Annotated in this window: 103 protein-coding genes, 2 tRNA genes, 1 other RNA gene and 4 pseudogenes (1 of these 110 running past the window's edge); 53 read left to right on the forward strand and 57 right to left on the reverse strand. The window is 69.9% G+C overall.

Features of this window, described 5'->3' with window-relative positions:
- The 3 genes in view from folK to folP are tightly spaced (at most 13 nt apart) and all read right to left on the reverse strand, a layout consistent with a single transcriptional unit that may run on beyond the window.
- Window positions 1–61, reverse strand: the 5' end (the start) of a protein-coding gene (gene folK / locus EDC02_RS23580) for a 2-amino-4-hydroxy-6-hydroxymethyldihydropteridine diphosphokinase (protein WP_123603831.1). It extends 467 nt beyond the left edge of the window; the window shows 61 of its 528 coding nt (coding positions 1–61); it begins with the start codon at window positions 59–61; the stop codon falls past the left edge of the window.
- A 13-nt stretch (window positions 62–74) separates the two neighbouring features.
- Entirely contained in the window at window positions 75–497 is a 423-nt protein-coding gene (gene folB, locus EDC02_RS23585; RefSeq protein WP_123603832.1) for a dihydroneopterin aldolase, read from the reverse strand.
- Window positions 494–1366, reverse strand: a complete 873-nt coding sequence (gene folP / locus EDC02_RS23590; protein WP_199757745.1) for a dihydropteroate synthase — start codon at window positions 1364–1366, stop codon at window positions 494–496. Before folP ends, folB begins: the two co-directional genes overlap by 4 nt.
- 370 nt (window positions 1367–1736) lie before the next feature.
- Between folP and EDC02_RS23595 the strand changes: the two genes are divergently transcribed.
- From EDC02_RS23595 to EDC02_RS23625, 7 genes are all read left to right on the forward strand, one after another.
- Window positions 1737–2024, forward strand: a complete 288-nt coding sequence (locus EDC02_RS23595) for a hypothetical protein (RefSeq protein ID WP_233606437.1) — start codon at window positions 1737–1739, stop codon at window positions 2022–2024.
- Window positions 2025–2039: 15 nt separating this feature from the next.
- Complete coding sequence (locus EDC02_RS23600; RefSeq protein WP_123603834.1) at window positions 2040–2402, forward strand: hypothetical protein; 363 nt, start codon at window positions 2040–2042, stop codon at window positions 2400–2402.
- Between the two features lie 64 nt (window positions 2403–2466).
- Window positions 2467–6057, forward strand: a complete 3591-nt coding sequence (locus tag EDC02_RS23605; RefSeq protein ID WP_123603835.1) for an ATP-binding protein — start codon at window positions 2467–2469, stop codon at window positions 6055–6057.
- 1 nt (window position 6058) lies between these two features.
- Window positions 6059–7975: an MFS transporter gene (locus EDC02_RS23610; protein WP_123603836.1), complete on the forward strand. Its 1917-nt coding sequence runs from the start codon at window positions 6059–6061 to the stop codon at window positions 7973–7975.
- 6 nt (window positions 7976–7981) lie between these two features.
- Entirely contained in the window at window positions 7982–8530 is a 549-nt protein-coding gene (locus EDC02_RS23615; RefSeq protein ID WP_123603837.1) for a hypothetical protein, read from the forward strand.
- A complete protein-coding gene (locus tag EDC02_RS23620) occupies window positions 8527–9654 on the forward strand; it encodes a M23 family metallopeptidase (RefSeq protein ID WP_233606252.1) in 1128 nt (375 codons plus the stop codon). Before EDC02_RS23615 ends, EDC02_RS23620 begins: the two co-directional genes overlap by 4 nt.
- 34 nt (window positions 9655–9688) lie before the next feature.
- Window positions 9689–10276, forward strand: coding sequence for a hypothetical protein (locus EDC02_RS23625; RefSeq protein ID WP_123605090.1), 588 nt, complete (start codon window positions 9689–9691; stop codon window positions 10274–10276).
- 40 nt (window positions 10277–10316) lie between these two features.
- Here EDC02_RS23625 and EDC02_RS23630 read toward each other — a convergent pair whose 3' ends face one another.
- A complete protein-coding gene (locus EDC02_RS23630) occupies window positions 10317–10865 on the reverse strand; it encodes a hypothetical protein (RefSeq protein ID WP_123603838.1) in 549 nt (182 codons plus the stop codon).
- A 214-nt stretch (window positions 10866–11079) separates the two neighbouring features.
- Here EDC02_RS23630 and EDC02_RS23635 point away from each other — a divergent pair, with 214 nt between their 5' ends.
- A complete protein-coding gene (locus tag EDC02_RS23635) occupies window positions 11080–13812 on the forward strand; it encodes an FtsK/SpoIIIE domain-containing protein (protein ID WP_148083577.1) in 2733 nt (910 codons plus the stop codon).
- Window positions 13809–14501: a hypothetical protein gene (locus EDC02_RS23640; protein WP_123603840.1), complete on the forward strand. Its 693-nt coding sequence runs from the start codon at window positions 13809–13811 to the stop codon at window positions 14499–14501. The genes EDC02_RS23635 and EDC02_RS23640 overlap by 4 nt, the downstream gene beginning before the upstream one ends.
- A 45-nt stretch (window positions 14502–14546) precedes the next feature.
- On the opposite strand, the gene folE is transcribed toward EDC02_RS23640, so the two are convergent.
- The 4 genes from folE to EDC02_RS42425 all read right to left on the reverse strand — a co-directional run bounded on the left by folE (window position 14547) and on the right by EDC02_RS42425 (window position 18314).
- Window positions 14547–15173, reverse strand: a complete 627-nt coding sequence (folE, locus tag EDC02_RS23645; protein ID WP_370461557.1) for a GTP cyclohydrolase I FolE — start codon at window positions 15171–15173, stop codon at window positions 14547–14549.
- Window positions 15174–15226: 53 nt separating this feature from the next.
- The gene (gene ftsH / locus EDC02_RS23650; protein WP_123603842.1) at window positions 15227–17242 is read right to left on the reverse strand and encodes an ATP-dependent zinc metalloprotease FtsH; all 2016 of its coding nucleotides are present in this window, start codon (window positions 17240–17242) and stop codon (window positions 15227–15229) included.
- Window positions 17243–17516: 274 nt separating this feature from the next.
- Window positions 17517–18092, reverse strand: coding sequence for a hypoxanthine phosphoribosyltransferase (gene hpt, locus EDC02_RS23655; RefSeq protein ID WP_123603843.1), 576 nt, complete (start codon window positions 18090–18092; stop codon window positions 17517–17519).
- A 93-nt stretch (window positions 18093–18185) separates the two neighbouring features.
- Window positions 18186–18314, reverse strand: coding sequence for a hypothetical protein (locus EDC02_RS42425; RefSeq protein ID WP_255500530.1), 129 nt, complete (start codon window positions 18312–18314; stop codon window positions 18186–18188).
- A 198-nt stretch (window positions 18315–18512) separates the two neighbouring features.
- Here EDC02_RS42425 and EDC02_RS23660 point away from each other — a divergent pair, with 198 nt between their 5' ends.
- Entirely contained in the window at window positions 18513–19475 is a 963-nt protein-coding gene (locus EDC02_RS23660) for a GlxA family transcriptional regulator (RefSeq protein ID WP_123603844.1), read from the forward strand.
- Between the two features lie 78 nt (window positions 19476–19553).
- On the opposite strand, the pseudogene tilS reads toward EDC02_RS23660, so the two are convergent.
- The 4 genes and pseudogenes from tilS to EDC02_RS39670 form a co-directional block, all read right to left on the reverse strand.
- Window positions 19554–20546: pseudogene (gene tilS, locus EDC02_RS23665) on the reverse strand (tRNA lysidine(34) synthetase TilS); the annotation flags it as partial.
- A 7-nt stretch (window positions 20547–20553) separates the two neighbouring features.
- Window positions 20554–21627, reverse strand: a complete 1074-nt coding sequence (locus EDC02_RS23670) for a zinc-dependent metalloprotease (protein WP_123603845.1) — start codon at window positions 21625–21627, stop codon at window positions 20554–20556.
- A 51-nt stretch (window positions 21628–21678) separates the two neighbouring features.
- Window positions 21679–23247, reverse strand: a complete 1569-nt coding sequence (dacB, locus tag EDC02_RS23675) for a D-alanyl-D-alanine carboxypeptidase/D-alanyl-D-alanine-endopeptidase (protein ID WP_370461483.1) — start codon at window positions 23245–23247, stop codon at window positions 21679–21681.
- Window positions 23193–23402, reverse strand: coding sequence for a hypothetical protein (locus tag EDC02_RS39670; protein ID WP_148083578.1), 210 nt, complete (start codon window positions 23400–23402; stop codon window positions 23193–23195). The genes dacB and EDC02_RS39670 overlap by 55 nt, the downstream gene beginning before the upstream one ends.
- 518 nt (window positions 23403–23920) lie before the next feature.
- Here EDC02_RS39670 and EDC02_RS23680 point away from each other — a divergent pair.
- Window positions 23921–24427 (forward strand): inorganic diphosphatase, encoded by a 507-nt coding sequence (locus tag EDC02_RS23680; protein WP_123603846.1) that lies wholly within the window; start codon window positions 23921–23923, stop codon window positions 24425–24427.
- A 21-nt stretch (window positions 24428–24448) separates the two neighbouring features.
- Here the strand turns inward: EDC02_RS23680 and eccD are convergent, their stop codons facing one another.
- Entirely contained in the window at window positions 24449–25798 is a 1350-nt protein-coding gene (gene eccD / locus EDC02_RS23685; protein WP_123603847.1) for a type VII secretion integral membrane protein EccD, read from the reverse strand.
- A gap of 104 nt (window positions 25799–25902) precedes the next feature.
- On the opposite strand from eccD, the gene eccCb reads away from it, so the two are divergent.
- Window positions 25903–29943: a type VII secretion protein EccCb gene (gene eccCb / locus EDC02_RS23690; RefSeq protein WP_123603848.1), complete on the forward strand. Its 4041-nt coding sequence runs from the start codon at window positions 25903–25905 to the stop codon at window positions 29941–29943.
- Between the two features lie 42 nt (window positions 29944–29985).
- The gene (gene mycP / locus EDC02_RS23695) at window positions 29986–31386 is read left to right on the forward strand and encodes a type VII secretion-associated serine protease mycosin (RefSeq protein WP_123603849.1); all 1401 of its coding nucleotides are present in this window, start codon (window positions 29986–29988) and stop codon (window positions 31384–31386) included.
- On the opposite strand, the gene EDC02_RS23700 is transcribed toward mycP, so the two are convergent.
- From EDC02_RS23700 to EDC02_RS23725, 6 genes are all read right to left on the reverse strand, one after another.
- Complete coding sequence (locus EDC02_RS23700; protein ID WP_123603850.1) at window positions 31307–32485, reverse strand: MarP family serine protease; 1179 nt, start codon at window positions 32483–32485, stop codon at window positions 31307–31309. The two genes, mycP and EDC02_RS23700, sit on opposite strands and share 80 nt — an antisense overlap.
- A 62-nt stretch (window positions 32486–32547) precedes the next feature.
- On the reverse strand, window positions 32548–33303 hold the full coding sequence (locus EDC02_RS23705) for a CoA pyrophosphatase (RefSeq protein ID WP_233606254.1): 756 nt from the start codon (window positions 33301–33303) through the stop codon (window positions 32548–32550).
- Window positions 33300–33995, reverse strand: coding sequence for a TlpA disulfide reductase family protein (locus EDC02_RS23710; RefSeq protein WP_123603851.1), 696 nt, complete (start codon window positions 33993–33995; stop codon window positions 33300–33302). The genes EDC02_RS23705 and EDC02_RS23710 overlap by 4 nt, the downstream gene beginning before the upstream one ends.
- Window positions 33992–34717, reverse strand: a complete 726-nt coding sequence (gene nth, locus EDC02_RS23715) for an endonuclease III (RefSeq protein ID WP_123605093.1) — start codon at window positions 34715–34717, stop codon at window positions 33992–33994. The genes EDC02_RS23710 and nth overlap by 4 nt, the downstream gene beginning before the upstream one ends.
- A 152-nt stretch (window positions 34718–34869) precedes the next feature.
- Window positions 34870–35994 (reverse strand): CapA family protein, encoded by a 1125-nt coding sequence (locus EDC02_RS23720; protein ID WP_370461558.1) that lies wholly within the window; start codon window positions 35992–35994, stop codon window positions 34870–34872.
- Window positions 35995–36070: 76 nt separating this feature from the next.
- Entirely contained in the window at window positions 36071–36802 is a 732-nt protein-coding gene (locus EDC02_RS23725; RefSeq protein WP_123603853.1) for an adenosylcobinamide amidohydrolase, read from the reverse strand.
- Window positions 36803–37020: 218 nt separating this feature from the next.
- Between EDC02_RS23725 and EDC02_RS23730 the strand changes: the two genes are divergently transcribed.
- On the forward strand, window positions 37021–37698 hold the full coding sequence (locus EDC02_RS23730) for a Crp/Fnr family transcriptional regulator (protein ID WP_123603854.1): 678 nt from the start codon (window positions 37021–37023) through the stop codon (window positions 37696–37698).
- 51 nt (window positions 37699–37749) lie between these two features.
- Here the strand turns inward: EDC02_RS23730 and EDC02_RS23735 are convergent, their stop codons facing one another.
- The 9 genes and pseudogenes from EDC02_RS23735 to EDC02_RS23775 all read right to left on the reverse strand — a co-directional run bounded on the left by EDC02_RS23735 (window position 37750) and on the right by EDC02_RS23775 (window position 48490).
- The gene (locus EDC02_RS23735; RefSeq protein WP_123603855.1) at window positions 37750–38796 is read right to left on the reverse strand and encodes a hypothetical protein; all 1047 of its coding nucleotides are present in this window, start codon (window positions 38794–38796) and stop codon (window positions 37750–37752) included.
- On the reverse strand, window positions 38793–39743 hold the full coding sequence (locus tag EDC02_RS23740; RefSeq protein ID WP_233606255.1) for a transporter substrate-binding domain-containing protein: 951 nt from the start codon (window positions 39741–39743) through the stop codon (window positions 38793–38795). The genes EDC02_RS23735 and EDC02_RS23740 overlap by 4 nt, the downstream gene beginning before the upstream one ends.
- A gap of 147 nt (window positions 39744–39890) precedes the next feature.
- On the reverse strand, window positions 39891–40901 hold the full coding sequence (locus EDC02_RS23745; RefSeq protein ID WP_123603856.1) for an ABC transporter permease: 1011 nt from the start codon (window positions 40899–40901) through the stop codon (window positions 39891–39893).
- Window positions 40902–40992: 91 nt separating this feature from the next.
- Window positions 40993–42702, reverse strand: coding sequence for a serine/threonine-protein kinase (locus EDC02_RS23750; RefSeq protein ID WP_123603857.1), 1710 nt, complete (start codon window positions 42700–42702; stop codon window positions 40993–40995).
- Window positions 42703–42755: 53 nt separating this feature from the next.
- Window positions 42756–43208, reverse strand: coding sequence for a hypothetical protein (locus tag EDC02_RS23755; RefSeq protein ID WP_123603858.1), 453 nt, complete (start codon window positions 43206–43208; stop codon window positions 42756–42758).
- Between the two features lie 143 nt (window positions 43209–43351).
- Window positions 43352–46936, reverse strand: a pseudogene (locus EDC02_RS23760) (adenylate/guanylate cyclase domain-containing protein); the annotation flags it as partial.
- Entirely contained in the window at window positions 46933–47787 is an 855-nt protein-coding gene (locus EDC02_RS23765; protein ID WP_123603860.1) for an MBL fold metallo-hydrolase, read from the reverse strand. The gene EDC02_RS23765 and the pseudogene EDC02_RS23760, both read right to left, overlap by 4 nt.
- Before the next feature lie 89 nt (window positions 47788–47876).
- The gene (locus EDC02_RS23770) at window positions 47877–48338 is read right to left on the reverse strand and encodes a RidA family protein (protein ID WP_123603861.1); all 462 of its coding nucleotides are present in this window, start codon (window positions 48336–48338) and stop codon (window positions 47877–47879) included.
- Entirely contained in the window at window positions 48335–48490 is a 156-nt protein-coding gene (locus tag EDC02_RS23775) for a DUF4177 domain-containing protein (RefSeq protein WP_123603862.1), read from the reverse strand. The genes EDC02_RS23770 and EDC02_RS23775 overlap by 4 nt, the downstream gene beginning before the upstream one ends.
- A gap of 149 nt (window positions 48491–48639) precedes the next feature.
- On the opposite strand from EDC02_RS23775, the gene EDC02_RS23780 reads away from it, so the two are divergent.
- The 3 genes from EDC02_RS23780 to EDC02_RS23790 are packed head-to-tail and all read left to right on the forward strand — an operon-like array spanning window position 48640 to window position 51620.
- Window positions 48640–49398 (forward strand): hypothetical protein, encoded by a 759-nt coding sequence (locus EDC02_RS23780; protein ID WP_199757746.1) that lies wholly within the window; start codon window positions 48640–48642, stop codon window positions 49396–49398.
- A gap of 28 nt (window positions 49399–49426) precedes the next feature.
- On the forward strand, window positions 49427–50437 hold the full coding sequence (locus EDC02_RS23785) for an ArsA-related P-loop ATPase (protein WP_123603863.1): 1011 nt from the start codon (window positions 49427–49429) through the stop codon (window positions 50435–50437).
- 37 nt (window positions 50438–50474) lie between these two features.
- Window positions 50475–51620: an ArsA-related P-loop ATPase gene (locus EDC02_RS23790; protein ID WP_123603864.1), complete on the forward strand. Its 1146-nt coding sequence runs from the start codon at window positions 50475–50477 to the stop codon at window positions 51618–51620.
- A gap of 33 nt (window positions 51621–51653) precedes the next feature.
- Here EDC02_RS23790 and EDC02_RS23795 read toward each other — a convergent pair whose 3' ends face one another.
- Complete coding sequence (locus EDC02_RS23795) at window positions 51654–51950, reverse strand: WhiB family transcriptional regulator (protein WP_123603865.1); 297 nt, start codon at window positions 51948–51950, stop codon at window positions 51654–51656.
- Window positions 51951–52344: 394 nt separating this feature from the next.
- On the opposite strand from EDC02_RS23795, the gene EDC02_RS23800 reads away from it, so the two are divergent.
- Entirely contained in the window at window positions 52345–54798 is a 2454-nt protein-coding gene (locus EDC02_RS23800) for a transglycosylase domain-containing protein (RefSeq protein ID WP_123605095.1), read from the forward strand.
- A 153-nt stretch (window positions 54799–54951) separates the two neighbouring features.
- Here EDC02_RS23800 and EDC02_RS23805 read toward each other — a convergent pair whose 3' ends face one another.
- Window positions 54952–55407, reverse strand: coding sequence for a GatB/YqeY domain-containing protein (locus EDC02_RS23805; protein WP_123603866.1), 456 nt, complete (start codon window positions 55405–55407; stop codon window positions 54952–54954).
- 25 nt (window positions 55408–55432) lie between these two features.
- On the opposite strand from EDC02_RS23805, the gene EDC02_RS23810 reads away from it, so the two are divergent.
- From EDC02_RS23810 to EDC02_RS23820, 3 genes are all read left to right on the forward strand, one after another.
- Window positions 55433–56326 carry a metallophosphoesterase gene (locus EDC02_RS23810; protein WP_123603867.1) on the forward strand — a complete coding sequence of 298 codons (894 nt, stop codon included), beginning with the start codon at window positions 55433–55435 and terminating at the stop codon, window positions 56324–56326.
- Between the two features lie 109 nt (window positions 56327–56435).
- Window positions 56436–56512 (forward strand) — tRNA-Pro (locus EDC02_RS23815).
- 323 nt (window positions 56513–56835) lie between these two features.
- On the forward strand, window positions 56836–57459 hold the full coding sequence (locus tag EDC02_RS23820; RefSeq protein ID WP_123603868.1) for a hypothetical protein: 624 nt from the start codon (window positions 56836–56838) through the stop codon (window positions 57457–57459).
- 39 nt (window positions 57460–57498) lie between these two features.
- Here EDC02_RS23820 and EDC02_RS23825 read toward each other — a convergent pair whose 3' ends face one another.
- Window positions 57499–58572 (reverse strand): aspartate-semialdehyde dehydrogenase, encoded by a 1074-nt coding sequence (locus EDC02_RS23825; protein ID WP_255500533.1) that lies wholly within the window; start codon window positions 58570–58572, stop codon window positions 57499–57501.
- A gap of 6 nt (window positions 58573–58578) precedes the next feature.
- Window positions 58579–59844: an aspartate kinase gene (locus EDC02_RS23830; protein ID WP_123603869.1), complete on the reverse strand. Its 1266-nt coding sequence runs from the start codon at window positions 59842–59844 to the stop codon at window positions 58579–58581.
- Between the two features lie 275 nt (window positions 59845–60119).
- Here EDC02_RS23830 and EDC02_RS23835 point away from each other — a divergent pair, with 275 nt between their 5' ends.
- The 4 genes and pseudogenes from EDC02_RS23835 to EDC02_RS23850 form a co-directional block, all read left to right on the forward strand.
- The gene (locus tag EDC02_RS23835; RefSeq protein WP_148083579.1) at window positions 60120–60941 is read left to right on the forward strand and encodes a hypothetical protein; all 822 of its coding nucleotides are present in this window, start codon (window positions 60120–60122) and stop codon (window positions 60939–60941) included.
- Window positions 60942–61430: 489 nt separating this feature from the next.
- Window positions 61431–63128, forward strand: a complete 1698-nt coding sequence (leuA, locus tag EDC02_RS23840; RefSeq protein ID WP_233606440.1) for a 2-isopropylmalate synthase — start codon at window positions 61431–61433, stop codon at window positions 63126–63128.
- Window positions 63129–63224: 96 nt separating this feature from the next.
- The gene (locus EDC02_RS23845; RefSeq protein ID WP_370461484.1) at window positions 63225–63935 is read left to right on the forward strand and encodes an HNH endonuclease family protein; all 711 of its coding nucleotides are present in this window, start codon (window positions 63225–63227) and stop codon (window positions 63933–63935) included.
- A gap of 80 nt (window positions 63936–64015) precedes the next feature.
- Window positions 64016–64255, forward strand: a pseudogene (locus EDC02_RS23850) (hypothetical protein); the annotation flags it as partial.
- Between the two features lie 48 nt (window positions 64256–64303).
- Here EDC02_RS23850 and EDC02_RS23855 read toward each other — a convergent pair.
- The 9 genes from EDC02_RS23855 to ffs form a co-directional block, all read right to left on the reverse strand.
- Window positions 64304–65395: an ABC transporter ATP-binding protein gene (locus tag EDC02_RS23855; RefSeq protein ID WP_123603873.1), complete on the reverse strand. Its 1092-nt coding sequence runs from the start codon at window positions 65393–65395 to the stop codon at window positions 64304–64306.
- Window positions 65388–66389: an ABC transporter ATP-binding protein gene (locus EDC02_RS23860; protein WP_123603874.1), complete on the reverse strand. Its 1002-nt coding sequence runs from the start codon at window positions 66387–66389 to the stop codon at window positions 65388–65390. Before EDC02_RS23860 ends, EDC02_RS23855 begins: the two co-directional genes overlap by 8 nt.
- 3 nt (window positions 66390–66392) lie before the next feature.
- Window positions 66393–67364 (reverse strand): ABC transporter permease, encoded by a 972-nt coding sequence (locus tag EDC02_RS23865; protein ID WP_370461486.1) that lies wholly within the window; start codon window positions 67362–67364, stop codon window positions 66393–66395.
- A gap of 73 nt (window positions 67365–67437) precedes the next feature.
- Window positions 67438–68442, reverse strand: a complete 1005-nt coding sequence (locus tag EDC02_RS23870) for an ABC transporter permease (RefSeq protein ID WP_123605098.1) — start codon at window positions 68440–68442, stop codon at window positions 67438–67440.
- Between the two features lie 117 nt (window positions 68443–68559).
- Window positions 68560–70221, reverse strand: a complete 1662-nt coding sequence (locus tag EDC02_RS23875) for an ABC transporter substrate-binding protein (RefSeq protein WP_123603875.1) — start codon at window positions 70219–70221, stop codon at window positions 68560–68562.
- A 238-nt stretch (window positions 70222–70459) separates the two neighbouring features.
- A complete protein-coding gene (gene recR, locus EDC02_RS23880) occupies window positions 70460–71053 on the reverse strand; it encodes a recombination mediator RecR (RefSeq protein WP_123603876.1) in 594 nt (197 codons plus the stop codon).
- 10 nt (window positions 71054–71063) lie between these two features.
- Entirely contained in the window at window positions 71064–71372 is a 309-nt protein-coding gene (locus EDC02_RS23885; protein WP_233606442.1) for a YbaB/EbfC family nucleoid-associated protein, read from the reverse strand.
- A gap of 137 nt (window positions 71373–71509) precedes the next feature.
- Entirely contained in the window at window positions 71510–73876 is a 2367-nt protein-coding gene (locus EDC02_RS23890) for a DNA polymerase III subunit gamma and tau (protein WP_123603878.1), read from the reverse strand.
- A 110-nt stretch (window positions 73877–73986) separates the two neighbouring features.
- Window positions 73987–74077, reverse strand: an RNA gene (ffs, locus tag EDC02_RS23895) — signal recognition particle sRNA small type.
- Between the two features lie 87 nt (window positions 74078–74164).
- Between ffs and EDC02_RS23900 the strand changes: the two genes are divergently transcribed.
- From EDC02_RS23900 to EDC02_RS23910, 3 genes are all read left to right on the forward strand, one after another.
- Window positions 74165–74249 (forward strand) — tRNA-Ser (locus EDC02_RS23900).
- A gap of 218 nt (window positions 74250–74467) precedes the next feature.
- Window positions 74468–74665 (forward strand): hypothetical protein, encoded by a 198-nt coding sequence (locus EDC02_RS23905; protein WP_123603879.1) that lies wholly within the window; start codon window positions 74468–74470, stop codon window positions 74663–74665.
- Window positions 74666–74714: 49 nt separating this feature from the next.
- Window positions 74715–75065, forward strand: a complete 351-nt coding sequence (locus tag EDC02_RS23910; RefSeq protein WP_233606256.1) for a type II toxin-antitoxin system VapC family toxin — start codon at window positions 74715–74717, stop codon at window positions 75063–75065.
- Window positions 75066–75149: 84 nt separating this feature from the next.
- Here EDC02_RS23910 and EDC02_RS23915 read toward each other — a convergent pair whose 3' ends face one another.
- Both EDC02_RS23915 and EDC02_RS23920 read right to left on the reverse strand, forming a co-directional pair.
- Complete coding sequence (locus tag EDC02_RS23915) at window positions 75150–75389, reverse strand: hypothetical protein (protein ID WP_148083580.1); 240 nt, start codon at window positions 75387–75389, stop codon at window positions 75150–75152.
- A 13-nt stretch (window positions 75390–75402) separates the two neighbouring features.
- Window positions 75403–75699 (reverse strand): hypothetical protein, encoded by a 297-nt coding sequence (locus EDC02_RS23920; protein ID WP_370461487.1) that lies wholly within the window; start codon window positions 75697–75699, stop codon window positions 75403–75405.
- Between the two features lie 96 nt (window positions 75700–75795).
- Here EDC02_RS23920 and EDC02_RS23925 point away from each other — a divergent pair, with 96 nt between their 5' ends.
- The 3 genes from EDC02_RS23925 to EDC02_RS23935 all read left to right on the forward strand — a co-directional run bounded on the left by EDC02_RS23925 (window position 75796) and on the right by EDC02_RS23935 (window position 77960).
- Window positions 75796–76074: a hypothetical protein gene (locus EDC02_RS23925; RefSeq protein WP_148083581.1), complete on the forward strand. Its 279-nt coding sequence runs from the start codon at window positions 75796–75798 to the stop codon at window positions 76072–76074.
- Window positions 76075–76231: 157 nt separating this feature from the next.
- On the forward strand, window positions 76232–77398 hold the full coding sequence (locus EDC02_RS23930; RefSeq protein WP_123603882.1) for a hypothetical protein: 1167 nt from the start codon (window positions 76232–76234) through the stop codon (window positions 77396–77398).
- Window positions 77399–77402: 4 nt separating this feature from the next.
- On the forward strand, window positions 77403–77960 hold the full coding sequence (locus EDC02_RS23935) for a cysteine hydrolase (RefSeq protein WP_123603883.1): 558 nt from the start codon (window positions 77403–77405) through the stop codon (window positions 77958–77960).
- Between the two features lie 525 nt (window positions 77961–78485).
- Here the strand turns inward: EDC02_RS23935 and EDC02_RS23945 are convergent.
- Together EDC02_RS23945 and EDC02_RS40960 are read right to left on the reverse strand one after the other, a co-directional pair.
- Window positions 78486–78977, reverse strand: coding sequence for a hypothetical protein (locus EDC02_RS23945; protein WP_123603884.1), 492 nt, complete (start codon window positions 78975–78977; stop codon window positions 78486–78488).
- A gap of 339 nt (window positions 78978–79316) precedes the next feature.
- Window positions 79317–79562 carry a hypothetical protein gene (locus EDC02_RS40960; protein WP_199757923.1) on the reverse strand — a complete coding sequence of 82 codons (246 nt, stop codon included), beginning with the start codon at window positions 79560–79562 and terminating at the stop codon, window positions 79317–79319.
- An 18-nt stretch (window positions 79563–79580) separates the two neighbouring features.
- Here EDC02_RS40960 and EDC02_RS23955 point away from each other — a divergent pair.
- The 4 genes and pseudogenes from EDC02_RS23955 to EDC02_RS39680 form a co-directional block, all read left to right on the forward strand.
- Window positions 79581–80225 (forward strand): annotated as a pseudogene (locus EDC02_RS23955) (hypothetical protein); the annotation flags it as partial.
- 200 nt (window positions 80226–80425) lie between these two features.
- Entirely contained in the window at window positions 80426–80761 is a 336-nt protein-coding gene (locus EDC02_RS39675) for a hypothetical protein (RefSeq protein WP_148083582.1), read from the forward strand.
- Between the two features lie 167 nt (window positions 80762–80928).
- Entirely contained in the window at window positions 80929–82416 is a 1488-nt protein-coding gene (locus tag EDC02_RS23960) for an ISKra4 family transposase (protein ID WP_370461507.1), read from the forward strand.
- A 129-nt stretch (window positions 82417–82545) separates the two neighbouring features.
- Window positions 82546–83409 carry a hypothetical protein gene (locus tag EDC02_RS39680; protein WP_148083583.1) on the forward strand — a complete coding sequence of 288 codons (864 nt, stop codon included), beginning with the start codon at window positions 82546–82548 and terminating at the stop codon, window positions 83407–83409.
- A gap of 61 nt (window positions 83410–83470) precedes the next feature.
- Here the strand turns inward: EDC02_RS39680 and EDC02_RS23965 are convergent, their stop codons facing one another.
- Both EDC02_RS23965 and EDC02_RS23970 read right to left on the reverse strand, forming a co-directional pair.
- Complete coding sequence (locus tag EDC02_RS23965; RefSeq protein WP_123603886.1) at window positions 83471–84388, reverse strand: phosphotransferase enzyme family protein; 918 nt, start codon at window positions 84386–84388, stop codon at window positions 83471–83473.
- A complete protein-coding gene (locus tag EDC02_RS23970) occupies window positions 84385–85755 on the reverse strand; it encodes a helix-turn-helix transcriptional regulator (RefSeq protein ID WP_123603887.1) in 1371 nt (456 codons plus the stop codon). The genes EDC02_RS23965 and EDC02_RS23970 overlap by 4 nt, the downstream gene beginning before the upstream one ends.
- A 519-nt stretch (window positions 85756–86274) precedes the next feature.
- Here EDC02_RS23970 and EDC02_RS23975 point away from each other — a divergent pair.
- From EDC02_RS23975 to EDC02_RS24025, 11 genes are all read left to right on the forward strand, one after another.
- Window positions 86275–86505, forward strand: a complete 231-nt coding sequence (locus EDC02_RS23975) for a hypothetical protein (RefSeq protein WP_123603888.1) — start codon at window positions 86275–86277, stop codon at window positions 86503–86505.
- Between the two features lie 87 nt (window positions 86506–86592).
- Entirely contained in the window at window positions 86593–87027 is a 435-nt protein-coding gene (locus EDC02_RS23980; protein WP_123603889.1) for a GPP34 family phosphoprotein, read from the forward strand.
- A 444-nt stretch (window positions 87028–87471) separates the two neighbouring features.
- Window positions 87472–87885 carry a hypothetical protein gene (locus EDC02_RS23985; protein WP_123603890.1) on the forward strand — a complete coding sequence of 138 codons (414 nt, stop codon included), beginning with the start codon at window positions 87472–87474 and terminating at the stop codon, window positions 87883–87885.
- Window positions 87882–88793 (forward strand): glycosyltransferase family 8 protein, encoded by a 912-nt coding sequence (locus EDC02_RS23990; RefSeq protein ID WP_123603891.1) that lies wholly within the window; start codon window positions 87882–87884, stop codon window positions 88791–88793. Before EDC02_RS23985 ends, EDC02_RS23990 begins: the two co-directional genes overlap by 4 nt.
- Entirely contained in the window at window positions 88790–90340 is a 1551-nt protein-coding gene (locus EDC02_RS23995; RefSeq protein WP_123603892.1) for a glycosyltransferase, read from the forward strand. The genes EDC02_RS23990 and EDC02_RS23995 overlap by 4 nt, the downstream gene beginning before the upstream one ends.
- Window positions 90324–90956 (forward strand): AAA family ATPase, encoded by a 633-nt coding sequence (locus EDC02_RS24000; RefSeq protein ID WP_158632278.1) that lies wholly within the window; start codon window positions 90324–90326, stop codon window positions 90954–90956. Before EDC02_RS23995 ends, EDC02_RS24000 begins: the two co-directional genes overlap by 17 nt.
- Window positions 90953–91936 (forward strand): Gfo/Idh/MocA family protein, encoded by a 984-nt coding sequence (locus EDC02_RS24005; RefSeq protein WP_123603894.1) that lies wholly within the window; start codon window positions 90953–90955, stop codon window positions 91934–91936. The genes EDC02_RS24000 and EDC02_RS24005 overlap by 4 nt, the downstream gene beginning before the upstream one ends.
- Window positions 91933–92865: a phosphotransferase family protein gene (locus EDC02_RS24010; protein ID WP_123603895.1), complete on the forward strand. Its 933-nt coding sequence runs from the start codon at window positions 91933–91935 to the stop codon at window positions 92863–92865. The genes EDC02_RS24005 and EDC02_RS24010 overlap by 4 nt, the downstream gene beginning before the upstream one ends.
- Before the next feature lie 29 nt (window positions 92866–92894).
- Window positions 92895–93287: an AraC family ligand binding domain-containing protein gene (locus EDC02_RS24015; protein WP_123603896.1), complete on the forward strand. Its 393-nt coding sequence runs from the start codon at window positions 92895–92897 to the stop codon at window positions 93285–93287.
- Window positions 93284–94486: a DegT/DnrJ/EryC1/StrS aminotransferase family protein gene (locus tag EDC02_RS24020; protein ID WP_123603897.1), complete on the forward strand. Its 1203-nt coding sequence runs from the start codon at window positions 93284–93286 to the stop codon at window positions 94484–94486. The genes EDC02_RS24015 and EDC02_RS24020 overlap by 4 nt, the downstream gene beginning before the upstream one ends.
- A 24-nt stretch (window positions 94487–94510) precedes the next feature.
- On the forward strand, window positions 94511–95596 hold the full coding sequence (locus tag EDC02_RS24025) for a zinc-binding dehydrogenase (protein ID WP_123603898.1): 1086 nt from the start codon (window positions 94511–94513) through the stop codon (window positions 95594–95596).
- A gap of 79 nt (window positions 95597–95675) precedes the next feature.
- On the opposite strand, the gene EDC02_RS24030 is transcribed toward EDC02_RS24025, so the two are convergent.
- Window positions 95676–96716, reverse strand: coding sequence for a phosphotransferase (locus EDC02_RS24030; RefSeq protein WP_123603899.1), 1041 nt, complete (start codon window positions 96714–96716; stop codon window positions 95676–95678).
- Window positions 96717–96971: 255 nt separating this feature from the next.
- Window positions 96972–98234, reverse strand: a complete 1263-nt coding sequence (gene ltrA / locus EDC02_RS24035; RefSeq protein ID WP_199757747.1) for a group II intron reverse transcriptase/maturase — start codon at window positions 98232–98234, stop codon at window positions 96972–96974.
- Between the two features lie 671 nt (window positions 98235–98905).
- Between ltrA and EDC02_RS24040 the strand changes: the two genes are divergently transcribed.
- The gene (locus EDC02_RS24040) at window positions 98906–100156 is read left to right on the forward strand and encodes an IS4 family transposase (RefSeq protein ID WP_233606257.1); all 1251 of its coding nucleotides are present in this window, start codon (window positions 98906–98908) and stop codon (window positions 100154–100156) included.
- Between the two features lie 277 nt (window positions 100157–100433).
- On the opposite strand, the gene EDC02_RS40375 is transcribed toward EDC02_RS24040, so the two are convergent.
- The gene (locus tag EDC02_RS40375; RefSeq protein ID WP_158632279.1) at window positions 100434–100607 is read right to left on the reverse strand and encodes a hypothetical protein; all 174 of its coding nucleotides are present in this window, start codon (window positions 100605–100607) and stop codon (window positions 100434–100436) included.
- Window positions 100608–101245: 638 nt separating this feature from the next.
- Here EDC02_RS40375 and EDC02_RS39685 point away from each other — a divergent pair.
- Entirely contained in the window at window positions 101246–101593 is a 348-nt protein-coding gene (locus EDC02_RS39685; RefSeq protein WP_148083584.1) for a hypothetical protein, read from the forward strand.
- Between the two features lie 83 nt (window positions 101594–101676).
- Here EDC02_RS39685 and EDC02_RS24050 read toward each other — a convergent pair whose 3' ends face one another.
- On the reverse strand, window positions 101677–102498 hold the full coding sequence (locus tag EDC02_RS24050) for a transposase family protein (RefSeq protein WP_123603901.1): 822 nt from the start codon (window positions 102496–102498) through the stop codon (window positions 101677–101679).
- A 164-nt stretch (window positions 102499–102662) separates the two neighbouring features.
- Window positions 102663–103496, reverse strand: a complete 834-nt coding sequence (locus tag EDC02_RS24055) for a transposase family protein (RefSeq protein WP_123601953.1) — start codon at window positions 103494–103496, stop codon at window positions 102663–102665.
- A 456-nt stretch (window positions 103497–103952) separates the two neighbouring features.
- Here EDC02_RS24055 and EDC02_RS39690 point away from each other — a divergent pair, with 456 nt between their 5' ends.
- A complete protein-coding gene (locus EDC02_RS39690; RefSeq protein WP_148083585.1) occupies window positions 103953–104375 on the forward strand; it encodes a hypothetical protein in 423 nt (140 codons plus the stop codon).
- Window positions 104376–104395: 20 nt separating this feature from the next.
- Here the strand turns inward: EDC02_RS39690 and EDC02_RS40380 are convergent, their stop codons facing one another.
- Window positions 104396–105256 (reverse strand): sigma-70 family RNA polymerase sigma factor, encoded by an 861-nt coding sequence (locus EDC02_RS40380; RefSeq protein WP_158632280.1) that lies wholly within the window; start codon window positions 105254–105256, stop codon window positions 104396–104398.
- 301 nt (window positions 105257–105557) lie between these two features.
- On the reverse strand, window positions 105558–106034 hold the full coding sequence (locus EDC02_RS24070; RefSeq protein WP_148083586.1) for a hypothetical protein: 477 nt from the start codon (window positions 106032–106034) through the stop codon (window positions 105558–105560).
- Window positions 106035–106995: 961 nt separating this feature from the next.
- Here EDC02_RS24070 and EDC02_RS24075 point away from each other — a divergent pair.
- From EDC02_RS24075 to EDC02_RS39695, 4 genes are all read left to right on the forward strand, one after another.
- Entirely contained in the window at window positions 106996–108729 is a 1734-nt protein-coding gene (locus EDC02_RS24075; RefSeq protein WP_123603904.1) for a replication-relaxation family protein, read from the forward strand.
- 259 nt (window positions 108730–108988) lie between these two features.
- Window positions 108989–110125, forward strand: coding sequence for a site-specific integrase (locus tag EDC02_RS24080; RefSeq protein ID WP_123603905.1), 1137 nt, complete (start codon window positions 108989–108991; stop codon window positions 110123–110125).
- Window positions 110122–110460 carry a helix-turn-helix transcriptional regulator gene (locus tag EDC02_RS24085; RefSeq protein WP_123603906.1) on the forward strand — a complete coding sequence of 113 codons (339 nt, stop codon included), beginning with the start codon at window positions 110122–110124 and terminating at the stop codon, window positions 110458–110460. The genes EDC02_RS24080 and EDC02_RS24085 overlap by 4 nt, the downstream gene beginning before the upstream one ends.
- Window positions 110457–111836 (forward strand): hypothetical protein, encoded by a 1380-nt coding sequence (locus tag EDC02_RS39695; RefSeq protein WP_148083587.1) that lies wholly within the window; start codon window positions 110457–110459, stop codon window positions 111834–111836. Before EDC02_RS24085 ends, EDC02_RS39695 begins: the two co-directional genes overlap by 4 nt.
- Here the strand turns inward: EDC02_RS39695 and EDC02_RS24100 are convergent.
- From EDC02_RS24100 to EDC02_RS24110, 3 genes are all read right to left on the reverse strand, one after another.
- A complete protein-coding gene (locus EDC02_RS24100; RefSeq protein WP_148083366.1) occupies window positions 111821–112852 on the reverse strand; it encodes an IS630 family transposase in 1032 nt (343 codons plus the stop codon). The genes EDC02_RS39695 and EDC02_RS24100 overlap by 16 nt on opposite strands.
- A 401-nt stretch (window positions 112853–113253) precedes the next feature.
- The gene (locus tag EDC02_RS41835; protein WP_123603909.1) at window positions 113254–113964 is read right to left on the reverse strand and encodes a hypothetical protein; all 711 of its coding nucleotides are present in this window, start codon (window positions 113962–113964) and stop codon (window positions 113254–113256) included.
- A gap of 118 nt (window positions 113965–114082) precedes the next feature.
- Window positions 114083–114631 carry a hypothetical protein gene (locus EDC02_RS24110; RefSeq protein ID WP_148083588.1) on the reverse strand — a complete coding sequence of 183 codons (549 nt, stop codon included), beginning with the start codon at window positions 114629–114631 and terminating at the stop codon, window positions 114083–114085.
- Window positions 114632–114970 lie beyond the last annotated feature (339 nt).

Here is a 114970-nt window from a genome sequence, read left to right on the forward strand (position 1 = left end):
CGCGCAACCGCCCGTACCGGTCACCGAGGTTGCTGCCCAGTGCCAGCACCGCCCGGGTCATGGTCGGCCCCGGGTCATGGTCGGCCCCGGGTCAGCACGACCGCGACGTCGGTGAACCGGTGCGGAATCGGCGCCTGCGGCTTGTGCACGGTCACCGTGACCGAGCTGACCCGGTGGTCGGCCAGGCACTGGGCGGCCAGCCGGTCGGCCAGCGTCTCGATCAGATTCACCGGCTCGCCGCTGACGATCGCGACCAGCCGGTCGGCCAGCTCGCCGTAGTGCACGGTGTCGGTGACGTCGTCCGTCTCGGCCGCCGGCGCGAGGTCGACGGTGAGCGCGACGTCGACGACGAAGTCCTGCCCGGTGGCCCGCTCCTGCGGGTAGACGCCGTGCCGGCCGTGGGCACGCAGCCCGGTCAGCACGATCCGGTCGGTCGCCGACGGCTGCGCGGCCCCCGGGCCGGGCGACGGCCCTGCGGCGGGCTGGTGGTCGGTCATCGACGGCTCCCCGGCGGATCGTCGGCGTCCGGGACGATCCGGGGCCGTCCACTGGCCTGCCACACCGCCAGCGCGTCCACGGTGTCCCGGACGTCGTGTACCCGGACCCCCCAGGCGCCGGCGGCGACCGCCAGCAGGCTGGTGGCGGTGGTCGCCGCGGCCCGTTGGTCGACCGGCCGTGGCTGGCCTGCCGGGTCGGCGAGCAGTTGGCCCAGGTAGGACTTGCGGCTGGCCGCGAAGAGCAAGGGGCAACCGAGGTCGAGCAGCTCGGGCAGGCGGACGGTGAGCTGCCAGTTGTGCTCCGCCCGCTTGGCGAAGCCGAGGCCGGGGTCGACGATGAGCCGGTCGGCGGCCACCCCGGCGGTCAGCGCGGTGTCGATCCGGGCGGCGAGCTCGGCGCGGACCTCGCCGACCACGTCGCGGTAGTGCGCCAGGTCCTGCATCCGGTCGGAGTGCCCGCGCCAGTGCATCAGGATCCACGGGCAGCCGGCCTCGGCGACCACCTCGGCCATCCGCGGATCCGCCAGACCGCCGGAGACGTCGTTCACCACCGCCGCCCCGGCGGCCAACGCGGCGGCGGCGACCGTCGCCCGGGTGGTGTCGATGCTCATCGGTACGCCGGCGGCGGCGAGCGCCCGGACGACCGGGAGCACCCGGGCCGTCTCGGTCGCGGCGTCGATCCGCACCGCGCCCGGCCGGGTCGACTCACCGCCGACGTCGATCAGGTCGGCGCCGTCGCGGTGCAGCCGGACGCCGTGCGCGACGGCGGCGTCGAGGTCGGCGTACCGCCCGCCGTCGGAAAAGGAGTCAGGCGTGACGTTGAGAACGCCCATCACGACCGGCCGGGCCGGCCGCAGCAGATCGGTCACGGGTAGGACGGTACCGGCGCGGCTCGGGGTCGGCCGGCAGAGGGCATGCTGGGTACTCTCGAACCAGACAACGGCGGCACGGCGGCGCTGTCGGTCGAGTTGCACGCAGCTTGTACCAGACAGGGGTGGCCCGTACGCTTTGCAGTTGCTGGTGGTCAGCGAGGGCAACGCCGAGGAGAAGGGCTGAAGTTGGACAAAAAGCCCACAAATCATCACCGTACGCGGTGATCGCCGGACGCAGGGTCGAAACTCGCGGCACGACCCGACACGTCCGTGAGGCTGGACAACTGCAGTGCCCCGGCTTCGCCGGCCGCACACCGGGGAGGTTCCCATGATCGAAACAACGCTCGTCGACACGGTCAACGCCGCCATGGCATCCGTGGTCGACACGCTTCCGTTGCTGGCCGCGCCGGCCGGTGAGCCGGACCCGGCGCCGACCGGCTTCAACACCGAGGGCGTTGTCTCCTTCCTCGCCAGCAAGGTCGCGCCGATCCTGCTGGCCGTGCTGGGCGTGATCTTCATCGGCCGGGCCAGCAAGGGCGAGATCTCCAAGGTCCTGACCAGCTCCGCGATCGCGATCGTGGGTCTGGCGTTCATCGCCGGAGCGGCGACGCTCTTCTTCGTCGGCGACTACCTCATCAACCTGATGTTCGAATAGAGCGCGGGGCACAGGATGCGGCTGCGTACCGACGACGACATCTACCGCGCCCGGCTGGTCTACCTCGGCCCGCCCGGCTACACGTTGCCGATCCACCTGCCGTACGCCCAGTACGGGGTTTTCATCCTCCTCGTACCGCTCTACATGTTCATCCACTGGGCGTTCACCTTCACCGTGGAGCTCTTCCCCGCCTGGGAGATCGCGCTGGCGATCGTCACCACCTCCTTCATCTTCCGGTACGTCGACCCGGATCGGCCCGCCCGGATGGTGGTCCGGACCGCCCTCACCGACTGGCGCCGCACCAGGGAACCCGCCACCGAACAGCGAGACCCGCGACTGATCGCCAGCCACATCCGGATTCGGGAGGAGTTGGCATGACCCGCACCGACCACCGAACCGCAGCCGCTGTCCACCCGGCCGGCCGGCGGCGCGAGGCGATGGCATGAGTCGATCATTTCCGCCGGGCTCCTCCCACCCGGCCGGTCAGCCGGCCGGCACCAGCGGTAACGGTAAGCAACCAGCCGACTACGACACCTCCGAGCTGGACGAGTCGACCGACACCGAACTGGTCACCAGCCCCAGCCACGGCGCGGTCGCCTACTTCCAGGCACCTGCGGCGTCCCGCGGCAGCCGGTCGACGCGAACCCCGCCGCCGGCACCACCAGTACCCACCCCCAGAGCCGGCATGAGCGACAACACCGACATCGACTCGCCCTTCCTGGACCTTTTCCCGGGTGCCGGCCCGGCCGGTGGCCACCAGCCGGGCCGCACGCCACGCACGGCGATCCGGCGCTCGGCTCAACACGACGCGATCGCACCACCGACGCGGCACGAGGCCATCGAACCACCCACCCGGCACGACGCGATCGCACCGCCGACCCAGCAGACCGCTATCGGACCGCCCAACCGCCACGGCCCGCAGGGGACCCCAGGCGACGCGTCAGCCCGGGACACCCCGCCCGCCGGGCCGATCGGCTCGGCGCTGTCCGGTCCCCCTGCCCCGCCGCCCGACCCGCCGGTCCAGCACCGGGCTGCCACGCCTACCCCGCGTACCGCCGCCGACCCGGCCCCGACAGCCGAACCGGTCGCACCGCGCGACGGCCAGCCGGTCACCTCGGCGTCCACAGCCCCGCCGGCACCGGTCCTGCCGCCACCGCCCGCCGCCACCCGCCGGCCCGGTCCGACCGCGCAACACGTTCGGGGCCGGCCCGACCCAGCACACCCCGCCGAGGCAGCGCAGCAAGATGGCGCACCAGCGCAGCGCCGGCCATCGGCGACGCCGCACCACACCGCACCCCAGCAGCAGTCCGCACCCGCACCCCAGCAGCGCGCCGCACCCGCACCGGTGCACCGGCCGCCGCCGGCCGAGGCACCGGTCAGCGACAAGGGCAAGGGCAAGCGTGCCCGTCGGCGGGCCGCCGAAGCCGACCGGCCGGACAAGCTGATCAAGCCGGTGCCGATCCGCCCCCCGAAGGTCAAGTTCACCGACCGGGACCCGGCCGCCGAGCTCGCCATCACCGAGATCGCCGGCCATCTCACCTTCACCCCGAACACCGTCACCGCCTGGTACTGGCTGCCCGAGGTCCGCTGGGCGTTCCGGCCCGACGCCGAGCGGGAGGTGCTGCTGTCGGCCATCTCCGAGCAGTACGCCGGCCTGGCCGGATTCCGGCTGCACCTGCGCCGCACCACCCGGCCGTTCCCGGCCGACGAGTGGGCCCGCACCATCGACTCGCTGACCAGCAACCCGCTGCCCAACGTCGCCGACGCGGTCTCCTGGTCCGACCACCTGGTCGCCGCCCAACGGCACCTGATGGCGGTCAACCACGCCGAAGGACAGACCTACCTGGGCATCACCTTCGCCCGCCGGTCGCTCGGCGACTCACTGTCTGAACGGGTGCTGCGGCTGTTCGGCCGCGGCGTCGCCGAGAGCGAACGCCGTCGGCTCGGCCGAATGGTCGAGCAGTTCGACGAGGTGCTGGGTGCCTTCGGCATGCGGGGTCGACGGGTCACCGCCGGCGAACTCGAATGGCTGCTCTACCGGTCGGTCGCGCTCTGCATGAACCCGCCGACCATGCTCTCGCCGGTGCGCGACGGCAACTGGGACCGCGGCGACCTGCTCGCCCTCACCGAGCAGGTCGAGCGCTACCGGACCCCGTACGGCTCGACGCTCAAGCTGGTCAACCGGATGACCGGCGAGGAGCGGCACGTCGCGGTGCTGGCGGTCGGCCGGATGGAGCCGTTGGAGATCCCGGAACGCCACGAGCCGTGGATGCACTTCCACGAACGGCTGCCGTGGCCGATGGAGATCTCCTCCCGGATCGATCTGCTCGGGCCGGCCGACTCGTTCCGTAACCTGGAGCACCGGCTCCGGATGATCCGCTCCCAGCAACTGGACTACGCCGAGCACGGCATCGACGCCCCGCCGGAGCTGGAGCGGCTCGCCAAGCGGGCCCTGCACATCGGTGACGAGATGACCACCGGTCTGCCGGTCGAGTCGGCCCGCGCGCACGGCTGGCACCGGGTCGCCGTCGGCGGCCGGACCCGCGAAGAGTGTCTGGAACGGGCCCGCCGGCTGATCCAGCTCTACTCCCGGGAGATGCGGATCTCGCTGCAGCATCCGAAGAACCAGGACTGGCTGGCCCGGGAGTTCATCCCCGGTGAGCCGGTGGCGAACACCGGATACATCCGGCGGATGCCGGTCAACCTGCTGGCCGCCGCGCTGCCGCAGGCCGCGTCGACGGTCGGCGACCGGCGCGGCGACCTGATCGGGCGGACCGCCGGCACCTGCCGCCGTCCGGTCTTCCTGGACCTGCACTTCCCGATGGAGGTCCGGGAACGCTCCGGGCTCGCCGTCTTCGTCGCCGAGCCGGGCGGCGGCAAGTCGACCCTGCTCGGCGCCCTCGGCTACCTGGCCGCCCGACGCGGCGTGCAGGTCACCCTGCTCGACCCGTCCGGCCCGCTGGCCCGGCTCTGCGCCATGCCGGAGCTACGGCCGTACTCACGGGTGCTCAACCTGACCGGTTCCGAGCAGGGCACCCTGGCGCCGTACTCGCTCATCCCGACGCCGGTCCGCGGCGAGTTCGCCGCCGGGGCCGCCGGCGACCGCGAGTACGAGATCTCCGTGTCGAACGCGCGAGCCGAACGCCGGATGCTGGTCCAGGACATCTGCATGATGCTGGTGCCGCCGCAGGTGGCCCGGGAGTCGTCGACGGCCACCCTGCTGCGGCACGCGGTCCGCCAGGTGCCCGCCGAGGAGACCTCCACCCTGGACGACGTGGTCGCCTGCCTCAACGGGCTCGACGACGACGGCCGTGAGCTGGCCAACCTGCTGCTGGACACCGCCGAGATGCCGCTGGCCCTGCTTTTCTTCGGCTCACCGGAGCCGGGCCTGCTCGGTGCCGACGCCGCGCTGACCGTGATCACCATGGCCGGCCTGCGGCTACCCGACCTGAAGATCGAACGCGAGTACTGGTCGGCCGAGGAGGCGTTGGCGCTGCCGATGCTGCACACCGCCCACCGGTTGGCGGTACGCCGCTGCTACGGCGGCTCGATGGGGTCGCGCAAACTCGTCGGCCTCGACGAGGCGCACTTCATGGAGGGCTGGCGCTCCGGCCGGTCCTTCCTGGTCCGGCTGGCCCGCGACTCCCGCAAGTGGAACCTCGCCGCGCTGGTCTCGTCGCAGAATCCACGGGACATCCTCGGGCTGGACGTGCAGAACCTGGTCTCCACCGTCTTCGTCGGCCGGATCGCCGAGGACGAGGAGATCGCCGCCGAAGCACTGCGGCTGCTGCGCGTCCCGGTCGACGACGGTTACGAGGCGACCCTCGCCTCGTTGTCCAGCGTAGACAGCTCTTCGGCGAGCCGGCTGGGCTTCCGGGAGTTCATCATGCGCGACGTGGACGGTCGGGTGCAGAAGGTCCGGGTGGACGTCTCGTACGTGGACGGACTGCTCGACCATCTGGACACCACACCCGGTACGCCGCAGGCGGCACCCGCCGGTCTGCCGACCGCGCTCAGTGACCTGGAGGTGTGACGTGGCGAGGACCGCGACCCGGTGCACCGCGCTCCTGCTCGCCGTCCTGACAGCCGCCGTGGCGAGCATCTCCTGGCCGGTACTCGGCGCGGCCGCTCCGGCCCAGGCCGCCCCGGTCGCGCCGGTTGCCCTGCCCGCCCAGGCACCGGCCGACCTGTGTCCGGTCGAGGCCTGGCAGGCCGACTTCCGGGCCTGTCTGGACCGACTGCAGGACGTCAGCTCGGCCCGCGCGCAGTGCCTCGACCCGCCGGCACCGAGCGCCCCCGACTCCGGCTTCGGCGGTTGGTTCGCCACCCAGCCGGAGACCTCCGAGGGTGCCATCGGCCACTACACCAACTACGGGTACGCCGGCTACCGGTTCCCGACGTACGACCTCAACGGTGGGTGCGCCTCCTCGGTGGTGAACGCCGACGTCGGCGTGTTCAACGGGGTCGCCAACCTGGAGATGATGGTCGCCACCGCGATCGTCGGCGCGTCCAACGCGATCCGGGAACGGGCCTGGGACCCGGGGACCATGTACGCCTGGGCCGACCCGCTGGTGGCGCAGGCGACCACCGCGATCTACGACGAGGTCTTCACCGTCTTCGGGCTGATCACCCTCTGCGTGGTCGGCCTCTACCTGATCTGGCGGTCACGTCAGTCGGACATGAGCAACATGATCACGACGGCCGGCTGGGCAGTCCTGATCATGGTGGTGGTGACCGCGATCGCCGCTTGGCCGGTCCGCTCGGCGAACCTGGCGGACGAGGCGCTGACCAGCACGTTGGGCGTGGTCCACGAGGCCGTCGGCCCGCGTGCCGTCGAGGTGACACCGGAGGAGTGCCCGTACCCCGACCCGCAACAGTGTGAGGATCTGCGTCCACCGGCCGTCCGGGCCAGCGACACGACCACGTCGTCGATGCTCTACCGGAACTGGCTGCGCGGCGTGCTCGGCTCGGCGGACAGCGACACCGCCAAGAAGTACGGCCCGGTGCTCTACGACGCCCAGGCGTTCACCTGGTCGGAGATCGAGGAGATCCGGGCCGATCCGGCGCTGCGGGAACCGATCATCGAGGCCAAGAACCAGCAGTGGATGAAGGTCGCCGAGCAGATCCGCACCGAGGATCCGGAGGCGTACGAGCATCTGCAGGGCATCCGGGAGATGGACCGGGTCGGCACCGGACTGATCGCGATCTTCGCGGCGGCCATGTTCGCCATGTTCGACCTCGCCGCGTCGCTGCTCGTCCTGCTCGGATTCCTGCTGTTCCGCTGGGCGGTCGTCGCCGCGCCGATCCTCGGGACCATCGGTTTGCTCCGGCCGGCCGGCGCGGGCATGCGTCGACTCGGCAACGCGGTCGTCGCCGCCGTCTTCAACATCGCGATCTTCGGCACCGGGGCGGCCGTCTACCTGTTCGCCGTCGACCTGATCATGAGCACGCCCACCCTGCCGGGCTGGCTGCAGGTGGTACTGATCTGGCTCTGCGGCATGGTCGGCTGGCTGCTGCTGCGTCCGTACCGACGGATCACCGATCTGGGCGGCCGGGACGGTGGCGGCAGTTCGTGGCACCTGCGGTACTTCCGGGAAACCCGGGAGACCCGCGAGCCCGAACAGGTCGTGATCAAGTCCAGGGACGGACGGGACCAGACCGTCGTCAAGCAGACCGTGGTGCGGCCGGAGGCCCGGTTGGAGGATCCCAGCAGCGACAAACCCACCGGCGGTGCCGGACCGGCCAGGGAACGACCGGACAGCCGGGAGGACGGCTCCGAGTCCACCGCCCAGCCCGGGTCGGCCCGACCACCGGGTCGCCCCCGTCGCGCGTCGACGTGGACCGCGCCCGACGTCCCGGCCGAAGAGCATCAGTACGCCGTCTACCGGCCCGACAGCAGCCGCAAACCCGACGAGGCGCCGAAGCCGCGCATCCGTACCGAAGCTCGGTGACCCGGAATGCGTACCGTCATCGCCTTTCTGACCCGGTTCCTCTTCCGGTCCCGGGTCGGGCTGGCGGTCGTGCTGCTCGTCGTCGTGGTCAGCGTGGTCGGCGTCGGTCAGGTCGTCGGCCGCGATGACGGGACCAACGGGCCACTGCTCGGTGCACCCGGACCACAACCGGCGTTGACCATCGACCCGACCGCCGGTGACGACGGAATCCGGTCGGTGGCACCCGCCCCTGACCCGGTGACCAGCCCCGGTGCCGCAGATCCGCCGACGGTCGCCGTCGCGTTCGCGACCGCCTGGCTCGACCGTGGCCTCGACGCCGAGCAGTGGCACGCCGGACTGCGTCCGTACGCCACCGAGGAACTGGCCGAGAAGCTGGTCGGCGTCGATCCGGTGGCGGTGCCGGCCGAGCGGCTGACCGGTGAACCGGCGGTCATCCCGTACGCGACGAATCTGGTCGAGGTGGTGATCGAGGTGGATTCCGGTACGTTGCGGCTACGGTTGACCGGCCCCGACGGACAGTGGCTGGTCGACGGCATCGACTGGGTGCGGGCATGAGCGACAGCCCCGGCATGCGGACCCGCGCCGCCCGGCACGTCGCCCTGACCGTGGCGCTGACCGCGACGCTGGTGCTGCTCTGCTGCACCGGCGGGATCGGTGCGGTGCTGTTCAGCGACGACGAGCCGGACTCGGCGCTGTTCGCCGCCTTCGGCTGTGGCCAGGACGGCCCGGTCGACCCCGACGAGGCGCCCCGGGTCGGGCCGTACGGGCCGGACCAGGTCGCCAACGCGGCGGTGATCATCAACGTCGGTGCGGAGTTGTCGGTGTCACCGCGCGGCTGGGTGGTCGCGGTGGCCACCGCCATGCAGGAGTCGGCACTGCGGAACCTGGGACACCTCGGCGACCGCAACGACCACGACTCGGTCGGACTGTTCCAGCAGCGTCCCAGCCAGGGCTGGGGCACCCCGGAACAGCTGCAGGATCCGGCGTACTCCTCGCAGAAGTTCTACCAGAAGCTGCTCACCATCGACGGTTGGGAGACGATGGCGCTGACCGACGCCGCGCAGCGGGTGCAGGTCAGCGCCTTCCCGGACGCGTACGCCAAGCACGAACCGCTGGCGACCCGGATCGTCAACATCCTCACCGGCGGCGCGGCCCGCGCGGTCGCCGGCCCGGACGGGCTGCTGCGCTGTGCCGCCGACGGCGAGGTCGCCGCCTCGGGTTGGACCCGGCCGGTTCCGGGCAACGTCGGGTCCGGCTTCCGGACCAACTCCCGGCCCGGGCACAACGGCGTGGACATCGCCCAGCCGAAGGGCACCCTGATCCGGGCCGCCTCGGCCGGCCGCGTCATCGTCTCCCGGTGCGACCCGGACCAGTACGGCCGCCTCGACTGCGACGTGGACGGCTCCCCCAGCAAAGGTGGCTGCGGCTGGTTCGTCGACATCCTGCACGCCGACCAGGTGATCACGAGATACTGTCACATGGTGAAGCGGCCGGAAGTCGGCGAAGGTGACCTGGTCGACGCCGGACAGGTGATCGGCGAGGTCGGCTCCAGCGGCAACTCGTCCGGCCCGCACCTGCACTACGAGATCCACCTCAACGGAGACCGCAGCAGCCGCGGAGCCGTCGACCCGGTGCCGTTCATGCGGGAGCGGGGCGCGCCGCTCGGCGAGAGTGGCTGACCGACCGGAGGAAGCTGCGTTGACCCGGGACCCGATGCCGGACCCGTTCGCGGACCAGCCGGACTGGGCGCCTCGACCGCCGCGACCGACTGCGCTGGTGCCGGCCGCCGTCGCAGCCACGTTACGCGGCCGGCGGGTCTGGGTCGGCCTGCCGGGCACCGGATGGCGCGGCGACCTGCGCGGCGACGAAAAGGTCGTCCAGCGCAGCCGCACCTACGTGCCGGTGCTGCCGGAACAGGAGTGGTACCGGGCCGAATCGGAGGGGGTGGAGGTGTTCGCCCCCCTGATACCGGCCGACCGGGTCTGGGTCGAGCAGCCGGACGACACCCTGACCGGCCCGGAGCGGGGCGACGTGCTGTCCCGGCTCGTGTCGCTGGATGCCCCGGCACCCCGTTTTCCGGTGCCGGTGGTCGACGCGGGGCCGCTGGTCGGCCGACGGCTGGTGCACATGGACGACGGTCAGGAGCGCCGCGACCTGCGCGCGGTGACCGAGTTGCACTCCGGCGCCGATGGGGACATCTGTGTCCGGGCGGCCACCGAGCTGGCCTGGTACCGGTGGGTGTGGACGGGTCAGCCGCCGGAGACGATCGAACTGCCGGTCCATCTGGTCTGGGTGGAGTGACGTCGGCAGCCTTGCCGGCGAGCCCGAGGCGGTCGAGCGCTCAGCTCGTCTGTTCGGCCCCGCACACCCGCCAACCACCCTGGTCGACCACGCGGAACCGCCAGTCGGCAGTTGTGGCGAACATCCGGCCGTTGAGCGTGGCCGTCTGTCGTACGGTCGCCGACACCACCGCCGAGCTCTCCGACTCGGACACCAGCGCGACCGACTGGACCCGCACGATGACCGCGCTGCCTCGTTCCTCGCTGGCACCGATCTGCTCCCGCAGCCGTTGGACGGCCGACAGATCCGGGTCGGCGCAGGTGAAACCGTCGGCCTGGAGGTCGTCGCGGGCCGACAGGTAGGCCACGAGGTAGCCACGGACCGCCGATTCGGGGGTGCCCCGGTCGGGGGTGGTGACGCTCGTGTAGAAGACGAACGCGACACCGACGCCACCGAGGCAGAGCAGCGCGGTGATCCCGGCGGCCAGCACCAGCGCCAGGCGTAGCCGGCGGCCGGGTGGCACCACGGGCGGCGCTCCGACGCCGGGAGCGGTCCGCTGCCGGGGCACCCGTCCGCGGCGTACGGGTGCCGCCGGCCGGGTCTGCTCCACCCTTCGACAGTATCCGTCGCGAACGTGAGACTGAATAGCCGGTTCGAGTCCTCATTGGTCGCATATCCGGCGAAGCACCCTGACGAGTACTGATCAGGCGGGAAACGTCGGTCACCCCGCATCCGGTTGCGGACCGGCTGGGATACCGTCTCAGGTCTGAACTCAACCGGCGCCCGCGAACGGGCTGCCGTACAGCGGTAGGCAGGTGGTCGACATGGGCAGGGACCTGGGCCGCGCCGCCGCGTTGCACCGCTCGGCGGCAGCCGTCGTCGCCGCGTTGAACCAGGTGGACGCGGCCAGTGTCGGCCGTCCCACCGGCTCCGATCAGCACGAGGTCGCCGAGCAGCTCCGCAGCCTCGCGGCGCGGCTGGCCCCCGGCTGGTGGGGCGCCCCGCTCGACGCCCAGACCCCGGCGATGCCGATGGGCGGTCTCGACCACGTCGGTTACCTGCGAATCGGCATCGCCCAGCCACTGGACGACGCCCGGTTCCCGGTGGTCGTCCCGTTCCTCGGCAGCGGGCATCTGACGCTCGACGGCGACGTACGCGACCGACGGGTCGCCGGGCTGCTGCGCGCGGTGCTGCTCCGCCTGCTGGCCGCCGTACCGCCGCAACGGCTGTCGGTGCGTACGGTGGACGGCGTCGGTACCGCGGGCGAGGACGTACTTGGCCCGTTCCGGCCGTTGATCGCGGCCGGCGTACTGCGTCCGGCCGCCACCGACGTCACCGGGTTGCGGGCCGCCCTGGCCGAAGCGGAGCAGTGGATCCGGCCGGCCCGACCGGCGGTCGCCCGACACCACCGGCAGGGGCGGTTCATGCTGCTGATGATCGCGTCGCTGCCCGAACTCACCGATGGTGCCGTGCTCGACCGGATCGCCCGGCTTGCCCAGGTGGGCCCCGAGCACGGCCTGCATCTGGCCGTCGCCGGCTGGCCACCGCCTCCGCTGGACACCGAACAGGCCCGGGCCGACCTGCCGCGTAGCACCATGGTGCGGCTACGGAATCCGTACGTCCTGGTCGGCGACCCGCCCGGAGACACCTTCCGCGACCTGCCGGCCGGAGCGGGTGGTGACCACCGCAGCGGTCTCGACGCGCCGGTGTACCTGGACCGGCAACCGCCCCAGCAACTGATCGACCAGGTCTGCGCGGAACTCGTCACCCGGGCCGAGGCCGGTTCCCGTCCGCCGCTGACCGACCTACTGCCCGATCCGGCGGACGGTACGGTCACCGAAGCCGCCGCCGGTGGGCTGGTGGCCGCCGCAGGGTTCGACGGGCACCGTCCGGTCCTGCTCCGGTTCAACGACATCACCCCGCACTGGTTGGTGGCCGGGCAGGCCGGTGCCGAGGTGGACCAGTTCCTCACCACGATCCTGTACGGGCTGGCGGTTCGGCACGATCCCGCCGAGGTGACCGTACATCTGGTTGATCTGTCGCCCGGCGAGTCGTTCACCAGCGTGCTGCCCGGCGTCACCGACCCGTCCGGGCTGCCGCACATCGCGTCGGCCGGGGTGGACGCCGACCCGGAGTACGGGCTGTCGGTGCTGCGCCAACTGGCGGCGGAGGTCGACCGGCGCGCCTTCCTGGCCACCCGCAACGGGACGACCCGGTTCACCGAGCTCGCCGCCACCACGGGCACCACCCGCGTTCTCTGCGTGGTCAAGGATCCGGCCCCGATGCTGGACCGGACCGGACCGGTCGCCGACGAGTCGCTCGACCTGCTCGAACGGATCGCCAGGGGCGGGCGCGGCAGCGGAGTCCACCTGCTGATCGCCGACTCCGGGACCGGCCCAGCTCCCGGGTCGGAGCAGAGCATCGGACCCGACGAGTCTGACGGGTCGGGCGGCTGGGTGGGCTCGGGCGGCTGGGCCGGCCCCGATCCGGCCGACGGCGGCTGGTGGCGGCGGGAGTCGCTGCTGAGCCAGTTCCCGGTCCGGGTGGTGCTGGCCGGCGGTGACTGGCTCCTGGAGCCGAACAACGACGCCGCGGTCGGGCTGCCGGCGGGTCGGGCGGTGGTGAACACCGCAGGTGGGCTGGGCGGCCCGCGTGGGGCGACCCGTGGCCACGAACGTACCGTCGACTTCCCGGACCCGTACACCGACCGGCCGGGGTTGGCCGGGCTCCGCCGCCAGCTGTGGTCCCGCCGCGCGGCTGACGCCCGGCCGCCGCAGGTCTTCGCCGGCTACCGCCAGCCGGAGCTCGAATCTGACGAGACATACCAGCGGGTGCTGGCCGACCCGCCGGACACCCCGGCCGGGCTCTTCGGCCGGGCCGTCGAGCTGCCGGGGCGGACAGCGGAGTTCCGGTTCGAACGCGCACCAGGTCGCCACCTCGCCATCTTCGGTTCCCGGGAGAGCACGGCGGATCTGCTGACCACGGTGGTACGCAGCGTCGCGGCGCACCACCGGCCCGGCAGCGCCCGCATCCTGTTGCTGTCGATGGGCGAGCACGACCGCCGGCAGTTGGCCGGGCTCGCCCGAGCGGTTGACGGCCGTCAGCCGACCGAGGTCGTGGATCTGGAGGTACTTCGGACGCTGGGCGACGCGGCCGGCCCCGCGTACCTGGTCATCGCCACGGCCGACGTTCTCGAACTCGGCGGGCCGGCCGCCGCCCGCCTGCGCAACCTGTTGGATTCCGGGCCGGCCCGCGGCATCCATCTGCTCTCCGGCTGGGAGCAGCCGGAGCCGTTCCTGGCATTCCTCGGTCCCAGTCCGGACCTGATCGCCGGGATCGTCCTGCTCGACCGGCCGGTGACCGACCAGGCCGAGCCGGTCGAATCGGCTGGGTCGGCTGGACCGGCGAGGCCAGCTGGGCTTGCCGGCCGGCTGCCGGCCTGGCGTCCCCGCCCGCAGCGTGGTCTGTTGTACGACGCGCAGACCGACCGGCGCACCGTCTTCGTACCGTTCCAACCGGCCGGGTCCGGGACCGACACCGGGGAGGGCGCGGCGTGACCGGGAACGGTGCCGCAGGCGAGTGGGCGGAGTACGTGGCGGCCGCCCGGCGGCTGGCCCGGCTGCGCCACGGCCAGGCGCGGCCGACGGACGATCCAGCCGGCGACCGACGCTCGGCGGACCTGACGGTGCTGCGCGACCGGCTCGCTGCCCAGCGGCGTCAACTGGTCGCGCTCGGCGTACCGCCGGAGGTGCTCGATCCGGCGCCGCCGGAGGTAGCAGCGGTCCACGCTGCGGTCGGTGCCTCGGCCGGGGCTTCGGTCGGTGCCGCAATCGGGATGTCCGCGTCCCGGACAGCCGGCTCGCCGGCCCGGCAGGCGGCGATCACGCGGGCCCATGCGCAGATCGACGCCGTCAACGGCGACCTGGCCGTCGCAGCGGGTCCGTCCGGCGGTCCCCCGCCGTGGCTGCGCAACCTGCTGGTGTACGGGCCGTTCGCGGTGATCGTACTGATGATCCAGTTGGCCATGTTCGTGGTCGCCGGAGACCGGGCACCGCTGGGCTACGCGCTCGGTTGCGGGCTGGTCCTGCCGCTGGTCGCGTTCGGCCTTGGTTGGTTGGCGGTCGGCTTCGTGTTCGCCGGGCCGGGCCAGCGGCCGGACCGCACGCCGTTGGTGGGGGCGCTGGTCTGCGCGGTCCCGCTGGTGCTGGCGTTGGTGCTGGCGGCGCTGATCTCCCTGCTCGGGTGAACCGGGCAGCCGGCGTCAGCTGTGCGTGCACCGGAGCAGCCGGCGTCAGCTGTGGATGATCAGGCTCATCGCTTCGGCGCGGGACTTGGCGTCGCGTTGGAACACGCCGCGGACGGCCGAGGTGATGGTGCGGGCACCGGCCTTCTGGATGCCGCGCATCGCCATGCACATGTGTTCGCACTCCAGCACGGTCACCACACCACGCGGCTCCAGCCGACTCATCAGCATGTCGGCGATCTGCGTGGTGAGCCGCTCCTGCACCTGTAGCCGCCGGGCGTAGACCTCGACCAGGCGGGCCAGCTTCGACAGACCGGTGATCCGCCCGGTCGCGCCGGGAATGTACCCGATGTGCGCCACGCCCCGGAACGGCAGCATGTGGTGTTCGCAAAGCGACATCACCTCGATGTCGCGGACCAGCACCAGCTCGTCGTGGTCAGCCTCGAAAGTGGTGGTGAGCACCTGCGCCGCGTCGGCCCGCAGACCCGCGAGCAGCTCGGCGTACGCCCGGGCGACCCGGGCCGGCGTCTGGCGCAGCCCGTCACGGTCCGGGTCCTCGCCGACGGCGATGAGGATCTCCCGTACGGCCTGCTCGATCCGGGTCAGGTCGACGGAGCGTTCGACCGGCGTGCCGTTGAGTTTTCCGTTGATCAGCCGGGCGGCGAGATAGTCCAGCGCGTCGTCGTCCGGTTCGGTCGACGACGCGCTGGACGATAGGTTCGGGCTGCTCAGGAGGTGCCGTCCGAGTTCGCGGACATGCCGCCGCCGAAGACGGCCTGTGCCCCGTCGGCGACCGCCTGCCGGCCGAGGTTCTCCTTCTCGGCCGGGGTCAGCACCGGCGGCTCGGTGGACGGCTGCCGCTTGCCGAAGCCGTTGAACGGTGCCATCGGTGGCCGCTTGACCACCCGCTCGCAGATCCGGGCCATGTCGGACTGGGAGATGGTTTCCTTCTCCATCAGCTCAAGCACCATGGTGTCGAGCACATCGCGGTACTCGACCAGGATCTCCCAGGCCTCGTCGTGAGCCAGCTCGATGAGGGCGCGGACCTCGCTGTCGATCTCGGCGGCGATCGAGTCCGAGTAGTCCCGCTCGTGACCCATGGTCCGGCCGAGGAACGGCTCGTCGCCGTTGGTGCCGTACTTGACGGCGCCGAGCTTGGCGCTCATGCCGTACTGGGTGACCATGGCCCGGGCCAACGCGCTGGCCTTCTCGATGTCGTTGCCGGCGCCGGTGGTGGGCTCGTGGAAGACCAGTTCCTCGGCGGCCCGGCCACCGAGGGCGTACGCCAGGGTGTCGATCATCTCGGCGCGGGTCTGGGTGTACTTGTCCTCGGTGGGCAGCACCAGGGTGTGGCCCAGCGACCGACCCCGGGACAGGATGGTCACCTTGTGCACCGGGGCGGCGTGCGGCAGAGCCCAGGCCACCAGGGCGTGACCGCCCTCGTGGTAGGCGGTGATCTTCTTTTCCTTGTCGCCCATCACCCGGGTCCGCCGCTGCGGGCCGGCGACCACCCGGTCGATCGACTCCTCCAGGGCTTCGTTGGTGATCGCCCGGGCGTCCTGCCGGGCGGTGAGCAGCGCCGCCTCGTTGATCACGTTGGCCAGGTCTGCGCCGCTGAATCCGGGGGTACGCCGGGCCACCGCGTCCAGGTCGACGTCCGGGGCGAACGGCTTGCCGCGGGCGTGCACCCGCAGGATCGCCTTGCGGCCCTCCATGTCCGGGGCGTCGACCGGGATCTGCCGGTCGAACCGGCCGGGGCGCAGCAACGCCGGGTCGAGGATGTCGGGCCGGTTGGTGGCGGCGATCAGGATCACGCCGCCCTTGGTGTCGAAGCCGTCCATCTCGACCAGCAACTGGTTGAGGGTCTGCTCCCGCTCGTCGTGGCCGCCGCCCATGCCGGCGCCACGGTGCCGGCCGACCGCGTCGATCTCGTCGACGAAGACGATCGCCGGGGCGTTCGCCTTGGCCTGTTCGAACAGGTCACGGACCCGGCTGGCGCCAACGCCGACGAACATCTCGACGAAGTCGGACCCGGAGATCGAGTAGAACGGCACACCGGCCTCGCCGGCCACCGCCCGGGCGAGCAGGGTCTTACCGGTGCCGGGTGGGCCGAACAGCAGCACGCCCTTGGGGATCTTGGCACCGAGGGCCTGGTACTTCGCCGGGTTCTGCAGGAAGTCCTTGATCTCCTGCAGCTCCTCGACGGCCTCCTCGGAGCCGGCCACGTCGGCGAAGGTGGTCTTCGGGGTGTCCTTGGTGATCACCTTCGCCTTGGACTTGCCGAAGTTGAGCACCCGGGACCCGCCGCCCTGCATCTGCGACATGAACAGCAGCAGCAGGATCACCAGGATGGCGATCGGCAGCAGGTTGACCAGCAGGGTGATGAAGATGCTGTCCGACGAGACCTCGGCCTCGGCCGGGCCGGTGACCCGGCCGGCCTCCTTGGCGGCCAGCACGTCGGTCCAGATCTCGTCGCCGACCTCGTACGGGAACTGGGCCTCGATCCGGTCGGTCTCGGTGTCGCCGAACTCTTCCGGCTCTGCGAGGTCGAGCCGGAGCGTCTGCTCCCGGTCCTGGAATATCGCCTTGTCGATGCCGCCCTGCTCCAGCCGCTCCAGCGCCACCGAGGTATCCACCTTGTGGTAGCTGGGGCCGTTGGTGAAGAACGAGCTGAGCGCTATCGCACCGATGATCACCAGGATGATCCAGACCACCGGCCGGCGGAAGAAACGCGTACGTTCCATACGTATGTCGAGCGCCGCAGCGCCCGGACCCTCCTGATCGACGTTCTGACCGTCTGGTTAGCCACTCCGGGGCGCCAACCGAGCGCCACGGTCATTCGAAGGTACACCGTGGTGACGAGGTACGCGTCCGCGAGCCCGGTCGACCCGCGCTCCGTCCGCTGGTCCCACGTCGGCGCGTTCAGCTGACCCGCACCACCGCATACCGTAGCGCTGTTTCCTGGGAGTGGCCTGGACGTCCCGGGGAGTTTCCCGACGGCTGACACACCAGCGGCGGTCAGCCGCGGGCGTACACCTCGGGCTTGAGCACCCCGACGTAGGGCAGCTCGCGGTACCGCTCGGCGAAGTCCAGGCCGTAGCCGACCACGAATTCGGTGGGGATGTCGAAGCCGACGTACCGCACCGGGACCTGCACCTTGATCGCCTCGGGCTTGCGGAACAGCGCGACCACCTCCACGCTCGCCGCCGACCTGGACGCCAGGTACTTCAGCAGCCAGGACAGGGTCAGCCCGGAGTCGATGATGTCCTCGACCACCACCACGTGCCGACCGGCGATGTCCCGCTCCAGGTCCTTGAGGATGCGGACCACGCCGGAGGAGGTGGTGCCCTGCCCGTAGGAGGAGACGGCCATGAACTCCAACTCGACGGGAGGGCCCTGCCGGCCGAGCTCACGGGCGAAGTCGGCCATGAACATGACCGCCCCCTTGAGCACGCAGACCAGCAGCAGCCCGCCCGTCACGTCGGCGTAGTCGGTGGCGATCTGCTTGGCGAGTTCCGCGGTCTTGTCGCGGATCTGTTCCTCGGAAATGATCACGTGGTCGATGTCGGCGTCGTACCAGGAGCCGTCAGCCATGCGCTAAGCCTGCCCCATCCGGCCGGCCGACCGACACCGGGGCCGGCGGATGACCACGTGGCGCCGGTGGGTGACGGTGGGTCCAGCCGACGGTCACCGGGGCCGGCGGTCACCGTCCCGACTCGGCCGCCAGTCGGCCGAGTCACGGCTGTCCTGGGTGAGGCCGGCCGCCGAGGCGGCGGCGAGCAGCAGGATGATCGATACGACGATGAGAAGTTCCATGGCGGCAGCCACCTTCACGCTGGTCCTGACAGGGGTTCACCCTGGTCCTGACGGGTGTGTTCACCCTGGTCCTGATGGGTGTGCCGCCGGTGCGCACCGGACGTCGACACCAAGTCTGCGCGCCGGCCTACCGAGCGAACAGTGGCAGAGATGCCACTGTTCATCGAAATCCTGCCACCAGTGGGCTAGACTCGTCGCATGCTCCGTACCGTCGCGGTGATCGCGCTCGACGGCGTCGCCCCGTTCGAGCTCGGGGTGGTCTGCGAGGTCTTCGGGCTGGACCGCACCGCGGACGGCTTCCCCGGATACCGCTTCGACGTCTGCACCGTCGATGGCGGCCCGGTCCGCACCAGCTCCGGCTTCTCCCTGCTACCCACCGCCGACCTGCGTCCGGTCGCCGACGCCGACCTGGTCGTCGTGCCGGCGGCCAGCTTCCACGACGCCGTCGCCGCACCGGTGCTCGACGCGTTGCGCGCCGCCGACCGCCGCGGCGCCACCCTGCTCAGCGTCTGCTCCGGCGCATTCGTGCTCGGCGCCGCCGGCCTGCTCGACGGCCGGGAATGCACCACCCACTGGCGGTACGCCGACGAGCTGGCCCGCCGCCACCCGACCGCCCGGGTCCGGTGCAACTCGCTGTACGTGGCCGACGGCAACGTGCTGACCAGCGCCGGCACCGCCGCCGGGATCGACGCCTGCCTGCACCTGGTCCGCCAGGAGCACGGCTCCGCCCTGGCGACCAGACTGGCCCGCCGGATGGTGGTGCCACCGCACCGCGACGGCGGGCAGGCCCAGTTCATCGAGACGCCGATCGCGGACAGCCCGACAGCGGCCACGCTGGAGTCGGTACTGGTCTGGATGCAGCAGCACCTGGACACCACGATCAGCGTGGAGGAACTGGCTGCCCGGGCACACATGGCGCCGCGTACCTTCGCCCGCCGCTTTCGGGCCGAGACCGGCACCACCCCGCACGACTGGCTCACCGGCCAGCGGGTGCTGCTGGCCCGCCAGCTACTGGAGGAGACCAGCCTGGGGGTGGAGACGGTGGCCCGGCGGTGCGGCTTCGGTGACGCCGCCACCCTGCGGCATCACTTCAGCCGGCGGGTCGGTGCCACGCCCCAGGCGTACCGTGGCACGTTCCGCGACCGGACCGCCGTCGGCTGAGCCGCTCGCACCGCCGTCGGCTGAGCCGCTCGCACCGCCGTCGGCTGAGCCGCTCGCACCGGCATCGGCTGGCCCGGTCGCACCGGCGGCCGGCCGGTCAGCCGACAGTTCACCGCTGGCCCGGCGCACCTCGATGCCGCCCGGTAGGTGCACCGCCCGCTGCCCACGCCACCGGGTGACCAGCGCGTCGAGAGCGGTGACATGCCGGTACGCCAGTGCCCCGGCCGGCGCGCCGAGCCGCAGCGCCCAGCGGTGCAGTACCCGGGTCCGCACCGCGTCCGGCAGCTCGGCCAGGACCGGGACCGCCAGCCCGCCGCCGGGTGTGGCGGCTTGGGCCGACGCGGCGTCGGCCAGCCCGTCCAACGCCGTGTTGTCGGCGGCGACCAGCGTGGCGGTGCGCGCCAGGTTCGCCACCACCGCGGCGCCGAGCGCGTCGACCAGGGCCGGCAGCGCGTCGGCCCGGACCCGGGCCCGGGCGTACGCCGGGTCGGTGTTGTGCGGGTCGGTCCACGGGGCGAGGCCGAGCGCCGCGCATGCCGCCCGGGTCTGCTCCCGCCCCACGTCCAGCAGCGGACGCAGCACCGTGACGCCGTCCAGCTGACGGGCCGGCGGCATCCCGGACAGGCCGGCCGGACCGGCCCCCCGGGCCAGCGCCAGCAGCACCGTCTCGGCCTGGTCGTCACGGGTGTGGCCGAGCAGCACGGCGGCCGCCCGGTGCCGGCCGGCCGCCTGGGTCAGCGCGGCGTAGCGGGCGGTCCGCGCCGCCGCCTCCGGGCCACCTTCGGCACCGACCTCGACGGCGACGGTCTCGACCGGGTCGAAGCCGGCACCGGCCGCCCAGCCGGCCACGTCCCGGGCCCGCTCGGCGGACCCCGCCTGCAATCCGTGGTCGACGGTCACCAGCCCGGCGGAGACCCCGCAGCGGGGGGCGACGAACGCGACCGTGGCCGCCAGGGCCAACGAGTCCGGGCCGCCGGAGCAGGCCACCAGCACCAGCCGGCCGGCGTGGTCGCACAGCATCCGCCGGACCGCGACACGCAGCTCGGCGACGGCCGGAGCGAGCCTGGGCACCGGCGGCTCAGGCGACGGTCGGCGGTGAACCGGAGACCGGGCCGTGCACCCGGGCCACCCAGGCGTCCGGGTCGCCCAGCTCCTCCAGCCGGGGCAGCGTCAACGGGGAGTCGAAGACCTTGTTGAAGCCGGCCATGCCGACCCGGTCCACCACACCGTGCACGAACTTGCGGCCCTCGGCGTACTGGCGCATCTTGACGTCCACGCCGAGCAGCCGGCGGATCGCCTTCTCCAGCGGGTTACCGGCCTCGCGGCGGCGGTTGAAGCCGGCCCGGATCTGCTCCACGGTCGGGATGACCTCCGGCCCGACCCCGTCCATGACGAACTCGGCATGCCCTTCCAGCAGGGTCATCAGCGCGGTCAGCCGGTCGAGTACGGCGCGCTGCGCCGGGGTCTGCACGATGTCCAGCACGCTGGCCCGACTCTGCGGGTCGCGGATCGACTCGGCGAGGGTGCCGACCCCACGCCGGACCCGGTCGACGAAGTTGTCGCCCCCGGCCTGCGAGGCGTCGACGAACGCCTGTACCTGGCCCAGGAAATGACCGCGCATCCACGGCACGGCGGTGAACTGGGTGCGGTGGGTGACCTCGTGCAGGCAGACCCAGAGTCGGAAGTCGCGCGGATCGGCGTGCAGCTTCCGCTCCACCTCGACGATGTTCGGGGCGACCAGCAGCAACTGGCCGGGGTCGCCGGAGAACACCTCGTACTGGCCGAGCACCCGACCGGAGAGGTAGCCGAGCACCGTGCCGGCCTGCACCCCGGTGACCCGGGAACCGATCGCGTCGGTGAGCGCACCCGGCTGGCGGTCCCCGGCAGCCCGGGAGACCAGCGGGGTGATCACGTCACGCAGCCCGGCGATGTTGGCCACGGCCCAGTCCCGCCGGTCGACCACCCGCACCGGCGGGTGCGCGACCTGGGCCTGCAGACCGGTGTACGCCACGACGTGTCCGGCCGCTTCGTCGGTCAGCCGGCGAAGGTCGTTGACCACCTCGGTCGCTTCGTCGAGCGAAGCCTTCGGCCCCGACTTGCTCAGCGCGCCGGCGGTTGCGGCGGCCAGATCCCAGTCCACGAACTGCGCCATGCACCCACCGTACCCGGGTGACGCCCGCCGACCCCGGTGATCATGCCCCGGTCAACGGCAACCGCAGCTGGCCAGGGTCGCGGCGATCCGGTCCAAGCCGGCCTGGGCGGCGTCGATGAGCAACGGCACCTCGTCGGCCAGCACCGCGAACGCCAGCAGCCGGCCGTCGGCGGTGGTCACCGTGCCGGCCAACGCGTTGATGCCGGACAACGACCCGGTCTTGGCCCGCACCACGCCAGCGCCGATCCGCTGCGGGGCGTCCGCCGTCTGGTACCGACCCTGCAGGGTGCCGGACCAGGCGGCGACCGGCAGGCCGGAGAACAGCCCGGTCAGCGCGGGGCGGTCGCCGCTGCCGGCGAGCACGGTCAGCTCGGTCAGCAGCCCCGGGGTCACCCGGTTGCTGCGGGACAGGCCGCTGCCGTCGGACAGGTCGCTCTGCTCGGCCGGCAACCCGAGTTCAGCCAGTACGGCGTCCATCGCGGCCGCCGCCCCGGCGAACGACGCGGGTTCGCCCCGGGCGATGGCGACCTGCCGGGCGAGCGCCTCGGCGAGGACGTTGTCGCTGTCGCTGAGCATCATCTCGACCAGCCGGGCCATCGGCGGCGATTCGACCCGGGCCAGCTCGGCACCCGGGCCGCCCTCCGTCGGCTGGTCGGGGGTCGCCCCTGACGACTGGTCGGGGGTCACCGGCTGCCCGGTCGCCGACGGGGTCGGTGCGCCGGCGACCGCGTCGGTGCCGCCGACGGGCTGCGCCGCCGAGCCGGAGAGCTGGCCGGTGTAGCCGGCCGGGGTGGTGTCGACCGCGTCCGCCGGCAGCCCGAGAGCCCGGGCGAAGGCCCGGCCGGCAGCCAGGTCCGGTGCGGCCGAGCGCGGCGCCCAGCCCTTGGCGGCGGCGGGATCGGTCCGGGCACCGTCCACCATCAGCGCGGTGATCGCGGCCGCGTACCCGCCGGTCGGGATGTCGTCGTCCCACCCGGGCCCGAACGCCGGCCCGGAAAAGAGCGAACTGTCGATCAGCACCTTGGTCGGCGCCGTGTCGCCGAGGGCGGTACGGGTGGCGGCGGCCAGCACGTCGAGCCGGGCGGCCCCCGGATAGAATCCGGTGTCATCGATCGACAAGGTCGGATCGCCGCCGCCGATCAGCACCACCTCGCCGGGCGCGGCTCCCTCGACCACCCGGGTCGTGATCCGGTGTGTCGGCCCGACCGCGGCCAGCACCGTCGCCGCGGTGACCAGCTTGGTGGTCGACGCGGGCACGGTCAGCGCCGCCGGCTCGCGACCGTACAGGACCGCACCGGTCGTCATGTCCCGGACCGAGACGTGCACCCGGTCGCCGAGGCCGGATCGGCTGATCGCCTTGTCCAGCATCTCGGTCAGCCCGGCCGTGGTGGGAAGCGGGGCGTCGGCGGCCAGCCCGGCCAGCACCGGTCCGGGCGTCGGCTCGGCGGACATGCTCGGGCTCGGGCTCACCTCGGCGGCACCGAGCCAGCCGGCCACCGGACCCGGCCGGAGTACCGCAATCGAGGTACCACCGGCCAGCAGGACGACGACGGCGACGGCGGCGATCAGCAACCGGGCCCGGCGGCGCCGGTCAGCTGACGACTGGCTGGCCGGCGGCACCGGCTGAGCCGGCGCGGACCCAGCTGGCGCAGGCTGAGCCGGCGCAGGCTGAGCCGGCGCGGGCTCAACTGGCGCAGGCTCAGCTGACGCAGAGCCAGCCGGCGCAGGCTCGGCCGGCGCAGGCTCGGCCGGTGGTACCGGTCTGGCGGTGCCACGAGCCGGCACCGACGCGCGTCCCCGGTGGCCGCCCGTCGAGACTTCGGCCGGAGCCGCGTCGGTGCCGCCGGTCGTGGACGGCACGGTGGCTCGGCCGGTCACCGGCGCCGACCCGGTGGCCGGCTGGGTCTCCGTAACAGATGCGGTCCCGGTGGGCGGCGGCGGGGCGGCCGGCGGCGGGGCGGGGCGGCCCGACTCCGTCGGATCCGGATTGCGCGCACCGACCGGGGCGGCGGCAGAGTCCTCCGACGGGGCCGTCTGGTCACTTTTCGCAGGCGGACCGCTACCCTGCGACGCGGGACCGGGCGCTCCGTCGGCCCGATCGGGTTCACCGACGGCCCCAGCGGACTGTGAGTCTTCCCTCCCCACCGGCCCCACCTCCCAACTGACGAACGGACTAGGCGACACTACTTGTGTTCACAAAGCGAGCGGGAGCCGAAACGGTCGGGCGGGGCAACGCCCGGACGGCGTACCGCTCTATTTCCGTAGCCAGCGCGGGCGACGAGGGAGCGTGAGTATGGATTTCGACGTTACGGTTGAGATCCCCAAGGGTCACCGGAACAAGTATGAGGTCGATCATGCGACCGGCCGGATCCGGCTGGACCGCACCCTGTTCACTTCGACGCAGTATCCAGCCGACTACGGTTTCATCGAGGGCACCCTCGGGCAGGACGACGACCCGCTGGACGCACTGGTGCTCGTACCGGAACCTACCTTCCCAGGATGCCTCATCCGGTGCCGGGCGATCGGCATGTTCCGGATGAAGGACGAGAAGGGCGCCGACGACAAGGTGCTCTGTGTGCCGTACGAGGACCCCCGTCAGGAACACCTGCGCGACATCCACCACCTCGGTGAGTTCGACCGGCTGGAGATCCAGCACTTCTTCGTCGTCTACAAGGACCTGGAGCCGGGCAAGTCGGTCGAAGGCGCGACCTGGGTCGGCCGGGTCGAGGCAGAGGCCGAGATCCAGGCGTCGTTCCGCCGCCGGGAGGCCGCCCTGGAGCGCGGCGAGTCGGCCCACTGATCTGATCAGGCGTCGGGCTGCTCAGCCGAGCAGCCCGACGGCCCACCGGTAGAGCCCGAAGACGGCACCGGCCAGCGGAACGATGCTGATCAACGCGGTGATCTCCAGCAGGTCGGCCGCCCGGCTCAGGTACGGCGACGGTGACCGGCCGGCGTACCGGGCACCGGCCGTAGCGGTCGACACCGCGACCACACCCCCGGCCACGACCAACGTCGACGTCGACACCGGCAGGTACGCGGGCAGCGCGCCGAACACGCACAGTGTCGTGGCCGCTGCCCCCGCGACGAGCAGTGGCAGCCGCTGCCGGGTGCTGACGAACGTCCGCGAGCGCAGCGACATCGCCAGCCCGACGACGCCGACCAGCACCACCCCGACCACCCCGCCGACCTGAGCCAGCACCACGCTGGCCGCGACGCCGACGGCGGCGTACCCGATCAGCATCCCGGTGAGCAGCCGCTCGGCCCGGACCACGGCACCCGGCACCGAATCGCCCGTCCCGACGACCGTCGGCACCTGGCCGAGCCGGACGGCGAGTCGGGGCAGCAACCCGAACCCGCAACCGACCACCACCAGCAGACCGGCCGCCGCGCCGGATGCCCCGGTGACCGTCGACGCGGCGACGGCCGCCATCGAGCCGAGCCCGGCCACGGTCGCCACGGCGACGAAGATCGGCCCGTCGGCGGGCACCGCTGCCCCGGCAGTCGCCGCCGCGCCCAGCAGCACCAGCAACCCGGTCGCCATGGCCGTGGCGGTCGGCCAGTCGTCGGGACGGAGCCCGACCGGACCACCGTCGCCGGTGGCGAGCAGACCGGCGGCGAACGCGTACGGCAACGAGCCGGCCCCGAGCACGACGCCGGCCGCCGCGTCCCGCCAGACCCGTCCGGCCAGTACCCCGACCGCCAGCACCGCAGCCCCGACGAGGGCCGCCGCCCTTGCCCGCTCGGCCGTTGCGGTGCCGGCCCCGACCAGCACCAGCCATCCCGCGCCGAGCCACAGTCCGGCCGCGCCGAGCGCGTACCCTCTGGTCGTCGCGGCCGACCAGGTCCGGCCCTGCTGTCGGGCGGCGGCCGCGATCGCCTCGGCGACGTCGTCGTACTCCAGCTCCGGCCAGTAGGTCCGCCCGGGCACCAGATGCAGCACGTCGCCGTCGCGGATCCCCTGCTGGTGCAGTGCCTGCCCGGCAGACACCGGTACCCCGTCCGCCCGACGCAGCACCCAGCCGCCGTGCCGTTCACCGTCGTCGGCCAGCCCCTCCCCGCTGTGCCGCAGCAGTTCCGGCAGCAGCTCGGCGACGGGCACGTGTCCGGGCAGGGCGAGATCCAGCCGGCGGCGCGGTCCGCAGACGGTGATCCTGGCCAGGCTCACGTTCATCGTGCCTCCTCGACGCCGCAACGGCCGGGCCGGTGCCGGGGCCGGCGGCCGCCATCCACCGCCGGTCCATTGCGGAACACTCTACGTAGGTGTTAGCTGACGCGATGGCGGGCATCGTCCTCACCAGATCCGAGCGTCGTCCGGCACCCGAGATCCCGGCCGGGGAGGTCCGCGTCCCCCCGCCTCCGCAGGTCGCCGATCCGGACTCCGGCCGCTGGCAACGCCTGCTGGCCCTGCTGCCGATGGCCGGCGGATCGGTGGCAATGGCGGTGCTGCCGGGCCGTGACGGCGGGGTCTACCCGTACCTGATGGCCGCGGTGTTCGGGGTGTCGACGCTGGCCATGTTGGCGGCCAGTTGGAACTCCGCACCCGGCGCCGACGCGCGATCCTCGACCGACCTGGCCCGGCGTCGCTACCTACGGCAGTTGGCCGGCCTGCGCAGCCAGGTCCGGGAGACCGTGGGCCGGCAACGGACCGCGCTGAACTACCGGTACCCGGATCCCGGTCGGTTGTGGTCGACGGCGGCGAGCAGTCGGGTCTGGGAGCGCCGACCGCATGACCGGGATTTCGCGACCGTACGGGTCGGGGTCGGATCGCGCCCGCTCGCCACCCCGCTCGTGCCGCCGGCCGACGACCGGCCGGTGGACGAGATCGAGCCGCTCACCGCCGCGGCGCTACGACGGTTCATCGACTCGTACTCGGTGGTACCGGGGTTGCCGATCGTGGTCGGGCTGCGCGACGTCGCCCGGATCTTCGTCGTCGGACGGCCGGACGGCGATGCCCCGGACGGGGCACCGGCCGCGCTGGTACGCGCGGTGCTGGCCCAACTGGCCGTCCTGCACGCCCCGGACGATCTGCGTATCGCGGTCTACGCGCCGGCCGACCGCCGCGACCGGTGGGAGTGGGTCAAGTGGCTGCCGCACGCTGGTCATCCGCAACGCACCGACGCCACCGGCCCGCTGCGGTTGGTCGCCGGCAGCGGGGTGGAGCTGGCCCGGCTGCTGGACTCGATGTCCGCCGCGCACGTCGTGGTGGTGTGCGACGGCACCGATCCCAACGACGGGACAGATCCGAGTGACGGGACTGGGGCGCACGACGGGACCGCAGCGGTCGACGGGGCCGAACCCGACCTCGGCGGCGGGAACGGCGTCACCGTGGTCCAGGTGGGCGTACCGGCGCCACGGATACTCGACCGGGTCACCATGGAGCTGTCGGTCGATTCGTCCGGTCGGCTGGTCATCCGTGGGTCGACCGGGCCCATCGACACCGGGACGGCCGACGGGCTGGGTGTCGTCGAAGCGGAGGCCCTCGCCCGGCAGCTCGCCCCGTTGCGGCTCGCGTCGAACAGCGGGCCGGCCCGGTCCGCCGCAGTGGCCCAGGCGGACCTGGTCCAGCTGCTCGGCTTCGGCAGCGGTGGTGCCGGTGCCCGCTGGTGGACGACGGCCGGACCGGACCGCAGCCCGCCGGTCGACCGCCACCTGCGGGTCCCGTTCGGGGTCACCCCCGAGGGGCGCCCGGTCGAGCTCGATCTCAAGGAGTCGGCGCTGCACGGCATGGGGCCGCACGGGCTGGTGGTCGGCGCCACCGGCTCCGGCAAGTCGGAGCTGCTCCGTACGCTGGTCCTCGGGTTGGCGCTCACCCACCCGCCGGAGTCGTTGAACCTCGTCCTGATCGACTTCAAGGGTGGTGCCACGTTCGCCGCGTTGGACCGGTTGCCGCACACCGCCGCGGTGATCACCAACCTGGCGCAGGAGCTACCGCTGGTGGACCGGATGGCCGACGCGCTGCACGGTGAGGTGGTCCGCCGCCAGCAGCTGCTGCGCCGGGCGGGCAACCTGGCCAGCCGACAGGACTACCTGCGGGTGCAGCCGACCGACGAGGCCCTGCCGCCGCTGCCGTCACTGGTGATCGTCTGCGACGAGTTCACCGAACTGCTCACCGCCAAGCCCGACTTCATCGACATCTTCCTGCAGATCGGCCGGGTCGGACGGTCCCTGGGGATGCATCTGGTGCTCGCCTCGCAGCGGGTGGACGAGGGCCGGTTGCGGGGACTGGACACCCATCTGGCGTACCAGATCGGGCTGCGGACCTTCTCCGCGCTGGAGTCGCGGGCGGTCCTCGGCGTACCGGACGCGTACCACCTGCCCCGCGAGCCGGGCCACGGTTTCCTGCGGTACGGCACCGGGGCACCGGTCCGGTTCCGGGCCGCCCACGTCTCCGGGCCGTACCGCCGACCGGCCCCGCGCCGGGCCGGTGGTCCCCGCTCGACGCCGAGGCTGTACGGCTTCCGGACGCACCCGGTGCCGGCGGCCGCCAGCCGGCCGGAACCGGCAGGAGTGCCGTCGGGCGCCGGCACCAGCCTGCTCGAGGTGAGCGTCGACCGGCTGGCCCGGCACGGTCCACCGGCGCACCGGGTCTGGCTGCCGCCGCTGGGCGAGCCGCCCCAGTTGGACGACCTGCTCGGTCCGGTACGGCTGGTGCCCGGTCGGGGCCCGGCCGTGGCCGACCCGGACCGGTCGGGGCGGCTGCGGGTGGCCGTCGCCGCCGTCGACAAGCCGTACGAGCAGCGCCGGGATCCCTTGTGGCTGGATCTGGACGGGGCGGCCGGGCACGTCGCGGTGGTCGGCGCGCCGCAGAGCGGGAAGTCCCAGCTGATCCGGACGTTGATCTGTGCCCTGGCGTTGACCCGTTCCCCGGCCGAGGTGCAGGTGTACTGCCTGGACTTCGGCGGCGGGGCGTTGGCCGGGCTGCGGGACCTGCCACACGTCGGCGGGGTGACGGTGCGGACCGAACCGGCGACGGTACGGCGTACCGTCGCCGAGGTCACCGAACTGCTCGCGAGCCGGGAGCGGCGGTTCGCCCGGGATGGGGTGGAGTCGATGGCCGCGTACCGTGCCCGCCGCTCGACCGGGTCCGGGTCCGGGTCCGACAGTACGCCGGACGACCCGTACGGTGACGTCTTCCTGGTCGTCGACGGCTGGACCAGCCTACGCGGCGAGTACGACGACCTGGAACCGTCGATCACCGACCTGGCCACCCGTGGCCTGTCGTACGGGGTGCATCTGGTCGCCTCGGCACCCCGCTGGGCTGACTTCCGGCCGGCGCTGCGGGACCTGTTCGGCTCCCGGCTGGAGCTGCGACTCGGCGACCCGATCGATTCGCTGGTGTCGCACCGGTCGGCGGCCAACGTGCCACCGGGGTCGCCGGGCCGCGGGATCACAAGCGACGGCCTGCACTTCCTCGCCGCCGTGGCTGCGGTGTCCACCCTGGTCGATGCGTTCGCGGACGGCTGGGCGGGGCCGTCGGCACCGCCGGTCCGGCTGCTACCGGACCTGCTGCCGTACGCCGCGTTGGACCGTACCGGCACGGCAGGGCTCCGGCTGCCGATCGGGCTGGCCGAGTCGGACCTGCGACCGGTGTCGATCGATTTCGCCGCTGATCCGCACCTGCTGCTGTTCGGCGACGCGGAGACCGGCAAGTCGAGTTTCCTGCGTGCCATCGCCACCACCGTCGCCGGTCGGTTCGCCCCCGAGCAGGCCCGGCTGATCATCGTCGACTACCGTCGCAGCCTGCTCGGCGCGGTGGACACCGACCACCTGATCGGCTACGGCGGCAACGCGTCGCACACCACCGACCTGATCGACTCGGCCGCGGATCATCTGCGGCGGCGGCTGCCCGGACCGGACGTCACCGCCGCGCAGTTGGCCGGCCGCTCCTGGTGGACCGGACCTGAGCTGTTCGTCCTGGTCGACGACTACGACCTGGTCGCGGCCGGGCCGGTGAACCCGATCCACCCGCTGTTGGAGTATCTGGTGCACGCCCGTGACGTCGGCCTGCACCTGGTGCTCGCCCGCCGCGTCGGGGGTGCCGGGCGGGCCCTGTACGAGCCCGTCGTCCAGCAGTTGCGCGAGTCGTCCGCCGCCGGGCTGGTGCTCTCCGGCGACCCCGACGAGGGGCAACTCGTCGGCGGGGTCCGCGCCGAGCCGCTACCCCCCGGCCGAGGTCGGCTGGTCACCCGCCGGGACGGCATCCGTCTGGTGCAACTGGCGTACCTGCCGGCGGGCGATCCGACCGGGCCCACCGGCGGCGCGAACCGGCTATCGGCTTCCCTCAAGACTGCTTCTGACAGTGCAGAATCGCGGTAACCTCCGTGCAGCAAGTTTCTGCTGGGGTGAGAAGGCCAGATTGTGACGTCGTTGCCGCGCCATCCACGCAGCGCCGCCCGTTGGCTCGCCGGGGCGGTGCTGGTCCTGGTGACCGCCGTCAGCGGCCCGGCCGCGCCGCCCGGACCCGGGTTGGAGCCGGGACGCATCGGCACGGGGTCGGCAGCGGCGGCGACCGCCGCGCTTCCCGTCCGGTACGACCCGATCCGGGACGAACAGTGGCAGTTGCGGGAGTTGTCGGCGACCACCGCCTGGCAGTACGCCACCGGCACCGGGGTCACCGTCGCGGTGATCGATTCCGGGGTGGACGCCAGCCACATCGACCTCGCCGGCCAGGTGCTACCCGGGATCGACTTCGTCGAGGACGGTGACGGCTGGTCCGACCCGGTCGGGCACGGCACCACCGTCGCCGCGCTGATCGCCGGACGTGACGACGACGAGGACGGGGTGCTCGGGCTCGCCCCGGACGCCCGGATTCTGCCGGTCCGGGTGCTCGACGAGGAGAACCGCTACGACGACGCGCTGGTCGTCGCCAAGGCGGTCCGCTGGGCGGTCGACAACGGGGCCCGGGTGATCAACCTGTCGCTGGGCGGCAGCGGCGACAGCCCGGAGCTGGCCGCCGCGCTGGACTACGCGTTCGCCAGCGACGTCGTGGTGGTCGCCTGCACCGGCAACGTCTCTGCCAACGGCACGTCGCGGGTCTGGTATCCGGCCCGGGAACCGGGCGTCGTCGCCGTCGCCGGGATGGACCGCGGTGGCGAGCAACTGTGGGCCGGTTCGATCACCGGGCCGGAGACGGTCCTCACCGCACCCGCCACCGGGCTGGTCGGCGCCCGACCCGACGGCTACTGGCAGGTGCAGGGCACCAGTTTCGCCGCGCCCCTGGTGGCCGCGACCGCGGCACTGATCCGGTCCCGATTCCCGGAGATGTCGGCGGGCACGGTGGTCACCCGGCTCATCGAGACCGCCCGCGACCTGGGCACGCCGGGCCGGGACGACCGCTACGGCTTCGGCCTGGTCGATCCGGTGGCTGCGCTGACCGACGGGGTCGACGCGGTGCCGCGCAATCCGCTCGACGACAACCGGACCCCGGGGGTGGTCGGCTTCGGCCCAGCCCCCGGTCTGGAGTCCGCAGCGCCGACGCTGGCCGGCGGCTCGACCCGGATGGGCGGTCAGGACACCGGCGACCAGGGGGCCGGATGGGCGATCGGGCCGATCAGCGGACAGCGTAGTGAAAGCGGCCAAGGGCTGCTCAGCAGCGGTCTGCTGCTGCTGGTCACGGCCGTCATCGGCAGCTGGCTGGCCCGGCGGATGCGGATGACGACGGCGGCTGCCCGCAGCGACGTCAGGCGCACTCCCCGGTGGCGGTCCGGCGGGTACTCCGTACTCCCAGAACCGCCACCGACGACGCCTCCTCGGCGGTGACCGCGAATCCGGTGTTCGGGTCGTCCGCCGCCGCCGCGAAGATCACCCCGAGTACGAGTCCGTTGGCCGCGACCAGCGGGCCCCCGGAGTTGCCGGACCGGACCAGCGCGCGGATCGTGTAGACCTCGCGGAGGACCTCACCGTCGTCATAGATGTTCGGGCCGGTGATCGGCCCGACGTCGCGGACCCGGGCGGACTGCGCATCGTACGGCCCGTCCAGCGGGAAGCCGAGCACGATCGCGTCGGCACCGGTCGGGGCCGGACGGTCGGCGAACGGCATCACCGGAGCCGGCAGGTTCGGCACGTAGATGACCGCCAGGTCCCGCTCCGGGTCGTAGACCACCACTCGGCCGTTGTGCCGCTCGCCCAGAACCTCCACCGCCACGGTCTGCGTACCGGCGACCACGTGCGCGTTGGTCATCACCCGGTCCTCGGCGTAGACGAACCCGGAGCCTTCGATCCGGCGGGAGCAGCGGGGCGCGGAGCCGAGCACCTTGACCACCGACCGCTGGGCGTTCGCCACCACCTCGGAACCGGCCAACGCCGGGTCCGGGGCCGGCACCTCGCGGACCCGGGTCGGGGTGAGCCCGCCGAAGACGTCCGGGAAGCCGCGGGTGTCGACGGTGTCCCGCAGCGCGTTGGACAACGCCTGCGCCTGCGGTGGCATCACCCGGTCGATGCCGTTGAGCAGGGCGCTGTTGCGTACCGCCCCGGCCAGGCCGGGCATCGCGGAGGAGCCCAGCGGCACCGCGACCAGCCAGGCCACGAGCAGCACCGCCACCAGCGAGATCGCCGCCCCGCCGAGGTCGTCGGCCCGGCGTCCCACCGGGCTGGTGATGGCGTGCCGCAGCCGGGAGCCGGCCCAGCCGGCCAGTGCCTGGCCGAGGACGGCGAGGCCGAACACCGCGACCAGTGACACCACGACCCGGGCCACTGTGTCGACGAACTGTTCAGCCAGCAGCGGCCCGAGCTGCAGACCGACCAGTGCGCCGCCGATGAACCCGGCGAAGGACAGCACCCCGATCAGGAATCCCTGGCGGTAACCGCTGATCGCGAATACCAGCATGAGCAGCAGCAGCACGACGTCGACGGCGGACACCCGTCAAGACTACGGGCACCGGGCGAGCGGCCTGGCCGGCAGACGGACGTGGCGGCCGGCGGTCAGCCCGGCAGGCCGGCGGAGCCGTCCACAGTTGCCGCAGCGCCGCCGGCCCGGTCACCGAGCGTGTCGGGCAGACCGGCGGCCGACGGGTCGCCGCCGGGCGACGGCTCGGGCGGCAGGTCGATGATCCGACCGGTCGGCCAGGCTCCGGCCCAGCCGGCCATGTCCAGCAGGGCGGACAGCACCCCGGCGGTGAATCCCCAGACCAGCATGCCGCGCACCTGGAAGGCCGGTGCCACCCAGCCGCTCGGGTGGCGTACCTGGAGTCGGTTGTCCGGATCCACCAGCTCATCAACCGGCAGTCGAGTGACATGTGCCACTTCTTCCGGTTGTCGGGGATGCACCGGATGTGGCCGATGCCACCAGCCGAGCACCGGGGTGACCACGAAGCCGCTCACCGGGATCCACAGCCGGGGCAGTTGGGCGAGCACGGTGACGCTGCCCGGGTCCAACCCGACCTCCTCCTCGGCCTCCCGTAACGCGGTCGCCCGCGCGTCCCGGTCGCCCGGGTCGGCCGCGCCGCCCGGGAACGCGGGCTGCCCGGCGTGGTTGCGCATGGTCGCGGCCCGCTGCAGCAGCAACACGTCGGGCTCACCCGGCCGATGCTCGCCGAGCAGGACCAGCACCGCGCTCGGTCGACCACCCCGGGCCGGGGTCGCCACCCGGGTGAAATCGGCGGTACGGGCGGAGCGTACCCGGGTGAGCAACGGCTGCCACCAGGCCGGCAACGGTTCGGAGGGCGGTGGGCCGGTCACGGGGCCACCGCCAGGCCCAACTCGCGCCCGACCAGGTCGGCGAGCGTGGCGTCGTCGACGGTGCCCTCGTACGTCCGACGGATCTCCCCGTCACCGTCGACGAACAGGGTCAGCGGCAGGCCGACCCGCTCGACCGCCAGCAGCAGCTGCCGGTCCCGGTCGACCAGACTCGGGAACCGCAGCCCCAGATCCTCGGCGACGGCGACGGCGGGATCCCGGTCGTCGTAGGTGTTGACGCCGATCAGGTGCAGCTGTCCGGCGGTACGGTCGGCGAGGCGTTGCAGCGCCGGCAGCTCCTCCCGGCAGGGCTTGCACCAGGAGCCCCAGAAGTTGATCACAGCGGGCCCGCGTACCGCCGCGACGTCGACGACCGTCCCGTCGGCGAAGCAGGCCAGGCTGACGTCGGGCAGCGGAGTGCCGCCGCCCGACGGGCTACCGGCAGCGGCAGATGGCTGCGGCGCGGCGACGGTCGACGGTTGCGGCACGGCACCGGCCGCTGCGGCGGGCGGCGCGGTCAGGCCGGCGCAGTCGGCGAACGGGACCGGTCCGGACGCTCCGGCAGCGTCGCCCGCCGCAGCACCCGGGTCCGTGGTGCAACCGGACGCCGCCAGCAGCAACGGCACCAGGACGGCGGCGAACAACGACCCCGGCCCGAGCCGACGGCCGAGCCCCGACGGGCGGCCGGCGCTCATGGCACCTCGGCGGCGACGGCCGCCGCCGGCACCAGGTCGGCGGGGATTCCGGCCTGCTCGGCCAGCTCCCTCGCGCGCGGGCCCTTGAGCAGCTTCACCGCCTCGGCTGCGGCGGTCGGACCGGTGCCGTACGCCGGGCAGAGCGGGGCGAGCGTACACGCGCCGCAGGCCGGTCTACGGGCGTGGCAGACCCGTCGGCCGTGGAAGATCACCCGGTGGGACAGCATCGTCCAGTCCCGGCGTTCGATCATCGCGCCGACCGCGTGTTCGATCTTCACCGGATCGGACTCGTCGGTCCACGCCCAGCGGCGGACCAGCCGTTGAAAATGGGTGTCGACGGTGATGCCGGGCACATCGAACGCGTTACCGAGGATGACGTTCGCGGTCTTGCGGCCGATCCCGGGCAACTCGACCAGCTGCGGCAGACGGCGTGGTACCGCACCGGCGTACCGCTCGGTCAATGCCTGGCCGAGCCGGATCAGCGAGCTGGCCTTGTTCCGGAAGAACCCGGTCGGCCGGATCAGCTCCTCCAGCTCGGCCCGGTCGGCGGCGGCGTAGTCGGCAGCCGTCGGGTAGCGGGCGAACAGCTTCGGGGTGACCTCGTTGACCCGTTTGTCGGTGCACTGCGCGGACAGGATAGTGGCGACCGCCAACTGCAGCGGACCGTCGTGGTCGAGCTCGCAGTGCGCATCGGGATGGGTCTGCGCCAGTAGTCTCGCCATCCGCCGGGCACGACGTTTGCGCCCCAGGTCGGTCTCGGTGCGCACGGCCCGGGCTGCCGCAGGCCCGGTGGCCGCGGTTCCGGTGGCCGCGACCGGGGCGCTCGCGGCTCGGGGGGCTGGCGGTGTCACACCGGTCAGCCTACGTCGGCGGGTCAGTCCGACGGCGGTGAGATGGTGCCGTCATCGTCGAACTCGGCGCCGGTCTGCGGAAAGTCCGACCCGCTCAGCTCCCGGACCAGGTCGAGCCCTCGGCGTTGCTCGTCGACGACGGGCAGACCGCTGCCGTTCATGTACGTGGCAACGAACTCGCCGTCGACCCAGTCGCCGTCCGGGTCGAGGGTCACCTTCAGCACCCCGCCCCAGCCCAGCCGGCCGTTGTTGTTCAACGTGCCGCCGCCACCGGCGAAATTTCCGAGGCTGTACGCGATCAGCCGGCCCTGGTAGAACTCCATGCCGCGCAGCACGTGCGGGCCGTGGCCGACGATCAGGTCCGCCCCGGCGTCGATCATCGCCCGTCCGAAGGCCATCGGGTCGCCACGGTTCTCTCCGGCGAACAACTCCGTGCCCGGGGTGACCCGGGTCATCTCCGCTCCCTCGGCACCCATGTGGACCTGCACGACGACCAGGTCGGCCTGCTCGTCGGCGCGCCGGACCACCTCCGCCGCGGCGTCCAGGTTGATCAGGCTGTTGTTCGGCGGGGAGTACGAGGAGAAGCCGGCCACCGCGACACTCACCCCGTCGACGTCCAGCACGGTGATCTGGTCGAGCGCGCCGGTGTGCCGCATACCGTGCTCCTCCAGCGTCTGCTGGGTGTTGCGGTATCCGGCCTCGCCGTAGTCGTACCCATGGTTGTTGGCCTGGTTGAGCAGCATGAACCCGGCGTCACGCAGGTGGGCCGCGTACTCGGGCGGGGCCCGGAACTGGTGGCACTGGGTGGCGTCCGGGGCGCACTTGCCGGTCCCGGTGTCGACCGTCAGCGGCTCCTCCAGGTTGCCCATCACCAGGTCGGCGGCGAGGGCCTCGGCCACCGAGTCGAAGAAGCCGGCACCGCCGTCGGGCGGCAGCCGATCGGGGGCGTTGCCGAGCACGATGTCGCCGGTGGCCGACATCGAGATCGCCTGCGGCTCCGGCGACGCGGTGGCGGTCGGCGACGCCACCGTCGGCGAGGCAGCCGACTGCCACTGCGGTTCGGTTCCGGACCGGCCGACCCCACCGAGCGCGACGATGCCGATCAGCACGGCACCGAGCAGAACGGCGGTCAGCACGACGATCGACAGGACGGGTCGGCCTGCGGCGGGCTCCTGCCGCCGGCGCCCCCGGGCGGCACGCTGGGCGTCACTCACTGGCGTGACCCTACCGGCCGGGAGTCCCCGGCGACGACAACCGTCCGGCTGGTTTGTCCCCGTGTCCGATCTGCCGTCCTTGCGGGTCCGTCGCGCCACCATGCTGGCCGGTGCCACCGCGTACCGCCGCGTGCGCCACCCGGGCGAGCCGCGCGCCCCACGTCGACCGGGGACCGCCGTACCGCTGCTCGGGCCCGTCCGGCGGGCAGAGCACCACCACCGCGTCGGTCGCCGTGCCGGTGGCCCGCAGTCCGAGCTCGACCAGCGCCTGGGTCTTCGCCTCGGTGATGGTGGCGACCGCGTTCACCAGGGCGGCCTCACCGAGCCGTACCGGAAGCGCCGCCACGATGTTGATCGTCCCGGCCGGCGGCGGTGCGAGGCCGGCGGCGCTCGGCGCGGCGGCCAGCACCGGGGTGCCGAGCCCGACGGTCGCCCACACCTGCACGCCGGCCTCGTCGCGGGTCACCATCCGACGCACGTCCACCCCGGTGAGCAGGCCGACGCCGGGCCCGCGCAGGTCGGCCTGCTCGGCCAGCGCGACGAGGTGGGTGTCGGGGTCGTCGCGGCGGTACGACATCGGCACGGTCGCGTTGATCACCCACCAGCGCAGTCCGATCCCGCCGCCCAGCGGGGCGGAGCTGATGGCCAGCAGCGGCTCGGTGAGCGCCCAGCAGGCGTACGGCAGGGTCCGGCCGTCCTCGGTGCGGGTGGTGAACCATGGGCGGGCGACGTCGGGAGACACCGGTCGACGATACGGCGTCCGCCGGTCGCACGGCGGTGACCGGTCGGCGTGCGCGGCGCCGCATATTAACGACGGATCCACCCTGTTGGGTTACGCTCCTGGATCAAGATTCGGAGGGTGCGCATCCGGCCAGGGGCGGAGTGCACCTAGACTGACTGCGCGCGGCTGGTCACGGCTGGGGTGCCGAGGAACGGACGCCGCGCAGGCGGAGGTGCGCGATGGACGAGGTGCTGGCTCGTAGCGGGATCTTCCAGGGCGTGGACCCGGAGGCCGCCGAGGCACTCGCCAAGGAGATGGAGACGATCGAGGCCCGCAAGGGTGAGGTCGTCTTCAACGAGGGTGAGCCGGGTGACAGCCTGTACATCGTGCTCACCGGCAAGATCAAGGTCGGCCGGCGGGCGGCCGATGGCCGGCAGAACCTGATCGCCGTGATGGGCCCGTCGGACATGGTCGGCGAGCTGTCGCTGTTCGACCCCGGGCCGCGTACCGCCACCGCGACCGCCGTCACCGACACCCGCCTCGCCCGGCTGCGCAAGCAGGCGCTGCGGCCCTGGCTGAACAATCGACCGGAGATCGCCGAGCAGCTGCTGCGGGTGCTTGCCCGACGGCTGCGCCGGACCAACGACGCCCTCGCCGATCTGATCTTCACCGACGTGCCGGGGCGGGTCGCCAAGAACCTGCTGCAGATGGCCGGCCGGTTCGGCACCCGCGACGGCGGGGTGCTGCGGGTGACCCACGATCTCACCCAGGAGGAGATCGCCCAGCTGGTCGGGGCGTCTCGGGAGACGGTCAACAAGGCGCTGGCCGACTTCGCCTCCCGGGGCTGGCTGCGGCTCGACGGCAAGAGCATCATCATCCTCGACCCCGAGCGGCTCGCCCGGCGCGCCCGGGTGTGACCCTACGGACAAGGGTGACCGGCGGATCTGCCCGGACCGGGCGGCGCCGGATCATCGCACCGAGGCGGTCGCCCGGCAGACCGCGTCCACCGGGGTGACCGGGCGGACCTCCCGCCCCAACGCCTGCAGCAGCGAGTCCTCGACGTGGAACCCGTGCACCCAGAGGCGGTAGCGGGGCAGGTCCGCCTCGCTCGGGCAGAGCACCTGCGCGTCGACGTCGTCGGTCGGCACGTACCGGACACCGCCCTGTTCCTGCAGGATGGCCACGCTCGCGTCGTCGACCGCGATCACGCTGCCCCGGATGTGCTCGGTCTCCCCGCCCGGCACCCCGACGGTGGTCACCGTGCTGGGCAGCACCGGCGCGGTGGCCACCGAGTACGACGTCCAGGCCAGCGCGATCATGACGGTGAGCTGGCCGGTCGCGACCAGCAGGTGCACCGTGCCGGGCAGCACCGGACCGGTCACCACGAGGGCCAGCAGCGGTGGAGCGCCCAGGATCAGCGCGACGAACCACTCACCGGTGACCGCCGCCTCGGCCAGGGTCGGCGCCAGCAGGCCGTAGTAGCCGATCAGCAGCAGGCCGAACAGGGTCAGCCGGTTCGTCCGACGACCGTCCGGCGACTCCCCGGCCGTGCGGTGTTCGTCCGGGGTACGGGTGCGCAGCTGGGCGGTGGCCGCGATCGCCGGCAGCAGCAGCGGCAGATAGAGGATCTTCCAGGTCACGACCGCGACCAGAAGGGTGACGATCAGAAACCAGACGGGCACCACCCGCATCCAGCGGACCAGCAGCGGCGGCCCTCGGCGCGCCCACCGCCGCTGGTCGTTGTCGACGCTGACGGTCAGCACCGCGCTGATCGCGAACAGGGCCATCATCGCACCGGAGACCACCCGGCTCGCCGTGCTGACGAAGGCGGCGACCAGGTTCACCGGGTTGACGTTGGCGGCCAGCAGCAGGGTGGTCTGCAGCTCGCCGCCGGCCTCGACGACCAGCCGGAGCACCGAGATGATCGCCGGGGCGCCAACCACCACGCTCCAGAACTGCTGCGCCGCCCGGTTCCGCCGGTCCGCCTCGTCGACCGGGCGCTCGGCGGCGGTCACCGCCGGTTCTTGTCGTCGTGGTCCACCAGGTCGGGCGCGCCGTCCGGCCGGGGCTGATCGGCCTCGCCGAGCCACCGCCCCAGGTGGTTGTTGTACGCCGTCTCCCAGGCGTTCGCTTCGTCCCGTTGGTCCTGCTGGTAACTCTTGTCCAGAAAATAGCTGACCAGGTCACGAAGGTTCTCGTCCTCGACCGGCACCCCGATGCCCAACTCCTCCTCCACGCCGAACGGCATGTCGACGATGGCGAGTTCGTCGGGGTTCTCCGAACGGAGTCCGGCGAGGATCGTCTCGTCGGAGACCATCGCCTGGAAGTCGCCGGCCAGGATGCCGTCCCGGCAGGCGGCCGGATTGTCGGCCTGCTGGTGCGGGATCCCCCGTTCCCTGAGCATCGCCTCGGTGGTGGAGCCACCGGCGACGCAGACGGTGTACTCCTCGCTGTTCAGATCGGTGATCGTGGTGATCTCGTCGACGAATTCGGTGGCGACCAGCACCTCGGGTGTGGTGATCAGGTACGGGCCGGCGAACCCGACCCGCTTCTTACGTTCCTCGGTGATGGAGAAGCTGGCCACCACGATGTCGACCTCGCCGCTGCGCAGCTTCTCGATCCGGTCCTCGGTGTCCAGCGGCACCCACGTGATGCTCTGGTCGCCGAAGCCGAGGGAGTCGGCGATGTAGCGGGCTATCTCGATGTCGAAACCGTGGTACGCGTTGTTTCGCCGGTACGACATCAGCGGAATGTCGATATTGACGCCGATCCGCAACTCGGTCTGGTCGCTGATGGTCGAGGCCTCCCGGAGATCCCGCACGGTCGGCCGGTCCGGCGGCTGGTTGTCCTCACAGGCGACGAGAGCGACCAGCACCAAGGTCGCGGCAACCGCCAGCGTGGTCATCGTCTGCCGGGTGCGGTGATCGATGTATGTGCGGAACTCGGTGGATCTGTCAGTCATGGCAACCTCACGACTGCGGCAGTCAGGATCGATTGCGTGTCGGGCAGCCGTCCACATTGCCGGCTCCGCTCAATGTAGTGGCTCCCGGCAATACCTGACACCGCCGAGTCGCGCCGGCCGGATCAGGCGAGCTTTGCGCCGGCCGGATCAGGCGATCTTCGTGCTGGGCGGGGTGGTCGACCGGGTACGGGCCGACGGGCGGTTGCGGGTCAGCAGCGCCAGCAGGCAGCCGGCCAGCGTCCAGCCGCAGAGCACGAACCACTGCGGCAGGGTCGGAGCGTCCGGAAAATACGAGATGGCGCGAATCAACGAGACGGACGCCCCGGGTGGGAAGAACTGGCCGATGGTGCCCCACGGCCGGGGCAGGAACTCGACCGGCAGCGTAGCGGCGGAGATCGGGCTGCCGACCAGCATGATCAGCACGGTGCCGACGCCGACGCCGTGCAGCCCGAACAGGTTGCGCAGGCCGATCACCGTTGCCGCGATGGCCGCCACGGTCAACCCGCTCGCGGCCGCGTTGAGCGGAAAGGAGCCGCTCAGGATCCGGAACGCGTACTGACCGACCACCGCGACCGCCGTACCGGCGATCACGGTAAGTACGACCAGGGTGAGCAGCCGTCGGGCGGTGCCCTGGATGCCGATCGCGATGAAGATGCCACCCTTGAGACCGCCGAGCAGCAGCGGGAAGAAGAAGGCGCTGAGCCCGGCACCCCGCTCGTCGTGCGGGGAGAGCGGAACGACGTCGGTGACCGGTGGTCGGTCGGCCGTGGTCTGCCCGGCCGGGTTCAGCACTCCGGTGAGCGCGCCGATCAACTGACTGGCGATGGTGCTGGCACCGGAGGCGACCAGCAGTTCCGGGCCGCCGTCGACCACCACGGCGCCGTACACCTCGCGGTGTCGGATGGCCTGCACCGCCGCGTCGCGGTCGGGGTACCGGCGGACGGTGAACTCGTGCGGCCGGACCTGCTCCAGCGCCGCGACGATCGTCGTCGACTCCGGCTCCGCGGCCACCAGACCGACGGGTACGCCGTGCGGCTCGGCGTAGACCGCCGGCCAGGTGAAGGCGACCATGATCAGGGTGGCGACGGCGGCCAGGCTGGCACCGGTCACCAGACACCGGCTGAGCCGGGACGGCTGCCCCGGTTCCGGCTGCTCCATCGGTCACCTCGGCCGCTCGGCGGTTGCAGAACTGCCAGGTCAGGCTAACCGCCCGGATAGTCGGACAGGCGAGACTTGCACCGAATGTCGGTTATCGGGCAGCCAGGGTCGGGCCGAACAGTTGACCAGGCCCCTTGCCCGCCAGGCACCGGTACTGGTGGTCGCCGGCGGCGAGGTCCGCCGGATCCGGCAGCAGCACCGCGTACTGCCAGTCACTGGCGTCCATCCGCAGGGTGAACAGCCGGAAGCTCTCCGCCCCGCAGGCCTCGACGACGGCCGGGTCGGACCGGATCGCGGCATGGTCCTCAGCCCGCAACCGGGTCGGCAGCTCACCGACCGCGAACGTCTCCCAGGTGTGCCGGCCGGTGCAGGCGGTCGCGATCAGGGTACGCGGAGAGTTCGACACCCGGCCGTTGAAGCATTCGAGATCGTCCGGACAGCGCAGCTCCGGTCGCAGCGTCAGATGGCAGTTCGGCAGCACCGCGCCCGCCGGACCACCGCCGGTGGGCTCGCTGCCCGGGCTCTCACTGGCCACCGCACCGGTCGTCCGCTGGTCGGGCCCGGTGATCGGGGGAAACGTGGTGGGACCTGAGCCCTTGGCCACGATCCAGGTGCCCAGGCTGGTCATCGCGAGCAGCACCAGCAGGCCGAGCCCGCCGGCAAGGGTCCGCAGCCAGGAGCGGACGGCGTTGTCGGGCGAGGTACCCGGTCGGCCGGGCGACGGACCGGCAGCCGGGTCGGCAGCCGACTGGCCGTCGGCCGACGGCGGTGGGCCGGGCGGGCCGGGTCGTTGCCCGGGCACCGGGCCCGGCTCCGGCGGGGGCGGCACCGGAACACTCCAGGACGAGTTGCGCTCCGGCCCGGACTGCACCGGGGTCGTCGGGTCGGCCCAGCTGTTCGAACCGGTCGGTGGCCCGCCGGAGACCGGTGCGATCGAGAACGGCGGCCGATGCGGGGCGGCCGGGCTCCAGTGCTGACCGAGCGGTACCGCCGCCAGCATGTCCCGCAGCATGACCGCCGGCGGTCGGGCGGCGGGATCGTTCGCCATCCCCTGGCGCAGTACGTCGGTCAGCGCCGGGTTGACCCCGGGCAGGTCCGGCAGCGGCCGGTCGAACATCTCGAGGAGGGCCACCAGGCTCGGGTTGCGCTCGTCGTCCCACCGCGGCGGCTTGCCGCGCATGATGGCGTACAGGGTGGCGCAGAGCGCGTAGACGTCGGCCGCGGCCGACGGCGGACGGTGCTGGAACGACTCGGGCGGCGCGTACGCCGGGGTCAGCACCTCCAGGGTGACCGAGGCGTCGCGGTGCTCGACCAGCACCGCCAGGCCGAAGTCGGCCAACGCGGGCTCGTTGAACCGGGAGTAGAGAATGTTGGCCGGTTTGACGTCCCGGTGCAGGACGCCGAGATGGTGGGCGTCGGCGAGCGCGTCGGCGATCTTGACTCCGACGTCGCGTGCCTCGAATGCGTCCAGCGGGGAGGTGCGCATCCGGTCGGCGTACGAGCCGTCGCACATCTCCATGATCAGGTACGGATGGAGATCCCCGGTGACGCCGACGTCGAAGAGGTCCACCACGTGCGGATGGGACGACATCCGCCCGGCGGCACGCGCCTCCCGCATGAACCGGCGCTGGTCCCGCTCGTTGTCCAGAGCCCGGTTCTCCACCTTGACGGCGACCTCCCGGCCGACCGACTCCTGGACCGCGCGGTAGACGGTGGCGTAGCCGCCTCTGGCAAAGACTGACAAATCTGACAGTCCAGGCACTGTGGGGAACGGCAGCGCACTCGGCAGTCTGTCGTTCACACGGTAAACGGTACCCAAGACCCCGGACAGCCGGGGCGACCCCGGGCCCCGGGTCAGCCGTCGCCAGCCGACCGGCCGGTGCCGGACGACGGTACGCCTACCCGACGGCGACGTTCAGTCAGCAACGCCACCCCGGTCACCACCGCGCCGAGCCCTTCCCAGGCCGCCACCCCGACGAACCGCACCGGAGCCACCTCGGCGACCACGACCACAGCGAAGACCACCGTGGTGACCAGCCGAAAGATCACCGAGAACAGGAAGAACGGCCGCCAGTCGGTGACCGCCGCCAACAGGTAGTAGACGCCCATGTTGAACGAGGCCATCGACGACGCCGCCATGAACGTACGGGTGTAGTCGCCGGCGGCCCGCTGCCCGGTGGGCAGCGTGTCGAACCCGAGCAGTACGAGCAGGACATCGGGCTGGGCCAGGCCGACCGCGCCCAGCAGCAGGGCCATCGCCCCGAACACGGCGACGGTCCATCCGGATACCGAACGGGGCAGCTTCATCGGATTCCCTCCGGCCACAGTGCGCCCACGGTGGAGCACGGTGGGGGTCAGGCTAGCGAGGGCGTTGGCCGGCCGGCATCCCCGGGTCCGCCATGATCCACCCCGCCGACCAGGCCACCGTCATCCACAGCGGACCTGATCGCCTCGGCGGCCGCCCGCTCGCTGACCTGCTCGGTGCCGTACGCGAGGCTGACCGCCCGGTCAGCCGCCTGCCGCGCCGCCACCCGCTCGCCGTTGGCGGCGAGCGCGGTGGCCAGCACACCGAACCCGGCGACCTGACTGCGGACGTCCTCGGCCGGCGCGTCCAGCGCCCGCCGGGCCCAGTGCAGCGCCGGTTCCGGCTGCCCGTCGGCGAGCAACGCCGCCGCGTACCGGGCCAACGTCTGCCGCTGGGAGAACAACACCGCCGGGCTGTCCATCGCGGTCGCGACCGGTGCCAGCAGCCCGACCGCGGTCGGCGGGTCACCCGCCGCCAGCCGCGCCGAGGCGAGCAGCACCCGTGGCGCCACCTGGACGGCGGCCAACGGGTTGTGCGGCTCCACCGAGGTCAGCACCGACTGCGCCAACCGCTCGGCACCGGCCACGTCACCGCGCTCCAGCGCGACGAACCCGCGCAGCGTCCCGGCCATCCCGATCAGCAACGGATGGTCGATCCGCTCCCCCCGGGCCAGCGCGTCGGAGAGCAGATCGGCGGCGTGTTCCCACTGGCCGAGCCCGCGCGCCACCGCCCCCCGCGCCAGCAACGCGAAGCCCCGACCCCAGTCGTCGGCCGCGCTGTCGAAGTCCCGGTACGCGCGCCGCGCCGACTGGTCCGCCTCGGCCAGCTCGCCCAGCTCGGCCGCGGCGAACGCCTCGACCGCCCGCAGCGTGCCGACCGCCCACGCCTCCCCCACCCGCTCGCCGAACGGCAGGAACACCCGGGCCAGCCGGCGGGCGTCGGCCAACCGGCCGGAGAGCAGCCGGGCGAACGCGGTGGTGCCGCGCAGCCAGGCCCGCCCCACCGGGTCGTCCAGCTCGACGAAGAGCCGGGCCGCCCGGTTCAGCACCGCGTCGGCGCCGGCGAAGTCGCCGCGCATCGTGGTCACCCACGCCAGGCTCTGCAGCGACCAGGCCTGCCCCCGCCGGTCGCCAGCTGCCAGGTTCACCTGGTACGCGGCGGCGAACCGGCTGCTCGCCCGGCTGAGCCGACCGGCCAGGAAGTCGGCCATCCCGAGCCGGCGCATCGCCTCCGCCCGCTCGGCGGGCAGCCCTGCGTCGGTGGCCACCTGCAACGCCTCGCGCCACACCGCCACCGCACGGGCGGCGTCGCCCACCGCCCGGTGGGCCCGGCCGGACACCAGCAGGGCACCGGCCCGAGCCGCGGCGTCCTCGCCGGCGTTGGCGAGCACCTTCTCGGCGGTGGCCAGCGCCTCGGCCGGCCGCCCGGTCTGCAGCAGCGCCCGGGCGTAGACCAGTCGGTCGGCCTTTGGCACCGCGTCCCCGCCGAGCGCGGACGCCCGCTCGGCGTACTCCACGGCCAGCTCCGGTTCACCGACCGCGATCGCCCGACGGGCCGCCCGGCCCAGCGCCGCGACCCCCAACGGCCCGACGGCGCGGGCCGCCGAGTCCGGGCGCAGCCCGACCGCCTCGGCCAGGCCGACAGCCCGTTCGACGTGGTCGGCGACGAACACGTCCCGCAACGCCGGACTCATCCCACCCGGCCCGCCGCTCGCCGGGCCGGTGCCGACCGCAGCCGGCGCGTCGGCCCCGGCCGCCCACCGGGCCAGGCAGGCATGCCGCTCCGCCAGGTCGGCCTTGCCGATCCCGGCATAGGCCGCCTCCCGCATCAGCGGGGTCGGAAAGGCGAAACCGACCCGGGTCCGGTGCAGCATGCGCCGTTGCAGCAACTCCTCGACCGCCCGGTCGAGCTCGACCGCCACCACCGCCGCCGGCCGGCCGTCCCGCCGGTCCCGCAACGACTCCAAGGTGCCGTCCGGCACCACGTCGCCGACCACCGCGGCGTCCCGCAGCACCGACCGGGCGTCGGCCGGCAACGCGTCGATCCGGGCGGCCAGCACCGCGGCCAGGTCCCGGGAGAGCAGCCGGCTGCTCAGCGAACCGGGTGCCAGCCGCCAGTCCGCGCTGTCGCCGCCGTCGGCGTCGGCCGACGCACCGGTCCGGGTCAGCGCGCCCCGCTCGATCAGCAGGGTGACCAGCTCGGCCAGGTAGAACGGGTTGCCCTGGGCGGTGGCCAGCAGCCGGTCCACGTCCGGTTGCGGCAGCCGCCCACCGCCGAGGTACGAGGTGAGCAGCCGGGCCGCGTCGGCCCCGCGCAGCGGCGGCAACGCGTGCACCTCGGCGTCGGCCACCCCGGTCAGCACCCCGGCGGTACGCACCAGCTCGGGTCGGCCGAGCAGCAGCACCAGCACCGGACCGGTGAGCCGGGACAGCGTCTCGCCGAGCACCTCGACGGTGTCCGGCAGGGCGTCGTGCAGGTCGTCGACCACGATCAGCAGCGGCGCTTCCCGGGCCAGGGCACTGAGCAGGTCGGCCACCGCGCTCGGGATCGACTCCGCGTCGAGTACCGGAGCGTCCGTGGTCAGATCGGCCGGCCCGGACGACGGGTGCGCGGCGGCCGGCGGGTCCGCGTACCCGAGCAGGGTCAGCAGCAGGTCGACGGAGATCGGCGGCGGCTCCGGACGGACCCGGGCCAGTCGCTGCCCGAGGCGGCGCAGCCGCTCCTCGACCACCGGGCGGGTGACCGCGGTGGAGCTGTCCCGGGGCAGCCCGGCCGCGATCCGCACCAGGTCGGCCAGCGGGGCCAGCCGACGCCGCTCGCCGAAGGCGGCGCAGCGTACCGAGAGCACCCGCGCGCCGGTGGGTGCCGCGTACCGCCCGGTGCCGACGTCGTAGCCGGCGGCGTACCGCTCGACCTCGACGGCGAACCGGGACTTGCCGATCCCGGCCTCCGCGGTGAGCACCAGCACCCGCGGATCGCCGTGGTCGATCACCTCGGTCAGCCGGCCGGCCAGCCGGCCGATCTCGGCCTCCCGTCCGACGAACGGGGCCTGGTCGCCGATGCCCGACCGGGTGCCGGGCGCGTCGTGCAGACCGAGCAGCTCGTACGCCTCGACCGGGGCGCGTTTGCCCTTCAGCCGCAGCGGACGCAGTTGCCGCCAGGCGGCGACGTGCCGGGTGCCGGTGACGGTGACGGCGCCGGCGTACACCGCGCCGACCGCCGCGGCGTCGGCGAGCCGCGCGGCGGTGTTGACCGTGTCGCCGATCACCGTGTACTCGATGGCCGCCTGGATGCCGGCGACCACGTCACCGGTGTTCAGGCCGACCCGCAGGCCGAGCGGAGCGCCGCCGCCGCGCTCGTCGTCGAGCACCCGACGCACCGCACGCTGCATGCTGAGCGCGGCCCGTACCGCACGCTCGGCGTCGTCCTCGTGGGCGACCGGGGCGCCGAAGACCGCCATGATCCCGTCGCCGGTCAGCTTGTCGACATGCCCGCCGAACGTCTTGACCGCCCCGGCCAGGGCGGCGAGCACCCGGTCGGTGACGGCACCGACCCGTTCCGGGTCGAGATCCTCCGACCACGAGGTGAAGTCGGACAAATCGCCGAAGAGCACGGTGACCACCCGGCGCTCGGCCGCCGGCAGGAAGGCGGCCGCCGGCAGCGCACCGCCACAGTTGTGGCAAAACCGCGCGCCGGGTACCGCGACGGTTCCGCACACCGGGCAGGTCACTGCCGGTCCAACCCGGTCCGCCCCGGTGTCGATTCCCGGTCACCGGCCGTGTCGTCGGTCGAGGCGCGCAGGTAGGCGAGCTGCGCCCGGACCGACCACTCGGCGGCCGGCCACAACGCCCGGTCGACGGTGGCGTACACCTCGGCGACGACGGCCGCCGGGTCGGTCACCCCCCGGGCCACCACCTGCCGGACCTGGTCCAGCCGGGCCTGCCGGTGAGCCAGGTAGAACCGGGCGGCGGCGGCGCAGTCGGTCAGCGCCGGGCCGTGCCCCGGCAGCGCCGTCACCTCGTCGTACGCCGCGAGTCGCCGCAGACTGGCCAGGTAGTCGCCCAGGTCGCCGTCGGGCCAGGCGACCACGGTGGTGCCCCGGCCGAGGATGGTGTCGCCGGTGAGCACGGCCTGCCGCCCGTCCGGCCCGGCGACCAGGAAGCAGGCCGAGTCGGCGGTGTGACCGGGGGTGGCCAGCACGGTGACGGTCAGGCCGGCGACGTCCAGCACGGTCCCGTCGCCGAGCCGGTCCGGTTCCTGCACCTGGTGGTCGACGGTCAGGCCCCGGACCGGGGCCTGGAACCGCTCGGCCGCCGCCGGCACCGCCTCGACGTGGTCCGGGTGCCCGTGGGTCACCAGGATCATCGAGTACGGACCATGGGCCGCCAGCCGGTCGAGGTGGCCGGCGTCGGCCGGACCCGGGTCGACGAGGACCCCGTACCGCTCGCCCGGCTGGCGCAGCACCCAGGTGTTGGTGCCGTCCAGCGTCATCGGCCCGGGGTTGGGTGCCCGCACCAGGGTCGCCCAGCCCGGCAGATCGCTGGCCAGGGCCGCGGCAGGGGTGGTGACGTGCGCGGTCATGGCTGCGATGGTACGGCCGCGCGGTGACTTCGCCGAGACGTCTTCTGCCCGTCCGGGTGCCGACCTCTGCCGGTCGGATGCCACCCGGGTCAGGAGACCTCGACCACGACCTCTACCTCGACCGGCGCGCCGAGTGGAAGCTCGGCCACTCCGACGGCGCTGCGGGCGTGCCGGCCGGCGTCACCGAAGATCTCGCCGAACAGCTCGGAGGCACCGTTGATCACGGCGGGCTGGCCGGTGAACCCGGCGGCCGAGGCGACGAATCCGGTGACCTTGACGATCCGGGTCACGGCGTCGAGACCCACCAGGGCGTCGATCGCGGCGAGCGCGTTCAGGGCGCACCGGCCGGCCAGCTCCCGGCCCTGCTCGGGGGTCACCTCGGCACCCACCTTGCCGACGGCGAGCAGCGCTCCGTCGGCCATCGGCAGCTGGCCGGAGACGTAGACGTGCTGACCGGAGCGGACCGCCGGAACGTAGGCGGCCACCGGCGGGACCACGGTCGGCAGGCTCAGCCCCAGTTCGGCGAGGCGGGCGCGCGGGCCGCCGCTCACGACTTCGGCCGCTTCAGGTACGCCACCAGCTGGTCCGGGTTGGGACCGGGGATCACGGTGACCAGTTCCCAGCCGTCCTCACCCCAGTTGTCGAGGATCTGCTTGGTGGCATGCACCAGCAGCGGCACGGTGACGTACTCCCACTTCTGCATCGCGTTACGGCTCCTAGCTCTGATTCGCCAACCGCCACAGCCTACGGCCAACGGCCGGGACGGTGAGTTGGGTGCGTCGGCCAGATACCCTGACCGTCTGGTGGCGGCTACCGTCCGCCGACGACGAGACCTGAAACCTAAGGATGAGGATGACGCAACCGCCCAGTGGCGAGGCACAGCCACCGGACGCACAACCACCGGCGCCGAACGCACAGCCGATCGGGGAACAGCCGACCGGGGAACAGCCGACAGCGCCGGGGCAGTCGATCCCGCCGCCGCCCTGGCAGCGTCCCACCGCTGCGCCGTTCGCTCCGCCGCCGGACCGGTCGCCGTATGCTCCGCCGCCGGCCGGCGCACCGTTCGCGGCGGCACCGGGTGGCCCGCCGTACCCGCCGCCGGGCCAGCCCGTACCGCCCGGCTCGCCCGTACCACCGGCTCCCGGCTCGCCGGCCGCACCCGCCGCCGGCCGCCGACGCGGCCTGCTGATCACCTCGGTGGTGCTCGGCGTGGTACTGCTGCTCTGCGGTGGTGGCGGCATCGCGGCGTTCCTGGTGATCAACAACCTGGAGACGGGTGGCGGCGCGGCCGAACCGGTCGCCGCCGTGGACGAGTTCCTCCACGCCGTGTACACCGACCGGGACGTCACTGCCGCGGCCGACCTGGTCTGCCGGGAGGCCCGGGACGAGTCCGCGCTGATCGAGAAGGTGGAGGAGATCGAGGGCTACTCGTCGACGTACCGCAACCCGCAGTTCGAGTGGAACGTGCCGACCGTCGACGAGCAGGACGAGGAACGGGCCGTCGTCTCGGTCACCGTGCGCATGGTCACCGAGGACGAGCGCAGCGCGAAGCAGGATCTCAGCTTCGTCGTGGTGCAGAAGTCCGGCTGGTTCGTCTGCGACGTCAACTGAGCCCCGCCGCGCACTAGTCTGGTTGGACGTGGGGGTCACCGAGCAGTCACCTGTCGCCGCCGTACCCGACTGGCCGTCCCGGTTGCACGTGGTGACCGGCAAGGGCGGGACCGGCAAGACCAGTGTCGCCGCCGCGCTGGCGCTCGCGTTGGCCAGCTCGGGCCGGCGTACCCTGCTCGCCGAGGTCGAGGGCCGCCAGGGCATCGCGCAGTTGTTCGGCCTCGGGCCGCTGCCGTACCAGGAGCGCCGGATCGCCACCTCGGCCGCCGGTGGCGAGGTCCGCGCCCTGGCGGTGGACCCGGAGGAGGCGCTGCTGGAGTACCTCGACATGTTCTACAAGCTGGGCGCGGCCGGGCGGGCGCTGCGGCGCCTGGGCGCCATCGACTTCGCCACCACCATCGCCCCCGGGCTGCGCGACGTCCTGCTCACCGGCAAGGTGAAGGAGGCCACCACCCGGATGGTGGACCGGCGGCGGGTCTACGACGCGGTGGTGCTCGACGCGCCGCCCACCGGGCGGATCGGCCGGTTCCTGAACGTGACCGCCGAGGCCGCCCGGCTGGCCAAGGTCGGCCCGATCAAGACGCAGAGCGAGGGCGTCGCGGTGCTGCTGCGCTCGCCGATCACCGCGGTGCACGTGGTGACCCTGTTGGAGGAGATGCCGGTGCAGGAGACCCTCGACGCGGTCGCCGACCTGACTACGCTGGGCATCCCGGTGGGCAATGTGATCGTCAACTCGGCCCGGCCGCCGCTGCTCGCCGACGGGCCGGTCGGCCAGACACAGCTGCGGCGCGGGCTGGCCGCGGCCGGGCTGCCGACCGACCGGGAGACGGTGACCGGTCTGCGGGCCGAGGCGCAGGAGCACCTCACCCGCCGCGCGCTGGAGGACTCGCTGCTGACCGACCTGGTCGAGTTGGGCCGACCGATCGTCCGGCTGCCGCTGCTGCCGGACGGGGTCACCCGCGAGGGCCTGGACACGCTGGCCGCGGCGTTGCTGACCGGCGCCGGGCCAGCTGCTGGAAGCGACCTCACAGCGACTTGATCGGCGGATCCCGGGCCGGCCCCGATACGCTCGACAGGTGCCTCCTGATCACGCAGCGCCACCGCTGGACGTCGACCGGATCCTGGCGGATCCGGGCGTACGAATCGTGGTCTGCTGCGGTGCCGGCGGGGTGGGCAAGACGACGACCGCGGCGGCGCTGGCGCTGCGCGCCGCCGAGCGGCACGGCCGGCGCACCGTGGTGCTCACCATCGACCCGGCCCGCCGGCTGGCGCAGTCGCTGGGCCTGACCGAGCTGGACAACACCCCCCGGCAGGTCAAGGGCATCGAGGTGGAGGCCAGCGGCGGCGAGCTGCACGCCATGATGCTGGACATGAAGCGCACCTTCGACGAGGTGGTGCTCGCGCACACCGACGCGGAGAAGGCCGCCGAAATCTTCGCGAACCCGTTCTACCAGGCCATGAGCTCGACCTTCGCCGGCACGCAGGAGTACATGGCGATGGAGAAGCTGGGCCAGCTGCACGCCGGTGGTGAGTGGGATCTGATCGTGGTCGACACGCCGCCGTCGCGGTCCGCGCTGGACTTCCTGGACGCGCCGGCCAGGTTGGCCCGCTTCCTGGACGGCCGGATGCTCCGGCTGCTGCTGGCGCCGGCCCGGGCCGGCGGTCGGAGCATGTTCAGCCTGGTGACCGCGTCGTTCGGGGTGTTCTCCCGGGCGGTGCAGAAGATCCTCGGTGCCCAGTTGCTCAGTGACCTGTCCGGTTTCGTGGCGGCGCTGGACTCGATGTTCGGCGGTTTCCGGCAGCGGGCCGAGCAGACGTACCGGGTCCTGCAGGCCGACGAGACGGCGTTCCTGCTGGTCGCGGCGCCGGAGCCGGACGCGGTACGGGAGGCGGCGTACTTCGCCGGTCGGCTCGGCGCGGAGCGGATGCCGCTGGCCGGGCTGGTGCTCAACCGGGTGCACGAGCCGGCCGTACCCGGGTTGTCCGCCGAGCGGAGCCTGACGGCCGCGCGGGAGCTGGACCGCGACGGCGGGCATCCGGCGGCGGCCGAGGTGCTGCGGGTGCACGCCGCGGTGGCACAGCAGTCGGCGCGGGAGCGCCGGGTGGCGGCGCGGTTCACCGACGCGTTCCCGCAGGTACCGGTGGCAACCGTCCGCGCGCAGCCCGCCGACGTGCACGACGTCGACGGGCTACGGACGATCGGCCACGCGGTCGCCGGCTGACCCTGATCCCGCACGGGGCCCGGTCCAGCGGGGTCACTTGGTGGCGACGAGCACCTTCTCGCGGTCCCGCATGGCCGCTTCGAACATCTTGCGCCAGCTCGCCACCTGCGGGTGTCGGCGCAGCAGGGCCCGCCGTTCCCGTTCGGTCATGCCGCCCCAGACCCCGAATTCGATCCGATTGTCGAGTGCGTCGGCCAGGCACTCGTACCGGACCGGGCAGCCCCGGCAGATGCGCTTGGCCACGTTCTGCTCAGCGCCCTGCACGAACAACGCGTCCGGGTCTCCGCTCTGGCACGCCGCCAGGCTGGGCCAATCAGCGATCATGCCCATCGTTCCACGTCCCCCCTAGCAATTTCCGCTTGCAACCGGTGGAGTCAGTCGGCAAGCCGGGCGGCTGACGCTGCTTTCCCCCGCAGCACGCCGCCGTGCGATCCTCGCCGGACCATCATGATCTGTAGTTGGGTGATTACGCAACGTTATCGACGAAATCCACTTATCCGGACACAACACTCTTGTCGGGCGCTCTGCCGGGCAGGGATACCCGAGGCGGAAACGGGGAAACCCCGCCACCCCCACCTTCCCGGGGGAAAGTAGGCGGCGGAGACCACAACCGCCGGACGGGTCTCTGCGTTTAGCACAACGAGGCCGGAGCCGGCAGGAAATGCACAGGTACGCCACACGGCGACCTCTTCAGTCCCTCACGTACCCTGACTGGGTGACCTGGATGCGGAAGCGAGACCACAACCTACTGACCAACGCCGCATCGCTGCTGATCTGTGGGCTGCTGGCCGGCGTGGTGGTCGCCGCTGCCGCGTTCCCCGCAGTGGCGATGTCTGGCCTGGCAGCCAAAGCAGGCGCGGAGACCTTCGACAAGCTGCCCAGCGAGCTGACCGTCAAGCGGGCGCCGCAGATCAGCTACCTGTACGCCGCCGACGGCAAGACCACGCTCGCCGCGATGTACGACGAGAACCGCCGCGACGTCCCACTCAAGGACGTCGCGCCGATCATGCGGGCGGCGATCATCGCGGCCGAGGACCACAACTTCTACGAGCACAACGGTGTCGACGTCAAGGGCGTCGCCCGGGCCTTCGTCGCCAACCAGGGTGCTGGCGAGACCACCCAGGGCGCCTCGACGCTGACCATGCAGTACGTCCGGCTGGCCATCGCCTACTCGGCCACCCACCCCGAGGACGTCATCGCCGCCACCGAGGACACCAACGCCCGGAAGCTGCGCGAGATGAAGTACGCGATGCAGCTCACCAAGGAGATGACCAAGGACGAGGTGCTGGAGCGCTACCTCAACATCGCCCCGTTCGGCAACGGCGCGTACGGCGTCTTCGCCGCCAGCCAGGTCTACTTCAGCAAGCAGCCGGCGGACCTCACCATCGACGAGGCCGCCATGCTCGCCGGCCTGGTCAAGGCCCCGACGGCGTTCGACCCGACCACGCCGGGCGGCTACCCACAGGCCGTCGACCGGCGCAACTACGTCATCGACAACATGGTGAAGACCGGGGCGATCACCCAGCAGGAAGCCGACGAGGCCAAGGCCGTCGAGCTGGTCGTCAACGGCAAGCGCGCGCCGAACGGCTGCGTCGCCGCCAACAAGAACCACTGGGGCTTCTTCTGCGACTTCTTCTACCGCTGGTGGATGGAGCAGGAGACGTTCGGTGCCACCAGCTACGACCGGGAGCGGCGGCTCAAGAGCGGCGGCTACCACATCGTCACCAGCCTCGACCTGCAGACGCAGGACGCGGCGAAGAACGCCGTCGAGGACGCGCTGAAGACCGGCAGCAAGCACGCCCTGATGGTGGCGGCGGTCGAGCCGGGCACCGGGTACGTGCGCGGCATGGCGGTCAACCGCAACTACAAGCTCGACGACCCGGACAACCCACAGAACAAGATCTCCAGCGACCCGAAGAAGGCCGACAAGGGCATCCGGGGCACCTACCCCAACACCACGAACCCGCTGCTGACCGGTGGCGGTGACATCACCGGCTACCAGTTCGGCTCGACGTTCAAGATCTTCCCGCTGGTGGCGGCCCTGGAGAAGGGCTACCCGCTGGAGTACACGATCAACGCGAAGAGCCCGTACGAGTCGAAGTACATCGTCGAACGGGGCAGTCCGGCCGCCTGCGCGGGCACCAACAAGTACTGTCCGAAGAACGCCAGTTCCAGCATGAACGGCGTACACAACATGTGGAGCGCCTTCGGCGCCTCGGTCAACACGTACTTCGTACCGCTGCAGGAGCGGGTCGGCGCGGCCTCCGCCGTCGACGTGGCGCAGCGCCTCGGCATCAACTTCCGGGCTTCCAACGACGCCCGGTTCGCCGCCGACCCGGAGGGCGCCAACCAGTGGGGTGCCTTCACCCTCGGCGTGTCCAGCACCACGCCGCTGGAGATGGCGAACGCGTACGCCACGCTCGCCGCCGACGGCAAGTACTGCAAGCCGATCCCGGTGAAGGAGATCCGCGACCAGGACGGCAACAGCCTGGACATCGCCCAGCCGCAGTGCAAGCAGGTGGTCTCCACCGAGGTGGCCCGGGCCGCGATCGACGCGGCGCGCTGCCCGGTCGGCGACAACTCGTCGACGTCGCGGTGCCGGGGCCGCACCGCCAGCGGCGTACGGAGCGTCGTCGGGCACCCGGTGGCCGGCAAGACCGGCACCACCGACGCGGAGAAGACCGCCACCATGGTGGTGACCACCAAGCAGCTCGCCGTCGCCGGGGTGCTGGCCGACCCGGACTGGGCCGACACCAACGCCACCATGTCGCACAACATCGTCAACCCGGCGGTCTACGAGACGCTGCGGGACGCGATGAAGGGCAAGGAGAAGCAGCAGTTCAAGGCGCCGAGCGGCAAACTGGTCCGCGGCGAGCAGCGCTCCATCCCGGGCGTGCAGTGCCAGTCGATCGACAACGCCCGGTCCCGACTGTCCGGTGCCGGATTCGAGGTCGAGGTGGACCGATCCGGTGCGGTCGACTCCACCTGCCCGGCCGGCACCGCCGCCGGCACCAGCCCGAGCGGCCGCACCATCAAGGGCGGCGTGGTGATCATCCGGGTCAGCAACGGCCAGGGTGCCCAGCCGAGCCCGGGCGACGGTGACGGTCCCGGTGGTCCGGGCAACGGTCCCGGCAACGGGCCGGGGCGCCCCGGCAACCCGGGAAACCCGGACGACTGACCGACAGTCACGCACGAAGGGGGCGGGCACCGATCACCGGTGCCCGCCCCCTTTCGTTACTTCATGATCAGATGCGTCCCATCGACGCGACACGCCGGGCGGGCATCAGATGAGGCGCATCGGATCGTGCACGCGTACAGCGTCAGCCGATGCTCACAGTCCAAGCTGGCGGCGTACCTCGGCTGCCACCCGGCCCCCCTCGGCCTGGCCGGCCACCGCGGCCTGGGCCGCCTTCATGGCCGGGCCCATCTGGGCCTTGCCGGTGAACCCACCCTCGGCCAGCGCGGTGGCGACGATGCCGGCCAACGCCTCGTCGTCGAGCTGACGCGGCAGGTAGCGGTCCAGCACCTCGCCCTCGGCCCGCTCCTTGGCTGCCTGGTCGACCCGGCCGGCGTCGGCGAAGGCCGCAGCCGCCTCCCGGCGCTTCTTCGCCTCCTTGGTCAGCACGGCCAACGCCTCCTCGTCGGACAGCTCCCGCTTGGCCTTGCCGGCGACCTCGGCGTTGCCGATCGCGGCCAGCGCCATCCGCAGGGTGGAGGTGGTCAGCTCGTCACGGGCCTTCAACGCGGCCCGCATGTCAGCAGTCAGGCGGTCCTTCACGGTGCTCATGAGTGGCCAAACTACCCTGGTCGGCATGCGAAAGCGCACCGTATTCCGGCTCGCCGCCGGCACCGCAGCACTCGGCGCCGCCACCCTGGCGTACGCCTCGCTCATCGAGCGCAACATGTTCACCCTGCGCCGGTTCGACGTGCCGGTGCTCGCGCCGGACGCGGAACCGCTGCGCATCCTGCACCTGTCGGACATGCACATGATGCCCGACCAGCGGCGCAAACAGGCCTGGGTGGCAGCGCTGGCCGGGCTGGACCCGGACCTGGTCGTGGTCACCGGCGACAACCTGGCCCACCCGGAAGCCGTGCCGGGCGCGCTGCGCGCCCTGCAGCCGCTGCTGGACCTGCCCGGCGCGTTCGTCTTCGGGTCCAACGACTACACCGGCCCGGTGTGGAAGAACCCGCTGGGCTACCTGCTGCCCGAGCGGGACTACCGACCCGGCCCGGACCTGCCGTTCGAGGAGCTGCGCGAGGTGCTGGTCGGTGCCGGCTGGCACGACCTGAACAACCGGCGGGCGTCGTTCAAGGCTGGCGGCCGGCTGATCGACGCGGCCGGCGTGGACGACCCGCACATCGAACGCGACGACTACGCCGCCGTCGCCGGCCGGCCGTCGCCGGAGGCCGACCTGAGTCTCGGCCTGACCCACTCCCCCGAGCCCCGGGTGCTGGACGAGATGGCCGCCGACGGGCTCGATCTGCTGCTCGCCGGGCACACCCACGGCGGGCAGGTCTGCATGCCGTTCGTCGGCGCCCTGGTCACCAACTGCGACCTGCCCCGGTCGATGGCCAAGGGCCTGCACCGATGGCCGGGCACCGACTCGTGGCTGCACGTCTCGGCCGGGCTGGGCACCCACCCGACCGCGCCGGTCCGGTTCGCCTGCCCGCCGGAGGCCACCTTGCTGACCCTGATCGCACGCTGACGCAGGTCAGCCGGCGTCCGGTGACGCGACGCCCCGGGGCGTCGGCGGCGCTCCGGGGATACCGAATTTGCCCTGCCGGGCCGGTGGGCTAGTATTGCCCAGCGGACCTCGGGGTGTGGCGCAGTTTGGTAGCGCGCTTCGTTCGGGACGAAGAGGTCGTCGGTTCAAATCCGGCCACCCCGACCAGCGGCGAGGCCCTGGCCAGCAGGAGTGCTGGCCAGGGCCTCGCACTTTCTCTACCGGATCGCCGCAACGCGACGACGACCGTCGATGGACAGTTCGAGGGAACCGCCATTGTCGTCAAAACGGCCCCGAGACAACCATGTGGGTTCCCTCGGCGCCACGGGCCACCTCACCCGGCCGACGGCACCACTGGGCGCTGAGGATCGACCATGATACGACAGATGCTGAGACAGATCGATGGATCGTTCGTCGGAACGACTGACCGTAGTCACTGCGACCAAGATGGGTGCCGCATCGTCCGTCCACCCGTTCAGGAGGCTGTACCGGTGGCCAACAACCGATCTCGGCTGATCATCTGGCTCGCGCTGACCCTGCTCGCCGCCGTCGCACTGACTGTCGCACCGGGAAGCCGGGCCGCGCAGGCCGTCGGCTCCACGACGGTCTGCCTGCGCAGCCAGGTCCCATCGGACCAGGTCATCGTTGGCGAGACCTACGACTCGTCATGCTCGGGCAACTTTGCGTACGTCATCGTCCGCCCTGCGGCCGACGGCACCACCACTGCGATGTGTCGCGGCAACATCGGCGATGTGCCCGACGGCTTCGTTCTTGTCGGTGAGACCAGCACCGGGCCGTGCAGCGGATTTCTCGAGGGCACCTGGCTGATCCGCACCCCAGCTACGGACGGCACCATCACCGCGATCTGCCGGGGGACCCTCGCCGCTGTCCCAGATGCGTTCGTCGTCGTCGGTGAGCTCAGCTCCGGGCCCTGCACCGGCCTCCTCGAAGGCACCTGGCTCATCCGCACCCCGAACCTGGTCGGGATCACCGCCATCTGCCGGGTCGGCCTGGCCATGGTCCCAGCCGGCTTCCAGACGGTCGGCGGCAGCTCGTCGGGCGGCCCGTGCCCGAGCATCCCCGGTACCTGGCAGATCGCCCCGGTCCCCGCGTGACAGGCGGCCGTCGCCGAGTCCGGCCGACGGGCGACCCGGCTACCTCACCAGATCCCGGGCGATCAGTTCGGCGATCTGGATGGTGTTCAGCGCCGAACCCTTGCGCAGGTTGTCGCCGGTGACGAAGAAGTCGATGGCCCGGGGGTCGTCCATCGACCGACGGATCCGGCCGACCCAGGACGGCTCGGTGCCGACCGCGTCGATCGGCATCGGGAACTCGGCGTTCGCCGGGTCGTCGACCACGATCACCCCGGGCGCGTTGCGCAGCACCTCGCGGGCACCGTCCGCGGTCACCTCACTGCCGAAGACCGCGTGTACGGCGACCGAGTGCCCGGTCACCACCGGCACCCGCACGCAGGTGGACGAGACCTTCAGATCCGGCAGGCCGAGGATCTTGCGGGACTCGTCGCGGAGTTTCAGCTCCTCGGTGGACCATCCGGCGTCGGCCAGCTCGCCGGTGAACGGCACCACATTGAGCGCCAGCGGGGCCGGGAACGGGCCGAGGTCGTCACCCACCGCCTGGCGTACGTCACCGGGCCGGGAGCCGAGCGTACGGTCGCTGGCCGCCCTGGCCAGCTGGCTGTGCAGCAGGTCAACGCCGAACCGGCCGGCGCCGGAGACCGACTGGTAGCTGGCCAGCACCAGCTCACGCAGGCCGTACTCGCGGTGCAGCGGGGCGATCGCGACGATCATGGCCAGGACGGTGCAGTTGGCGTTGGAGACGATCCGGCGCGGCCGGCGACGTACCTGCTCGGCGTTGATCTCCGGCACGACCAGCGGTACGCCGGGATCCATCCGGAACGCACCTGAGTTGTCCACCACGGTCGCGCCGCGCTCGGTGGCGACCGGTGTCCACTGCCTGGACACGTCGTCCGGCACGTCCACCATGACGACGTCGACCCCGTCGAAGGCTTCCGGGCTGACCTGGTGCACCGGCAGGTCCTCGCCCCGGCAGCGCACCAGCCGTCCTGCAGAGCGGGGTGAGGCCAGCAACCGGATCTCGCCCCAGACGTTGGCCCGTGAGGTGAGCAGTTCGCACATGACGGCACCGACGGCGCCGGTCGCACCGAGCACCGCGAGAGTGGGCAGCGGGTGTGCCCTGGCGTCAGGCACCGGGGCTCACCGACCGGTGCCTGCGTAGACCACCGCCTCCTCCGTACCGCCGAGGTCGAACGCGGCGTGCACCGCGCGTACCGCCGCATCCAGGTCGGTGTCCCGGCAGACGACCGACACTCGGATCTCCGAGGTGGAGATCATCTCGATGTTGACGCCGGCCTCGGCGAGGGCGGCGAAGAAGTTGGCGGCCACGCCCGGGTGGGAACGCATCCCGGCGCCGATCAGCGACACCTTGCCGACGTGGTCGTCGTAGAGCAGGCCCTTGAAGGCGATCCGCTCCTGCTCCTTGCCCAGCGCCGCCATCGCGGTCGGGCCGTCCGCCTTCGGCAGGGTGAAGGAGACGTCGGTGCGGCCGGTGCCCTCGGTCGACACGTTCTGCACGATCATGTCGATGTTGGTCTCCGCGTTGGCCACCGTCTCGAAGATGCGGGCGGCGGCACCCGGCTCGTCGGGAACGCCGACGATGGTGATCTTCGCCTCGCTCCGGTCGTGGGCGACTCCGGTGATGAGTGCTTGCTCCACGGAAAGATCCTCCATCGATCCGGTCACCATGGTGCCGGTGTTGGTCGAGTACGACGAGCGGACGTGGATCGGCAGGCCGGCCCGGCGGGCGTACTCGACGCTGCGCAGATGCAGCACCTTCGCCCCGCAGGCGGCCAGCTCCAGCATCTCCTCGTAGGTGATCTGCTTGATGTGCCGGGCGTTCGGCACGATCCGGGGGTCGGCGGTGAACACCCCGTCGACGTCGGTGTAGATCTCACAGACGTCGGCCTGCAGCGCGGCGGCGAGCGCCACCGCCGTGGTGTCCGAACCGCCGCGGCCCAGTGTGGTGATGTCCTTGGTGTCCTGGGACACACCTTGGAAACCGGCGACGATCGCCACCGAGCCCTCGTCCAGGGCACCCTGCAGCCGGCCCGGGGTGACGTCGATGATCCGGGCCCGGCCGTGCACCGAGGTGGTCAGCACACCGGCCTGCGAGCCGGTGTAGGACCGTGCCTCGTAGCCCAGGTTGTGGATGGCCATGGCGAGCAGCGCCATCGAGATCCGCTCGCCAGAGGTGAGCAGCATGTCCAGCTCCCGGCCGGGCGGCAGCGGGCTGATCTGCCCGGCGAGGTCGAGCAGTTCGTCGGTGGTGTCGCCCATCGCGGAGACGACCACCACGACGTCGTCGCCGGACTTGCGGGCCGCGACGATCCGCTCGGCGACCCGCTTGATGCGCTCGGCGTCGGCGACCGAGGACCCGCCGTACTTCTGCACCACCAGTGCCACGGCGGTCCACTCCCCTCCAGCTGCTGCCAACCTGCCGGCATCAGGGTACCGGCGTCCGGAGCCCGTGCAGACAGCCGTTCCCACGATCCGGCCGGGTGCGGTCACCGCCCGTGTCCGTCGGGGTCCGGCGGTCGTCCGGGCGGCCCGGTCCGCGACACGCCGACGGCCCGCCGGCGGACCGCAAGGCCGCAGGTCGTCAGCGGGCCGGCGACGGAAATCGGCGTGTCCGTGACCCGCCGGGCCGCAAAACCCGACCGGGTACGCAGAATGGGCGGATGCGTTCCCGGGGTGCCGTAGCGTCACGAAACTCGCCTGCCGCGCTGACCTGCGTGGCGTTCGTCACGTTGTCCCTGCTGAGCTGCGATTCGACCGATCCGGTGACGTCGCCGCAGGGCACGCCGACCGGCGAGCAGTCGCCGTCGGCACCGGGGAGCGCTCCGCCGGCGGAGCCACGGGCGCAGCTGGCGGCGGCGGCCGCCGCCGCCAGCGACCTGCGGATGACGGCGTTCTACACGTTGCAGACCCCGGGTCGGCCGGACCGGACGGTGGCGGTGACCCTGGCCGAGGACGGCGGGTGGCGGGTGGACATTCCGGGTGGTACGAGCGGCACGGGTGGTACCGGCGACGTCGCGATGGCGCAGAACGACGACGGCCTGTTCCGGTGTGCGCTGCCGTCGGCCGGCAACCCGGTGACGCCGTACTGCGTCCGGCTGGGCGACCCGGACGCCGCTGTCGAGCCGGCGCTCGACCCCCGGTTGCACCACCTGTTCGCCGACTGGCGTGCGGTGCTGGCCGACCGGCGGGCCCCGCTGGCGGTGTCGGTGACCGAGCCGCTCGACGGCGTCGACGGCACCTGCTTCTCCGTGGAGTCCACCACCACGTCGTTGCAGCCGCCGCTGGACGTCGGCATCTACTGCTACCGCCCGGACGGCACCCTCACCGGCGTGCGCTTGGAGCTCGGGACGCTGCTGCTGGCGGGCCAGCCGGGCTCCGCCCCGCCGTCGATCACACTGCCGGGCCCGGTGACCACCCGGGTGCCGCCGAGCGCGGCCGGCACCCCGCCGACGAGCAGCGGATCCACGACCGGCACCGGCTGAGATTTCCGGCCGGGCTTTGCCAACCCGCGACGAGCACGTAGGGTGAGAGCCGTCATGTGGCAGGCGCTCCTCCTTCGCTGCCGCGACGAGGCCCCCGAGGCCGGCACCTCGTCGCGGAGTTGACCCGCGCCGCCTTGACCCCATCCGCGCCCACGCTGTCCAGCCGCTCCGGCACCGCTCGCCGCACCTGTGCGAGCGCGCCGCCCAGCTGACCGACCCGGGCCGCCGCCTTCGCCGTACCGACGCCACCGTGACCGACGCAGCCACCGTGACCGGCTGACCGCCGGGATCTGCCGGCCGCCCGGACCGGGGTGCCGCCGCCGGTCGGCGGACGCGACAGCGCGGGACCTTCCCAGACCAGGAGATCGCACCATGGCACAGCCAACCGCCGGCCCAGCACGCCAGTCCGTCGACGTCCAGCCCACCACCGATCCAGGCGCCACCGACCCGATCGCCACCGACCGGATCGCCCGGCAGCAGCCGAGCCGGATGGCGTACCAGCGTTATCAGCCCTACCACCAGCAGTTCGCCGTCGACGTACCGGACCGGCAGTGGCCCGCCCGGCGCATCGAGCAGCCACCCCGGTGGTGTGCCGTCGACCTGCGCGACGGCAACCAGGCGCTGATCGACCCGATGTCACCGGACCGCAAACGCCGGATGTTCCAGCTGCTGGTGCAGCTGGGCTACAAGGAGATCGAGGTCGGCTTCCCGGCGGCCAGCCAGACCGATTTCGAGTTCGTCCGGCAGCTGATCGAGCAGGACCTGATCCCCGACGACGTCACGATCCAGGTGCTGACCCAGTGCCGGGAGCATCTGATCGACCGGACCTTCGAGTCGCTGCGCGGCGCGAAGCGGGCCATCGTGCACTTCTACAACTCGACGTCGGTGCTGCAGCGGCGGGTGGTCTTCGGCCTGGACAAGGCCGGGATCACCGACATCGCCACCACCGGGGCGCGGCTGTGCCAGAAGTACGCCGAGATCCACACCCCGGACACCGACATCTTCTACGAGTACTCCCCCGAGTCGTACACCGGCACCGAGCTGGACTACGCGCTGGAGGTGTGTGGCGCGGTCATCGACGTGATCGCGCCGACCCCGGACCGGCCGCTGATCATCAACCTGCCGGCGACTGTCGAGATGGCCACCCCCAACGTGTACGCCGACTCGATCGAGTGGATGCACCGGCGGCTGCCGCGGCGGGAGAGCGTCGTGCTGTCACTGCACCCGCACAACGACCGGGGCACCGCCGTGGCCGCCGCCGAGCTGGGCCTGCTGGCCGGCGCGGACCGGATCGAGGGCTGCCTGTTCGGCAACGGTGAGCGCACCGGCAACGTCGACCTGGTCACCCTGGGGCTGAACCTGTTCAGCCAGGGTGTCGACCCGCAGATCGACTTCAGCCAGATCGACGAGATCAAGCGGACCGTCGAGTACTGCAACCAGCTGCCGGTGCACGAGCGGCACCCGTACGCCGGGGACCTGGTCTACACCGCGTTCTCCGGCTCCCATCAGGACGCCATCAAGAAGGGCTTCGACGCGCTGGCAGTCGACGCCGACGCGGCCGGGGTCCAGGTCGACGACCACTCCTGGGGGGTGCCGTACCTGCCGATCGACCCGCGTGACGTGGGGCGCACCTACGAGGCGGTGATCCGGGTCAACTCGCAGTCCGGCAAGGGCGGGGTGGCGTACGTGATGCGCCAGGAACACAACCTGGACCTGCCCCGGCGGCTGCAGATCGAGTTCTCCGGCGTGGTCCAGGCGGTCACCGACGACTCCGGCGGCGAGATCGAGCCGCAGCGGATGTGGGACATCTTCGCCGACGAGTACCTCGGCGGTCAGCGGAGCGGGCCGGCGGTGACCCTGGAGTCGTACGCGACGAGCACCGTCGACGGCAAGGTGGAGGCGACGTCGGTGGTCATGGTCGACGGCGTCCGGCACACCCTGGACTCGGCGGGCAACGGCCCGATCGACGCGTACGTCAACGCGCTGCAGGCGGTGAACGTCGGCGTACGGGTGCTGGACTACCACGAACACGCGCTTTCCGCCGGGGGCGACGCGCAGGCGGCGGCGTACGTGGAGTGCGAGGTCGGCGACCGTACGGTCTGGGGTGTCGGGCTGGACTCGAACATCGTGATCGCCTCGGTGCGGGCGGTGACCAGCGCGGTGAACCGCAGTCGGCGCGCCGGCTGAGCCGGCGGCACCGAGTCAAGATCCACTATGGTTCCGGCGAAACGCCGGGACGGCGGGTGCCTGGCGCTGGCCGCTCGGCACCCGCAAGCTGGACGGGTGCGAACCCCTCTTCGACAGCGTCCCTGGACCATCCGATTCGACCCGCGCCGGGCGGCGGTCGCGGTAGCCGCCGCCCTGGCGCTCGTCGCGACCGCCGGCTGCGAGTCCGTCGACATCACCCTCGGCTCCCCCACCGCCGCGCCGCCCGACGGCGCGGCGGACGGCTCCGGCGACGGATCCGCCGACCAGGCGTCCGCGCTGCTCGACCAGCTGACCGTGGCGTCCGCCGGTGGCATGCGAGGCTACAGCCGGGACCACTTTCCGCACTGGAGCTCCGCCGGCAGCAACTGCGACGTGCGGGACACCGTGCTGGAACGCGACGGCACCGCGATCGAGCTGGACGGCTGCAACGTGGTCGGCGGGCAGTGGCTCAGCGCGTTCGACGGCGAGTCCTTCACCGACCCCGGCGACCTCGACATCGACCATATCGTCCCGCTGGCCAACGCCTGGCGCTCCGGTGCCGACGAGTGGAACGACGACCAGCGCCGCGAGTTCGCCAACGATCTGGACCGCCCGCAGCTGATCGCGGTTTCCGCGTCGACCAACCGGGCAAAGGGTGACCAGGACCCGTCGCAGTGGAAGCCGCCGAACCGGGACTACTGGTGCCAGTACGCCCAGGACTGGATCACGGTCAAGCACTACTGGGAGCTGTCGGTCACCGAGCCGGAGAAGGCTGCACTGGCCGACATGCTGGCGACCTGTCCGTGACCGCGCCCTGTCCGTGACAACGGTACGGGTGGCCGACGAGAGGACAGGAGCTGACCATGGGTGAGTCGGTGGAGCCGAGCCGCACCCGGGACATCGTCGCCGGGCCGGGCGGGGTGATGACCGACGAGGTCGGTGTGATCACCGGCGAGTTGACGCTGCGCACCGAGTTCGCCGCCGGTCAGGTCACCCTCCGCGTCCAGTACAAGGACGCCGCAGAGTGGTACGTGGTGACCGGCGGCCGGGCCGACCTGGCCGACCCGGCCGGCCTGGACGCCGTACACGCCATCGCGGTCGGCCTGCTGCACCGCCCGGACGGCTGAAACTGCGTCCAGCCCCTACGGCAGCGGTTCGCGCGGGGGCGCGAACGATTACACCTGCGGTTCGCGCGGGGCGGAGACGGTGGCCGGCTCGGTGCCGGCACCGGCGGGGGCGACCGCTTCCGGGGTCGTCCGGTGCGGGCGCAGCGACCCGGCGGCGATCTGCTCGGACCAGTGGCAGGCCACCCGGGACGGGCCGATCTCGCGCAGCACCGGCCGCTCGTCGGCGCAGCGGGTCGGCTGCGCCCACGGGCACCGGGTGTGGAAGCGGCAGCCGGCCGGCGGGTTCGCCGGCGACGGCAGGTCCCCGGCCAGCAGGATCCGTTCCCGCCGGTCCTCCACCTCCGGGTCCGGCACCGGCACCGCCGACAGCAACGCCCGGGTGTACGGGTGCAGCGGCTCACGGTAGAGCTGGTCCCCGGGTGCCTCCTCGACCAGCGCGCCGAGGTACATCACGCCGATGGTGTCCGAGATGTGGCGGACCACCGCCAGGTCGTGAGCGATCACCAGGTAGGTGAGGCCGCGTTCGATCTGCAGCTCGTCCAGCAGGTTGATCACCTGGGCCTGGATCGACACGTCCAGGGCGGAGACCGGTTCGTCGGCGACGATCAGCTCCGGGCCGAGGACCAGCGCGCGGGCGATGCCGATCCGTTGCCGTTGGCCACCGGAGAACTCGTGCGGGTAGCGGGACAGCGCCCAGCGGGGCAGGCCGACCGCGTCGAGCGCTTCGCCGACGATTCGTCGCCGCTCGGTACGGTCGGCGCCGATGTCGTGCGCCTGCAGCCCTTCGACCAGGATCGACTCGACGTTCTGCCGCGGGTCCAGGCTGGACATCGGGTCCTGGAAGATCATCTGGAAGCGGCGGCGCATGGTCCGGAGTTTGGCCGCCGGCAGCCGGTTCAACGTCACTCCGTCGAAGACCACCTCGCCACCGGTCGGCGGGGTCAGCTGCAGGATGGCCCGGCCGAGCGTCGACTTGCCGCAGCCCGACTCGCCCACCAGGCCGTACGTCTCGCCCCGGGCGATCCGCAGGTCCACCCCGTCGACCGCCCGGACGTGCCCGACCACCCGGTCCAGCAGGATGCCCCGGGTGATCGGAAAGTGCACCTTGAGGTCGCGGACCTCGACCAGTGGCTCATTCACCGGCGGCCTCCACCGTGTCGTCGGTCTCGGGCGGGTTGACGCAGCGGAACGCGTGCCCGTCCGGCTCCCGGCGCAGCTGCGGCGCGGTGCCGAGGCAGGCGTCCACCTGGCGGGCGCAGCGCGGCGCGAAGGCGCAGCCGTCCGGCCAGGGCAGCAGGTCGCGGACCGAGCCGGGGATCGGTCGCAGTCGCCGACCGTGGCCCGCGTCGAGCCGGGGAATCGAGCCGAGCAGACCCACCGTGTACGGGTGGCGCGGCGCCGCGAACAGTGGACGGCGGCGGGCCGTCTCGACCACCCGGCCGCCGTACAGCACGTTGATCGTGTCGCACATGCCGGCCACCACCCCCAGATCGTGGGTGATCATCACCAGCGCGGTGCCGGACTCGCGGACCAGGTCCTTGAGCAGTTCCAGGATCTGCGCCTGGATCGTCACGTCCAGCGCGGTCGTCGGCTCGTCGGCGATCAGCAGCCGGGGTTGGCAGGCGACCGCCATCGCGATCAGCGCCCGCTGCCGCATCCCGCCGGAGAGCTGGTGCGGGTACTCCTTCAACCGGCGGGTGGGGTCCGGGATGCCGACCCGGTCCAGCAGGTGTTCGGCTTCGAGCCGGGCGGCCTCGCCGCGCATTCCCCGGTGCCGGACCAGCACCTCGGTGACCTGCACCCCGATCGGCACCACCGGGTTCAGCGAGGAGAGCGGATCCTGGAAGATCATCGCCACGTCGCGGCCCCGTACGTCCCGCATCGCCCGGGGATCGAGCTGCAGCAGGTCGGTGCCGTCGAACGCGGCCTTGCCCTGGACCCGTACGCCCTTGCCGGCCGGCAGCAACCCCATGATCGCCAACGAGGTGACGCTCTTGCCGCAGCCGGACTCGCCGACCAGCCCGGTCACCTCACCGGCGTCGACCGAGAAGGACACCCCGTCGACCGCGTGCACGGTCCGCTGCCCTCGCCGGGCGAAGGTGACCGCCAGTTCATCCACGTCGAGCAGCGCCATGGCTCACTTCCGCAGTTTCGGGTCGAGGGCTTCCCGCATCGCCTCGCCCAGCAGGGTGAAGCCCAACGCGGTGATGATGATGCCCAGCGCGGGCAGGATCGCCAGCCGGGGCGCGGCGTCCAGGTAGCGCTGCGCGTCGGCCAGCATCACCCCCCACTCCGGGATCGACGCGTCCGGGTTGCCCAGCCCCAGGAACGACAGCGCGGCCACCTCGATGATCGCGGTGGCCAGGGTGAGGGTGGACTGCACGATCACCGGGGCGAGCGAGTTCGGCAGGATGTGCCCCAGCGCCACCTTGCTCCGCCGGACCCCCAGTGAGGTTGCGGCGAGCACGTAGTCGCTGTTCGACTGGGCGAGCATCGAGCCGCGCAGCAGCCGGGCGAAGATCGGCACCGAGACCATGCCGACCGCGATCATGACGGTGGTCAGGCTGGCCCCGAGCAGCGCCGCGATGCTGATCGCCAGCAGCAGGCTGGGCAGCGCCAGCAGCATGTCGACGATCCGCATCAGCACGGTGTCCACCCAGCGGCCCCACCGTCCGCCGAGACCGGCGGCGGCGCCGGCCAGGCCACCGATCAAAGTGCCGACCGTCAGCCCGATCAGGGTGGCGACGACGCCGACCAGCAGGGTCTGCCGGGCACCGACGATCATCCGGCTGAACTCGTCGCGGCCGAGGTGGTCCACGCCGAACCAGTTTTCCGCGCGCGGCCCCGGGTAGAAGGCCTGCGCCTCGCGGATCTCGTCCTTCCACAGCTGCGCCGCCGGGTCGTACGGCACCAGGAACGGGCCGACCAGGGCGACCAGCAGGAAGACGCCGAGGATGACGGTGCCGACGATGGCCGCCGGGTTGCGACGCAGCCGGCGGAACGCCTCCTGCCAGAGGCTGACACCGCGTTCGTCGTCGTGCGCCGCGGACAGCTCGGCGAGCCGGTCCAGCTTCGCCTTCTTCCGCCCCGGGCTCAGTACGCCACTCATCGGGCCGCCTCCGTCCGCGGCTGCGGGCCGCGCTCGCTGCAGTCCTGTCCACCCGTACCGACCAACCGTCCGCTCACCGGACCCGCACCCTCGGGTCGATGAAGGTGTAGGAGATGTCCACCAACAGGTTCACCAGCACGTAGACCAACGCGATGATCAGGATGAAGCCCTGCAGTACGGGGTAGTCCCGCTGACTGATGGCGTCGGCGACGAACGCTCCGATGCCGCCGAAGGCGAACACGGTCTCGGTGAGCACCGCACCGGAGAGCAGCCCGCCGGTGAGCAGGCCGATGCTGGTGGCCACCGGCAGCATCGCGTTGCGCAGCACGTGCCGGCGGCGGATCACCCGGCCGGTCAGGCCCTTGGCCTGGGCGGTGCGCACGAAGTCCTCGCCGAGCACTTCCAGCACGCTGGCCCGGGTGATCCGGACGATGATCGCCAGCGGGATGCTGGCCAGCGCCAGCCCCGGCAGCACCAGGTGCCACAGCGCGTTGAGCGAGGCGTCCCACTCCCGGGTCAGCAGTCCGTCCAGGACGAAAAAGTTGGTCACCCGGGTGGCGTCGATGCGGGGGTCCTGCCGGCCGCTGGACGGGAACCAGCCGAGGTTCACCGCGAAGATCGCCTTCAGCACGTACGCCAGGAAGAAGACCGGGACGCAGATGCCGATCAGCGACCCGGCGACCGATCCGTGGTCGAGCAGGGTGCCGCGGCGGCGGGCGGCCAGGTAGCCGAGCGGAATGCCGACCCCGATCGCGATCAGCATGGCCGCGGCGGTCAGCTCCACGGTGCCCGGGAAGCGTTGCAGGAACTCGGTGGTGACCTCACGTTTGGTGGAGATCGAGGTGCCGAGGTCGAACTGCAGCAGCCGCTTCATGAACCGGCCGTACTGGATCAGGATCGGCTCGTCGAGCCCGAGGTTGCGGCGGATCGCCGCGCGCATCTCCGGGGTGCCGCGCTCACCGAGGATCGCGGACTCCGGACCGCCGGGCAGCCGGTGCAGCCAGATGAACAGCAGCAGGGAGAGACCGAACAGCGTGGGTACGAGTTGGAGCAGTCGTCGGACGATGAAGCGGAACACGGTGCCTCGGCAGGGGGTGTGGAGGGTCGCGTGGGCGGGCGCCGCCGCCATCCGGACTGGTGGCCCGGGTGGCGGCTGACGCCCGCCCTCGTTCCGTTCGCTAGTTCACTCGTGGATTCAGGACTTGAACTCGGCGGTGGCGAACCGCTCGTCGGTGAGCGGGCTGGCCTGCACCCCGATCACGTCCTCGGCGAAGACGATCGCCGGTGGGGAGTGCGAGACCGGCACGCCCGGCAGGAACTCCATGATGTCGGCGTTGATGCCCTGGTACAGCTCGTAGCGGGCCTCGATGTCGGCGGTGCCGTCGGCCTCGACGAACTTGGCGAACAGGTCCGGGTTGTCGTAGCCCCATTCGTCCTTCGGCCGGTCGAAGAACGTACCGATGAAGTTGTAGGCGTCGCCGTAGTCACCGGTCCAGCCGAGCAGGTGCAGGTCGTGCGCGTTGCCGGAGGTGGTGGCGTTGAGGTAGTCCGGCGACCACTTCAGCGGGATCGGTTCGACGGTGATCCCGGCCTCCCGCAGGTCGGCGGCGAGCAGCTCGAAGATGTCCTTCGGGTTCGGCATGTACGGCCGGGTGACCTCGGTCGGGTAGTGGAACCGCAGCGTCAGGTCCGAGTGGCCGGCGTCGGCCAGCAGCTCCTTGGCCTTCGCCACGTCGTAGTCGTAGGTGGTGACGTCGGAGTTCCAGCCCTCGATGGTCGGCGGGACGAACTGGGTGGCGACCTCGGCGCCCGGCGGCATCTTCGAGTCGACCAGCGCCTGACGGTTCAGCGCATGGGCGATCGCCTGCCGGACCCGGATGTCGGCCAGTGCCGGGTTGCCCTGCTGGTTCATCGCCAGGTAGAGAACGTTGAACGCCGGGCGGGTAAGCACGTTGAAGCCGTCGTCCTTGAGCGGCTGCACGTCGGCCGGGCCGACCAGGTCGTAGCCCTGGATGCCGCCGTTGCGCAGCTCCTGCTTGCGGGCGTTCTCGTCGGAGATGGTCCGGAAGATCAGCGTCTTGACCTTCGCCTTCTCACCGGCGTAGTCGTCGTTGCGGACCAGGGTGAGGGTCTTGTTGGCGATGTCCCAGCTGTCGAACTTGAACGGCCCGGTGCCGGTGGGGTGCTCCAACGCGTACGCCGGGTAGGAAATGTCGTCGGCGCTGCCGGTCACGTCGCTGGCGTTGTGCTCCTCCAGCGCCGCCGGCGAGTGGATGGAGAACGACGGCAGCATCAGGGCCGCCGGAATCTTGCTGGACACCCGGGTGAACGCCAGGTCCACGGTGGTGTCGTCGACCACGGTGCACGACTCGAACAGGCTCTCCGGCAGGTCTTCGCTCTCGTTGTTGGCGAAGCCGCCCATCACGTCCTGCCAGTAGGCGGTGACGTCGGGGCTCTGCATCAGGCCGGTCGCGTTGTACCAGCGGTCGAAGTTGACGCAGACCGCCTCGGCGTTGAAGTCGGTGCCGTCGTGGAACTTGACACCGGACTTCAGCTTGAACGTCCACACCGTACCGGACTCGTCCGGGGTCCAGCTCTCGGCCAGACCGGGTGTGATCGCCGTACCGCCCTCCTCGGGACGGACCAGGGTCTCGAACATCTGCCGGGCCACCCGCAGCGACTCGCCGTCGCTGGCGAAGCTGGGGTCGAGGACCTTCGGGTCGCCGGCTACGCCGAAGACCAGGGTGGCATCGCTGGAGTCGCCGGAGTCGTCACGCTCGCTCTCGGCGCAGCCGGCTAGGGCCAGCGCCGCGACCGCGACGGCCGCGATGGCGGCCTTCGGCCTGGGTGCACGCATGGGTGCTTCACCTCGTCCTTTGGGTACGGACAACGTAGTGACGGGGGTCACCGATGGCGAGACCTTAGCCGGCGTTCGGCGCGACCGGAAACCAGCCGGAACGCGGTTGGTACCGGATCGTGTCTTAACTGTCCCGTCAACGACGATCGAACCTTACAGCGCCGATGATAGGCCAGATATGTCCAAAATTGGGCTATACCAAGTTGTTACATGTTTCGTGTGTTTCGCCGGCCCGGTGTCAGACCGAACGTCGGCCTTCGAACGCCCGGCCCAGGGTGATCTCGTCGGCGTACTCCAGGTCGCCGCCGACCGGCAGGCCACTGGCCAACCGGGACACCGCGATCCCCATCGGCTTCACCATCAGCGCGAGATAGGTGGCGGTCGCCTCACCCTCGGTGTTCGGATCGGTGGCCAGGATCAGCTCCTTGACCGTCCCCGAGCCCAACCGCAGCATCAGCTCACGGATCCGCAGGTTGTCCGGGCCGACCCCCTCCAGCGGATTGATCGCCCCACCGAGCACGTGGTAGCGCCCCCGGAACTCACCGGTGCGCTCGATCGCCACCACGTCCTTCGGCTCCTCGACCACACACAGCACGTCGTCACTGCGCCGCTGGTCACGGCAGATCCGGCAGTGCTCGGTCTCGGCAACGTTGAAACACACCGTGCAGAACTTGACCAGGTCCTTGACCCGGCGCAGCGCGGTGGCCAGCCGGGTGACGTCCGCCGGGTCGGCGGAAAGAATGTGGAACGCGATCCGCTGGGCGCTCTTCGGCCCCACGCCGGGCAACCGGCCCAGCTCGTCGATCAGGTCCTGAATGGCGCCTTCGTACATCTGCGGCGGCTCAGAACCCGGGTAGCCCGAGACCGCCGAGGCCGCCCGTGACCGGGCCCATCTTCTCCTCGGTCAGCTTGCGGACCTCGTCGTTGCCGTTGCGGACCGCAGCCAGCACCAGATCCTCCAGCGTCTCCACGTCCGCCGGGTCCACCGCACTGGGGTCGATCTTGATCGACCGGATCTCACCGACACCGGAAAGGGTCACCGTGACCAGCCCCCCGCCGGCCACGCCGGTCACCTCCGCCTCGGCCAGCTCGGCCTGGGCGGTCGCCATCTGCTGCTGCATCTTCTGCGCCTGCTTCAGCATCTGCTGCATGTTGGGCTGTCCACCGGGGCGCACGGCACCGCTCCTTCGATCAGTGTGGCCGGACCGTGGCCAGCCTAGTCCGTCCCGCCGGATCCGCAGCGCCCGGCACGGAAGCCGCACACCTGGTCACCACGAATCGGTCTCGGTCACCGCGAATCGATCTCGCCGATCTTCTCCGCGCCGAGCGCCTGGCGCAGCAACTGCATCGCCTGTTCCTCGCTGCTCTGCCGGGCGGTCTGCTCGTCCACCACTTCGTCCAGCGGCTCGTCGCCCGGGTCGAAGCCCTCATAGACGGGGCCACGTGGCGGCCCAGGCGCGGCGCCGGACCGGACCGGCCCGTCGTAGTCCGGGTCGTACGGCGGCTCCTCGGCGGACGACCCGTCGGCCCAGGCACCGCCCCCCGCCGACGACGCTCCCCGACCGGCCGCGGCGGTCGCCGGGCGACCGACCGACCGCGACGCCGGGCCGTTCTGCTGCGTCGGTGCCGACCGTTGTCCCGACCCAGGGCCGGTGGACGCGCCCCCACCACCCGGCCGGGCACCGTTGGCGGCCTGCCGGGTGCCGCCCGGCGGTGGGCCACCGCCGGCCGGGCCGTCGTTCACCGGCGGGGCGTCGCCGCCCGGTCGGGCCGGTTCGGGCCAGTCGGAGTCGTCGCCGCTGGACGGCTGGCGATCACCCGGGCGACTCGCACCCGGTCGGCCGCCGGCCCCGCCACCCGACGCCGCCGCGCGGGCGGCGCTGGCCGCAGCCGACCGGGTGGCGGCCGGCGGGCCGGCGGTGGCCGGACCGTTGGCAGGTGGGCCGGCGGCGGGTGCCGCCGGACCCGGCCGGGCGGCGCTGGCCCGGGCCGGACCGGACGCCGCACCGGCGGTCTCGCAGCGGATCTGCCACCGGACCCCGAGCGTCTCGTAGATGGCTTCGAGCAGCAGGTCCGGCGAGGCGGACAGCATGGTGGCGTGCACGCTGTGCCGGAACGTCAGCACCAGCACGTCGCCGTCGACGTCGCGTACCGTCGCCTCGCGGACCACCGCGGCGGCCCGCTTGCTCCGGTTGCCGACCATGGCGAGGATTTCGTCCCAGGACCGCCGGACGGTTGCCGCGTCGAGCGCGCCCGGCGCGGCCGGGCCCGGCTGCGGCTCGGCGACGGCCGGATCGGGCATCACCGCTTCCGGCGGTACGGCCGGCGCGGCGGCCGGTGGTCGCTCAACTGCCGGCGGCGCGGCCGGTACGGCAGCGGCGGGCGGCGCGGCCGGCGGTCCGGACGGTGCCACTGCGGGAGTGGAGACCGCCGGTGCCACGGCGGCGGGAGCGGAGGCCACCGGCGCAGCAGCAGCGGCAGCCACCGGTACGCCGGCTGCCAGCCGACGCTCCATCCGCTCCATCCGCTGCAGCAGCGCCCCGGTCGACTCCTCGGCCCCCGGCAGCAGCATCCGAGCGCAGACCAGCTCCAGCAGCAGCCGTGGCGCGGTGGTGCCGCGCATCTCCACCAGGCCGTTGTGCACCGTGTCGGCGCACCGCGACAGCGTCGCCGGGCCGAGCCGCTCGGCCTGGGCGGTCATCCGGTCGATCTGGTCGGGTGGCCCGTCGATCAGCCCTTTGCTGACCGCGTCCGGCACCTGCTGCAGCACGATCAGGTCCCGCAACCGCTCCAACAGGTCGGAGGCGAACCGGCGGGGGTCGTGCCCGGCCTCGGCGACCCGGTCGACGGTTGCGTAGGCGGCGGCACCGTCACCGGCGGCGAGGGCGTCACACATCTCGTCCAGCAGGGCGCTGTCGGTGACGCCGAGCAGAGCCACCGCCCGTGGATAGCTGACCCCCTCCGGGCCGGCACCGGCGATCAACTGGTCGAGCACCGACAGGCTGTCCCGGGCGCTACCGCCGCCGGCCCGCACCACCAGCGGGAAGACCGCCGGGTCGACCTTGACGCCCTCGGCGGAGCAGAGCTGCTCCAGGTACGGCCGCAGCACCCCCGGCGGGATCAGCCGGAACGGGTAGTGGTGGGTCCGCGACTTGATCGTGCCGAGGACCTTCTCCGGCTCGGTGGTGGCGAAGATGAACTTGACGTAGTCCGGCGGCTCCTCGACCAGCTTGAGCAGCGCGTTGAAGCCGGCCGACGAGACCATGTGCGCCTCGTCGATGACGTAGATCTTGAACCGGCTGCTGGCCGGCGCGAAGAAGGCGCGTTCGCGCAGCTCACGGGCGTCGTCGACGCCGCCGTGGCTGGCCGCGTCGATCTCGATGACGTCGATCGAGCCGCTGCCGTCGGAGGCCAGGGCGCGGCACGAGTCGCACTTGCCGCACGGCTCCGGCGTCGGCCCCTGCTCGCAGTTGAGCGAGCGGGCCAGGATCCGGGCGCTGGAGGTCTTGCCGCAGCCGCGCGGCCCGGAGAAGAGGTACGCGTGGTTGAGCCGCCCGGTCCGCAACGCCTGCGACAACGGCTCGGTGACGTGCTCCTGGCCGATGACCTCGGCGAACGTCCTCGGCCGGTACTTGCGGTAGAGCGCCAGTGCCACCCTCACCGCCTCCTCTCGACCAGGCAGGGTTCCACGCCGGGAGCCATTCTGCGCGGGCCGGGCCGGCGACCGCCACCCCGGAGCAGATCCCCCGGCCGGCCCGGAGACGAAAGGGCCCCCCGTGCACCCGCCAGAGCTCGCTTATCCTTGCTGCCTTCCGGCCCTGGGGAGGTTCACGAGATGCACGCCGCACGAGGGGTTGGCCCCACTGTACCCCGGGCGGTGGGCGGCCGTCGGCGACCCCGGCCCGTGCTGACCGCCACGTCCGCAGCCTGTATCGTGTCGGGCGGAGGATTCGCCTAGAGGCCTAGGGCGCACGCTTGGAAAGCGTGTTGGGTTCACACCCTCACGAGTTCGAATCTCGTATCCTCCGCTCGCTGAGCAGCCACAACGCCGTTGGCCGGTCCCTCACGGGACCGGCCAACGGCGTTCGCACACCTCTTCGTCTGGGCGCTGCCCTGCTGCTGCACGACGAGGCAGCCACCGACGTTCAAGATCATTCCGTGAATGGTCCGTGTCGCAGGAGACCCTGCCTTCGGGTCTGTATGGGAGTATGGGAGATGGTCAAGAGCCGCGAGGAGGTGAGCCGTTATGTCGAGCAACGCCGAGCAGATGCCCGAGTGGCCGACCGCTGAGCACGTGCCGGCTGAGGAGCTGGCGCGCCTTCAGGGCGTGCGCCCGGTCGCCTCGGTTGACGACCTTGCCCGGCCGGACATGTTCGAGTCGGATGATGAGTTGGATGACTTCCTCTCCGACCTGTACGCCTCCCGTCGGGCTGGGGCCGCGTGAGTCTGGTTGTCCTGGATACTGACGTCGCGTCGGCAATCCTGCGGGGTCGGTGCCTGACCGGCTTCGCGCCCGTCTGGCCGGCAGGACTCTGTGCATCACCTTCGTGACGCTCGGGGAGCTGACCAAATGGACCGTGCTTCGTAGCTGGGGGCCGCGCAAGTTGGCTGACCTGGCGCAGTGGCGGTCGGGTGTCGTGGTTCTTCCGTTCGATGAGGTGGTGGCGACAACTTGGGGTCAGATCCAGGCGCGTGCGCAGCATCGGGGCCGGCCCCAGCCGACGAATGACTCCTGGATCGCGGCCTGCTGCCTGGTCGAACGGCTACCCCTGGCAACATTCAATGGCAAGGACTACGCCGATTTCGCCGAGTACGAAGGCCTTCGCCTCTTCGACGTCTCGTAGCTGCTGCCCGCACGGGACCGGCCAGCGGCGTTCGCACAGCTCTTCGTCTGGAGTAGCAGCATCCGACCCTGCTACCGGGTCAGGTCACGACCCCGCCGGTACGCGGTAGCCGAGCAGCTGACCGTAGGTCATCAGCGGACGCAGCGTCGGAGTGAGCATCGTCGGCTCCGACGACCAGCGATGCCCACGGTTGCCCTCCAACCTCCGGTGCCGGGCCGCCGCACGCTCCCGGGCCAGCCCGGCCAGCCGCTTCGACGCCGCCGACCGCCCGTCCCGCCACTCCCGCCACCGCACCACCAGCTCACGAAACATCTCGACAATCACTGCTCTCTCCACTTCAAGGTTGTTCTCCGCGCCGGGGCAGTCGAAAAAGTCCCTGGCGTTGCACGAATATCTCCCGCCGCTCGGCGGCATCGCCGGATTTGTCGATCACGTAACCCGTGACCCAGAGCCAGCCCTCGTACGTCGGCCTGGGGTCCACCGAGATCACCCGGAACCGCAGCCTGCGCTCACCAGCGAACTGCACACTGGCCTCACCACCGACCACCAGCACGTCACCCGGCCTCGGCTCGGGCGCACGGAGCAGCCGACTACCCGCCACGCCGATCCGCCAACGGATACGTCGTACGCCCACAGTCCGGACACCATCGAGACTTGACCTTGAACGACCACAGCCCGGCGCAGAAGCCCAGCAACGCCGCACTGAACAGCGCCCCGACATCCCACATCGATGGATTCCTCTCACAAGGGAAGACGTTTCCGATCGGTCACGCGTCGTCAGTCGTCGAACGCCACCGGCTCGCCGCCGTTGGCGCCACCGGGCAAGGACCTCGGCGAGGATCCGTCGGGCGCCGGCCTCACCGTGCTCGGCCTTCAGGTCCTCGAAACTCCACCGCAGCGTGAGAGCCACCTCGGCCGCTTCATCGGTTTCGCACTCTCGGATGATGTCGTCGGCGTTCGGACACGACTCGATCCAGCGATCCTGATCCATCGACGTCATGCCTCCTAGGCTGACTCGGCACCATCTGTACCGCGTAGGCTCCTACTGATGGCTGACGCTGACCTCGGCTCCCGACTGCAGCGGCATCTTGCTTGCCTACCGATGAGACTGCCCTGCCTGCGACGATCCGGGCAGGTGCTACGCACGGACACGAAGGACACGGCCCATGTCCACTGAAGTCCCTCGACAGTTCAAGCCCAATCTTGTGCTAGTCAACCGCCGGAAGGCAGTTGGCTGGGAGTCCCGCAAGCGCGCAGCGCGCGAGCTGCACCGCGTAGGTCAACAGAACGGCATCCGCGAGACGCCGACGGTCGAGGCCATCGAGAAAGCGATGTACCGCCACGAGACCGGGCGTGTATCAGTCACCGACCCCATCTACCGCCAGCTCTACTGCCTGGCATACGACGCAAAGCCCCATGACCTGTTCGGCGAGCTAACCGGCAGCGCCGAGGATCGGCCGCACTTCAAGGCGCGATCCCACAAGTTCCTTACAGCCTTCATCGGCGCTGAAGGCGCTTGCCGGCTAGGCGAGACTACCGGCTGCACGCCAGCCAAGGAGCAGCTGCACACCTGCTCTTCGACTCCGGTCGAGCACCCGGAGGGCGACTGCACGCTGTACGTCTGGCCGTGCGGATCGGCAATCTTCCACCTTGTGGAGCACGTCGAGTTGTCCACGATCGCGGCACTCGCCGCGTGGCGGGAGGTGTCGTACGGCGACAACATCAAATGGGCTACCGACTATCTTGCACCTATCGCACCTGCCGAGGACGAGTCAGCGATGTACATCCTTGGCGTTCATTGGGTTACCGAGCCAGCGTGGCCACCGGAGCTATTAGATGCCGCACTACGCATCATGTCGACCCCACGAGCATTGCTGCACCGCGATCGCGCCATGGACGACGAACACCTAGCTCACGCCGAACTAGTCGAGCAGTCATTGCTTTCCGAGGCGTACGATCACGTAGGCATCGAATCGTTCGGCGTACCTGGGATTTCGGTGGGCTACGCCTCATGGTCCGGAGTCGTATACCATCCGATCTCAGCCGAGCGTTCCCTTACGGAATCCGAGATGGTCGCCTGCGAGCTTGCGATTCAATCGATGTGGGCATACAGCGACGCGATCGCCCGACAGGTAGAACAGGGACGAGATCCGCAGGTACCGCCAGAACATGGATGGCGCTATCTCCGGGGAGCACGCTCCCGACTTACCGTCTCCCGCCTGCGGGAGACCGGACAACATCAGGCAATGCGCCGAGCAATCCTGCGAACGTGCGATCTAATGCCAGCCCTAGACCAAGCCATCGAAACCCTCCGCGATACGGATCGAGGCTGAGTCGATGGCATCAGGTCGCCCTGTACTAGTAGTCACGGACATGCAGAACGGCTTCGTACGCGAACAGTCAGCCCATGTTGTGCCGATCGTTGTCGAATTGGTCCGCCGGTGGCAGGCAGCAGGAGGCGACATCCTGTTTACTCGCTACCTGAACTATCCCGGCAGCCCGTTCGAGCGCTTCTTCGGTTGGCGGAAACTGCAGGATGCACCCGAAACCGACATCGTGCCCGAGTTGGCGCCGCACGTCGAGCGCGGGATCGTGCTCGACAAACTCATTTATAGCCCGTTCACCACCGAGGGCGAGAAATTATTCCAACAGCACGGGTGGACAGAGCCATACTTCTGTGGAATTGCCACCGAAAGCTGTGTCCTAAAGGGTGCCGTGGACGCATTTGAACGAGGCTACACGCCGTGGTTGATCGCCGATGCGTGCGCTAGCCATGCAGGCTTTGAGGCACACGCTGCGGGACTCCTCGTAGTTCGCCGCTTTATCGGCCCTGGACAGGTAATCATGCGAGCCAGCATCCCCTCATCGCTGGTTGTCGCGACAGACCGTAGCTAGCCTGAATGTGCCCAGACCTACTACCACGTCGACTGTGGCAACGGGCGCAACTTGCTGCCGTTGCCAACCTTGGCGTAGCGTTCGCTACATGAGACTGGTGGCTTTGAGTGAGATTCAGGCGCTCATGGGTGGCATCAGCCGTCAGCGCACCCAGACATCGTCAACCGGTCGGACTTCCCGAAGCCACTCGATACGCTCACCGTCGGCCGGATCTGGGCACGCGAAGAGGTCGTCGCCTGGATCAAACAGAACCGGCCGTTTCAAGAAGAAGCGCTTTGACGATTCCCGACGTACGTGGTCGGCCATGTGCTGACATCGGCCAGCTATAGCCGCCGAGTTGGACCAGCGCCATGCGGGTCAACCACGAGCACGCCCGCAGCGGCGCCCTCGCCCACTTAGCCCGCCTACGACGCTCCGACAGCCACCGGGGCACCATGATCCACAGCGCTCCAGCTGACCAGGCCCCGGCGTGTCGAGTCGAAGAGACGCTGTGGATCACGGCTGCTCGCGGAGTTGGTCGCAGGGTCACCGGGGCGACGCGTTCGGCGGATCCGGCGCGGCGTTCCCAGCCGTCGACGAGGCCTGGGGCGCAGCTTCCACCGGCGCCTGCGGGTTCGTTGATGGCGGCACATCGATCAGCACTTCGGGGGGTGCGGATGCGGGCACGCTGGTCCCAGCGGTCGTGGGGCTCGGGACCGGCGGAGTGATCGGCACGGGTGTGGGTGCCGGAGTCGGGCTCGGGCTCGGGCTGAGTGGCGGCTCCGGCAGGACGGTGGGTGACGAGTGACCTGGATCGATCGGAGCCGGGTACTGGCTGGATAACGACGCGCTCACCACACCGATGCCCAACGTCACGACCAGGAACACGGCCAGCCCGCTGCCGGCCGTCGCGGCGATCCTCCTGCGGCGGCGCGCCCGGCGGCCAGCCGCGATCAGGGAGTACGGGGTCAGCTGGTGCGGCGGCGCACCCATCGCGCGGATCTCGGTGAACGCCGAAGTCAAGTCGGACTCGTTCACAGGTTTCGCCCCCCTATCGCCGCGTCCTCGGGCAGAAGTTCGCGCATCCGGTGCAGGCCACGGGCGCATTGGCTCTTCACGGTAGTCAGTGAGCGTAAGAAGCCAGAAGAATCTGGGCTCTACCGAAACCGGTCCTGACCAGCGGCATCCTGCCTGGTGTGACCGCACCCGATGCACAGCTGATGCGGCTGCGCTGTCCGGCAAGGGCTACCGCCCCGGTGCCGCAGGGCGGCACCGGTCGGCGCCGGTCCGGCTCGATCTGACCACAGCGATAGCCCTCGCGCCGCAGGCCGGGGAGGCGTATCTGACGCAGGCTGTCGCCCCGTGGCCCTGCGAGACCTATCTCCACATCCAGCACGGTGACAGCGACATCGCGATGACGGTGCGGAACGCGTCGCCGTTGTTGTCCGCGCTGCGGCTGCTCACGACCGAAGCCGAGGCCGAAAGTGGGTGGTCGTGGTGAGGAGCCGTACGGATCGGATCCTGACGGCCGTAACCGTGGTGTGTGTCGCGGGGCTGGCCGTCGTCGCGGGAACGATCTCGTTCGCGCACATGCACGAGCTGGCGACCGAGCACGACCAGCACGGATGAAAGGCGTTCGCGTTCCCGATCAGCGTCGACGGGCTGGAGATCGTCGCCGCGTTGTACATGGTGGTACAGCGTCGCGCGGGACGGCGGACGGGGTGGTTGCCGTGGGTCGCCTTGGTGGTCGGCACCGCCGCGAGCCTGGCCGCGAACATCGCGGTCGGCGGTGAGAGCGTGATCGGCAAGATCCTGGCCGGCTGGCCCGCGCTGTCGATGCTCATCGCGGTGAAGCTGCTGTTCAGCATGATCGACCACGGCGAGGACGGTCAGCGGACCGTCCCGGACGATCAGCGGACGTCCGCCGACCGTCCCACTGTTCTGGGGACGGTTCCACCGGCTTCCTCTACCGGCGACCAGCCGTCCGGGACAACGACAGTCGAACAGGCCGGCCGCGCAGGGCCGGCCGGAGCCGGTCCGGCTGACCGGCCGGGCGGTGAGCAGCCGTCCGGGACTGAAGCGACAACGGCCTCGGCCGATGCGCGGGCCGTGGCGCATCTCCTTCCTGCAGCGCGAGCCGCTCAGGCGAGCCTGGCAAGTGAGGGACTCGCGCTGTCTCGGGACACGCTGGCGGATGCCATGCGTTCCGACGGTCGTGGCGTGTCCAACCACCGCGCATCGATCTTGGTGAAGATCCTTCGGACAGAGCGGGACGCGGGAACCTAACCTTCTTGCGGCCACGCAGACAAGCAGCTGGAGAGGATGGGGCGACGGCCCGGGACTTGCCGTAGCAGACACCTGGTGGGCAAGAGGTCCGCTGAGCACCGATCAGCATCCCACCATACGCGCCGTCGAACTGTCCAAGGTTCGGTGGCACAGTGGCGGCTTAAGCAATCGGTCGCCGTAGACGACTAAGATACCTCGGCATGGAAGCAGTCAACGTTCGCGAAGCGATGAAGCTGATGCCCGAGGTAGAGCAGCGAGCGAAGGATGCAAATCTTCCGTGCACCTTTGAGGTAAATTATCCCGAGTATTCGGTGATTCGAATCCTAGTACCTCGGCTCAACGGAGAGCCCCGCGCAATTTTTATTACACCAGAAAACGCCACTCTGTACCTAGCGGCAAACTTCGAATGCTGGTCGTTCGTCGCTGACTACTTCGCCATCGATCGTAGCGACCTACAAGAAACAGAAGTCGCTCTATCTGCGCACAGCCTTTCCGACACGAGGCGCCTTATGCAACTCGGCGGCCACCAAGAGTAGGGTGCGGCTCTTCTGGAGTGAGGAGTTGATTGCCTATGGTCGCGGAGTGGTTGCGAGGAGTGGTCGCGGGGGTGTTTGGGTCGGTTGGAAGGTTGAAGGGCTCCTTCTCGTAGGTTGATGGGTGGTCTAGATCCACAACCGAAGAAGGAGCCCGGGTGTCAGGGTACGTGGTGGCGGGGGCGTTCGACCGGTCGCGGGAGTGTTTCGAGGAGTTGGTGGAGGGGTTGGCCGGCTCGGACAGTGACGGGTTGACGCACGCCGAGTTGGAGGACCGCCTCGCGGTGCGGGGTCGTGAGCTGCTGCGGTTGTTGTTGCAGGACCATGTGGATCTGCGGGCGGCGCGGGAGGTGCGCCGGGAACGGGTGGTCGGTGCCGATGAGGTGGTCCGTTCCCGGGTGGAGGTGGGGCATGGTCGGGGGCTGGGCACGGTGTTCGGTGCGGTGACGGTGACCAGGATGGCGTACCGGGCGTCGGGAGTGGCCAACCTGTATCCGGCGGACGCGGTGTTGAACCTGCCGGTGGAGAGGCATTCGCACGGGCTGCGCCGGTTGGCGGCGGTGGAGTCGGTACGGGGATCGTTCGACGACGCGGTCGCCGCGATCGACCGGTCGTGCGGGGTGGGTGTGGGGAAACGGCAGGTGCAGGAGTTGGCGGTGGCCGCCGCTGTGGACGTGGCCGCGTTCTACGACACCCGATCGCACCGGCCGGTCGGCGATGGCTGGCTGCTGGTGCTGTCGTTCGACGGTAAGGGTGTCGTGATGATCCCGTCCGCGTTACGGGACGCCACCGCGAAGGCCGCCGCCCGGACAGGCCGTAGGTTGACCACCCGGCTGTCGCCGGGAGAGAAACGTGGCCGTAAACGGATGGCGGAGTTGGCGGTGGTCTACGACGCGGCGCCGGTGCCGCGTACCCCGTCCGAGATCATCACCGGTGACGACGGCCGGCGTCGGCGGGGTCCGGTCGCCCAGGCCAGGTGGTTGACGGCGTCCGTGGTCGACGACATCGCCCCGGTCGTCGCCGCCGGGTTCGACGAGGCGTGTCGCCGTGACCCGCGGCAGGCGCGGACCTGGGTCGTGCTCGTTGACGGTAACCGTGCCCAGATCGACGCGGTCCGGGCCGAGGCGGACCGCCGCCAGGTGAAGGTCCACATCGTGCTGGACTTCGTCCACGTGCTCGAGTACGTGTGGAAAGCGGCGTGGGCGTTCTTCTACACCGGTGACCCCGCCGCCGAGGCGTGGGTCGGCGAGCAGGCGGTCAAGATCCTGTCCGGCAAGGCCGGGCAGGTCGCGGCCGGGATCCGTCGGCGGGCCACCCGGTACGGATACTCGGCCAGGGAACGCGCCGGCGCCGACGAGTGCGCCGACTACCTGACCCGCCACCAGCCCTACCTGGACTACCACACCGCGTTGGCTGCGGGGTGGCCGATCGCCACCGGCGTGATCGAGGGCGCCTGCCGGCATCTGGTCAAGGACCGCATGGACATCACCGGCGCCCGCTGGGGACTGGACACCGCCGAAGCCATCCTCAAGCTACGCGCCGTATCCGCCAACGGCGACTTCAACGCCTACTGGGCCTTCCACCTGCAACAAGAACACCAACGCATACACCAGAACAGATACCAGCAACAACGGGAGGGCTACACCCTCGCCGGATGACCAGCCATCACTCCAAAAGAGCCGCACCCCCAAGAGTATGCGGGCGCACGACTCAATCAGCAATTCACGAATGGAATGCGAGTCGAATTCACGACAAGGCCCCAGTCAAGTCTCCGCATCCGCATCGGAATGTCCACTCCAGCCCTCCAGATTGCAGGGATAGGCGACAGTCGGGGCGGTGTGGTGCGGACCCTGGCCAGCCTTTTTATAGCTGGTCTGAGCGAAAAAGACAGGACCCCCGAGAGTCTCGCGTCAGCAGTAGAGGACATCACCAATTCCACCTTGTTCGAACTGGCAGTAGCAAATGGCGTGAATGTTGCAGCCATGGACTTTCCCCGACTCGAAACAGTAACTGCAGAACAGTTTGACACGGGGCCACCACCGAAGGTTCCGCAGCTACGCTATTCGCCAGAGGCAAGTGCGCTCTTTCGTTACGCACAGAGCGCCGAAAGGCAGCCACTGCTTCGCTTCTTGGCATTCTATCAAGTAATGGAGCACTTCTTTCCAACCTACACCGAACGCGACGTACTCGATCGCATTCGCCAAATTGTTGTTGACCCATCATTTAACCCGGACGACAAAACGAAGCTTTCGCGCCTGGCTCAGACCATCCGAGCAAAGAACTTTCCGTCAGAGAAGGATCAGCTGCGAGCTACCATCCAGCACTGTGTCGACGCAGACGACCTGGAGAACTTTATCAAAGCAGACTCACAGCGGGCGAGATTTGTCGGACTTAAGGCCGGCGGCCTCCGGCATATCAAGCAAATCTCCCTACGGGATCAAGGCTCAACACTCGGCACGCAAGTCGCGGACCGCATATACGATCTTCGGTGTCGCATCGTCCACGCGAAAGATGGGGGCGGACCATCTCGGGCCGAACTACTTCTACCCTTTGGCCCTGAAGCGAAGCTGCTCAGTCACGATATCGAGATTGCACGCTTTGTGGCACAAAAGGTCTTGATAGCAAGTGCGCGCACGACTACTTGGACCTGACGCCTAAGACGAAGAAGCTAGGTTGCCTCAAGGGCGTTGGCCGTGCGCGAATAGCCTGATATTACCGATACGGGCTCCACGTCGCCGACGCATCTCCGTCACGAAAAGTGGCGAAGCGATGGCACCACTGGTCCGTCAAACTCGGGTTGCTTTTTAGCACTGGCAGAACACTAGTCACGAGTTGGAGCTCACGGAGCTTGCGCATCACCACAAATCCTGGCCAGCTGAGCACATCTACACCGTAGGATTCGACGATCTCTCGATGTGCGTCAGGGGTGTAGTTGAAACGAAGTTTTCCGACGGCGACTGGTGTCAGGTCCCACTCCCGAGGGCCAGATGCGGCGGAGTCGAAGTCGCATATTACAGGACCATGCGGGCTAGGAATAAGGTTGCCGAGGAAGCTGTCTCCATGGATCGGTCCAGGCGGAAGGAAGAACTCCAGGGCGCCGAGCTGCTCCTCCGTCTCATCGCAACATTGTTCTAGAAAAGTGCGATCGGTCGACAACAGGCGATCGGCCTCCATGATCCGTTGTCTAATTGCAGCCATGGGCCGCCATGGAGGAAGGCTGAATCGAGGATCGGGAAGCGAGTGGTAGCGGCGTAGTATTCGACCAAGGTCACGGCCGGTTGGGGTGGAGCCTTCACCGGACACTCGCTGCCAGAGAGTCGCTTTGCGATCTCCCACCTTCACCGGCTGATCCATATCATTCAGCAGTCGAACCGACGGCATGTCATGCTCAGCGAGCCACCGTGCGACGGCAATAACCTTCTCGACTCGATCCTGGACCGTTTTTGATCCTGGTATTCGTACGACGACAGGTTCGTTGGCCAGCTCGAAGACAGCGTTGTTCGTGAACTTTATGAGCCTGGCCCCTGCCGGGTTCATACCGGCAAGTGCGCAGACATCGGCGAATATCGACCAGTGCCAGCCCGCCGACTCACTGGTGCCCGGGGGCGACGCTTCGCCGATTTTCTTCATATCGCACTTCTTAGCGTCTTGATGTCGTTCGCTATGGCCTGGATATCGGAGTCGGCGGGATATCTTGTTGCGATCTCCTGCAGGGGTTGCAGCCTGTCGAGTGTGCGAATGGATCGGACAGTCGCCGCCGATGCTACGGCGTCACGGGCCGCCCGCTTTCCGGCCTTGTCGTCTCCTCCGCACAGGTGTGCGACGGCAAGGGCGGTTGCTTCGAAGATCCGACTTCGGGTCATGTCAGCTCCACGGTGGTCGAGTGCTTGGTTCAGAAATCTGATTGCGTCGGACACGTCGGCGTCGTTGGCGTCAGTCAAGGATGTCTTCGCCACTCCGATCGAAGCGTACAAGTCCGCCTCACCGAAGAAGCGCACCCATGCCTGCGCGGTCCCGTGGTCGGCGCGGATGAACTCGTCTTTAGCGCGCCCTATTGATCGATCCATCTGCTTGCGGTCGCCGACGAGAGCGTACGCCCAGGCTTCGTTGGCGCATAACATGGAAACGGTAAGTCCGCAGCCAGAGTCCTGGGCGGTGATCTGGCCGAGTTGGAAGAAGCGTAGCGCGTCGCGGTGCATTCCGCGGTGAAGGTGGAGTCGGCCCATCCGGTAGAGGATGTTGGCGGCGAGGGACAGGTCGTTCACTGCTTTGGCTTGTTCGAGGGCGCGAGCGAAGTGCCTGCGGGCTGTGGAGTACATCCCGACGTCGAAGGATGTCCATCCGGCCAGGTTGTGCAGGTCTGCGAGCGCGAGCAGCAGGCGGGTCCGGGTTTCCTGAGAGCAGGTGGCTTCTAACAGCTGTTGTACCCAGCGGACCTGCGCTGCTACCGCGTCACGGCAGGCCCCGCCACCGTGTCGGTAGTCGAGTGCGCGCATCGCGGCGGTCAGCGCTTGGACGTGTTCCACGTCGCATAGGCCGATGCGCGATGGCGCCGGTGCGACTTCCCTGTCGACTGGTTGCCACCATCGGGCGACCTCGCTGACGGAGGTCCCCATGGTGATGTTGGCCGCGTGGGATAGGAGTGCGCGGACTTGGTCGCGCTCGCTTTCCCGTGAGGAGAAGGTTGCTGTGGCCAGGTCGAGGGCGGCTTCTGTCGACTCGTCGTAGGCAAGTCCCATGTAGCCACGTGGCACGCCGAGTCCATCCGCGATCCGGATCAGTAGGTCGTGCGCCATGACGCGGCGGCCTCGGAGGACTTCGTAGATCTCGGACGCGCTCTGACCGGTGAGCCGGGCGATCTGACGCTGGGAGACGCCGACTCGCTGGAGTCGTTCGTACACCGTCTTCAGGTCCCGTGCGGCCAGGGCGCGTCGCATGTCGCGCTGCTCCCAGGTCGCAGGAGCGATCCGGTCCGCCGGGTGCTGGTCCAGGTTCACGCTGACGACCCCCGCCTTCGTCTGGGCCCTTTTGGGCAGGCTAGCTGGCCTGACCGGGGTGCGGAATCCTCGACAGGTCAAGGGGACTAGCGCAACTAGTCATCGAGCCGTACATCCAAACCTATTAGTGACGGCACTTACACGATCAGTAGCTGTCGGTAATGCTGTACCCGTAGCGGCGCACGGTGCCGCCACGGAGGTGGCGGCCTGCTGCGTTGGCGGGTCGGAGCATCGGATGGGGGAGGGAAGATGGTCTCCACTGCTGGCACGGTGAGGGTGTTCCGTGCGGAACAAGGCAGCCGCAGCGATCCGGCCCCCTGTCTCGCACCATTCGGAACTCCGGACCGCGTCCTTGACCGCCGGTCGCGGCCGTTCCCCGTCGGCCGCGACCGGTCCGGAGAGGGCAAGGGGGAAGGCCGGCAGCAGACTCGGCGGCTTTCGTCGTTCCCCGCCGATCTGGCCGACGCCTACCCGCTGTGGGGTCTGCTGCGCTGCGTCTGCGGACGACCCTGTGATCCAGTGCTTCTGGTAAACGGCTCGCGTGCGTACCGCAGCGCGTGTGGGTGCCGCCTGTCCCCCATAGACGCCACGACCGTCGAGTGCCTGGTCTACGACGCTGCCCAGCAGCAGATCGGTGCGCCGCTTGCCGAAACGTCGGCGATGAAGGGCTCCGACCTGGCCCACCGGGCATTCGGAGCGATCGTCGTGGCCGGGACGGTCGACGACCTGTCGTTCGTGCTGGCCGGCTGACAGGCGCGACCACGATGAGCCAGCCACGACCACGCCGAGTCTGTCCAACGTCGATCGTCTCGTTGCGTCCCAGGGAGATGAAGTCTCATGCAACTCGCTGACGACTTCTGGAGACTGGCGCACCACGACGTGACCGGGAATCCGCGCCTGAACGAACGTACGGCCGGACTCGGCCTGGCAGCAGCACTCCTGGGCGAGTTGCTGTGGATCGGGAGGATCAATGTCCGTGACGGACGCCTGTGGGTGGCCGACAAGACACCCCCGGACGATGTCCTCGAACACACCGTGTTGGAGCAGATCATCGCTCAGGCGGTGCTATCGCTCTCCCTGCGGCTGTCGGCTGAGTTCCGTGGACGCGGAGGCGTGGAACGGCAGACGTATAACGCGCTGGACGACAGCGGACTGCTCCCGATCGAGAGTGTGTTCGATCCAACGGAGGCTGCCGGGCTGTTCATGCTGGCCTTGGTAGCCGTGCGGGTCGGGGCGGTACCGGAGGAACTGGCTTACATCTGGCGGATCTGACTCCTGCCCGCCGTCGCTGCCGGGGAGGGCGTGGCGGCGGGCAGGCCACGGGCGGTATCCGCCGAACTTTTCCTTGATTGACCATTAGCGCAATGGCTGAGGAGCCATGATGTCGTCCTCTTTCCCCATTATCGACCCGAATCAGCGCCGGCCCGATCGAATCGCGGACGCTGGAACCTACCGCAAGAACGATCCAGTATGGGTATGGGCACCCCGCACTGGCCAGTGGCGGCCGGGCGTCGTCGACACAAGTTCGGAATTCGCAGTTCTGGTGACCTTCGTTCTTGGTTCTGGCGGCGGAACTGCGGTCGACTCTCTTCTCCCGCGACATGTCATGCCGCGTGACGAACGCGACGTGGGGATCGACGGTGGCGCCAGTGACCCGTCACTACCGCGTCGTCCACACACCGTCCGGCCCACATCTACCGGTTCTCCAATCGTGGCGTGACCTACTTCCTCCAGCACCACTTCAGCATTAGAAAGGATCGCATCTTGGACGGACTCGCCCCAGCGGCTTCAGACGGCCTGGGCCACCCGGTGTGGTGTGATCCGGATCAGTGCACCGTCGCCGGTCCGGCCGAGTTTCACCCCACGTCGGGGCCGCCGGCCCACTGGGGCCGCCAGTACATCTGTAACCCGCGTCCGAAGAGGCCCGGCACGGAGGTGACGGTCCAACTGGTGCGCTATCCGGAGGACCCGCAGCCGACCGACTTCATCAGGCTGGAATTGGGTGATTTCGAAGGTCGACAGTCGTTCTATTTGCGAATCGACCAGAGTGAGGCGATCGTCGAATCACTGTCAGAGATTCTCGTACAGGCGCAGCGGGATTCCAGTTCTGCGACGAAAGGATTACTATGACCACTGTCTTTTCCCCACCCCCTCCTGCGGCACCGCACGGCCATGCGCCACTGCCGCCCATCGTCTGCGCGATCGATGACGGCTACGCCAAGCCGTTGCAGGCGTTGATGCGCTCGCTGGCCGCCGCACACCCCGACGCCGTCGGCGAGCTGCGCCTGTTGGTCGTGCATCACCGGCTGAGCCAGGGCAGCCGAACGGCGTTGGCCCGCGTCGCCAACGAGCTTGGCCTACCGATCCGGCTCGTCGCCGCCGATGGGATCACTGTGCGCGGACCTGTGTCCGGCTGGGTCAGCCCGGCGGTCTATCTCCGCCTGCAGCTCGCCGAGCTTCTCGATCTCGATGGTGTGGTCCTCTACCTTGACGCCGACGTGCTCGCAGTCGCCGATCTGCGGCCGCTACTGCGCCGGCCACTACACGGAGCGGCGCTGGCGGCGGTGCGTGACCCGCGAAATCCGCTGGTTGGCGGCGGGATCGCCTTGCCCGGATGGAGGCGCTTGGGCGTACCCGCTGGGCGGGACTACTTCAACTCCGGCGTCATGCTGATGGACCTCGGGCAGTGCCGCAGGACGGGGCTGTTCGAGCGGGCGACCCAGTTCCTGGCCAACTTCCCGGACGAGGTACGACTCTGGGATCAGGACGCACTCAACGTGGCGGCTGACGATCAGTGGCTACGGCTGGACCGCCGGTGGAACACCTTCGTGCTTTCCCCCTTGGTCGACCAGCCCGGCTTCGTCCACACCGACACCGAGCCGGTGATGCCGCTTGCGCAGCTGCTCGACGACGAGCACACCGCGGCCGTGCTCCACTTCGCGGGCAGCGACAAGCCGTGGCTTCCCGGCTACCCGGCCGGCCCGGCGCTGCAGCGCTACCGGTCTTTCCTGCTCGCCACTTCAGAAGCAAGCCGATGAGCGGCCGGAGTCTGTGGCGACGGCCGGAATTCTGGCTGGCGACCGCAGTGTTGACTCGGCACACCATTGGTGCCCTCAACCTGCGGAGCACCCTCAAGTTCGCCGCCGTAGCCAGGCCAGCTGACGGCGATGGCGCGCCCACGATTCCGATCCACGTCGTCATCCCAGTGTTGCGCGAGCAGCCCCACATCCGCCCAGCGCTGGAGTGGTTCGTTCCGCTGTTGGACCAGTTCTCCGGCTCGACGCTCACCATCGTCAGCACCGGCCGGGAGCAGCGCGAGCGAGAACACATCATCCGGTTGTTGACGGGCTGCCATGTGCAGTCGATCACCCCGGTCCGGTTTCCCCAGTTGTGTAACGCGGAGCTGCACGATCTGGTGGATGCCGCAGCCAAGACCCAAAGCGGGGTGCTGACGGAGGCTGCGGCTAGGGAGGTCCTTCAGCGCTTTCCGCTGACCGCGCATGTCGTTGAGGAGGAACTCGACCGGCTGCTGCGGCCAGCGCACGTGCGTCATGTCCAGTTCGACGGGAACGGCCGCAAGGCAGCCCAGGTCAACCACGCCGCAGCCAGCCTAGGGAGCGATGCGGTCGGCTACATCGCTGTCTACGATGTCGACTCCCGCCCTGGTGAAAGCCTGATGCGGCGCACTCTGGCGTTCATTGCCGAACGGGCCAGCGCCGATGGGCAACTTCCGGCCGTAGTGCAGCAGTCTGCCCGGTTCACCACCGCTGGCACCGGTCCGAGCTGGGCCGACCGGGCACTCTGTCGCGGTGCCGCCCGGGTGCAGACGCTGTGGACGTTGCGCCGCGAGGTTCCCAGTTTCCGCCGGTTCGCGTGGGCGACCCGGCGTGTCACAGGCGTGCCGCTGCTGGATGCGGCGATGCGGGGACTTGCCCAGACCGTCGGCCACGGGCTGCTCGTGCGTTGTGATGTCTTTGCCCGGCTTGGTGGCCTGCCGACTTACACAGTCCTGGACGATCTGCCGTTCGGATACCGCCTGACAGTCGAAGGCATCCCAGTGGACTGCGTGCCAGGACTGGCGGTCGCCGACGCGCCGGAGGACGTGCGCGACCTTATCGCCCAAGGACGACGCTGGTTCCAAAACTACCTGGATTACCCCCGGTGCGCGGCGCGGGCGCGCGCCGATGCCGTCGGGACCACCGCCGAACACGCGGCCATGCTGACCGTGGCGGCCTACCGGGGGCTGGCGTGGCTCGCCGCCGGTCCCGCTACGGCGGCGTGCCTCGTGCTGGCCGCCGGCCGGTTCCGCCCACCGGTGCGAGTCCTGGCCGCTGCGGCGTTGTGGCTGGGCACAGTCACCCCCGTGCGGATGCTCGCCGGTGCCGAGGGCCGGCACCTGACCGTGCGGCAGGAGGCCAGCGAGTCCATCGAGGTTCTCGCCGCCTACCTGCTGCGCTCCACCGGCCCGATCGCTGCGGTGGCGGACCGGATCACCCGAGGCGACGCTGCGCTGTCGCCGAAAACAAACCGGCGCAACACAACGGTCCCACCGTCCGAGGAGGATAGCCGTGATCATCGGGATTGAGGGGGTGAGCTGTACTGGCAAGACCACGCTGTCGGCCCAACTCGCCCAGCGGCTGCACAACCCGCTGGTGATTCCCTGCTACTACCACTGTGCCGCCGACCCCAGCCAGCTTCCCGCCCCATCGGCGACGACCGCAGACGAACAGATGGCCGCGCTGGCAGCCTTTCTCGACATCGAGGCGCGGCGGCGACGACTGGCGATCCAGGCTCACGATCAGGGCAGGGACGTGATTCTCGACCGGACAGTCGACACGCTGCTCGCTCACTCCCACGCCGTGGGCCGCTTGCGCGGTTTCGACACCGACGCCGCCGGTCGCGCTTTGGTGCTGGCCAGCTCGATCGTGGTGCCGGACTTGACGGTGCTGCTGCACGCCCCGGCCGAGGTCATCGAACAGCGGGCAGCCCGGCGGACTGCCATGCCTCGCATCTTCTACGCGCCGCCTTTCGCTGCGGGGTTCAACGCCTATTTTTCCGGTCCGATCTCCCCGACGGTGATCCGCTTCGACAGCGCCGGTGGGCTCGATGACCTCACCTCGGCCGTCGCCGAGCAGGCCGAGCGGTTGCGTGCTCGCGTCGCGCAAGGGCAAGCCCCAGCGGCGGTCGAGGCGACGACGTGAACACGGTCATCATCGGCTGCGGCGCGATCGCCTCGCGGTGGCTTCGGACGCTCAGCGCCGATCCCCGCGTCCGCGTCACCGCGTTCGTGGATCCCGACGCCACGGCCGCGCAGCGGCTGGATGTTCGGCATCCCGGTGTGGCAGCGCGGTGGTTCCCCGACCTGGCGGCCGCCCTCGCCGCCGTTGACGCCGAGGTGGCGGTCAATCTCACGCCACCGGCGTTGCACGCCGCTGTGTCGCGCAGCGCTCTGGCGGCAGGACTGCATGTGCTGTCCGAAAAGCCGCTGGCCACCAGCCTTGCCGATGCCAGCATGCTGGCCGGGATGGCCGCCGAGCGCGGCCTGCTGCTCGCAGTGATGCGCAACCGTGCCCGCGACGGCCAGTTCCTGCAGTTCCGGGACCTGCTGCGCCAGGCTACGGAGGGACCGCTCATGGTTACCGGAGACGTCCTGGTCAGCCTGCCGGACCCCGGGTTTCGCAGCAAGACAAGTTTGCCGGTGACCACCGACCTAGCCGTGCACGCGTTCGACCAGCTGAGCGAGCTGGTGCCGGCACCTGCGGTGCAGGTCTGCTGTACCGAGACGCCGATCGGGTTCGTCGGCCCTCACGGCGGCCTCGCCACCATGATCGTCACATTCGCAGACGGTTCTCTCGCCAGCTACCGCGTCGGGTACACCGGGCCGCAGCTGCGCACTCCGGCGAATGGAATCTGGCGGGTCGAAGCACACGGGTTCGCAGCCCGTTGGGACGGCGCGGGCACTGTCACCGCCTGCGCCGGCCGTCAGGACAGCGATCGCCTGATCCACCTGCTGGACACACCACCGGGATACCGGCTGTGCATCGACGCGATGGTCGACGCGCTGCACGCCGGAACCGCCGCACCGCCGCCGCTGGCCCCGATCGCTTTACTCGACGCTGCGCTGACCTCGGCGCGCACAGGCCGCCCGGCCCCAGTCGCCCCGGCGTGGGAACGGTCATGATCGGCAGCGACTCCTACACCGCAGCTCGTGCCGCGCTGGCCAGGGCAGAGCCGGCAGCCGACCGGGCCGGGCTGACCCTGTTGTGCGGCGGCGCGGACAACCGGCTCTACTCGGCAACCACCGCCCACGGCCCAGTGATGATCAAACTACGCCGGCACCAGGCCGCACGGTACGACGTCGCGGCCTGGGCGAGCGCCACCCTGGCGGCGGCAGGCGTCCTCGTGCCCCGCATTCTCTGGTTCGACCAGCACAGCTGCGTCGAGACCCGGTGCCCTGGGTTGCCGCTCGCCGATCCGGCGGGCGACGTAAACCTGGCCGCCGCAGATACTGCCGTCGCCCGGCAGGCCGGCAGGCTGCTACGCCGCGTCCACGCGACCGCGGTCGACGGTTTCGGGCAGCTCGACGCCGACGGACACGGCCGACATCCGTCGATGCGCAGCTGGCTACTCGGCGGCCGCACCTGCGCGATCCCTTCGCGGATCGCCGGCGTCAGCTTGCCAACGCTGGAGGCCCGGGCGCGCCGCGCCCTGATACAGCACGCCAGGAACTGCGACGGTGTTGCCGCGCGACTGGTCCACGGCGACTGGGCCGCACGGCACGTCATCGCCGACGCCGGCCGGGTCACCGGACTTGTCGACCTGGAGAGCGTGCGCGGAGCCGACCCGCTGACCGACCTGGCGGGCTGGTCGCTGCAGGAGCCGCCCGAGTTGACCACCGCGCTGTTCGACGGCTACTTCGACCAACCGCCGAGCCTGCAGATCCGCTACCGCCTCACCGTATACCGCCTGCGTATCGCCACTTCCTTGCTGCATTGGCACGCCCGCCAGGGCAACCCACAAACGGTACGCCTGCGCGCCGCGCAGTTGGCCGCCGACCTCGACGACCTCCACCACGGAGCTCCGCGCGCGATCCCGCGCCTGGCCATCTGACCCGCACCACCGATGTGAAAGGGAACCACATGACCGTCATCCACACCGCTGCCCGCCAGCGGATCACCCCGGACAGCAGACCGCCTGGCTTCCCGGTCCAATCAGCTGGGATGTTCGTCATCCGCTCCGACGGCACCGCCACCTTCGACCGCCACTACCACGATTTCGACGAGTTCTGGCTCGTCGCCGCAGGAACCGGCACGGTCCAGGTCGGCGACGAGCAGCATCACATCACGGCCGGAGACATCATCTTCACCGCCGCCGGACTGGACCACGACGTGATCGCCGTCGCCGAAGAGCTGCGCGTGTTCTGGCTGTCCCTGCCACCGGCCCCAGGCGGCAGCGGCGCACACCTGCACCGCACCGAACACGACGCGATCAAACACGCCGTACGGGTCGTCGCCGCAGGCGGGCCGCGATGACCGCCGTCGCTCCGCTAGTCAAACTTCCGTTCCCGAAGCAGCCGAAGTACGGACCAGCCGAGCGTGCAGCCGTCTTGCAACTGCTCGACACCGGACACCTGTCGGAGACCACCCGAGGCCCGGCGACCGCCTCAATCGAGGACGCCTTCGCCGCCCTAGCCGGCACCGCCTTCGCGTTGTCGTTCAACTCCGGCACCGCCTCACTCAAGGCCGCCCTACACGCGGTCGGTGCCCGTCCAGACGCCGGCGTGCTCATGTCACCGATGACGTGGATCTCGCCGATCACCGCTGCGTTCCAGGCCGGGAGCTTCCCGGTATTTGCCGACGTCGGGGCCGAGTCGGCCAACCTCGATACATCCGCGCTCACGGAATCGGGCGACGTCAGCGCGGTGCTCGTCACGCACGCCTGGGGCCTACCCGCCGCCATGGAAACACTGACCGCAGTCGCCGCAGTCCCTGTGGTCGAGGACTGCTCCCACGCCCACGGGGCACGCCACGCCGGCAGCCCAGTCGGCTCCTGGGGCACCGCCGGATGCTTCAGCTTGCAGGAGGCCAAGTCGGTCTCCGGCGGCGAGGGCGGCATCCTGACCACCAACGACCAGGCCGTCTACGAACGGGCTATGAGCCTCGGGCATCATCCTCACCGCCTGCAGGCCGAGTTGACCCTGCCCGAACTGGTGGCGACCGCCGACACCGGCGCAGCACACAAATACCGGATGCCGGCTCTGTCGGCGGTCATCGCCCGGCAGCAGCTGGCGAGCCTGCCACAACGCATGGCGGCCTCCGAGGCAAACCTCGCGATCCTGCGTGACGTACTGCACGACCACGCCGCCCCGATCGCCGTGCCCGATCCCGGCCCAGGCAGCGTCCGAGGCTGGTACGGCACCCCGCTACGGCTTCTTCAGCCCGGCGCCGACGCTGAAGCGCTGCACGAAACCTTTGCCGCGCAAGGCATCCCCGTACGGCGCATCTACCCGGACTGGCTGGCCAGCCCGCTGCTGCACACTCCGGCGCTGCTGCACCGCTACTGGCCACACCTACAACACAGCCCATGGCGGCCCCCAGACCCAGGCGCGTTCCCCCACTACCGGCAAGCACGCCGCAGCACCCTCATCCTCAAGATCCCCACCGTGGCCGCCGATGACTACATGGCCCAGGTCGGCCAGGCCCTGGTTCACGTGCTGACCCACCGTTCCTGACCCACCGCCCCAGGAGGTCCACCGATGACCTATATCTGCCGCGCCGCAGTGATGCACAAGCCCGGCGAGCCCTTCCAGCTACAAGACATCCAACTCAGCGAGCCCGCGTACGGCGAAGTCCTGGTGCGCACCGTGTCGGCCGGGATCTGCGGCACCGACCTGCACTTTGCCCGCGGCACCATGCCTTTCCCCGTACCCACCGTGCTCGGGCACGAGGCCGCCGGTGTTGTAGAGGCCGTCGGTGCCGGAGTCAGCGGCTTCAAAGACGGCGACCGGGTGATCGTGTGTGATCAGACCTTCTGCGGACGGTGCGCGGCCTGCCTGACCGGACGCATGGTCTACTGCACCGACTCAGGCACCAAGCAGCGCCAGAAAACACGAATGACCATCGACGGGCGGCTCGTACGCCAGTACCTGGGTGTCTCCGCGTTCGCCGAGCTGATGCTCGTCGACGAGGCCGCACTCGTGGCGATGCCCGCCGGGCTGTCCTTCGACGCCGCAGCGCTGTTGGGTTGCTGTCTGACCACCGGTCTCGCGGCGGTGTTCAACGTCGCCCGCCCGGCACCGGGGTCGACAGTGGCCGTGTTCGGCTGCGGCGGGGTCGGCCTGGCAGCCGTCCAGGCCGCACGGATCAGCGGCGCTGCCGAGACGATCGCCGTGGATCTGGAGCCGCACCGCAGGGAGATCGCCGCCAAGCTCGGTGCCACCGTCACCATCGATCCAGCCGACGGCGACGTCACCAAGCAAATTCTCGCGATCGCGCCCGGCTGCGTCGACGCCGCGATCGAGGCGGTCGGCCTGGCCGAGACGGCCGGGCAGGCGTTCGCCGTACTGCGCCCCGGTGGGCAGGCCACCGTTCTGGGAATGATGCCGCCCGGCGCCGAAATTCGCCTGCCAGCGGCCCTGTTGCGGCACGGTCGCGGGATCACCGGCACCGTGATGGGATCGGTGCGCACTCGCTTCGACATCCCGCGCTACGCCGATCTGGCGATGCGGGGCATCCTGCGCAGCGAGGAGATCATCACCAGCAACAGGCCGCTGCACAACGTGAACGAGGCGATGGCCGACGCCGAAGCACGCCAAGGCATCCGATCCATGATCCGTTTCTAGCCTCATCCAGCGCGGACCCGCAGCGGCCCTAGAGTTCCGCTCCGGAAGATCGAGCACATCGCCCTGCGAGTAGCGAGAGTCAGAGTCGCGCCGCGAAGGCGTCGCGAACCTGACCCCGGTTTGCCGTCCACCAGTGCAGAAACGTCTCACCGGAGAAGAACAGGTGGTCACAGGAGTGGTCGCCTCGGTCGTAGTGGAACACCAGCTGCCAGAAGTCCGAGGCCCGCTTCCACCATAGGCGGTCCACCGCGTCGGCCAGTTCGGCATCACTAATCGCGACCACCGCACGGTACCCGGCGACGAACGCGGCCACCAACTCCAGATCCAACTCGCCCGCCTCACCACCGAACTGCAGCGTGGCGGTCCGGGCGATCTCCTCGCCGAACGGGCGAACCCTGATCCGATCCCAGTCGATCACTCCGGCCACCACCCCATCACGCCAGATGATGTTGCGATGCTGAAGATCACCATGGGTGTATCCGGCAGGGCCAGCCGGTTGACCAGTGGCCGGGCGCAGATGCCCATACTCGGCGATGAGCGCCTTGCGCCGCCGCAGCAACTCGACCGTCTGGACATCGAACGGTGCCGCCGAAGCGAACGCGCCGATGGCGCGTAGATACCGGTCAGCCTCGGCCACCGCCTCACCGGGCGCTGCCACCGTGGCCGTGACGGCACCGGCAGCCGGCAGCCACCTCCGCAGGCCCGGATCGTTGAGCTCGCGGTGCAGCCTGCCAACCACACCGCCAAGGTGATGTGCTTGACCGGCCGACAATCCGGTACCCGCAATGTGCTCGCCCTCCAGCCAGCCGAACAGACTGTAAGCGCGGTCATCCACCTCGGCGACGACATCACCGCCGATGGTCGGCACCGGCGGACACGCCGGGACCCCTGCCGCAGCGAGCGCCGCAGCGACGCTCAGATTGCGTCGCACGGTCGACACGGGCGCGTCCAACAGCAGCTTCAGCGCAAATGCGCCACCGGTGGTGCGAAGCTGCCAGTTGCGGTTCATCAACCCATCGGGCAGATATCGAACTTCATCGACCTTTTTCAGCCGGTACACGTCGACCAGAAACGGCAGGTCCTGGGCAGCCAGGTCGAGAGCGGCGACCTCGGCAAGCACGGAAGCTGTCACAGGGACGTACGCTACCGAATCCGCCGGACAGCCCCGGGGAAGGCGCGGCCGCAGCTCAGGTACCGAGGGCAGCCAGCGGTGCTCGTGGGAGCACTCCTCAATGAGATTCCATGAAGCGCGCCCGCCTGTGGCCGTGGTCGGACCGCACCCCAAGACCGCCGAGTAGCCCGGGGGAATCTCACCCCCGGGCCCTCACAGAACCGTACGTAACAGTCGCCCGTTATACGGCTCTTGTCGCTCTGGTCACCAGACCGTGGGAGCGTGGGTGACCCACGCCCAGTGGGCGAAAGCCCTCGGGCGTTTCTGAACGGCTCTGTTCCATGCCGACCGGGCTTTCCTCTTGCCCCGCAACCGTTTGTACTTTCGACGGACCCACCGCAGCAGGTAGGCGTTGATACGTTCCAGGAGGGGATACAGGGCCGATCGGTAGAACGCCCCGTAATAGTTCATCCAACCCCGTACGATCGGGTTCATCCAATCGGCGAGGTCCGCTTCGGTTAGGCATGTGCGATGGTGCAGCCGCCAGGACCGCACCTGGGCACTGATCTTCTTCAGGGCCTGGCTACTGATCGCCGGCAGGAACGACAGGAACATCGCTCCTTCCTTTGTTCGCGCGGAGCGTCTCCGGAAGCTGTAGCCGAGGAAAACGAACTCGGTGTGCTCGGATGAATCTGCACGCCGGTTGTCGTCCTGACAGTAGACGATCCGGGTCTTCTCCGGGTGTAGAGCAAGCCCAACCCCAGTCATCCGTTTCGTGATCTCGGCCAGCACGTATTTAGCTTGCCGTTCACTGACGCAGTGCACGACCACGTCATCCACGTAACGCTCGAACCGGACGACCGGGAACACCTTGGCCATCCACGCGTCGAACGCGTAATGGAGAAACAGATTAGCCAGGACCGGTGAAATCGCGGACCCTTGCGGGGTACCACGATCTCTTTCCTGTAGCACGCCGTCGGGTAGTTGCAGTGGCGCCTTCAACCAGCGTCCCACATACAACAGAACCCAGGGCTTATCAGTATGCGCGGTGACTGCTTTTAGTAGCAGTTCCCACGGAACCGTGTCGAAGAACTTCCGGATGTCCAGATCGATCACCCAGTCGTTCTGCCAGCACCGCCTACGGCAAACAGCTACCGCGTCGACCGCCGACCGCCCAGGCCGGTAGCCATACGAGTCAGGGTGGAAGATCGGTTCGACCCGCGCTTCCAGCTCCCGCGCTGCCACCGTCTGCGCGATCCGGTCCGCGACCGTGGGCACGCCTAAAACCCGGACGCCTCCCCCAGTCCTGGGAATTTCCACCGCACGCACCGGAGGCGGAAAGTATGTTCCCGACGACATTCGATTCCAGATCTTGTACAGATTGTTCTTCAGATCCTGCTCGAAGTCCGCCAGGGACACCGCATCCACGCCCGGGGCACCCTTGTTCGCTTTCACCTTCTCGTACGCCTCCCAGACAGCCCGCTTCGAAATCATGAACGGCTTGCCCAGTGCTTTCAACTCATCCACGCGACTCCTCCCAACCACAAGGCTGGTTGATCGAGTAAACCAGTCACGAACGACCCGACCCCTTCGCTCCACCCCTATTACAGGAGCTTCGCCACTACTACGAGTCGGTCCGCCAGCGCGATCGGCAACGGTACTCAGTTCCTCACGGCTTCGGGCCGCCCGGAACGCTCCCTCTCACCCGCCCCAGCAGCGGCGGGTAGTTTCCTCACACGCCTTCTCCCGTTCCGCACGAAAGCCGCAGGTCGGGCTCGCGTCGCCTGTATGCCGGACACCGCCTGGCCAGTAAACTGGTCCCCGCCAGACTCATCCCGGGATCGCATTGACACCCCGGTTTCGATGTCGCCTTCTAATTTTCGACACGTCATCAGCGATTCGCTTTCGCTCGCCTTCCCGACCCCCACCTGACATCTCGAATGGATGCCTTTTCCCCATCGTTCACCACAACAGTCTTCAGCTAATGCAGCATGAGGTGGTTTGAAGCCTCCCCCAGCAGAGCGACTCCGAAGGGCCAAACCTTCATCTTCCGTACAGCATCGCCGCAAGACAGATATTCCTACATATTCCTGTCCTTTCGCGTTCGGGACACAACAATGCCGTTCAGATAGGGCGTCTGGCGAGGTCAGCGTGGTGAACTGACCTCGGCTGTGGGTGGGCCGGTACGGTGGCTGGCCGTGACGTCATCGGTAGTCGAGACAGGATCACGGCCGTGGGGCCGGTTGACCGACCACATCGGGCTGGGTGTGGTGTCGGCCCGGTTCAGTCGTGACCTGCTGGAAGAGGTCCTGAACCGTACCGAGCGGCGGGAGAAACGCACCCGGCGGCTGCCCGCGCACGTGATGGTCCGGTACGTGATCGCGATGGGGTTGTTCTTCGCCGAGTCGTATGACGAGGTGATGCGCCGGCTGGTCGGTAACCTGCGCACACTCGGCTCGTGGGACGACGACTGGCAGGTCCCGACCAAGTCCGCGATCACCCAGGCCCGGCAACGACTCGGGCCCGAGCCGATGAAAGCGCTGTTCGAGCGGGCCGCCGTGCCGCTGGCGAACGCGGGCACCAAAGGCGCGTGGCTGGCCCGCCGCCGGCTGTGCGCGATCGACGCGACCAGCTTCGACGTGGCCGACACCCCGGCGAATGTGGAACGGTTCGGGCGGACGGGTTCCGGGCCGAAGGCGTCGGCCTACCCGAAGCTGCACGTCGCCGCCCTGGCCGAGTGCGGCACCCACGCGATCGTGGGCGCGGTGCTGGGACCGTGCCGCACCGGGGAACGCACCCTGGCCGCCGACCTCACCGGCATCGTGGAGCCGGACATGCTGGTCCTGGCCGACGCCGGCCTCTACTCCTGGGAACTGTTCAACCGGTACGCGGACACCGGCGCGGACCTGGCCTGGCGGGTCGGCGCGTCGGTGTCGATCGGCCACGTCCGCTGGCTTCCCGACGGCTCCTACCTCGCCCTGGTCTACCGGCCCGGACTGAGCGCCGGCCGACGGCGTCGTCTGGTCGAACTGGCCCGCGCCGGCGGTGACATCGACCCGGACGTGGCACGGCTGGTGCGGGTGGTCGAGTACACCGTGCCGGAGCGTAACCCCGACGGTGAACTGATCACCCTGGTGACCACGGTCCTCGACTCCTACGAGATACCCGCTCTGGACCTCGCCGCCGCCTACCAGCAACGCTGGGAGGAAGAGTCCGCCCTCGGCGAGATCAAGACCGACCTACGCGGCCGAGGCGAGGTCCTGCGGTCGAAGACCCCGGACCTGGTCGAACAACAGATGTGGGGACTGCTGCTGGCCCACTACGCCATCCGGGCCCTGTTGGTCGACGCCGCCGACCCGGCCGGCTACGACCCGGACCGCATGTCGTTCATACAGGGCGTCCGGGTCGTCCGCCGCCAGGTCACCGACCAGGCGGCCATCACCCCCTGAGCGCCTGAACGCCGCTGTCGCCGACACCATCGCCGAACTCCTGCGTCATCGACTCCCGCCACGCCGACACCGCACCTGCCCCCGCGCGATCAAACGCGCCCGCCACAACTCCTACCGCGTCAAACGCCCCACCGACCGCGACACCCGCCACCCCGGACCACCCACACCCCACCTGGCCTGCCCAAACACCCTTAAATGAACGGCATTGCCCCAAGACCTGACCCACGTCGAAGCCGCTCCTCCCAGGCAGGTCTTCATCTCGCCGTTGCTGACCCCCTCAGCGCCGGATGCGAAAGAGTTCGGCCAGAGCCCGAAGCACGGCCGGCAGCTTGTCCGCGTCCACCCTGAACAGGGCGACCAACGCGACTACGAGGCGGGGCACGACGAAGGTCAAGGCGACAATGACCAGTACCCAGGGCCCAGCGGAAAGATACGATTCGAGCGCGGACACGGCGAGGTAACCCCCTTCGGGGCCAAGTCTCGCGGCGGCCAAGGCGCGCGAGCCAGGTTCGCCGATCCCGGTCAGGCAATGAAGTTCTGCTCCAAAAATACCATATGGCGGCGGCTACTCTGTCACCCGCGCCCACGTCGGCGCGCCCAGTGGGACAGCGAGGATACGACCCATCTGGGGCATGAGGAGGAGCCCTGCTCGACACCGTCGGCATGTCGCTACGGCAGACTGGACGAGATCCCCTAGCTCACGGGGCAGTGGAACAGCTCGCGCAGGTATGCGTTCCGGAGTGACTGGACCGTCGCTGCTCTGCCCTGGACGATTTACCGGGCCGCGACCAGCCGGCGTCCATAGCCACCGGCGTCCGTCCACACCGACATACACCACGGCGATCGTGCGGTGCGGCTGGCAGCGGTCACAGATGATCCGTTTCTCCTTGCGATAGGCACCCGGATTTGCCTTGATCGCTTCGGCTTGTTGTTCGAAGGCGTCCATTATTCAAATGCCTCGTCCATTATGTGCAGGTGTCTCATCACTAAATTCACCTCTTCCGGCACGGGCACTGTTTGGACCACCGCGCCGCTGCCCAGAAGTCAAGCTTTCTGAGCGATGTCGTACCTACATGATACAACTCGCCCATGACTCACCCTGAAGACCTTCCATCCAGCGTTGCCAGCATCGCCGAGTACCTCGCCATGATGGCCAAGGGCTACGACAACCACTTGAAGTGGAACGAACAGGCCATGTTCAAGGCAGACCTCATGAACGCCCGTGACCGGTGGCGTGGGGTGGCACCTGAAGCCTTTGCGGCGAAGCTACGCCAAGAAGGCGTACGCGAGGAGGACATCCTCGAACTTGTCGACTGGCTCAAGAAGGCTCAGGCTGGTCGGCGCCTTGTCCCGGAGCGCGCATACCGAGATAATATCTTCAGCCCACCGCCTGAAGCCCGAACCGGTAGGCCAGGGCGACACAGTCGGGATTGGTGACGCTCAAGGATGTTGGCCTCGGCTGGCCTGTGGCTCAATGAGCCTTTCCGGGTAACGACGCGTGACTGCGCGTAGTGTCCGTTTCACGTGGTTCGGTTGTGTTCGATGTGGAGGATGACCAGGGCTGCCGCGACGATGTCGCCGATCTTCCATGGGCAGAGGGTCACGTTGCGCAGGGCTTTGAAGGTCATCTTGAGGAGGCTGTTGCCGCGTTCGCCGACCGCGCGGAGCCGGTTGTGGGCTCGGTTGAACTGCTGCTGGATGTCGGTGAGTTGCCCGTTGGGCGGTGTCTTGAAGGCGACGGCGATGGTGTCGGCCTCTCCTTCGTATCCCAGGTCGGCGAGGGTGCGCACGTCGTCGCGGATCTCGGTGAGAGTGGCCAGCATGCCGGGGTGGGTACGCAGGCATCTGGTGTCGTGTTCTCTGCCGGGGCGGACCGGGGAGGTCCACAGCGGCCAGCCGTCCGGGGCGCTGACGACCTGGATGTTGCCGCCGTGGTTCTTGTGCTTCTTCGACCACCACAGGTCCACGCCGGGGGTGGGGCCGGGCGTGGAGATCCGGTCTGTCTCGATCAGGGTGCCGTCGAGGAGGATGTAGTCGTAGCCGGCAGTCTTGGCGGCCAGCAGGGCCGCGTGCAGGCCGGGAGCCTGGGCCGCCAGCACCGTGATGCCTTCGTGCAGGTTGTCGTAGCCGGTGGAGTTGCTGATCGTGTTGTCGTGGGCCAGTTGGTGCATGCGGGTGCCGTCGAGGAGCCAGCGCAGGACCAGCACGGCCTGCCGGAAGCAGGTCAGTGCCCGGCGGCCTTGGCGGGTGCCACGGCGTAGGCGTTCGGCGTGCAGCAGCGCCGACACGCGCAGCACGGTCTCGTCACGGACGGGCAGGGCGGCGGTGTACGTGATACTCATAGGTGCGCGGGACTCCGGTGGCGGGTGATCGGTGAGAGGACCACTTCGTATCGGAGTTCCGCGTCTTCGCATCGCGATCAGCCAGGAACGGGCGTTTCCAACACACTTCGGACGGCTACTTTCTGTACCTGCAGCCTTACCCGGAATGGCTCAATGAAGTTATCTCAACAAGATCTGTAACCATGTTCAAAGTGAAGTAGCACGAGGGCGGCTTTCGCTATGTCGCCGATCTTCGTCGGCGGAGTCGTGACACCTTGCAGGACGCGCCACCTCTGGCTCAATAGCGCGAATCCGCGTTCGCCGAGGCACCGCATCGCACGCAGGAGCATGTTGTAGGTCCGGTTGTCGACGTGGAGCCGGTGTCCACTGGTCGGCTTCTTCACGGGGGTGTGTACGCCCTGACCTGCACCTTCGTACCCGGAATCCGCCAAGGTGGGTAGTCCGCGAGCGGCGGCCGCGTAGAGCGCGCCGAGGACCTCTTCCTGGGCGATACGTAGGTCATGGACTGAGCCGGGAGCGACACCGGAGACCCATACCGGGAACCCGTCGGGGCGCATCAGCGCCTGGACGTTGCCGCCGAAGTCGTGGGTCTTTCCGGAGTAGTAGGCGTCGATGGTCTCGCCCTTCCTGTTGGCTGTCTTCTCCGCGTACCGGTCGCTGTCCACGACCTTGCCGTCGAGGATCAGGTGTGACCAGCCCTCGGCTTCGACCCGGTCGAGGGCCTCGGACAGATCCGGCGCCTGCGCGGACAGCACCGCCAAGACCTCGTCGTGGTAGCGGTAGGAGGTGGCCCGGGACAGCCCGAACCCGGCGCCGAGCTGGGGGATGTCCACGCCGCGGTTACGGAACCAGACAAGGCCGAACACCGCCTGCCGCCAGCAGGTGAGCAGTCGGGTCTTCCTGCGTGTGCCCAGCGACCGCCGGTGGGCGCGTAGCAGACTCGCCACGTAGGAGACGAGTTCCCTCGGGACGTCGAGTGTGGCACGATAAGTGATCACGTGGGGTCCTCTTGGTGACGGATTCTTGTGGTGAGACCGGTTTATCGGAGGACCTCACGTCCCACAAGAATCGTCGCTATTGCCCCTTATGTGCGTGTCGCACCATTCAACGAACCATTCGTTGTTGAGAAAACTTCAATGCGGTGCGGGATCGAGGGGTCAACCATCGGCACGTAGCCAGGCGCGAAGGCGAACTATGGCCCGTCCTGCAGTTGGCCCGTGTCGCAGTGACTGCGGTCGCGCGATTTCGCTGAGCCGGTTCAGGATGGCGATCGGCCCACTACCCCACGTACTCATGCCGAGCGTCGTTCAGCAGTGGCTCGCGCCACGAACCGCCTGGGTGTCAAGCTGTGGAGATGGAGCTTGCCGCTGCCGGACGAACCACCGGTGCCCGCCGTGGCTGACGTTGACCAGTCACGGGGAGCTGAGGGGCGTCGGCGGAGGTTGGCAGAGCGGTTGGCGTGGGAGTTGGCGCATCCGGACCCCCAGGCTCCGCGTGATGGGCTGAGTGATTTCGTGGCGGCGGCGGCGATGCGGGTCCGATGGGCTTCCGCTGTTGACGCTCAGGTTGCCTTCGACCAAGCGCCGCGTGTGATTGCCCTTGGCGGTGAGTTTGGTCGTGTCGCTGGGCGTGGCGGTGTGGTCCTGTACGTGCATTGCTTCGAGGGCGGGATGGACGACTGGAGCATGGTCGTTCCGTGGGAGCCGTTCGCCGGGCCGGTGTTGGTGTGCGTGGACGACTTGGAAGATCACTGTATGTGGATCTCCGAGGATGATCCGCCAGCGAGTGAGGCTCTGTCCCTGTTGCAAACGGGGATCGAGCTGGCATTCGGCACCAGGGCGGCGCTGACCGCCGACGGCGACCTGCCTCCGGATTGACCTGGCGGGCACCGTGGCGGCTATCTCCGCTCTGGCGGGACGTGCCGAACGGCCGGATGTATGGGTGTGGGCTCGGTGAGGTCGTGTCGGCCGAGGAGTCTGGCGATGGTGGTGGCGGCGCGGGAGCGTTGTTTGGAGGCGCTGGGTTCACTGAGGTGCAGGTCGGCGGCGACATGGCGCAGGGCTTCGCCGTTGAGGTAGGTGCGACGGATCAGGGTGGCCTGGGTGTCGCTGATCGTCTGCCGGCCGGAGTGGGTGACGAGGCGGTTCAGGACGTCGTGGACGGTTTCCTGGTTGGCGTCGTTGAGGTGGGCGTCGTGTTCCGGGTTGCCGTGCTCGGAGTGGGGGATGCGGTCGTCGGGTAGTGCGTCGAGGTCGTAGGTGGGTGGTGGGTGTTGTCGTTTGCGTCCGCTGGCGTGGGTGTAGGCGGCGTCGGTGAGTCGGGGGAAGAGCTGCGGTGTGGTCAGGTCGAGGCGGTGCAGGGCGAACAGGAACTCGATGGCGAGGGTGTAGTGGGCCTGGGCGGCCGGGCCAGGGGGGAGGTAGGCGGTGAGTTTGTTGGCTTGGGCGCGGAGTTTTGGGTAGGCGACGCCGAGCGCGTAGAGGTTCCAGTCGCCGCGGTGGGCGCGGGCGGTGTCGGCGAGGTGCCGCCAGGCTCGGTCCCGGATGGGGCCGGGTGCGCGCATGACGTGGAGGCGGAAGTCGACCATGGGTAGCGGGGTCGGTGGTGTGTCCGGGTCGATGACGTTGCTGGGGAGGGTCAGGGTGATGCGGGTGCGGGCCTGGGTCTCGATCTGGCCGAGGACGGTGAGGTCGGCCCGTCGTCGTGGTGGTCCCAGTCCGGCGTTGGGCAGTGGGGTCGGCTGGTGCGGGGCGGGCACGGCGGATCCCTGTCAGCGAGACCGGTTGCCGGTACGGCGCGATGATCGCATCCCGTTGACCCCGTCCTTCGCTGCTCACCACCGGAGCGGACTGTGGCTCCTGACCGTGGTGACGAGCCTACGTGCGAGGTGCCGGATGGATGTCACTGCTCAGCGGCCCGTTCTGCTGCCAGCGTCAGCGGGTGGCCCTTCATCGGGCTGTCGGGTGGAGGGGCAGTTTGAAGCGTGGATCGCTTAGCACTTCCTGTCGGTTGCCCTCGGTAGTGTGCCGCGCGGGGGTGCTGCGGGACCAGTTGCCGCCCTACCAGACCCGGCGCGGCTGGTAGGGAGCTGCCTGACGCGCGGGTCCGGCCCGCCGACTTTGGTTGGTCGGTGGGCCGGACCCGGTGCCGTCGCTATCCTCGACTATGAAGGCGTGGCCACCACGGTGCTTCGCGTAGCGGTTGCAGTGCCATCCGGTCGGGCTCTGCGCCTGGCAGCATTCGGGGTGGCTGGTCCACCGGTAGGTGCTCTGCAGCTCGTCGTACTTGCTGCGGTGGTGCCAGGCCAGCCAGTGCCCCTGGTAGGGCTCGCCGTTGTGGCCGCCATCGCCCTCGACGAACATCTCGCACTCGCCCGGGTGACCGGCGGCAAGTTCGCACGCGGCGATCTTCACACCGGGGTAGTTGCGCTGGTCAGGGTGGCCGGTGTCAAGGTAGCCACCGTACTTGCCGTTGAGGTCTTTGATCGAGATCCGGACGTACGACTCGCACCTGGCGTGAAAGTCCACGCTGGTCAAATCAGCTCCTCACGATCGACTGCCCGCATGGAACGCGGCTGCGCGATAGGCCAGCGCGCTAGCACCGATGGTCTATTCCCGTCAAGGGGCAGATTTTTGGGATGTGAAAGAGCGGGATGCCGGGCGGTCAGCGGGGCCTGGTCCGGGTTGGACCGTCACGCACCAAGGACAGCAGATGACCAGGGCCGCAGCGTCCCGGAGCGAACTGCTCGACCACCAGCCGGCCGCCCTGGTCGCCCGACGAGCGGCGATCAATCTACGCGAAGCCCCGCTCGCCGCTGACAACAGCGAGGCGGCGCAACGCACCTACGCGCGCAGGTGGCCAAGATTTTTCTCGCGCGGACGGAAAGTTCGACCACCCACGCTTCCCCTCTATAGGTAGAGGACCGAGGTCGTCCCGTGGTGGCTGACAGTACGACGCGTACCGGGATCAATCTGACTGATCACGCTTCGGCGGGAACGGCTGTGGCCTGCGGTTTTCCAATCGGCGGCCCGGTTTTGTAATCCCATTAGTGAAGGTGCGGCTCGTGCCGGGGCTGTTGTCCACCCAACGGACACCCACCACCCGCCCAACACCCAACCTCGTTGCGGCGGTGGCAGTGCGGGGCTGTCAGGTCCCCGACGGTGTCTGCCACAACCCGCGCCTGACAGAAGTCCACCACAGACAGAGAGTGTCCGATTAGTAGTTGAACAGGATGGTTCGAGGTTGAACAGCAGCCTTCGCGGGGTTCACCCCGTTTCAGGCGCTGACAGAAGGTGCCCGGTCCGGGTGTGGGTCCGTGCCCGGCGCGGTGCGGCTGTCAGGGGTTGCGAACTGCTCTGCACCCGATCCGCAACCCAACACGGCGTGAACACGCAGGTCAACCCAAATTCGCGCATCCTTCATGGACCGGCGACTGACATAGATGTCAACTCTTCCCCCGGGGATGCGCTTATCAGCGCTACAGCGAAAGGAAAGCTGATGTCGTCCGGAACCACCCAACAGTTGCGGGCCTCCGGCGGCCCCAGCGAACAACTCCTGCTCCTGCTCAACGACCACCGGGTCATGACCACCGACCAACTCGCCCGCGCCACTGCCACCCCGGCCCGCACCGTGCTGTACCGGCTCGAACAACTCCGCACCGCCGGCATGGTCGACTATGACCGGCCCGGCCGCCACACCGGCAGCGCACCCCACCACTGGTGGCTCCGCCCCGCCGGAGCACGCCTGATCACCGGCACCGCCGCCGCTGACGGCCGCCGACCGTCCGCGATGTTCTCCGCCCACGCCGCCACCATCACCGAGGTGTGGCTCGCCCTGCGCGACCACGGCCCGCCCGCCGGACTCACCATGACCGGCTGGGCGACCGACCGGGCCGGTTGGCAGGAATGGGACGGCCCCACCTCCGCTTGGGGCGGCACCACGACCAAGCGCCTCACCCCGGACGCCGTCTACGAAGCCACCCTGCCAGACGGCAGGACGACGGCGGCGTTCGTGGAGATCGACCTCGCCTCCATGACCCAAAACCAGCTCAGAGCCAAACTCGACCGCTACCGCGCCTACACCCGCGACCAGGCGTGGCAGGGTCGGTTCCCGCACTGCCCGCCCCTACTGCTGTTCACCACCACCGCCCACCGGGCCGTCACCTTTACCCGCAACGCCGCCAAACACCTCCGAGAAGAACACAACCCCAGCCGCTACCGTCGACGCCCTGTCACCGACGGCGATCTCATCGCCGAACACGGCCGGCTGATCGTCGCCGCGACCGGCCTCGTCCGCGACCCCGCCCGCGCCGTCACCGCCCACGCCTGGAACCTCACCGACCCCGAAGCCGCCGAAACCACCCTGACAGCGGTCCTCGACGAACGCGCCACCGTCACCGCCGCCGCCCAACCCGCCTACCACCGTGAACACGCCGCCGAACTCGCCCGCCAACGCTCCCACACCCTGCACACCCTGGCCCGCCACCCACAGCAACTCGAACCGGACCTCGGCCCCGCCGCCGTCGACCTGCTGGCCTACCTGTTCGACCGCGACCACGACCCCCGCAACCCGTTCACCCCCGACCTCGACACCAGCAGCGTTCTGGCCGCGCTCGCCGACTGGTGGCGACAGCAACCCGACGACCCGACCACCGCCAAGACGCTGCGCACCGCGCTCACCCGGGCGCACCACACCGCCTGGTCCCATCAGGTCCACCAACTCGCCCACCTCACCGCAACTGGAGGCGACCGGCCCGCCTGGTACACCGCCGCCACCCGCCTCGCGCGGCCCCGCCTGCTCACCCCCACCGAACACCACCGGCTCGACCACGCCCACACCCGTGAACAAGCCCAGGTCGACGTCTGGCGCGACTGGCAACCCCCCGACCGCCACTACGGCACCCGGCTCACCTACGCCCAGTGGCGTGACGAACACGTCGACCGGCGGTGGCGTGCACTGTCTTGGTGGCAACGCCACCACACCCACCGCGACACCCTCACCGCCGCCTTCGACGACGAACGCCTCACCGCCTGCGCCCGATGCGCCCTCACCCTGCCCACCAACGACACCGACAACTGCCCCGGCTGCCACCACCACCAACGCCTACCCCACACCCAACGACACTCGATCACCCCACTGGCCGACCTCATCACGGCACTACTCGCCAAGGCAGCCGACGACCCCAGGCCACCAGCCAGCACCGAAATCTCGACCGCGCCCGGTCGAGATTGATAAGCAATAGCCATATCTCGCTCCGCGAGATTGGCGGCCAATTACCATATCTTGCTACTTGTGCCGCCTGTTCGATCAGATGCGATTACGCGCTGGTTTGCACGCGCTGGATTGGAGGTTCGTTGAAACGGTAACGGTCGCGTAGGTGCTCGGGTGACGTGCCAGCACCGAAGCGACCGATCGGCGATCCTCAATCACCCAGCGCCCTGAACTGCTGTTTTGTGGTGCGACGGCATTGGATGCGGGAATCGCGCATCTGATGCGAGGCTCGCGCGTTGCACTCAGCGTGACGGTCAAGGGTGCCGCGAGTCTCCACCTGGTCTCCGGAGTGGCGTTGCTACGGCCCGAGGAGAGCGTGTTCGCGGCAATGCTCGACGGGTGGCGCGATCAGCAGGTCGCCCGGAACCTGTCGATGTTGACGATCGCGGCGCGGCTGCGGGTGATCCGGGCGTTCGCCGATCATGCCGGCGGCTACCCGTGGCAGTGGCTGCCGCAGATGGTCGACGAGTGGAGCGCGGATCTGCGGTCGGTACGCGGGCTGCGCCGGTCGACGCTACGGGGTTACCAGGAGGCCGTCCGGCTGTTCTGCGACTACCTGACCGACCCGGCCTACGACTGGCCGGCCGAGTGCCAGCAGCGGTTCGGCTCGCACCCGGTGCAGGTCTGCCACGAGTGGAACACCGCAGTCCATGTGCAGGAGGGCGAGGCCGACCCGGCGAAGCGGGCGTTCACGATCGCCGAGTTGCAGGCGTTGTTCGACTACGCCGACGAGCAGGTCACCCGCATCCGTGGCGCGGGCCGCAAGGGCTGGCTGCCGGCGTTTCGGGACGCGACGCTGCTGAAGATCGCCTACGGCTACGGGCTACGGCGTACCGAGACACGGATGCTGGACGTCGCCGACTTCGGCACCAACCCGTACGCGGCCGAGTTCGGCGAGTTCGGCGTCTGCCACGTACGCCACGGCAAGGCAACGAAAGGGTCACCGCCGAAGCGGCGCAGCGTGCTGACGGTCTGGCCGTGGACCGCCGAGATGCTGGACCAGTGGACGGCCGAGGTCCGCCCGTTACTCGCCAACGACGGCAACCCGGCGCTGTGGCCGTCCGAACGGGCCGACCGCATCGGCCTGCAGCAGATCAACAGCCGGCTGTCGACCTACCGGGACGCACTCGGGCTGGGACCGGGCCTGGACTTCCACTCGCTGCGCCGCTCCTACGTCACCCACCTGATCGAAGCCGGCTGGGACCCGCTGTTCGTGCAGCAGCAGGTCGGCCACGAACACTCCTCCACCACCGCCATCTACACCTGCGTCTCCTCCGACTTCCGCACCCGCACCCTGCGCCGAGCCCTGGACCAGACGCTGCACCACGCCCTGCGACCCACCGGAGAGATCTCATGAAACGCCAGGTCAGCTACACGTGGCGGCTGCGCAACGTGATGGCCGACCACAACATGTTCACCACCACCGACCTGGTGCCGCTACTCGCCGAACGCGGCATCACCCTGTCCCCATCCCAGGTGCACCGACTGGTGTCCGGCACACCCGAACGGCTGTCCCTACCCGTGCTGGCCGCACTCTGCGACATCTTCGACACCACCCCCGCCGACCTCATCGTGACCAGCGCGCAGAACCTCGCACCGCGCCGACTCGCCGCCGCCGGCGACAGCAGCACCAGCCCCGGCCACCCGGACGCGATCCGGCCACGACGGGCAACCCTACGGCCGGCACCATGACCATCGACTGCATCGACTGCGGCACCATCCCCAAAGGACGGCGCGGCCGGCCCCCAGTCTGCCTGCCGTGCCAGCTCAACCGCCGACTGGCCCAACTTCTCCACGACAACACCGCAACCCCCGCCGTGCACCTGACCGCGCTCGCTGATCATCTCCGCGCCGACCCCGAGCCGGAGAAGGTGCTGCGCTGGCTGTCCCGATCCGGCCCCGCCGAACTACTGACCGCCCTGGCCAACGGACACCTCGACCTCACCCACGACGCCCTCCACGCATGGCCACGCCCGATCCCCGCCCGCCACCTCCAACACCACCTCGTCGCCTGCGGCCTCCTACCCCCAGCCGACGGGCACCTACTCAAATTCGAGGCATGGCTCCACCGCCGCCTCGACCGGCTCACCGACCATCCCCACGAACGGCTCCTGCGCCGCTTCGCCCTCTGGCACCAGCTCCCACGGCTCCGCGCCGACGCCGCCGCCGGGCCGCTACGCGCCACCGCCACCAACTACGCGGTCAATCAGTTCAACACCGCGCACGCCTTCCTCGACTGGCTCCACACACACGGCATCGCCCCGGACGCCGTCAGCCAAACCGACCTCGACACCTGGGCCGTCACGACCGGCGCCGGCCACCGCCACACCATCCGCGGCTTCTTCACCTGGGCCACCCGGACCTCGGCCATGCCACGCCACCTGGTACTCACGCCAGTCAAGTTCGCCATCGGCACCGCCGTCACCCAACAACAGCGACTCACCCTGCTCCGGCACTACCTCACGAACGAGGCCCTGCCCCTACGCGAGCGGACCGCCGCCTGCCTCATGCTGCTCTACGGCCAGCCGATCAGCCGCATCCACCGACTCCACAACAACGACCTCGACCTCAACAGCGGCACCCCAACGATCCGGTTCGGCGACCCACCCCCACACCCATCCCCGAACCGATCGCCAGCCTGCTCCGCGACCTCGCCGCAGCCGCACCAGCCGAAGGCTGGCTGTTCCCCGGACGCCACCCAGGCCAGCCCATCACCTACCAAACACTGCACCTCAACCTGCGCAAGCTCGGCTTCCCGCTCAACCAGGCCCGCGTCTCCGCGCTCCGCCAGCTCGTCGCCCAGGTCCCCGCCCCCGTCATCGCCGACGCCCTCGGCATCCACCACACGACCGCCGCCAGACAAGCCGCCAACGCCGGCACGACCTGGAGCCACTACGCCAGCGGAAACCACTCACCGTTACCAACACAGAGTCCACGCACCTGAACTCGCGCATAAGAAACACGCGCTCCTGCCAGTAACGGCCGGACGGCGCGTACGCGAGATCTGGGAACCCGTACCAAGAGAAATAAAAGTTAGCGGACTCAAGAAACCCTATTCGGTGATGTAGCGTAGGCTCGGGTCAGCGAAGAATGCGCGCACGATCTGCGGGGTTTCCTGGAGGCGCTGCAGAGCATTTTCCGCCGCGCCCATCAGTTCGCCGAGGCTGCGCACCACCTTCTTTCCGATTTGGTCATGCTTGACGTTCTTCCACACCCACTCATCGGGGTTGAGCTCCGGCGAGTACGGCGGAAGGATAAAGAGGCGCAGTCGATTGCCCACTTCCTCAGAGGCAAGGAACGTAGCCACCTTTTTCGCCGTATGGGCACTGGAGCCATCGACAACGAGGAAAATCTTCCCGGACACGTCGTGCAACAACTGCTTTAGGAACTCGATGAACTTGGCTGCGGTCATGCTGCCGCCGAACAGAGAGAAGTGGATCGCACCCTTGCTGCTGATCGCTGAGATCATGTTTACTGACAATCGCTTACCAGTGCCGATTACGACCGGGGTTTTTCCGACAGGAGCCCAAGTGGTTCCGGAATGGTAGTCAGTTCGTACACCGGACTCGTCTCCCCAGTAGATCACTGCGTCCTGAGCTGCGGCTTCTTCCTTGATCGCGGGGTACGTCTCCTCCTTCCAGCGGCGCACTAGATCTGGGTTCTGCTCGTAGGCGCGCACTAGCGGGCGCTGGGGAGACATTCCCATTCGGTGTAGCAGCCGCCCAACCGAGGGAAGGGATAGCGACACACCGAATTCTCGCTCTATAAGGTCGGCCACGATCTTGCGGGTCCACAGCCCAAAGTCAAACTCCAGCTGTTGCGGGTTCTTCTTCAGAAGAGCATACAGTCGCGCTTCTTGAATTCCCGAGAGTTTCGGTGGTCTACCTGTCCCCGATCTCACGGCCAAGGCTTCGGGCCCGCGATCACGGTAAGCTGCAATCCATCCGAACACCGTAGACCGGCCACAGTCCAGCGCCGCCGCTATCTGCGCAACGCTCGCTCCGTTCTCGGCCATACGCAAAGCGATCTGCCGAGTCTGTTCCAGCTCAGCCCTTGGAATCCGCTTTTCATCTTTCCTCGACACCAAATCAGGAGATCACAGATCAGGGCTTGCCGCAATACCTGACACTCTTTTGACTCCAGTAAGTTATGAACTGGTTAGTACTACAACTTGCTAGTGGCCAGGTCTCAACGGGAACTGTCGCCGCAACCGCGCTACGGGGGCACGGACCAAACAATACGGAACGGTAAAGCACGGCACGAGCGGGGTACAGCACCAAGGGCTGCGATCGGCACGCCTCGTGGCCGGTGCCGGTGATGCTTCCGCCTCGCCGCTGCGGTGCTGGTAACCCCTGCTCCCGGCGTTACCGGCCGCTACCCGTAGCGCCGAAGCGGTAACACCCGGCGGTCTTCAAGAATTTCATTTCTGAAGATTACCCCAGCCAACAGTCTCCGACAGCTCCGGACTATGGTGGCAGGTCAACCTCAGTTGCCCACCTTCCACAGGTCTACTCTGCCGTCGGGGAAGGGGGTGGCGAGGGTTTTGCCGTCGGGACTGAACACCAGGTCATTGACCCAATTGGTGGGCTCGAAGGTAGCGGTGGTTTCGCGGGTGGTCACGTTCCATAGCCGTATGGTGTCCTGGCTGGCGGTGGCGAGGGTTTTACCGTCAGGGCTGAACGCCACGGCATTGACCGTACTGGTGGGCTCGAAGGTGGCGGTGGTTTCGCGGGTGGTCACGTTCCATAACCGTACGGTTGTATCCCCTCCGCCAGTGGCGAGGGTTTTACCGTCAGGGCTGAACGCCACACTGTTGACGCCTTTGGTGTGGCCAGTCAGGGTGCGGTTCGGCTCGTATGGGGGTGGAACCGATGATGTCGGCACGATCGTCGGCGCCGGTGAAGCCAATATGGTTACTAAGGGTTGACTGGCGTTGGTTTGCGAAGCACCGGGGTCACGAGTTGACCCGGATGATGAAAGGAGTGTGGCTACGAAGGTAATAACAGCCACGAGCACACCAATGAACTGCCATACTGGATCTCGAAGTCGACGAAGGAGCCTGTGCGTGAGGTTCGCACGCTGAAGTCGACGAAGGAGCCTGTGCGCAAGGTTCGCACGCTGATTGGACATCGAAGACACTCTCGCAATGATACAGAGGACCACAAGTGGCTTCGAAGACATCACCCGGCTCCCCATCTCCTACCCAGCCGAGGGTGTCTGCCTCTTGTCAGCTCCTGTTGATCCTCTGACGGCGGGATTCGGCGGGATGGGTGTCTGTGCTGTGAACGACGACGAGGTGACGTTATGCCCCCGTCTATGGGGGATGCGGTTCCTCGTCTCGCTCATGTGTCGAGTCGGAGGCTGCCTCGTCCGAATCGCTGCTGTCGGGCACGAGGCGAGGAGCGAAGGCGCCCGACGATTCGAGACTGGCGATCGCCCACGCGATGAGACAACCGATCGTGCTCACGGTGACGCCCCACCAGCTCAATGACGGCCAGAAGAAGTAGATGAAGCCCAGACCGAAGACCGGCACCCAGATGGCCCGGTCGAAGTACACAATCGTCCTCCACACCAGGAGGCCCATGAGCAGCAACCACGCTACGGCGATCTCCCACCACGACTGTTCGTACCGTTCACGCTCGACCCGCCGCGAGAAGCGCTCATACCAGGCAGGCAGCGTCTTCAGCGTCTCAGCTACTGAGTTGCCCGGGGCGGACTCGGTGTTGGGCGACGGTGTGGACACGGTCGCTACCGGATCAGGGGATGCGGCGACCGACACCGCCGGAGCTGGCGCCGTGCGCGGAACGTAGTACGCGTAGACGCCCCATCCCAGCGCGAGTAGCGCGACGACGACGCTGACCACGGTCGCCCGGTCCGACTTCGGCCTAGACAAGACCACCCCACCCTCGTGCACTCCGAGGCCCCGATGGTACCGAAAGACTTCACTCCGTATCGATCCGGTCACCCCGAGGACTCCTGTGGTGGACCCGGCCGTTGGTATCGGCTGGTAACGGGGCGCGGCAACCCCTCAGAGCGGGGTTGCCGGCGCTACCCGTAGCGCGCCCGGGGACATCCTGACGGCTGCGCTGATCTATCGTTGCCCGCCGCTGGAACCCTACGACGCGAGCTTCTCGACGCCGGGCCGCCCGGACCAGCCAGCACAAACGTGCCACCTTCCTCACGCTCCACTTCCCGGCCGGTG

This window comes from Micromonospora sp. Llam0 (genome assembly GCF_003751085.1).
In the GTDB taxonomy this organism is placed as follows: domain Bacteria; phylum Actinomycetota; class Actinomycetes; order Mycobacteriales; family Micromonosporaceae; genus Micromonospora_E.

What these genes read in the sequence shown, in the direction of transcription:
- EDC02_RS23730 (WP_123603854.1), top strand. Translation starts at nt 37,021, where the DNA reads ATGGACGAGGTGCTGGCTCGTAGCGGGATCTTCCAGGGCGTGGACCCG.
- EDC02_RS23615 (WP_123603837.1), top strand. Translation starts at nt 7,982, where the DNA reads ATGCGTACCGTCATCGCCTTTCTGACCCGGTTCCTCTTCCGGTCCCGG.
- EDC02_RS23875 (WP_123603875.1), bottom strand. Translation starts at nt 70,221, where the DNA reads ATGCGTGCACCCAGGCCGAAGGCCGCCATCGCGGCCGTCGCGGTCGCG.
- EDC02_RS23755 (WP_123603858.1), bottom strand. Translation starts at nt 43,208, where the DNA reads ATGAAGCTGCCCCGTTCGGTATCCGGATGGACCGTCGCCGTGTTCGGG.
- EDC02_RS23925 (WP_148083581.1), top strand. Translation starts at nt 75,796, where the DNA reads ATGGATTCCTCTCACAAGGGAAGACGTTTCCGATCGGTCACGCGTCGT.
- EDC02_RS24075 (WP_123603904.1), top strand. Translation starts at nt 106,996, where the DNA reads ATGTCGTCCGGAACCACCCAACAGTTGCGGGCCTCCGGCGGCCCCAGC.
- EDC02_RS39680 (WP_148083583.1), top strand. Translation starts at nt 82,546, where the DNA reads ATGTCCACTCCAGCCCTCCAGATTGCAGGGATAGGCGACAGTCGGGGC.
- hpt (WP_123603843.1), bottom strand. Translation starts at nt 18,092, where the DNA reads ATGGCTGACGGCTCCTGGTACGACGCCGACATCGACCACGTGATCATT.
- EDC02_RS24080 (WP_123603905.1), top strand. Translation starts at nt 108,989, where the DNA reads ATGCGAGGCTCGCGCGTTGCACTCAGCGTGACGGTCAAGGGTGCCGCG.
- EDC02_RS24020 (WP_123603897.1), top strand. Translation starts at nt 93,284, where the DNA reads ATGACCGCCGTCGCTCCGCTAGTCAAACTTCCGTTCCCGAAGCAGCCG.
- EDC02_RS23980 (WP_123603889.1), top strand. Translation starts at nt 86,593, where the DNA reads ATGCAACTCGCTGACGACTTCTGGAGACTGGCGCACCACGACGTGACC.
- leuA (WP_233606440.1), top strand. Translation starts at nt 61,431, where the DNA reads ATGGCGTACCAGCGTTATCAGCCCTACCACCAGCAGTTCGCCGTCGAC.
- eccD (WP_123603847.1), bottom strand. Translation starts at nt 25,798, where the DNA reads ATGAACGTGAGCCTGGCCAGGATCACCGTCTGCGGACCGCGCCGCCGG.
- EDC02_RS23780 (WP_199757746.1), top strand. Translation starts at nt 48,640, where the DNA reads ATGACGCAACCGCCCAGTGGCGAGGCACAGCCACCGGACGCACAACCA.
- nth (WP_123605093.1), bottom strand. Translation starts at nt 34,717, where the DNA reads ATGGCGAGACTACTGGCGCAGACCCATCCCGATGCGCACTGCGAGCTC.
- recR (WP_123603876.1), bottom strand. Translation starts at nt 71,053, where the DNA reads ATGTACGAAGGCGCCATTCAGGACCTGATCGACGAGCTGGGCCGGTTG.
- EDC02_RS39675 (WP_148083582.1), top strand. Translation starts at nt 80,426, where the DNA reads ATGGAAGCAGTCAACGTTCGCGAAGCGATGAAGCTGATGCCCGAGGTA.
- EDC02_RS42425 (WP_255500530.1), bottom strand. Translation starts at nt 18,314, where the DNA reads ATGGAACTTCTCATCGTCGTATCGATCATCCTGCTGCTCGCCGCCGCC.
- EDC02_RS23930 (WP_123603882.1), top strand. Translation starts at nt 76,232, where the DNA reads ATGTCCACTGAAGTCCCTCGACAGTTCAAGCCCAATCTTGTGCTAGTC.
- EDC02_RS23995 (WP_123603892.1), top strand. Translation starts at nt 88,790, where the DNA reads ATGAGCGGCCGGAGTCTGTGGCGACGGCCGGAATTCTGGCTGGCGACC.
- EDC02_RS23965 (WP_123603886.1), bottom strand. Translation starts at nt 84,388, where the DNA reads ATGAAGAAAATCGGCGAAGCGTCGCCCCCGGGCACCAGTGAGTCGGCG.
- EDC02_RS23835 (WP_148083579.1), top strand. Translation starts at nt 60,120, where the DNA reads ATGCGTTCCCGGGGTGCCGTAGCGTCACGAAACTCGCCTGCCGCGCTG.
- EDC02_RS23860 (WP_123603874.1), bottom strand. Translation starts at nt 66,389, where the DNA reads ATGGCGCTGCTCGACGTGGATGAACTGGCGGTCACCTTCGCCCGGCGA.
- EDC02_RS23775 (WP_123603862.1), bottom strand. Translation starts at nt 48,490, where the DNA reads ATGCAGAAGTGGGAGTACGTCACCGTGCCGCTGCTGGTGCATGCCACC.
- EDC02_RS23795 (WP_123603865.1), bottom strand. Translation starts at nt 51,950, where the DNA reads ATGGGCATGATCGCTGATTGGCCCAGCCTGGCGGCGTGCCAGAGCGGA.
- EDC02_RS23745 (WP_123603856.1), bottom strand. Translation starts at nt 40,901, where the DNA reads ATGGAGCAGCCGGAACCGGGGCAGCCGTCCCGGCTCAGCCGGTGTCTG.
- EDC02_RS23810 (WP_123603867.1), top strand. Translation starts at nt 55,433, where the DNA reads ATGCGAAAGCGCACCGTATTCCGGCTCGCCGCCGGCACCGCAGCACTC.
- EDC02_RS23660 (WP_123603844.1), top strand. Translation starts at nt 18,513, where the DNA reads ATGCTCCGTACCGTCGCGGTGATCGCGCTCGACGGCGTCGCCCCGTTC.
- EDC02_RS39685 (WP_148083584.1), top strand. Translation starts at nt 101,246, where the DNA reads ATGACTCACCCTGAAGACCTTCCATCCAGCGTTGCCAGCATCGCCGAG.
- EDC02_RS24010 (WP_123603895.1), top strand. Translation starts at nt 91,933, where the DNA reads ATGATCGGCAGCGACTCCTACACCGCAGCTCGTGCCGCGCTGGCCAGG.
- EDC02_RS23740 (WP_233606255.1), bottom strand. Translation starts at nt 39,743, where the DNA reads ATGACTGACAGATCCACCGAGTTCCGCACATACATCGATCACCGCACC.
- ftsH (WP_123603842.1), bottom strand. Translation starts at nt 17,242, where the DNA reads ATGGAACGTACGCGTTTCTTCCGCCGGCCGGTGGTCTGGATCATCCTG.
- EDC02_RS39695 (WP_148083587.1), top strand. Translation starts at nt 110,457, where the DNA reads ATGACCATCGACTGCATCGACTGCGGCACCATCCCCAAAGGACGGCGC.
- EDC02_RS24015 (WP_123603896.1), top strand. Translation starts at nt 92,895, where the DNA reads ATGACCGTCATCCACACCGCTGCCCGCCAGCGGATCACCCCGGACAGC.
- folB (WP_123603832.1), bottom strand. Translation starts at nt 497, where the DNA reads ATGACCGACCACCAGCCCGCCGCAGGGCCGTCGCCCGGCCCGGGGGCC.
- EDC02_RS23990 (WP_123603891.1), top strand. Translation starts at nt 87,882, where the DNA reads ATGACCACTGTCTTTTCCCCACCCCCTCCTGCGGCACCGCACGGCCAT.
- EDC02_RS23905 (WP_123603879.1), top strand. Translation starts at nt 74,468, where the DNA reads ATGTCGAGCAACGCCGAGCAGATGCCCGAGTGGCCGACCGCTGAGCAC.
- EDC02_RS23670 (WP_123603845.1), bottom strand. Translation starts at nt 21,627, where the DNA reads ATGGCGCAGTTCGTGGACTGGGATCTGGCCGCCGCAACCGCCGGCGCG.
- eccCb (WP_123603848.1), top strand. Translation starts at nt 25,903, where the DNA reads ATGGCGGGCATCGTCCTCACCAGATCCGAGCGTCGTCCGGCACCCGAG.
- EDC02_RS23680 (WP_123603846.1), top strand. Translation starts at nt 23,921, where the DNA reads ATGGATTTCGACGTTACGGTTGAGATCCCCAAGGGTCACCGGAACAAG.
- EDC02_RS23800 (WP_123605095.1), top strand. Translation starts at nt 52,345, where the DNA reads ATGCGGAAGCGAGACCACAACCTACTGACCAACGCCGCATCGCTGCTG.
- EDC02_RS23885 (WP_233606442.1), bottom strand. Translation starts at nt 71,372, where the DNA reads ATGCAGCAGATGCTGAAGCAGGCGCAGAAGATGCAGCAGCAGATGGCG.
- EDC02_RS24025 (WP_123603898.1), top strand. Translation starts at nt 94,511, where the DNA reads ATGACCTATATCTGCCGCGCCGCAGTGATGCACAAGCCCGGCGAGCCC.
- EDC02_RS23625 (WP_123605090.1), top strand. Translation starts at nt 9,689, where the DNA reads ATGCCGGACCCGTTCGCGGACCAGCCGGACTGGGCGCCTCGACCGCCG.
- EDC02_RS23605 (WP_123603835.1), top strand. Translation starts at nt 2,467, where the DNA reads ATGAGTCGATCATTTCCGCCGGGCTCCTCCCACCCGGCCGGTCAGCCG.
- EDC02_RS24050 (WP_123603901.1), bottom strand. Translation starts at nt 102,498, where the DNA reads ATGAGTATCACGTACACCGCCGCCCTGCCCGTCCGTGACGAGACCGTG.
- EDC02_RS23620 (WP_233606252.1), top strand. Translation starts at nt 8,527, where the DNA reads ATGAGCGACAGCCCCGGCATGCGGACCCGCGCCGCCCGGCACGTCGCC.
- EDC02_RS23635 (WP_148083577.1), top strand. Translation starts at nt 11,080, where the DNA reads ATGGGCAGGGACCTGGGCCGCGCCGCCGCGTTGCACCGCTCGGCGGCA.
- EDC02_RS41835 (WP_123603909.1), bottom strand. Translation starts at nt 113,964, where the DNA reads ATGGGGAGCCGGGTGATGTCTTCGAAGCCACTTGTGGTCCTCTGTATC.
- EDC02_RS24085 (WP_123603906.1), top strand. Translation starts at nt 110,122, where the DNA reads ATGAAACGCCAGGTCAGCTACACGTGGCGGCTGCGCAACGTGATGGCC.
- EDC02_RS23935 (WP_123603883.1), top strand. Translation starts at nt 77,403, where the DNA reads ATGGCATCAGGTCGCCCTGTACTAGTAGTCACGGACATGCAGAACGGC.
- EDC02_RS23805 (WP_123603866.1), bottom strand. Translation starts at nt 55,407, where the DNA reads ATGAGCACCGTGAAGGACCGCCTGACTGCTGACATGCGGGCCGCGTTG.
- EDC02_RS23710 (WP_123603851.1), bottom strand. Translation starts at nt 33,995, where the DNA reads ATGAGCGCCGGCCGCCCGTCGGGGCTCGGCCGTCGGCTCGGGCCGGGG.
- EDC02_RS23765 (WP_123603860.1), bottom strand. Translation starts at nt 47,787, where the DNA reads ATGACCGCGCACGTCACCACCCCTGCCGCGGCCCTGGCCAGCGATCTG.
- EDC02_RS23600 (WP_123603834.1), top strand. Translation starts at nt 2,040, where the DNA reads ATGCGGCTGCGTACCGACGACGACATCTACCGCGCCCGGCTGGTCTAC.
- EDC02_RS23595 (WP_233606437.1), top strand. Translation starts at nt 1,737, where the DNA reads ATGGCATCCGTGGTCGACACGCTTCCGTTGCTGGCCGCGCCGGCCGGT.
- EDC02_RS23865 (WP_370461486.1), bottom strand. Translation starts at nt 67,364, where the DNA reads ATGAGTGGCGTACTGAGCCCGGGGCGGAAGAAGGCGAAGCTGGACCGG.